The organism is Marinobacter gudaonensis, from assembly GCF_900115175.1.
Lineage (GTDB): Bacteria > Pseudomonadota > Gammaproteobacteria > Pseudomonadales > Oleiphilaceae > Marinobacter > Marinobacter gudaonensis.
Genome location: NZ_FOYV01000001.1, coordinates 1,943,812 through 2,059,154, shown reverse-complemented (window position 1 = coordinate 2,059,154; position 115,343 = coordinate 1,943,812). Strand labels below are relative to the sequence as shown.

95 protein-coding genes (2 of these 95 only partly in view) are annotated in these 115,343 nt (G+C 61.0%); 64 read left to right on the top strand and 31 right to left on the bottom strand.

Annotation, left to right across the window (positions count from 1 at the left end):
* The 7 genes from BM344_RS09380 to BM344_RS09350 form a co-directional block, all read left to right on the top strand.
* On the top strand, positions 1–374 hold the final stretch of the coding sequence (locus BM344_RS09380) for a type VI secretion system Vgr family protein (RefSeq protein WP_091988728.1). Its footprint begins 1,738 nt before the window's first position; 374 of the gene's 2,112 nt are visible here — the last part of the coding sequence; the start codon falls outside the window, past its left edge; it ends in the stop codon at positions 372–374.
* Positions 346–1,134: a DUF4123 domain-containing protein gene (locus tag BM344_RS09375; RefSeq protein WP_167363227.1), complete on the top strand. Its 789-nt coding sequence runs from the start codon at positions 346–348 to the stop codon at positions 1,132–1,134. Before BM344_RS09380 ends, BM344_RS09375 begins: the two co-directional genes overlap by 29 nt.
* Positions 1,135–1,136: 2 nt before the next feature.
* On the top strand, positions 1,137–4,535 hold the full coding sequence (locus tag BM344_RS09370) for a hypothetical protein (protein WP_091988722.1): 3,399 nt from the start codon (positions 1,137–1,139) through the stop codon (positions 4,533–4,535).
* A complete protein-coding gene (locus BM344_RS09365; protein ID WP_091988719.1) occupies positions 4,522–5,532 on the top strand; it encodes a hypothetical protein in 1,011 nt (336 codons plus the stop codon). The genes BM344_RS09370 and BM344_RS09365 overlap by 14 nt, the downstream gene beginning before the upstream one ends.
* Before the next feature lie 91 nt (positions 5,533–5,623).
* A complete protein-coding gene (locus BM344_RS09360; protein WP_228143587.1) occupies positions 5,624–6,073 on the top strand; it encodes a DUF4124 domain-containing protein in 450 nt (149 codons plus the stop codon).
* Between the two features lie 99 nt (positions 6,074–6,172).
* Positions 6,173–7,459: a glycerophosphodiester phosphodiesterase family protein gene (locus BM344_RS09355; RefSeq protein WP_208603388.1), complete on the top strand. Its 1,287-nt coding sequence runs from the start codon at positions 6,173–6,175 to the stop codon at positions 7,457–7,459.
* A gap of 182 nt (positions 7,460–7,641) precedes the next feature.
* Positions 7,642–8,220: a porin family protein gene (locus tag BM344_RS09350; RefSeq protein ID WP_091988716.1), complete on the top strand. Its 579-nt coding sequence runs from the start codon at positions 7,642–7,644 to the stop codon at positions 8,218–8,220.
* A 70-nt stretch (positions 8,221–8,290) separates the two neighbouring features.
* On the opposite strand, the gene cysK is transcribed toward BM344_RS09350, so the two are convergent.
* The 3 genes from cysK to BM344_RS09335 form a co-directional block, all read right to left on the bottom strand.
* Entirely contained in the window at positions 8,291–9,262 is a 972-nt protein-coding gene (gene cysK / locus BM344_RS09345) for a cysteine synthase A (RefSeq protein WP_091988713.1), read from the bottom strand.
* A gap of 72 nt (positions 9,263–9,334) precedes the next feature.
* Positions 9,335–12,244 carry a transporter substrate-binding domain-containing diguanylate cyclase gene (locus BM344_RS09340; protein WP_091988710.1) on the bottom strand — a complete coding sequence of 970 codons (2,910 nt, stop codon included), beginning with the start codon at positions 12,242–12,244 and terminating at the stop codon, positions 9,335–9,337.
* 73 nt (positions 12,245–12,317) lie between these two features.
* A complete protein-coding gene (locus BM344_RS09335; RefSeq protein ID WP_091988707.1) occupies positions 12,318–12,761 on the bottom strand; it encodes a methylglyoxal synthase in 444 nt (147 codons plus the stop codon).
* An 87-nt stretch (positions 12,762–12,848) separates the two neighbouring features.
* Here BM344_RS09335 and BM344_RS09330 point away from each other — a divergent pair, with 87 nt between their 5' ends.
* Positions 12,849–13,628, top strand: a complete 780-nt coding sequence (locus BM344_RS09330) for an ATP-binding protein (RefSeq protein WP_091988703.1) — start codon at positions 12,849–12,851, stop codon at positions 13,626–13,628.
* A 3-nt stretch (positions 13,629–13,631) separates the two neighbouring features.
* On the opposite strand, the gene BM344_RS09325 is transcribed toward BM344_RS09330, so the two are convergent.
* From BM344_RS09325 to pdsR, 3 genes are read right to left on the bottom strand one after another with little or no spacing between them, the layout of a single operon-like run.
* Positions 13,632–14,939 (bottom strand): DUF3422 family protein, encoded by a 1,308-nt coding sequence (locus BM344_RS09325; protein WP_091988700.1) that lies wholly within the window; start codon positions 14,937–14,939, stop codon positions 13,632–13,634.
* 15 nt (positions 14,940–14,954) lie between these two features.
* Positions 14,955–16,982 carry an ATP-binding protein gene (locus BM344_RS09320; protein ID WP_091988698.1) on the bottom strand — a complete coding sequence of 676 codons (2,028 nt, stop codon included), beginning with the start codon at positions 16,980–16,982 and terminating at the stop codon, positions 14,955–14,957.
* A 3-nt stretch (positions 16,983–16,985) separates the two neighbouring features.
* Positions 16,986–17,687, bottom strand: coding sequence for a proteobacterial dedicated sortase system response regulator (gene pdsR, locus BM344_RS09315; RefSeq protein ID WP_091988695.1), 702 nt, complete (start codon positions 17,685–17,687; stop codon positions 16,986–16,988).
* Between the two features lie 191 nt (positions 17,688–17,878).
* Here pdsR and BM344_RS09310 point away from each other — a divergent pair, with 191 nt between their 5' ends.
* The 5 genes from BM344_RS09310 (at position 17,879) to BM344_RS09290 (ending at position 22,092) form a co-directional block, all read left to right on the top strand.
* Entirely contained in the window at positions 17,879–20,020 is a 2,142-nt protein-coding gene (locus tag BM344_RS09310; RefSeq protein WP_091988692.1) for a marine proteobacterial sortase target protein, read from the top strand.
* Positions 20,017–20,604 carry a class GN sortase gene (locus BM344_RS09305; protein ID WP_091988689.1) on the top strand — a complete coding sequence of 196 codons (588 nt, stop codon included), beginning with the start codon at positions 20,017–20,019 and terminating at the stop codon, positions 20,602–20,604. Before BM344_RS09310 ends, BM344_RS09305 begins: the two co-directional genes overlap by 4 nt.
* A 47-nt stretch (positions 20,605–20,651) precedes the next feature.
* On the top strand, positions 20,652–21,350 hold the full coding sequence (locus BM344_RS09300; RefSeq protein WP_091988686.1) for a lysophospholipid acyltransferase family protein: 699 nt from the start codon (positions 20,652–20,654) through the stop codon (positions 21,348–21,350).
* Positions 21,351–21,445: 95 nt separating this feature from the next.
* Positions 21,446–21,688, top strand: coding sequence for a GlsB/YeaQ/YmgE family stress response membrane protein (locus BM344_RS09295; protein WP_091988683.1), 243 nt, complete (start codon positions 21,446–21,448; stop codon positions 21,686–21,688).
* Between the two features lie 2 nt (positions 21,689–21,690).
* Complete coding sequence (locus tag BM344_RS09290; RefSeq protein WP_091988680.1) at positions 21,691–22,092, top strand: MAPEG family protein; 402 nt, start codon at positions 21,691–21,693, stop codon at positions 22,090–22,092.
* Positions 22,093–22,181: 89 nt separating this feature from the next.
* Here the strand turns inward: BM344_RS09290 and BM344_RS09285 are convergent, their stop codons facing one another.
* The gene (locus BM344_RS09285) at positions 22,182–22,622 is read right to left on the bottom strand and encodes an OmpA family protein (RefSeq protein ID WP_091988677.1); all 441 of its coding nucleotides are present in this window, start codon (positions 22,620–22,622) and stop codon (positions 22,182–22,184) included.
* 326 nt (positions 22,623–22,948) lie between these two features.
* Between BM344_RS09285 and BM344_RS09280 the strand changes: the two genes are divergently transcribed.
* On the top strand, positions 22,949–24,397 hold the full coding sequence (locus tag BM344_RS09280) for a rhomboid family intramembrane serine protease (protein ID WP_091988674.1): 1,449 nt from the start codon (positions 22,949–22,951) through the stop codon (positions 24,395–24,397).
* A 133-nt stretch (positions 24,398–24,530) separates the two neighbouring features.
* On the opposite strand, the gene BM344_RS09275 is transcribed toward BM344_RS09280, so the two are convergent.
* Positions 24,531–25,985, bottom strand: coding sequence for a hypothetical protein (locus BM344_RS09275; protein WP_091988671.1), 1,455 nt, complete (start codon positions 25,983–25,985; stop codon positions 24,531–24,533).
* Positions 25,986–26,129: 144 nt separating this feature from the next.
* Here BM344_RS09275 and BM344_RS09270 point away from each other — a divergent pair, with 144 nt between their 5' ends.
* The 4 genes from BM344_RS09270 to BM344_RS09255 all read left to right on the top strand — a co-directional run bounded on the left by BM344_RS09270 (position 26,130) and on the right by BM344_RS09255 (position 33,253).
* The gene (locus BM344_RS09270) at positions 26,130–27,953 is read left to right on the top strand and encodes an ABC transporter ATP-binding protein (protein WP_091988668.1); all 1,824 of its coding nucleotides are present in this window, start codon (positions 26,130–26,132) and stop codon (positions 27,951–27,953) included.
* A 125-nt stretch (positions 27,954–28,078) separates the two neighbouring features.
* Complete coding sequence (locus BM344_RS09265) at positions 28,079–29,608, top strand: methyl-accepting chemotaxis protein (protein WP_091988665.1); 1,530 nt, start codon at positions 28,079–28,081, stop codon at positions 29,606–29,608.
* Between the two features lie 246 nt (positions 29,609–29,854).
* A complete protein-coding gene (gene acnA, locus BM344_RS09260; protein WP_091988662.1) occupies positions 29,855–32,617 on the top strand; it encodes an aconitate hydratase AcnA in 2,763 nt (920 codons plus the stop codon).
* A gap of 96 nt (positions 32,618–32,713) precedes the next feature.
* Positions 32,714–33,253, top strand: a complete 540-nt coding sequence (locus BM344_RS09255; RefSeq protein WP_091988659.1) for a ferritin-like domain-containing protein — start codon at positions 32,714–32,716, stop codon at positions 33,251–33,253.
* A gap of 50 nt (positions 33,254–33,303) precedes the next feature.
* Here the strand turns inward: BM344_RS09255 and BM344_RS09250 are convergent, their stop codons facing one another.
* From BM344_RS09250 to BM344_RS09240, 3 genes are read right to left on the bottom strand one after another with little or no spacing between them, the layout of a single operon-like run.
* A complete protein-coding gene (locus tag BM344_RS09250) occupies positions 33,304–35,232 on the bottom strand; it encodes a sensor histidine kinase (protein ID WP_091988656.1) in 1,929 nt (642 codons plus the stop codon).
* A 3-nt stretch (positions 35,233–35,235) separates the two neighbouring features.
* On the bottom strand, positions 35,236–38,064 hold the full coding sequence (locus BM344_RS09245; protein WP_091988653.1) for a PAS domain-containing protein: 2,829 nt from the start codon (positions 38,062–38,064) through the stop codon (positions 35,236–35,238).
* Entirely contained in the window at positions 38,061–39,848 is a 1,788-nt protein-coding gene (locus tag BM344_RS09240; protein ID WP_228143586.1) for a sensor histidine kinase, read from the bottom strand. The genes BM344_RS09245 and BM344_RS09240 overlap by 4 nt, the downstream gene beginning before the upstream one ends.
* A gap of 92 nt (positions 39,849–39,940) precedes the next feature.
* Between BM344_RS09240 and BM344_RS09235 the strand changes: the two genes are divergently transcribed.
* The 8 genes from BM344_RS09235 to BM344_RS09200 all read left to right on the top strand — a co-directional run bounded on the left by BM344_RS09235 (position 39,941) and on the right by BM344_RS09200 (position 48,287).
* Positions 39,941–41,611 carry a diguanylate cyclase gene (locus BM344_RS09235; RefSeq protein WP_091988650.1) on the top strand — a complete coding sequence of 557 codons (1,671 nt, stop codon included), beginning with the start codon at positions 39,941–39,943 and terminating at the stop codon, positions 41,609–41,611.
* On the top strand, positions 41,608–42,771 hold the full coding sequence (locus BM344_RS09230) for a response regulator (RefSeq protein WP_091988647.1): 1,164 nt from the start codon (positions 41,608–41,610) through the stop codon (positions 42,769–42,771). The genes BM344_RS09235 and BM344_RS09230 overlap by 4 nt, the downstream gene beginning before the upstream one ends.
* Positions 42,772–43,167 (top strand): response regulator, encoded by a 396-nt coding sequence (locus BM344_RS09225; RefSeq protein ID WP_091988642.1) that lies wholly within the window; start codon positions 42,772–42,774, stop codon positions 43,165–43,167. It abuts the gene before it with no gap.
* 87 nt (positions 43,168–43,254) lie between these two features.
* Complete coding sequence (locus BM344_RS09220; RefSeq protein WP_091988639.1) at positions 43,255–43,575, top strand: DUF2288 domain-containing protein; 321 nt, start codon at positions 43,255–43,257, stop codon at positions 43,573–43,575.
* A gap of 12 nt (positions 43,576–43,587) precedes the next feature.
* Positions 43,588–43,953 (top strand): PA4575 family protein, encoded by a 366-nt coding sequence (locus tag BM344_RS09215; protein ID WP_091988636.1) that lies wholly within the window; start codon positions 43,588–43,590, stop codon positions 43,951–43,953.
* A gap of 30 nt (positions 43,954–43,983) precedes the next feature.
* Complete coding sequence (locus tag BM344_RS09210; protein ID WP_091988634.1) at positions 43,984–44,892, top strand: lysine exporter LysO family protein; 909 nt, start codon at positions 43,984–43,986, stop codon at positions 44,890–44,892.
* A 102-nt stretch (positions 44,893–44,994) separates the two neighbouring features.
* Positions 44,995–45,954, top strand: a complete 960-nt coding sequence (locus BM344_RS09205; protein ID WP_091988631.1) for an ABC transporter substrate-binding protein — start codon at positions 44,995–44,997, stop codon at positions 45,952–45,954.
* Positions 45,951–48,287, top strand: a complete 2,337-nt coding sequence (locus BM344_RS09200; protein ID WP_091988629.1) for a PhnD/SsuA/transferrin family substrate-binding protein — start codon at positions 45,951–45,953, stop codon at positions 48,285–48,287. Before BM344_RS09205 ends, BM344_RS09200 begins: the two co-directional genes overlap by 4 nt.
* 2 nt (positions 48,288–48,289) lie before the next feature.
* Here the strand turns inward: BM344_RS09200 and BM344_RS09195 are convergent, their stop codons facing one another.
* Together BM344_RS09195 and BM344_RS09190 are read right to left on the bottom strand one after the other, a co-directional pair.
* Complete coding sequence (locus tag BM344_RS09195; protein ID WP_091988626.1) at positions 48,290–49,498, bottom strand: HD-GYP domain-containing protein; 1,209 nt, start codon at positions 49,496–49,498, stop codon at positions 48,290–48,292.
* Positions 49,495–50,304: a TatD family hydrolase gene (locus BM344_RS09190; protein WP_091988623.1), complete on the bottom strand. Its 810-nt coding sequence runs from the start codon at positions 50,302–50,304 to the stop codon at positions 49,495–49,497. The genes BM344_RS09195 and BM344_RS09190 overlap by 4 nt, the downstream gene beginning before the upstream one ends.
* A gap of 161 nt (positions 50,305–50,465) precedes the next feature.
* On the opposite strand from BM344_RS09190, the gene BM344_RS09185 reads away from it, so the two are divergent.
* On the top strand, positions 50,466–51,737 hold the full coding sequence (locus BM344_RS09185) for a D-amino acid dehydrogenase (protein ID WP_091988620.1): 1,272 nt from the start codon (positions 50,466–50,468) through the stop codon (positions 51,735–51,737).
* 103 nt (positions 51,738–51,840) lie between these two features.
* Here BM344_RS09185 and BM344_RS09180 read toward each other — a convergent pair whose 3' ends face one another.
* The gene (locus BM344_RS09180) at positions 51,841–52,584 is read right to left on the bottom strand and encodes a tRNA/rRNA methyltransferase (protein WP_091988618.1); all 744 of its coding nucleotides are present in this window, start codon (positions 52,582–52,584) and stop codon (positions 51,841–51,843) included.
* Here BM344_RS09180 and BM344_RS09175 point away from each other — a divergent pair.
* Positions 52,583–53,857, top strand: a complete 1,275-nt coding sequence (locus BM344_RS09175) for a methyltransferase (protein WP_091988615.1) — start codon at positions 52,583–52,585, stop codon at positions 53,855–53,857. The genes BM344_RS09180 and BM344_RS09175 overlap by 2 nt on opposite strands.
* Here the strand turns inward: BM344_RS09175 and BM344_RS09170 are convergent.
* The 3 genes from BM344_RS09170 to BM344_RS09160 all read right to left on the bottom strand — a co-directional run bounded on the left by BM344_RS09170 (position 53,814) and on the right by BM344_RS09160 (position 58,021).
* Positions 53,814–54,296 (bottom strand): DUF4124 domain-containing protein, encoded by a 483-nt coding sequence (locus tag BM344_RS09170; protein WP_091988613.1) that lies wholly within the window; start codon positions 54,294–54,296, stop codon positions 53,814–53,816. The two genes, BM344_RS09175 and BM344_RS09170, sit on opposite strands and share 44 nt — an antisense overlap.
* A 75-nt stretch (positions 54,297–54,371) precedes the next feature.
* Positions 54,372–55,580 (bottom strand): OmpA family protein, encoded by a 1,209-nt coding sequence (locus BM344_RS09165; protein ID WP_091988609.1) that lies wholly within the window; start codon positions 55,578–55,580, stop codon positions 54,372–54,374.
* A 167-nt stretch (positions 55,581–55,747) separates the two neighbouring features.
* Positions 55,748–58,021, bottom strand: coding sequence for an ATP-dependent helicase (locus tag BM344_RS09160; RefSeq protein WP_091988607.1), 2,274 nt, complete (start codon positions 58,019–58,021; stop codon positions 55,748–55,750).
* Positions 58,022–58,122: 101 nt separating this feature from the next.
* Between BM344_RS09160 and BM344_RS09155 the strand changes: the two genes are divergently transcribed.
* From BM344_RS09155 to BM344_RS09145, 3 genes are all read left to right on the top strand, one after another.
* Positions 58,123–58,500: a DUF2237 family protein gene (locus tag BM344_RS09155; RefSeq protein ID WP_091988604.1), complete on the top strand. Its 378-nt coding sequence runs from the start codon at positions 58,123–58,125 to the stop codon at positions 58,498–58,500.
* Positions 58,500–60,704 (top strand): tRNA(Met) cytidine acetyltransferase TmcA, encoded by a 2,205-nt coding sequence (locus BM344_RS09150; protein ID WP_091988601.1) that lies wholly within the window; start codon positions 58,500–58,502, stop codon positions 60,702–60,704. The genes BM344_RS09155 and BM344_RS09150 overlap by 1 nt, the downstream gene beginning before the upstream one ends.
* Positions 60,705–60,776: 72 nt before the next feature.
* Positions 60,777–61,274, top strand: coding sequence for an ankyrin repeat domain-containing protein (locus tag BM344_RS09145; RefSeq protein WP_091988599.1), 498 nt, complete (start codon positions 60,777–60,779; stop codon positions 61,272–61,274).
* Positions 61,275–61,297: 23 nt separating this feature from the next.
* Here BM344_RS09145 and BM344_RS09140 read toward each other — a convergent pair whose 3' ends face one another.
* Entirely contained in the window at positions 61,298–62,401 is a 1,104-nt protein-coding gene (locus tag BM344_RS09140) for an enoyl-CoA hydratase/isomerase family protein (protein WP_091988596.1), read from the bottom strand.
* A gap of 257 nt (positions 62,402–62,658) precedes the next feature.
* On the opposite strand from BM344_RS09140, the gene BM344_RS09135 reads away from it, so the two are divergent.
* A complete protein-coding gene (locus tag BM344_RS09135) occupies positions 62,659–62,994 on the top strand; it encodes a c-type cytochrome (RefSeq protein ID WP_091988594.1) in 336 nt (111 codons plus the stop codon).
* 24 nt (positions 62,995–63,018) lie between these two features.
* On the opposite strand, the gene ppnN is transcribed toward BM344_RS09135, so the two are convergent.
* Complete coding sequence (gene ppnN, locus BM344_RS09130) at positions 63,019–64,401, bottom strand: nucleotide 5'-monophosphate nucleosidase PpnN (protein WP_091988591.1); 1,383 nt, start codon at positions 64,399–64,401, stop codon at positions 63,019–63,021.
* A gap of 110 nt (positions 64,402–64,511) precedes the next feature.
* Here ppnN and thiI point away from each other — a divergent pair, with 110 nt between their 5' ends.
* On the top strand, positions 64,512–65,966 hold the full coding sequence (thiI, locus tag BM344_RS09125) for a tRNA uracil 4-sulfurtransferase ThiI (RefSeq protein WP_091988588.1): 1,455 nt from the start codon (positions 64,512–64,514) through the stop codon (positions 65,964–65,966).
* A gap of 28 nt (positions 65,967–65,994) precedes the next feature.
* On the opposite strand, the gene BM344_RS09120 is transcribed toward thiI, so the two are convergent.
* Complete coding sequence (locus BM344_RS09120; RefSeq protein ID WP_091988586.1) at positions 65,995–67,008, bottom strand: histone deacetylase family protein; 1,014 nt, start codon at positions 67,006–67,008, stop codon at positions 65,995–65,997.
* Positions 67,009–67,198: 190 nt separating this feature from the next.
* Between BM344_RS09120 and BM344_RS09115 the strand changes: the two genes are divergently transcribed.
* Together BM344_RS09115 and uvrD are read left to right on the top strand one after the other, a co-directional pair.
* Complete coding sequence (locus BM344_RS09115) at positions 67,199–68,650, top strand: NAD-dependent succinate-semialdehyde dehydrogenase (RefSeq protein ID WP_091988583.1); 1,452 nt, start codon at positions 67,199–67,201, stop codon at positions 68,648–68,650.
* 320 nt (positions 68,651–68,970) lie between these two features.
* Positions 68,971–71,136 (top strand): DNA helicase II, encoded by a 2,166-nt coding sequence (gene uvrD, locus BM344_RS09110; RefSeq protein ID WP_091988582.1) that lies wholly within the window; start codon positions 68,971–68,973, stop codon positions 71,134–71,136.
* Between the two features lie 30 nt (positions 71,137–71,166).
* On the opposite strand, the gene BM344_RS09105 is transcribed toward uvrD, so the two are convergent.
* Positions 71,167–71,964 (bottom strand): undecaprenyl-diphosphate phosphatase, encoded by a 798-nt coding sequence (locus tag BM344_RS09105; RefSeq protein WP_091988579.1) that lies wholly within the window; start codon positions 71,962–71,964, stop codon positions 71,167–71,169.
* 128 nt (positions 71,965–72,092) lie between these two features.
* The gene (gene arsB, locus BM344_RS09100) at positions 72,093–73,163 is read right to left on the bottom strand and encodes an ACR3 family arsenite efflux transporter (protein ID WP_091988577.1); all 1,071 of its coding nucleotides are present in this window, start codon (positions 73,161–73,163) and stop codon (positions 72,093–72,095) included.
* 89 nt (positions 73,164–73,252) lie between these two features.
* Between arsB and BM344_RS09095 the strand changes: the two genes are divergently transcribed.
* The 3 genes from BM344_RS09095 to arsJ are packed head-to-tail and all read left to right on the top strand — an operon-like array spanning position 73,253 to position 76,263.
* Positions 73,253–74,017 (top strand): metalloregulator ArsR/SmtB family transcription factor, encoded by a 765-nt coding sequence (locus tag BM344_RS09095; protein WP_091988574.1) that lies wholly within the window; start codon positions 73,253–73,255, stop codon positions 74,015–74,017.
* 46 nt (positions 74,018–74,063) lie between these two features.
* Positions 74,064–75,068 carry an ArsJ-associated glyceraldehyde-3-phosphate dehydrogenase gene (locus tag BM344_RS09090; protein ID WP_091988571.1) on the top strand — a complete coding sequence of 335 codons (1,005 nt, stop codon included), beginning with the start codon at positions 74,064–74,066 and terminating at the stop codon, positions 75,066–75,068.
* A 1-nt stretch (position 75,069) separates the two neighbouring features.
* On the top strand, positions 75,070–76,263 hold the full coding sequence (arsJ, locus tag BM344_RS09085; protein WP_091988569.1) for an organoarsenical effux MFS transporter ArsJ: 1,194 nt from the start codon (positions 75,070–75,072) through the stop codon (positions 76,261–76,263).
* A gap of 7 nt (positions 76,264–76,270) precedes the next feature.
* On the opposite strand, the gene BM344_RS09080 is transcribed toward arsJ, so the two are convergent.
* Positions 76,271–76,687: a hypothetical protein gene (locus BM344_RS09080; protein WP_228143585.1), complete on the bottom strand. Its 417-nt coding sequence runs from the start codon at positions 76,685–76,687 to the stop codon at positions 76,271–76,273.
* Positions 76,688–76,772: 85 nt separating this feature from the next.
* Here BM344_RS09080 and BM344_RS09075 point away from each other — a divergent pair, with 85 nt between their 5' ends.
* The 7 genes from BM344_RS09075 to BM344_RS09045 all read left to right on the top strand — a co-directional run bounded on the left by BM344_RS09075 (position 76,773) and on the right by BM344_RS09045 (position 86,396).
* The gene (locus tag BM344_RS09075) at positions 76,773–77,381 is read left to right on the top strand and encodes an ABC transporter ATP-binding protein (RefSeq protein ID WP_091988566.1); all 609 of its coding nucleotides are present in this window, start codon (positions 76,773–76,775) and stop codon (positions 77,379–77,381) included.
* On the top strand, positions 77,368–78,165 hold the full coding sequence (locus tag BM344_RS09070; RefSeq protein WP_091988563.1) for an ABC transporter permease: 798 nt from the start codon (positions 77,368–77,370) through the stop codon (positions 78,163–78,165). Before BM344_RS09075 ends, BM344_RS09070 begins: the two co-directional genes overlap by 14 nt.
* Before the next feature lie 135 nt (positions 78,166–78,300).
* Positions 78,301–79,488 carry an MFS transporter gene (locus BM344_RS09065; RefSeq protein ID WP_091988560.1) on the top strand — a complete coding sequence of 396 codons (1,188 nt, stop codon included), beginning with the start codon at positions 78,301–78,303 and terminating at the stop codon, positions 79,486–79,488.
* 35 nt (positions 79,489–79,523) lie between these two features.
* On the top strand, positions 79,524–80,597 hold the full coding sequence (gene corA / locus BM344_RS09060) for a magnesium/cobalt transporter CorA (RefSeq protein WP_091988558.1): 1,074 nt from the start codon (positions 79,524–79,526) through the stop codon (positions 80,595–80,597).
* A 9-nt stretch (positions 80,598–80,606) separates the two neighbouring features.
* The gene (locus BM344_RS09055; RefSeq protein WP_228143584.1) at positions 80,607–81,707 is read left to right on the top strand and encodes a tRNA-queuosine alpha-mannosyltransferase domain-containing protein; all 1,101 of its coding nucleotides are present in this window, start codon (positions 80,607–80,609) and stop codon (positions 81,705–81,707) included.
* Between the two features lie 110 nt (positions 81,708–81,817).
* On the top strand, positions 81,818–85,411 hold the full coding sequence (gene nifJ, locus BM344_RS09050) for a pyruvate:ferredoxin (flavodoxin) oxidoreductase (protein WP_091988555.1): 3,594 nt from the start codon (positions 81,818–81,820) through the stop codon (positions 85,409–85,411).
* Positions 85,404–86,396: a dihydroorotate dehydrogenase-like protein gene (locus BM344_RS09045; RefSeq protein ID WP_091988553.1), complete on the top strand. Its 993-nt coding sequence runs from the start codon at positions 85,404–85,406 to the stop codon at positions 86,394–86,396. The genes nifJ and BM344_RS09045 overlap by 8 nt, the downstream gene beginning before the upstream one ends.
* A 3-nt stretch (positions 86,397–86,399) precedes the next feature.
* Here the strand turns inward: BM344_RS09045 and BM344_RS09040 are convergent, their stop codons facing one another.
* A complete protein-coding gene (locus BM344_RS09040; RefSeq protein ID WP_091988549.1) occupies positions 86,400–86,804 on the bottom strand; it encodes an acyl-CoA thioesterase in 405 nt (134 codons plus the stop codon).
* A gap of 193 nt (positions 86,805–86,997) precedes the next feature.
* Between BM344_RS09040 and BM344_RS09035 the strand changes: the two genes are divergently transcribed.
* From BM344_RS09035 to phoU, 5 genes are all read left to right on the top strand, one after another.
* Positions 86,998–88,050 (top strand): substrate-binding domain-containing protein, encoded by a 1,053-nt coding sequence (locus tag BM344_RS09035; protein ID WP_091988547.1) that lies wholly within the window; start codon positions 86,998–87,000, stop codon positions 88,048–88,050.
* Between the two features lie 138 nt (positions 88,051–88,188).
* Entirely contained in the window at positions 88,189–89,577 is a 1,389-nt protein-coding gene (pstC, locus tag BM344_RS09030; RefSeq protein WP_091988544.1) for a phosphate ABC transporter permease subunit PstC, read from the top strand.
* Positions 89,570–90,844 (top strand): phosphate ABC transporter permease PstA, encoded by a 1,275-nt coding sequence (pstA, locus tag BM344_RS09025; protein ID WP_091988541.1) that lies wholly within the window; start codon positions 89,570–89,572, stop codon positions 90,842–90,844. The genes pstC and pstA overlap by 8 nt, the downstream gene beginning before the upstream one ends.
* A gap of 11 nt (positions 90,845–90,855) precedes the next feature.
* The gene (gene pstB, locus BM344_RS09020; protein WP_091988538.1) at positions 90,856–91,743 is read left to right on the top strand and encodes a phosphate ABC transporter ATP-binding protein PstB; all 888 of its coding nucleotides are present in this window, start codon (positions 90,856–90,858) and stop codon (positions 91,741–91,743) included.
* 33 nt (positions 91,744–91,776) lie between these two features.
* Positions 91,777–92,499, top strand: coding sequence for a phosphate signaling complex protein PhoU (gene phoU, locus BM344_RS09015; RefSeq protein ID WP_091988535.1), 723 nt, complete (start codon positions 91,777–91,779; stop codon positions 92,497–92,499).
* Between the two features lie 338 nt (positions 92,500–92,837).
* Here phoU and BM344_RS09010 read toward each other — a convergent pair whose 3' ends face one another.
* From BM344_RS09010 to mnmH, 5 genes are all read right to left on the bottom strand, one after another.
* Positions 92,838–93,203 carry a histidine triad nucleotide-binding protein gene (locus tag BM344_RS09010; RefSeq protein ID WP_091988532.1) on the bottom strand — a complete coding sequence of 122 codons (366 nt, stop codon included), beginning with the start codon at positions 93,201–93,203 and terminating at the stop codon, positions 92,838–92,840.
* 34 nt (positions 93,204–93,237) lie between these two features.
* Complete coding sequence (locus BM344_RS09005; RefSeq protein WP_091988530.1) at positions 93,238–94,533, bottom strand: FAD-dependent monooxygenase; 1,296 nt, start codon at positions 94,531–94,533, stop codon at positions 93,238–93,240.
* Between the two features lie 82 nt (positions 94,534–94,615).
* Positions 94,616–95,173 carry an aminoacyl-tRNA deacylase gene (locus BM344_RS09000; protein WP_091988527.1) on the bottom strand — a complete coding sequence of 186 codons (558 nt, stop codon included), beginning with the start codon at positions 95,171–95,173 and terminating at the stop codon, positions 94,616–94,618.
* Between the two features lie 161 nt (positions 95,174–95,334).
* Positions 95,335–96,168 (bottom strand): mechanosensitive ion channel family protein, encoded by an 834-nt coding sequence (locus BM344_RS08995; protein ID WP_091990954.1) that lies wholly within the window; start codon positions 96,166–96,168, stop codon positions 95,335–95,337.
* A gap of 141 nt (positions 96,169–96,309) precedes the next feature.
* On the bottom strand, positions 96,310–97,413 hold the full coding sequence (gene mnmH / locus BM344_RS08990) for a tRNA 2-selenouridine(34) synthase MnmH (protein WP_091988524.1): 1,104 nt from the start codon (positions 97,411–97,413) through the stop codon (positions 96,310–96,312).
* A 119-nt stretch (positions 97,414–97,532) separates the two neighbouring features.
* Between mnmH and BM344_RS08985 the strand changes: the two genes are divergently transcribed.
* On the top strand, positions 97,533–98,186 hold the full coding sequence (locus tag BM344_RS08985; RefSeq protein WP_091988521.1) for a class I SAM-dependent methyltransferase: 654 nt from the start codon (positions 97,533–97,535) through the stop codon (positions 98,184–98,186).
* Between the two features lie 426 nt (positions 98,187–98,612).
* Here BM344_RS08985 and BM344_RS08980 read toward each other — a convergent pair whose 3' ends face one another.
* Positions 98,613–99,044, bottom strand: a complete 432-nt coding sequence (locus tag BM344_RS08980) for a VanZ family protein (protein ID WP_228143583.1) — start codon at positions 99,042–99,044, stop codon at positions 98,613–98,615.
* A gap of 98 nt (positions 99,045–99,142) precedes the next feature.
* Here BM344_RS08980 and cysZ point away from each other — a divergent pair, with 98 nt between their 5' ends.
* The 6 genes from cysZ (at position 99,143) to BM344_RS08950 (ending at position 107,050) form a co-directional block, all read left to right on the top strand.
* Positions 99,143–99,892: a sulfate transporter CysZ gene (gene cysZ / locus BM344_RS08975; RefSeq protein WP_091990951.1), complete on the top strand. Its 750-nt coding sequence runs from the start codon at positions 99,143–99,145 to the stop codon at positions 99,890–99,892.
* Positions 99,893–99,914: 22 nt separating this feature from the next.
* Positions 99,915–102,776, top strand: a complete 2,862-nt coding sequence (rapA, locus tag BM344_RS08970; RefSeq protein ID WP_091988515.1) for an RNA polymerase-associated protein RapA — start codon at positions 99,915–99,917, stop codon at positions 102,774–102,776.
* Positions 102,777–102,904: 128 nt separating this feature from the next.
* Positions 102,905–105,355: an acyl-CoA dehydrogenase gene (locus BM344_RS08965; protein ID WP_091988512.1), complete on the top strand. Its 2,451-nt coding sequence runs from the start codon at positions 102,905–102,907 to the stop codon at positions 105,353–105,355.
* 5 nt (positions 105,356–105,360) lie between these two features.
* Complete coding sequence (gene crcB / locus BM344_RS08960; protein WP_091988509.1) at positions 105,361–105,741, top strand: fluoride efflux transporter CrcB; 381 nt, start codon at positions 105,361–105,363, stop codon at positions 105,739–105,741.
* A gap of 240 nt (positions 105,742–105,981) precedes the next feature.
* The gene (locus tag BM344_RS08955) at positions 105,982–106,188 is read left to right on the top strand and encodes a cold-shock protein (protein WP_008172950.1); all 207 of its coding nucleotides are present in this window, start codon (positions 105,982–105,984) and stop codon (positions 106,186–106,188) included.
* A gap of 166 nt (positions 106,189–106,354) precedes the next feature.
* Positions 106,355–107,050, top strand: coding sequence for a lysophospholipid acyltransferase family protein (locus BM344_RS08950; RefSeq protein WP_091988506.1), 696 nt, complete (start codon positions 106,355–106,357; stop codon positions 107,048–107,050).
* A gap of 11 nt (positions 107,051–107,061) precedes the next feature.
* On the opposite strand, the gene BM344_RS08945 is transcribed toward BM344_RS08950, so the two are convergent.
* A complete protein-coding gene (locus tag BM344_RS08945; protein WP_091988503.1) occupies positions 107,062–107,865 on the bottom strand; it encodes a dienelactone hydrolase family protein in 804 nt (267 codons plus the stop codon).
* Between the two features lie 168 nt (positions 107,866–108,033).
* On the opposite strand from BM344_RS08945, the gene ald reads away from it, so the two are divergent.
* The 7 genes from ald to BM344_RS08910 all read left to right on the top strand — a co-directional run.
* Positions 108,034–109,152 (top strand): alanine dehydrogenase, encoded by a 1,119-nt coding sequence (gene ald / locus BM344_RS08940; RefSeq protein WP_091988499.1) that lies wholly within the window; start codon positions 108,034–108,036, stop codon positions 109,150–109,152.
* Between the two features lie 22 nt (positions 109,153–109,174).
* On the top strand, positions 109,175–109,747 hold the full coding sequence (locus tag BM344_RS08935) for a glutathione S-transferase family protein (RefSeq protein ID WP_091988496.1): 573 nt from the start codon (positions 109,175–109,177) through the stop codon (positions 109,745–109,747).
* Between the two features lie 233 nt (positions 109,748–109,980).
* Complete coding sequence (locus BM344_RS08930; RefSeq protein ID WP_091988494.1) at positions 109,981–111,399, top strand: carbohydrate porin; 1,419 nt, start codon at positions 109,981–109,983, stop codon at positions 111,397–111,399.
* A 30-nt stretch (positions 111,400–111,429) separates the two neighbouring features.
* Positions 111,430–112,701 carry an ABC transporter substrate-binding protein gene (locus BM344_RS08925; RefSeq protein WP_091988492.1) on the top strand — a complete coding sequence of 424 codons (1,272 nt, stop codon included), beginning with the start codon at positions 111,430–111,432 and terminating at the stop codon, positions 112,699–112,701.
* Positions 112,702–112,707: 6 nt separating this feature from the next.
* On the top strand, positions 112,708–113,700 hold the full coding sequence (locus BM344_RS08920) for a carbohydrate ABC transporter permease (protein WP_091988489.1): 993 nt from the start codon (positions 112,708–112,710) through the stop codon (positions 113,698–113,700).
* On the top strand, positions 113,697–114,539 hold the full coding sequence (locus BM344_RS08915) for a carbohydrate ABC transporter permease (RefSeq protein WP_091988486.1): 843 nt from the start codon (positions 113,697–113,699) through the stop codon (positions 114,537–114,539). The genes BM344_RS08920 and BM344_RS08915 overlap by 4 nt, the downstream gene beginning before the upstream one ends.
* 13 nt (positions 114,540–114,552) lie before the next feature.
* A protein-coding gene (locus BM344_RS08910; protein WP_091988483.1) for an alpha-amylase family glycosyl hydrolase crosses the window boundary here: on the top strand, positions 114,553–115,343 show its 5' end (the start). The gene runs 826 nt beyond the window's last position; only the first 791 of its 1,617 coding nucleotides appear in the window; it begins with the start codon at positions 114,553–114,555; the stop codon falls past the right edge of the window.

Genomic DNA, 115,343 nt, shown 5'->3' with positions numbered 1-115,343 from the left:
AAGCCGGGCAAAAGGCTGTGATTGAAGCCGGTGCTGAAATTACCCTCAAGGCCGGCGGCAGCTTCTTGAAGATCGACCCCAGCGGCGTGGCCATGGGTGGTGCGAGTATCAAGATGAATGCGGGTGGTGCGCCGGGTAAGGGGAGTGGGCAGAAGGTGCAGGTGCCGGAGCGGCCGGGGTTGGTTGAGAAGAACGGAGGAGCTGTTGTGCCTGTTGAGCTCACGGAGGTTGGCCGGAGAGCAAATGCGGGTGTTTTTGAAATCAACTCCGATGCACTCTTGATGGCAGCGTCTGATCGAACAGCGGCCCAGCAATTGTGCCAGAAAAAAATGGATGGAACCTGCGATGTTATTGACTGCCCCTGCGATGGATAAATCAAAATCTTTATTGGGACTTGATCAAACTCTCAGAGATTTTCGAGTGGCATCTGGGGAGCAATGCCTGCTGATCATTGACGCTGCAAGATACGACAAAGTGGATACGACCCAGCAGATCTATACATTGGACGGCAACCCTGATTGGTTCTGGCTATTCGACGGAACGCCTTTTGAACAGCATAAAGACGCCGGCCCGATTGTGGTCAGGACGTCCGTCAACAGTGAACTTTTTCAGTGTGCCGTATCCCGATGGGGGGCCGATGAGGCACTGGCCATCCTGGTTTCGAAGTATGAGCCAAGCAAAGCATTGGCAGGTATTCGTAAAAGCCTGGTAATCCATTTCGAAACATATGGTCCATGTTTTGTGCGGCCATACGATGGGCGTTTTCTCGAAGTGGTGAACACCTGTCTGCCCGAGGCGGTGGGCAGCCTGATCCGTGAAGACGATCTACTGGTATGGTGCACTTGTCACTCTGAAGGAATGTATTGGTCGGGCGCGAGTGGAGTCGGCACGGAGGGGGAGGGGTTTTATGCTCACCAGCCACGCTCCTTAGAGAGATTATTAACGTGGGTAAGTGGTTGGCCTCGGTGCATGGCCATTACGAATAAGCATCGACACCCGACTAGTCATCGAATCCGGATTATTCGTGAATTGTGGTCTGCTGGTCATCCGTGTCCCGAATCGGATGCCGAGTTAGGCGCACTGTGGCAACACGCGGAACTGGAATTCCACGGACCACATGAAAAAGGACTGTAGCAATGTCAGCCATTAAGCCACCACCCTGTACCCCGTCGCGCACCTTTTGGCTGGAATTGGTTGGGGAAGATTCCCTGGACGGGCACCATTACTGTTTGCTGGATCACGAAGCGGAAAATCCGTCTCCAGAGCCAATGGAGCCCTGTGCCGATCACCATGGGAGAATGGGGCCCATTCTGGCCGGCCATGCAGAAGAACCCGCGAAACGGTCGTTGGTCCTGGAGCTCCATGGCGATGAAAAGGTCGTGGTGCCTGTGATAGACCAGGAACAGATCGCGCCAGCAACCCTCCGCCCGCCCCAGAGGAATTTCCAGGACAGCCTGATGGTGGCGGTACACCCCACCTTGTTCTGTGACGCTGGCGAACTAAGCTATCCACGCCCCATGACCGGTCACGAGGAAAGTGTGGCGGCGCCACTGCGAACCGGATGGGTGTACGTCTTTTTCCAAGGGCGCCTTTGGCGCGAACTGTTTGTAGTCACCGCCGAGGAATCGACCCCGTTACTGCGGGATACGGATCTGGCGCGATTCAGGCAGGCCGGCAATGAAGACAGAAATGAACGGACTCCCGTAGGCCCTGAAGTGGACACAGTGCACATCCCGGCCAGGTTACTTGGCCAGGACGTATACGATGATGTGGAACTGGCATTCAGCGATACCCAGTGGTCCTGGCACCAAATCGAAGCCTTGGAAACCGACGACTCGCTCCGTGGCAGCCGGTGCCGTAATGCCCGCGCCGTAAAGGGTTTCCTGGATCGGATACCCGGAGGCATGTTCCCTGACTGGCACCGGGTTGACGAACTTGTTCCCATGCGTGCCCGGGACAACCCGCTGGAGCGGGATATTTTCATGCCGAACCAATGGCTGCGTGATATCGATGGCAGCGACACTCAGAGAACGATGGATGAGATTGTCACCCAGCGAGATGCCATTGAATCCGATGAGGCTGTTGTTGATGCCGACATGGATATCTACCCGCAGATGCTGGTCCCCCGCTGGCGATACCTGCACCTTAAAGGAGAAGCATTACCGGAGATTACCGAAGGCGTGGATGTATTCGAGCCCCTGCGTAACCGCCACCTGTTATCCCTGACATTGCGGGACCCGCTGTTTGCGGCCAGGCACCTCGTTCAGCACATGAATGAAAGCCTGGCGCTTCTCTTGGCGTTGGTGGACAACATCAAGAAGCGGCCTCACGGCGTCACCGCAGAGTTGTTTCACACCAACTTCCGAAGGGAGGTTATGCCGGACGGCTCGAAAAACCCCCTGTGTATAGAGGGGAGCTGGTTTGACAATCGGCTGGATGACAGTGAAGAGGGGCGCCTGCTACGTACTGTCTATGAGGTGGAGCGCGCAGCCCTGCGCCGCTACTTGATCGAGGCCCAGGGTGCGGTTGTACGCCTGATGGAAGACGCACGCGCTGAAAACCTGACGGAAGCGCTGCGTGATCTATTCAATGCCGAGGCCGGTAACGATGTAGCCGGCTACGTTCAAGCCGGCCCTCTGCTCCAGGCTCTGACCATGCCGGTCGGCAGGACCGACCCCATGTTGTTGCCCCAGGATGCGGGCCGGATGAAAGCCAGCGGCGCGGAGGAGTTGAACGAATCCTTGATGGTGGGTGAACATCCATTGGCGGCGCTGCTGTTGCCGTTCAAGGATCCATCGGAAGCATTGCCCGGCGACGCCACTGGTGAAAAGCTCCGTGCCATGGTCAGAGCGCTCCAGGACCGTGAACAGCCGATGCGAGTAGCCGAGGCCAACGTACTGCGCAGCCTTGCGGAGCATTTTGACAAAACCAGTGCGCCTGATATTTCGGAAATGTTCTCGGATACCCGCTTCGGTATGCACGCGCTGTCCGCACCCCTCGCGGAACTCAGCCAATGGTGGCTCGGTGGGGTGCAAGAAACCCTCCTGAAGAAAGGCGTTGCCTTTGAAGCAAAAGTCAGCCAGGTGAAAGGGGCATTCGAAGGCTTCGCTGAAGCCGCCATACCTGGAAAAACCACTCTCCAGTTGAACAGTGCCGAGGATGGCAAGCTTTATACGCTGCTGGACGTGGTGGATGAACAGGGCCATACCCTGACTTCCGGTGCCGCGGTGGGTGCAACACTGAGACTGGCTGACAGTCAGGCTTTTGATGAAGTGATGAGGCGGCGCCCTGTTGGTCAGTTTTTCCATACGGCTTCGGTGAGCCCGATAGGGTTGCCGCCGTTGTTAGTGTTAATGGATTTGTTTAATTTGATGAATGCGGTTGCCTACTCTGATGAAGGCAGTCGACGCAATGTAGGAATAGCGAGTGCGGCGGTGGATTTGGCCGTGAGTTCAGCGCAGTGGGTTTCCGTTTTGCCCAAAAGAACTGTTTGGGTCGACACGCAAGTTGGTCTCTGGAAACAGGAAGCAAAGTGGTTTACCTCGATGGCTAGTTCATTGAGTGTTGCTGAGGAATACGCTGAAGAAGTTATTCGCAACAAACTGCAAGCGGCGGGTTGGATCGCTGGCATGTTTACCGTTTCGGTGATGGTCTGGGATGCGGCGGAAAACGCCTTTCAGGGGCGCCTGAAACTGGCCTCAGCCGACCTGACCAAGGCGGTGGGCGTAGGTGTCATGACCAATTCCGATATCATTGCCGGCCGAATCCTCACCCCCATGGGGCGCCAGTTGGTGCACCGTACCGGTGAGCGGGCCGTGGCAGCGGCGTTGTTATCCAGAGCCGCTGCGGCGTTAGGCTGGGGAGGTACGGTCAGCGCGGGCTGGGTAACCGTCATCGGCCTGGGAATTTATGGGTTGGGTGAATGGCTGTATTACGAAATCAAGGACGATGCCATCAGCAACTGGTTGCGGGGCGGCCCGTTCTCGGGAAGCCTGGAAGATCAACGCCCGGAACTGCTGGAAGAGGATGCCGCATACCTGGGGCTTCTTAAATCCATGATGCCCCTGTCGATAACGAGGGTAACCGGGGCCGGGCTGGACAGCTTCCTGCAGGAGAATGAGCTGTCGCCGTGGCAGGGCGCGGCAGAATCCGTGTTTTCCTTTTCCGCACCGGCATTGGCCATCTCGGGCGAGCCGGTAACCATCGAATGGGAACTGGAATACGAACGTACCCACTACCAGGCGCTGGGCCGGGCCGGTACGAAGACACTTGCCTCTAGGAGCGGCAATACCCGCCACGTCGAGTATCGGTTCGACGGCAGCCATACTATTCATTTCGTGGTGTCGGAGGCCCAACTCCCGGAGATGGTCCCGAACGAGCACAATCACGAATACGTGGCCACGCGCTACTCGGTGAAAAGCCTGGAACTCACCTTCCAGGTCAAGGTCTGGGACCGCCATCAGGAAACCTATACGATTCGGGAGATCAGCCAACAGCTCACCGACCTGGACATCAAACACCATGCAAGCCGGTAACGAACCAATGGCGACATATGTATCGGGCGCCTATCGCCGGGACGCCATTCCCGAGCAGGCACCCCTGAAGGATATCAGTGGGTTTGCGAAGTCCCTGGAGGCAGGGGACTTTATCGAACGGTTGCCCTGGGGCGACTATGCCCATCTTGATATCCACGTGCGGCCACAGTATGCAAAGGCCTATCAGGAGCGTCTGAAATCCGGGAAGAAAAAGCTTGAAGGCGCTGGCTGGACACATCTTCAAAAACCCAAAGACCTTATAAAATCGCGCTGGCAGCTCCTTCTGATGTTTGCCGGCTCCTTCGCCGACTATTCCATGTTGAAGTTTTTGTTGTTTTGTGTTTTTGCTTCAGGAATTCTTACTTCGATTGTCGATGGGACAATTTGGGCCTTTGTTGGTTTTTTGGAAATAGGTGGGGTTATTCTTATGCTGCACCTGTTTTTCCGCTACCCATTCACTTGGTACCTAGAGCGCCACCCCGGACTCATCGTCAAGGACTTGGGGTGCGGTTTCTTCCGGACTACCGGCATGGTGAAGTTTCGTACCTGGCGTGAAGAAACCTTCGAAGCGCCATTTATCGAGTTTGATCCCTACATCTCGTTCCATGTGAACCCCAAGGGCCCGGTGAGCTACAAGCTGCTCCTGCGTCACCGTTACACCGGCTGGCAGACCACCGTGGCCCAGGTGGCGGATATCCATAAAGTGGAGTTGTACGCCCACTGGGACGAACTCCAGCGCTACATGGACGTCAGCCAGCCCTTGCCGGATATCCCGGCCCTCGAACCCTATCGCCACCTGGATCCCACCACGGCTGAGTTTGATGCAGCCGGAAAACGCCAACGCCCCGCCGACTACTGGGCTACGCTGGACTTGGAGTGGTGGGAGAAAGAGGGCTACCCCGCCCATATGGAAAAAATTCGGAACTTCCCGTGGCACACGCTGGAAGACCAGATGCAGTACAGTGTGCCGAATCTGAACGAAGCAGCGATGGCGTAGGCCCCGATTCCGGGGTGGGTTTGAGCGGCTGCCTCTGGTTACCGTTTGCCGGAGACGTCACGGCGTAAATGACATTGAAAAGGAGTTCCCCGTGAAATCAATTCTGCTGCTGATGTCGATCTGCCTGCTTCCTTTCTCCGCATCCGCCGGCGTTTACAAATGGGTGGATGCCAATGGCCAGACCCATTTTGGCGATCGGCCGCCCGCGCAGGCGGGCTCCAGTGAAGTGGCGGTGGATGCCAGACCGGCCGAGGTGGATGCAATGGCGCGTCAACGCCACCAGAAAATGACCGAATTCGTGGAGCAGCAACAGGCGGAACGACAAGCCCGGCAGGCCGCCGATGCCAAGGCCGAAAAAGCGGCCCGGGAACAGGCGGAGCAGTGCAGGGAATTGCGCGCACGGCTGAAGTTTCTGGCCAGTGTATCGACCTTCTACCACCTCAACGATCAGGGCGAGCGAGTGTTTGTCAGCGAAGCCGAGAACCGGCGCATTCGCGACGACTTTCGTAGCAAGGTGAAGGACCAGTGCGGGAGCAACTGAGGCCCTTTGTGGCTCACTGGTCATGGAAACGTCGTCAGGTCGTAATCCTCTGTGTGAACACTGCCTGTGCAGTATCATTCATTGGACAAGGAGCTGGTTATGAAGTTACGCATGTTTATGGGGTTGTCGTTGTGCACGATTGCCCTGTCAGTGGCGCAGGCCGCGCCTGGCAAGTCTCACCATGAATCCTGGGTTCCCCCGGGGCTGGACGAATGGCACCAGTTGGATGCCAAAGCCCCGATTCAACTGGGCCCACGACCCTTTTGGCTGGTCGAGGACATGGATGAGGGACCGCTGAAAGAACGCCTGCAAGCCTGCAATACCCGGAATCTCAAACGCACGGATTTCTCCATTGGCCACCGGGGCGCGCCGCTTCAGTTCCCTGAACACACCCTGGAATCGTACGTGGCCGCGGCCCGGATGGGGGCGGGCATCGTTGAGTGCGATGTCGCCTTCACCAAGGATCGTGAGCTGGTCTGCCGACATGCCCAGAACGATCTGCACACCACCACCAACATCGTCGCCGTACCCGAGCTGAACGCCAAATGCACGCAGCCGTTCGTTCCTGCAGACCCGGCCAGCGGCACGCCCGCACAAGCCGAGTGTCGCACCAGCGACATCACGCTTGCGGAGTTCAAGAGCCTGAAAGGCAAGATGGATGCGTTCAATCCGATGGCGACTACGCCCGAAGAGTATCTGGCGGGCACTGCAGACTGGCGCACAGACCTCTACGCCAGCCGTGGCACCCTGATGACCCACAAAGAGAGCATCGAGCTGTTCAAGGCCCTCGGTGTGAAGTTTACGCCGGAACTCAAATCGCCGGTGGTGGATATGCCGTTCGGAGGCGACTACAGCCAGCAGGATTACGCTCGCCAGATGATCCAGGACTACATCGATGCCGGGGTGAAGCCGAAAGATGTCTGGCCCCAGTCCTTCAATCTGGCGGATGTCCTGTTCTGGATAAACGAGACCCCCAGGTTTGGTAAACAGGCCGTGTTTCTGGACCAGTCAGCGCCCACGCCGGAGAACACCTCGCTGGCGTATATGGAAAGCCTGAAAGCCCAGGGCGTGAACATTCTGGCCCCGGCTCTCTGGAAAATGCTGACACTGGACAGCTATGGCGAGATCGTGCCCTCCGAATACGCGGATAACGCCCGCATGGCCGGTCTTGATCTCATCGCCTGGACGGTGGAGCGTAGCGGCCCCCTGGCGAATGGTGGTGGCTGGTATTACCAGACCATCACCGATGCCATCAACAATGACGGCGATATGCTTACGGTGATCGACGTGCTGGCCAAGGAGGTCGGTGTCATTGGCATCTTCTCGGACTGGCCGGCGACCACTACTTTCTATGCCAACTGTATGGCCAGCACCGTCGCGCGCTGAGCCCTCGGGGTGTCCCGTTGGGGCGCCCCATCACCCTTTCTTCATGAACGACGAATGACGAATTCTTAGTCCGGACGTAACCCACTCCGGCCGGATTCCCCTGTACGGTGAGATCAGGTATCTGGAAGTCAGCCTTCAGGTGCCGGGTAAGGACAGGACATCTCAACCTCAGGAGGAACGTCATGCATTCCGCAACCCGCTATTTCCTTGCCGCTTTCCTGACCGCCTCTGCGCTCACAATGCCGGTCGCCATGGCGCAGAATGGCCCGGACCGGGACCAATCAGGCCCCTATGTCAGTGGTAGCTACGGTGGTTACAAAGCTCACGGAGGAGACTTTGAAGACGAAAACGATATGCTGGGTGTGGCACTCGGATATCAGTTCAACCCGCTGTTTGCCCTTGAGGCGGAGTACATCGATTTTGGCAACTTTGGTCAGGATGACGTAGAAGGCAAGCTCAAGGGTGTCAGTGTCGGCGCGGTTGGTCGTCTGCCGCTCACCGAGAGCTTCGGTGTCTATGGCAAGGCTGGCGCCTTCGCCTCGGCGCTGGATGTCGATGCCTTTAACGAGAGTGAAACCTACGATGAGGTCACTCCGTTTGTCGGGGCCGGCGTGGATTTCCGGGTGACACCGCGGTTGTCGGCCTTTGCCGAGTACAATCGCTACAACGTGGACGTGGATGAAGAGGATTTCAACGGACAGGTCACCAACAGTGGGCCGGAATTCGATACCGGTCGGGTTGGCCTGAAGTATCAGTTCTGATGTCTTTTATTCCGTCATAACAGTGAGGCGCGGTGTGTAGCCGCGCCTCACTGCATCGCTATAACCGGTTCTATTGCACGTTCTCAAGCTCGCCGAACCGGTCGGCGAAGAGGGCGGAGGAGAGATAACGCTCCGCGCTGTCCGGCAGAACCACCACGATGTTCTTGCCCTGGTGCTCCGGCTGTTTGCTTACCCTTACCGCAGCCACCACAGCCGCGCCACAGGAAATGCCGCAGAGAATCCCTTCCTCCTGCATCAGCCGATGGGCCATGTCCATGGCCTCTTCATTGGATACTGCCTCCACTTGGTCCACGAGATCCAGATCCAGGTTCTTGGGCACGAAGCCCGCACCAATGCCCTGAATCTTGTGGGGTGAGGGTTTGGGGTCCTCGCCGTTCATCACCTGGCGAATCACCGGCGAATCGCTCGGTTCCACGGCCACCGTGTGGATCTGTTTGCCCTTGGTGTGCTTGATGTAGCGGGAGACTCCGGTCAGCGTGCCTCCGGTGCCCACGCCGGACACGAATATGTCGATGTCGCCGTCGGTGTCGTTCCAGATTTCGGGCCCGGTGGTGTCCTCGTGAATCCGGGGGTTGGCCGGGTTCTGGAACTGCTGGGGCAGGAAATGGTTGTCAGGATCCGAGGCGAAGATCTCCTCGGCCTTGGCGATGGCGCCCGGCATACCCTTGGCGGGTTCGGTGAGTACCAGCTCGGCACCCAGGGCCTTCAATACCTTGCGACGCTCCAGGCTCATGGATGCCGGCATGGTCAGGACCAGTTTGTAACCCCGGGCCGCCGCCACGAAGGCCAGGGCAATACCAGTGTTGCCGCTGGTGGGTTCAACGATGGTCATTCCCGGTTTCAGGGTGCCGCGCTTTTCAGCATCCCAGATCATCGCGGCACCGATACGACATTTCACCGAATAGGCCGGATTGCGGCCCTCGATCTTGGCCCAGATGGTTGCGCCGTCGTTCACCCGGTTGAGCTTGACGAGCGGGGTGTTACCGATGGAGAGGGAGTTGTCCTCGTAGATACGTGCCATGGCGGTCTCCTGATGGTTGTCCTTGTTCCACAAGCATAGTAGCAGCAGCGGCGTTCAGGTAACGTTCTGGACTCAGATCGCACGCACCTCGGTCCGATTGCGCCCGTTCTGCTTGGCCTGGTACAGGGCGTTGTCGGCCTGGCGAAGGTACTCCGCGGCGCTTGCCTCCGGCCCCGGTCTTCCGGTAGCCAGGCCGATGCTGATGGTCATCCGGATCTCCTCATCCTGGAATCGAACACTGGAGTGGGCCACGGCCTGCCGGAGGCTCTCCAGTCGGTTACGGAATTCGTCGCGGTCCTCAAAACTGGCAAAAACCACGAACTCTTCTCCACCGAACCGGGCCAGACGGTCGGTTTCACGCCGAAAATGCGAGCGCATGATTTCCGCCATGGCCTTGAGGCACAGGTCGCCGGCCTCGTGGCCATGGGTATCGTTGATTCGCTTGAAATGATCGGCGTCCACCATGGCCACCGCAAATCCGGAGTGGTGGCGCTGGCACCACTGGAAGCTCTTGCGGAATTCCTGATCAAAATAGCTTCGATTGCCCAGCTGAGTGAGGTCGTCGGTGACGCTGAGGCGAGCGAGGGTTTCGTTGGCAACGGCCAGCTCCCGGTTGAGCCGACCGAGCTTGCGGTTCCAGTAAACCAGCAGCACGGTGATCAGGGCACCGACGATGGCGAGTTGCCATAGCAGGGAATAATCCACCGACTGTTTCAACTGGATGTTTCGCCAGTGGCTCTCCAGGCTCCGCCGCTCGTCGATGGTGAGGCTGGCCACCAGTTTCTGCATGATACCCAGCAACAGAGGTTCGTCCGAGCGGGTGGCCACCGAGAGCGACCAGTCCGCGGGGATGCGGCCAATCACTTTCAGTTCGGGAAAACCCAGGTCCTGAATGTAGTGGCTGGCCGTAGGCAAGGTGGTGATATAGCCGTCCAGCTCGCGCCGCTGAAGACGGCGAAGCCCTTCCTGTTCGTTCGGTACTTCAACCAGGTTGAGTGACGGGTATCGTTCTTTCAGTAATTCGGCAAAGGCATAATCTTCCACCACGCCCACTTTTTGTCCGCGCAGGTCGCCGACCCGCTCGATGAAGGGCGCCTCAATCCGGCCCAGCACCACATTGGGCGCCACCAGATAGGGTTCTGTGAAATTCATGAACTCGGAACGCTCCGGTGTCTTCATGGCCATGGCCAGGAGGTCACAGCGCCGCTCCCGGGCGGCGACCATGGATTGCTGCCAGGTTTCGGTGGGCAGCACCTCGAACCGGATCGGGGTCCGTTCTGCAAACAGGCGGAATACCTCTGCGGAAAGGCCGATATGCTTGCCCTCCTCGTTGAAGCCTTCCAGCGGAAGCCAGTCGGGATCGATGCACATGGACAAACGGTACCCGCGGGCTTCGAGCCACTGTTGCTCGCCAGCGCTGAGCGACACTTCGCCCGTAGCCGACCTTTGCCGGCTGTTGCTGGCGCCAAGCCATCGGTTTTCGATGGTCCGCATCTCGTCGGCGCTGATACTGGCCAGGGCCTGGTCCAGAATATCGGTCAGTGGTGCCAGGCCCGGGCGAACGCCAAAGCGCAGATCCTCACCGGGCAAGCCCTCCAACAGCAATTCACCTGCGATGCGCACACCCGTGAGGCCCAGTTCCCGGATCCAGAAATTGCCGTTGGGCAGTGCCGCCAGAACCACGTCCACCTCGCCCCGGGCGAGGGCTTCGAACATGGCATCCTGAGCAGTGAAAACCCGGGCATCGTCGCCGAGCCTCTCGCGCACCGGTTTCTCGTAGTAGATACCTGAGCCGAGCGCCACGCGCTGACCCTGCAAATCGGCCAGTGAGTTGAAATCCAGGTCGGGATCGAGGGTAAAGGCAACGTTCGGTATGGTGTGGTAGGGCTCGGTGTAGCGGGTAAAGGCAGTGCGCTGAGGGCGGAACGACATGTTGGCGAGCACGTCGATTTCACCATCACGAAACAGCGGCAGCAGCTCAACCCATTGACCGCTCACCGGGATCACCTGCAGACCGGTCAGGTCGGACAATCGGTGCAGGACGTCAACGGTCAGGCCCTCGATGCGGGTGCCGCTGTCGAAGCTGTAGGGGGCATAATCGCGCATGAGTCCGACCCGCACCGGCCCTGTTTCGGCGATGAATCGGCGCTGTTCCGGGCTGAGCACCAGGTCCTCGGAGGCGGCCAGGCGGGTGCCACCGAATTCCTGCCAGCGCTCCAGCAGTTCCAGGATGCGTTTTTCGGGAATCTGCTCGAGGCCCGCATTGATTCGCTTGAACAGAGCTTCATTGGACTTCAGGACACCGAGTCGGAAATCCTCCCTGGACAGCTCGCCCAGCGGCGCTTCGCCAGCAATGGCGAGAAAACGGAACCCGGCCTCGTTGGCGTAATACTGCAGGGTTAGTCTTGGTCCGATAATTACATCCACCCAGCCGAATGCCAGAGCACGGATCAGGCTGTACAGGGAGTCATAGCTGGTGTGCTCGATGCCGAATTCGCGCAGCCGCTCGGCATAATAGACATCGCGAACCACACCTACGCGCAAACCCTGTAAATCCTCGATGGATTGCACCTCGCCAATCGGGTGCTGTGTGTCGTGCATCAGGTAGGTCTGGCGAATGTGGTAGGGCCCGGTGAACAGAATTTCCTGAGCACGGTCCTGCCGGAAGGAGATGCCATCGATGACATCGAGGTCCCCGCGCATAAAGGCGCTGTAAATTTCCGGCCAACTGCCGGCCCGAAAGGTGAACTCAAGGCCTGATTGTCTGGCCACGTCCCTCAGAACATCCACGGAAAAACCGCCTGCCGTGCGACCTTCAACGAAGGAGTAGGGTTTGTTATCGGCCACGATGCCGACGGTGATCGGATGAGTGTTTTCCTGGCTATGGGCAGAGGCGGAAACGAGCAGCCCCGTGATGGCCAGCAGAACGAATAAAGCGACGCTCACGAACGGGTTCGGAAGGGAATGGGCAGGGCAGTTCATGGGGTGCCGACGGTCCTTAACAGCTACATATCCAGTGTAGTCTCAACCGTCGACCTTGCCTACTGCCGGTTATTCAGGCGCCGACGGATCGGCCCGTATAATCAGAGAAATCAGGTTTCCTGGGTTGGTGCTGGTCGTCGGTCATGTAGGCGGACGTCAGGATGAATTCCGCGGTGGCGCGGTTGCAGGCCACGGGAATGTTCCAGAGTGCTGCGATGCGCAGAAGCGCCTTGATGTCGGGATCGTGGGGTTGGGGCTCCAGGGGGTCCCAGAAAAACACCAGAAGGTCTATTTCGCCCTCGGCAATCTTGGCGCCAATCTGCTGGTCGCCACCGAGGGGGCCGCTGAGCAGGCAATGTACATCGTCCCGTTCCAGGCTCTCACGTAGCAGCCGACCGGTGGTACCCGTCGCATAAAGCTTCAAGGGGGAGAATCGGGTGCGGTTTTCGGCAACCCAGTCCACCAGCTCCTTCTTTTTGTTGTCGTGCGCCACCAGAGCAACGGATTTTACGGCCATTTGAGGTAAAGTCTCCTGTGCAAACCGTTTGATTGCTAACGGCCAGTGTTTCACAGGCTGGCCCTGGACGGAATAGGAAAGAGGTGTATGTCCGCGACTGAATCCATTGAATGGAAAACCACGCCGGCGGCGGTCTGGCGGCGTCATCGCTCGGGCCTTCGGCCAATTCGGCGGCTCGACCCCGTACAGTGGAGCGATCTGACCGGTATCGATCGGCAGCAACAGGCCCTGGGCCGGAACACCGAGCGGTTCCTGAGCGGAGCCCCTTCCAACAATGCGCTGCTCTGGGGCGCCCGGGGCACCGGAAAGTCGTCGTTGATCAAGGCCCTGCTCAATCGCTACCAGGACCGAGGGCTGCGCATGATTGAGGTAGACAAGGACGACCTGGTCAACCTTCCGGAGATTGTCGACGAGATTTGCGATCTGCCGTTCCGGTTTGTGATCTTCTGCGATGATCTGTCCTTTGACGTGGGCGAGACCGGGTACAAGGCCCTGAAGAGCGTCCTCGAAGGCTCCCTGGAGTTGCCGCCGGAGAATGTCCGGGTGTACGCCACCTCCAACCGCCGGCACCTGATGCCGGAGTTCATGTCCGATAACCTCAAGAGCGAGATGCGCGATGGCGAGCTGCATCCGGCGGAGGCCATCGAGGAGCAGGTATCGCTGGCGGATCGGTTTGGCCTGCAGCTGTCGTTCTACGCGTTCTCCCAGGACGTCTACCTGCAAGCGGTGGATGCCCTGTTCCCCGACGCGGCAGACCGCGACGCCCTGCATCGGGAGGCCATTCGCTTCGCCACCGCCAAGGGCGTTCGCAATGGTCGCACCGCCCAGCAGTTCTATCGCCAGGTGGCCGAAAAGCCGGGACACTAGCCGTTACTGGTGTTTGGCCATTCGGATAAACCGGTGGTGAACCACACGCACGCCCAGGTAGACCAGTGCCATCACCACGGGAATGGCAATGCCCAGGACCAGGGTCTTGTTGAATTCGAGCCCGGTGCCCTGCAACGAATCCAGGCCGAGCTTGAGCAACCCGATCAGGTAATAGGTGATGGCCACCACCGAGAAGCCTTCCACGGTGTGCTGCATCATCAGCTGGATCTTGGAGCGGCGGTCCATGGAGCTCAATACCTGCTGATTCTGGCTCTGGATGGCCAGCTCCACCCGGGTGCGCATCATGTCGGAGGCCCGATCCACCCTCCGGGACAAATCCTCCAGGCGCTCACTGACGGCCTCGCAGGTTTTTACCGCCGGCGTCAGGCGCCGGGTCATGAACTCGGTGAGCGTCAGGTGGCCGGAAAGCTCGTCTTCCCGCAGCTCCTCCAGCCGCGTCAGTACCAGTCGGTGGTAGGCGCGGGTGGCCGAAAACCGGAAGGTGGATTGGGCCCGGAACGCTTCAATCCGGGCGGCAATGTGGGTCAGCCGGGCCAGCAGGGTTTCCTCGTCCACCGCCTCGTTCTCCGCCAGCGACCGGGTAATCACCGCCAGCTGTTCGTCCATGTCGTTCAGGGAGGGTGTGATGTCCCGGGCCACCGGCAGCGCCAGTAGCGACATCAGGCGGTAGGTCTCGATTTCCATCAGCCGCTGGGTCAGGCGCCCCAGCTGGCTGTCGGACATGTGGTGATTCAATACCATGAACCGCCCGAAGCCGTCGCTGTGCAGGCGGAACGTGCCCCAGACCCGAGCGGCGCCTTCCTGGGGGCTGCTGCCGACCAGCCGCATGCCCTCGAAATGCTTGCGCACATAGTCCAGGTCGTCCCGGGTGCCTTCGGCGGCAGGTCCGACATCCAGATGGAAGGCGGCAATCACGGTGCCGGTCAGTGCTTCGAGCCAGCCCTCCGGCAGGGGTGAGATGCCGGTTTCCAGGAACGGGGCCTGGTCGCTCGCTGCCAGATTGATGAAGGTGTAGGACGCAAACTCCATGTGCATTTCACGCCGAACCCGGAGTGTGCCGAAGGTGTGCTCGAAACAGCTCACCTCCTTTTCTGGTACCGGGTGACCCAGCAGGCGGTGAAGCTCCTGGAGGTGATGGAATTGCGCCTGTCGCTGCTCGGGCGTGGTCAGCACCGCGATCTGGGAGACCCGAGCCGGGGTGGGCAGAACCTGGAACGGCCGGGAATGCAGCTCGTTATACAACTCGTTTCGCAGCGGATGGATATCGAGAGAAGCCAGGCATGAGCTCACGGGGCGGTCCTGTCATCAAGAATGGATAGTTGGGATGGTAACCCGGAAGCAAACCCCGTCAATGCCACTTTGGGCGCGGTTTCGCGCCTCCACACGGCCTCCGTGGTAGTCCGCAATCAGACTGACAATCAGAAGGCCCTGGCCCAGATGACCCTGTTGCTGACCGTCCCGGAGGGACACAAACGGGCTGAAGATATCGGTCTCCCGGGCCTCGGGGAGTCGGGACCCCTCATTGAATACCGACAGTTGCAACGAGCCGGCCTCCCGTCCGACGGCCACTTCAATCAGACCGTCCTCGGGCGTGAAGTCGCGGGCGTTATCCACCAGCTTGTCCAGCAGCTGAACCATCAGTTCCGGTGAGCCCAGCATCGGGCAGGGCTGATCCGGACCGACAAACTGTATGCGATGGTAACTGTCCAGCGCCTGGTAGGCGTCGGTGGCTTCGGCAACCACCCCGGCAAGGTCAAACGGTTCCTTGTCGGCGTGGTCGAGGCTCTGTTCAAGGCGGGCCGCCTCGCTCATGCCGTTGAGGATCTGGCTCAGTCGATCGGTGGCCGAGGCTGCCCGGTCGAGGTACTGGCGTCGCTCCTGGTCTGACTGGCAATGTTGCAGGTTCTCCAGCGAAGAGCGCACCACCGCTACCGGGGTCTTGAGCTCATGGGAGAGTCGCCGGGAAAAGCTCTCGAGGTAGCGGTTGTAGCCCTGCAGGCGGTCCACCATCAGGCTGAACTGGCGTTGCAGTTGCCCCAGTTCGTCGTTGGCCCGTGACGGCGGCACGGTGCCGGTAATGCGTCCGTCCTCATCGATGCTGGCGCCAACCGCTCGTTCCAGCCGGGTGATGCGCCAGGACAGCCAGCTTGCGTAACCCAGCAGAACCAGTGTGAGAGCGACGATAATCAGCGTGCTGCGGGCAATCACCGAGCCCAGTGTGGAGCCCGAAAGCGTCAGTAACTCATCAATGGACTGTTCGAGAATCAGCGTCCGATTGCCGAACACGGTACGGGTGGTCAGCAGCCAGACGCTGCCGTCGTCGTGCCTCACCAGGCCCTGATCGGGCAGACTCTCCGGCGCCAGCCGGTCGATGCCGGTGGGCATGGCCGCCGGTTCCGGCTGGTAGAAGCGTATCAGCGCCCGTAGCGCATTCAGACTGATCTGCTCAATCACCTCAAGTGGTGTAAGCGTGTCGAATTCTGGCCTGATTTCCCTGGTGTCCCCTTGCTGTGTCGCGATTACCCAGCCCGCCGGCTCGATCAGTCGCACCTGCTGCCCACTGCCCAGTCGGGGCGCAAGCCGCCGTTCGATCATTGGCTGCCGCCGCACCAGCACCGGCAGCGGATCGGTGGCGGTGGCCACCGCTTCGTCGGGGTTTTCACCCCATTGAGCGCGGAAGCCAAGACGACTGCGGTCTGGTGGTACAGGCAACTTGAGCTCTACCTGCCAGCCCGAGCCGGCACCCTGCCAGACGCCGGATACCCGATAGTCCGGCGCACCGGAGGTGGCAGACAGGCCGTAGAACTGGCCCGGCGCCGGTGTCTGCAGCCGCCAGGCCTGGCCTGCATCCGGACCCAGGCTTCCGGAGGCCGGTTGGAGCCAGAGCGTCAGGCGATCGTAGGGTTGGTCGGGCAAGCCCGGGTTGAAGAAAACCGGTTGGCGCTGGTTCACCCGTATCAGCAGGTACAGGTGCCGTTCATCCGTTGCGGCCTGCCACTGCAGGGTTGGTTTGTCAGCACCGGGCGTAGCCTGGCTCTGCCACTCGGCGCGGCCGCCGTCCTCCTCGTATCCGGGCCAGTCGTCACCGTAGCCGTCAAGATTCAGGGTTCCGGTCAGCGATTTCACATAAATGGCCGGCTGGCCCGGCGCGACCGGGTCCAGGCCCACGAGGGCGTCGCCTGCCACATCGGCCAGGCGCACCGCCTGTTCCTGAAGCTGCTGACGGGCCTGCTGGCGCAGGGCATCGTCCAGTTCCAGAACAAACTGCAGCCCGGCCCAGGGAATCAGCAGCATCAACAGGCTGGCAACGAACAGCTGGCGTTTCAGGTTCAAGGATCAGACCTCACGGGCATTCCAGCGGTAGCCCATGCCATAGGCGGTCTGGATGCCGTCAAAGCTGTCGTCCAGTTGCTGGAACTTGCGACGGATGCGCTTGATGTGGGAGGTCACAGTGTTGTCATCGAGCACCGTGCTGGCGGCGTCCATCAACTGCTCCCGGCTGCGGACATGACCGGGGTGCTGAACCAGGGAGTGCAGCATCCAGAACTCGGTAACCGTGAGGTCAATGGGGTTATCGTCCCAGGCCACTGTCATCCGGTCGACATTCAGGCTGAGGCGACCCCGCTGCAGGACTTCATCGGGCTTTTGCAGGGCTTCGGCCCAGGCATCGGCTCGGCGCAGCAGGGCGGTTACCCGGGCCAGCAGGTGGTCCAGGCTCATGTCCTTGGTGACATAGTCGTCGGCGCCGAGGCGCAGACCGTGGACCGAATCAATATCGCTGTCTCTGGCGGTCAGAAAAATGATGGGCAGGGTGGGAGACAAGTGTCTGAGATCCTGGCACAGGGTAAAGCCGCCTTCGGGCTCGTCGCCCAGGCCAACGTCAATAATCGCCAGGTCTGGCAGACCCTGGCGCAAGGACTGCCAGGCTGCAGCGCGATCACCATGGGCCGTCACGCGATAGCCCCGGCGCTCAAAGGCCGCCCGGTAGTTGTCGCGTATGGCCGGCTCGTCCTCAATCAGTACCAGGTGTTTTTTCATGATGCGGCGGTTTCCTTGGCCGATGGGTTCCTATTTAACCACGCCACTACTGGAGCACAAGGCCGAAGGGGCTGGTTGCCACAATTCATCATTTTTGGGTCGCCGGTTTGCCGCTTTCTGACACGGGGGTTCCTTCCGGGGTTGCTGGAATGGGTGTCATTGCCCAGTCATGCACTCACAAGGACTCTGTCATGATGCTTTCACGTTTCATCCCCACCCCGACACCGGTGCTGAGCCAACCCTGCCTGCGTTCTGCCCGGAACGAGGCGCGTCAATGCCGCCGGGTCAGGCGCACGGCAGAGGGTGTCAGCCTGTGGCTGGCGGTGTTGCTGATGCTGTTTGTTCATCCTCTTTACGCCGAGGCAAGCGAGGCAGAGAGCGCCGGCCAGTTGCATTTTGTCGATGGCCAGGGGCAATTGCAGGAGCCGGCGCTGGTGCTGGACAGTGACTTCCGGGTGCGGGTCGGTGGCCTGATTTCCGACACCCGGCTACAGCGACAGTTCAGGAATACCAGCGACCGGTGGCGTGAGGGGATCCTTGTGTTCCCCCTGCCGGCAAAGGCGTCGGTGTACGGACTGACCATGACCGTCGGTGAGCGGACGGTGGAGGGCAGGGTGTTGCCCAGGGCCGAGGCCCGCAAGACCTATGAACAGGCCAGGCAGGCCGGGCAGCATGCGGCGGCCGTGGAGCAACAGCGGCCCAATCTGTTCACCGCGCGGGTTGCGAACATTCCACCCGGCGAGACGGTAACGGTAGAGCTTCGTTACCAGCAACCGGTGCGTTATCAGGCCGGTGTGTTCGAGCTGACGCTGCCCACCACCCTGACGCCCCGGTACATGCCCGGCCAGCCCGTGAGTCAGTCACCGTCCACATGGCAGGGCGGCTGGGCCCTGCCAACCACCGAAGTCCCGGATGCGGGGGCCATCAGTCCGTTTACGGTTGCTCCAGAGGACGTGGCCAATGACAGTCACCGGGCGTCCATTGAGGTAATCCTGGAGCCCGGACTGCCACTGGCCGGGGTCACCAGTCCGACCCATGCCCTGGTCACCGGCCAGGAGGGTACTCGGTTTATGGTGTCACCCGCAGGTGGAGACACGCTGATGGACCGGGATTTCGTGCTGCGCTGGCGGCCTTCGGCCGGTAATGCGCCCTCGGCGGCGGTGTTCCACCAATCCTGGCAGGGCGAGGAATACCTCATGGCCATGGTGTTGCCGGGGCAGGCTGGTCAATCGTCACTGCCCAGGGACCTGGTGTTTGTGATCGACACCTCCGGCTCCATGGCCGGCGAATCCATCCGGCAGGCGCGGGCGGCTCTGCAGGCGGGGCTGGACACCCTCACACGCCAGGATCGGTTCAATATCATCCAGTTCAATAGCCAGACACATTCCCTGTTCATGGCTCCGATGCCGGCCTCGGGCAATAACCTGGCCCGGGCCCGCGGCTACGTGGGCCAGCTTGCTGCCGACGGTGGGACGGAAATGGCACCGGCGCTGGCACTGGCGCTGCAGAATTCCGGGGACGGGGCGGAGTCGGGCCCCCGTGTGCGCCAGGTGGTGTTCATCACCGACGGCGCCGTTGGAAATGAGGCGGCTCTGTTCCGCCAGATTCGGGAGCAGTTGGGCAATCGCCGGCTCTTTACCGTGGGTATCGGCTCGGCACCCAATCGTCATTTCATGCGTGAGGCCGCCCGGTGGGGCCGGGGCACCTACACCGCCATCCGTGGGCCATCCGACCTTGGCGGCCCGCTCCAGGCCCTGTTCACCGCCATGGAAGCGCCGGTGCTGACCGATATCCGTTTGCAGTGGCCCGATGCCGTCGCAGCGGCTGAAAGCTATCCGGCGCGGGTGGGTGACCTGTTCCAGGGAGAACCCATGATCAGTGTGGTCCGGGGCGTGCCCCCGCAGGGTCTGCTCAGGGTGTCGGGCCGGTCGCCGGACGGCACAGTCTGGGAGCAGTCCCTGGATCTGCAGCAGGCGGCCCCGGGCTCGGGATTACACCGGCATTGGGCCAGGGAAAAGCTCGACAGTCTGTTGGATGCAGGAACCGTGTCCGGTGTCGACGTTGATGAAGACGCGGTGACCCGATTGGCGGTCAAGCACGGGCTGATATCGCCTTACACGAGCTTTGTTGCGGTGGATACATCTCAAAGCCGGAATGCCGAATCGGAACTGGTCTCGGACCAGATCCCGACGCTGCTCCCCGCCGGCAGTTCCCAGGGTATGCTCCGTTACCCGCAAACCGCCACCATGGCGCCCCTGCTGTTGGCCCTGGGGCTGGTGGGACTGATGTTCTCCCTGGCCCTGCTGATGCTGAACCGGAGGGCATGCCCATGAGTCGCCTGTTGCTTCTGCTGTTCACCAGCTCTGCTACGCTGTTGGTATTCGGGCTCTGGATTCCCCTGAAAGCGGTAGTGGCGCAGGAGCTGCTGGAGCTGGCCTGGGCCGAGAGCCAGGCGCGCCAGTCGCAGACCCGACCCTGGCCGTGGGCAGATACCTGGCCGGTGGCGAGGCTGGCCATGCCGGCGCTTGATGAGTCGGTCATTGTGCTCGCAGACACCAGCGGTGAAAGCCTGGCGTTTGGTCCGGGACTGCTTGCCGGCAAGGGTGATCGGGGGCCGGTGGTTATCGCTGGTCACCGCGATACGCATTTCCGCGGGCTGGCGAACCTCGAGCCGGGCCAGGAACTGAGGCTCCAGGGTGAGCAGGGCCGCTGGCGTCGCTATCGGGTGGACGGATCCCGGGTGGTGGACAGCCGCTCGACGCTGATTGACACCGAGCAGTTGCCGGAGGGAGCGTTGCTGCTGATTACCTGCTACCCCTTCGATGGCATCGACGCAGGCGGCCCCTTGCGATACGTGGTCCGGGCCTCGGCGCTCGACCACACGCGCGAACAAATTGAAACTGTTGCTGGTATCTAGGTTTGGCGTACACTTGTGCGCCTTTGTTCGATTGCTGAGTGTTTTGCATGGGTGTTCTGAGAAAATTGCTGGCCTGGGTGAGCGTGCCGGTCATTTGCCTGATTGCGCTGGTACTGTATCTGGCACGGCCATTCAACCCCGATAACAACCGTTTGCTCGGTGCCGCCGTTGCCCGCATCGGCCGGGCACTGCTGGGTATGGAGCGTCCTCTGGAGGGGCGGGAAAACATGCCCCAGGACCGCCCCACTGTGGTGATCGCCAATCACCAGCATAACGACGACCTGTTCGTCATGGGCGACCTGCTGCCGCCGAGGACGGTCACCGTCGGGAAATCTTCCCTGGTCTGGGTGCCCTTTTTCGGTCAGGTGTTCTGGCTGGGGGGCAACGTTATCCTCAATCGGGGTCGCTCCCAGAAAGCGGTTGCGGTGATGCAGGCCACCAGCCAGGCCATTGCCCGGGAGCGCAAGAGCCTCTGGGTATTTCCGGAAGGCACGCGGAGCCGGGGCCGTGGTCTGCAGAAATTCAAGAAAGGCGCTTTCCATGCCGCCGTAGCCGCTGGCGCGCCCATCACCATGGTCTGCGCCCAGGAATACCGGGATCAGGCAGTTGGCTGGAGCGGGCGCCGGGAGTCGGTTGCGATTCGCATCCTGCCGCCCGTGGAAACTGAGGGCCTCTCCGTGGAAGACATCCCGCAGCTCATGGCTCGATGCCAAAAGCAGATGGCGCAGGCCATCGCCTCGCTCTGAGTACCTGTGGCGAAGTGCTTGATGCACCACTGGAAACAGTGCAGTCTTTGCGGGACTGATTCTTTCGTCCAACGACCCTCAGGGAGAGGCAAGCAATGAATCTGATACTGTTTCTTATCATCGGTGGTGTCGCCGGCTGGCTGGCCGGTCTGATCATGAAAGGCCGTGGCTTTGGTGTACTGGCCAACATCGGCATTGGCATTGTGGGCTCGGTGATTGGCGGCTTTGTATTTCGCCTGCTGGGCCTGGCGGCCCAGGGAGCCGTGGGTGAACTGGTCACCGCCACCGTCGGTGCGATTCTGCTGCTCGCCATTGTCAGCAAGATCAAGAAGGGCTGAGCATGATCGTACCTGTTACCGGAGTGTTCGCTGCCGTCACCGGCATTCTGCTGCTGGTGTTGTCGATCCAGGTCGTCAAGTTCCGGCTGAAGTATCGCAAGGGCATGGGCGTGACCGACGACCGGGATTTCGAGGCGGCGGTCCGGGCCCATGCCAATCTGGTGGAATACGCCCCCCTGGGCCTGATCATGCTGGCTATCGCCGAGCTCAATGGTGTGGCCAGTGGCCTGATCTACTGGACGGGCATGGCCCTGGTGGTCGGCCGTATTCTCCACGCCTGGGGCATGATTAATGGTCGTGGTGGGCCCCACAAGGCGCGGATGATCGGCATTGTGCTCACATGGCTGGCCATCCTGGCCACGGCCATCTTCCTGCTATGGAATGTCTGGAGCCTGTACGGCTGACGATCGCGGCGGCCTGGTGGCCGTGCGATAAGCGAAAGTGAAAAGGGGCCCTTCGGCCCCTTTTTTGTCGGTCTGATTTGCCGGGCGGCCTAGAGCGCCTGCGCCACATCCACCGTGAGGTACTCCAGTTCCACGCGGCGATTGGCAGCGCGATCCTCCGGTGTGGCCAACGGCCGGGAGGAGCCCCAGTGGCTCATGATAATGCGGGACTCCGGCACGCCCTCCTGCATCAGCACACGGGCGACGGCATTGGCACGCAGGCGGGAGAGGAACCGGTTGTAGTCCTCGCCACCAAAATTGTCAGAGTGGCCGTGGATGCGCACCATGGTGGTGGGGTTGTGCACAAGGTACGCCGCGTGTTGCTTGATAATCTCGAGGTCTTTGCCTTCCAGGGCGTGGCGGTTGAAGCCGTAGTGGAACCTCATGCGGTGAGGCCGCGCACTGCCGGACTCGAAAGCCGCATGTAGGAAGCCGGATGCCATCGCGGCCTTGGCGATCAGTTCAGGGTTGTCCAATACGAGTACGGTCATCTCAGAATCCTTGTTTCAGGTATCCGGTTTTTCTTGTTATTCCCGGTCACTATTGGTGGATGCGGGAATAACGGCAATTGGCGATTGGTCGATAAGGCCCCCGCGAAACACACGCTTGCCGGCCCCGATTAAATGGCATTGCCATGACGATGGCATGACAGTGAAGCCCGGCAGGTGGCAGCTATCCACTCTGTGGAGCGGTGCACATTTCCCCGATTGACCCGGTGTGACCTCTGCGCCGGATTCCATTTGAACGCGAAAAGAAGGCGTGGCTATGGTAAAAAAGCAGACAATCAAGGACCGATAATGATGAAATGTGACCGCCCATGCTGATCATCCCCGCCGAAAACGCCGTCAACTGGAAACGCCCACCCTGGGTCACCCTGGGCCTGATGCTGGCCTGCCTGCTGGTGTTCCTGTTCTACCAGGGTGCCGACAGCCGCAAGCTCGAACAGGCCGTTGAAAGCTACCTCGAAGCCGACCTGCACCTCCTGGAGGCGCCGGCCTACGAAGACTACCTTCAGCGACAGATCCGGTTTGAAGGTCAGGAAAGCCGCATCTACGAACTGCAGCAGTTCCAGGAGTTGCGGGAAAACGACGAGAACCTCTGGTTGGCCATCAACCTGCTGATGGACCGGGAGTTCTACCAATACCTGCTGCAAAACCAGGACATAATCTGGGCGGCCAGCGAGCGGGCCTACTGGCAGGAACAGCGCCTGGCCATCGAACAGGCCTACATTCAGACCCTCAGTGCCCAGCAACTGGGGCTGGTGCCCGCCGACCTGTCGCTGTACACCCTGATTACCTACCAGTTCCTGCATGGCGGCTGGGGCCACATCATTGGCAACCTGGTGTTCCTGTTCCTGCTCGGCTTTACCGTTGAGAAAGCCCTCGGGCCTGGCCGGTTCCTGCTCGCCTACCTGTTGTGCGGGGCCATGTCCGGGTTGGTGTTTACCGCGTTTTCCGCAGGCAGCTATGTGCCCCTGGTTGGCGCCTCTGGCTCCATCTCCGGTCTGATGGGCATGTACGTGGCCATTTACGGTTTACAAAAGATCCGCTTCTTCTATTTCCTGGGCGTCTACTTCAACTACTTCCGGGCCCCGGCCATCGCCCTGCTCCCGGTGTGGCTGGGCAAGGAAATCTACGATTACTGGTTTGCCGGGGCCACCGGTATCGCCTACATGGCCCACGCCGGCGGGCTGATCGCCGGTGCCGGCCTGGTCTGGCTGCTGGGTAAAAGCTGGCTGCAGGTGCGCGAGGAGTTTTTCGAGCCCGAAGAAGAGGAGCAGGACGCCCGTTTTACCACCGGCTACGCCCAGGCCATGGCCAGCCTCGGCCGCATGGATTTTGACCTGGCCCGCCGCCAGTTCGAGGCCCTGCGCGAACACTACCCGGAGCGCCACATTCTGCTGGAGCATCTGTACCAGCTCGCCAAACTCCGGCCGGACCTGCCGGAGTACCGGGAGCGCGCCCGGGAACTGATGAACGATGCCCTGAGTCGTCACCAGCCGGAACAGATGATTGCCATCTGGCAGGAATACCTCGGCAAAGGCGAGAGCCATAAGCCACTGTCGGCCCAGGACCACAACCGGGTGTTGTTCACCAGCCTGAAGCAGCACGACCTGAAAGCCGCCGAGAAAGCCTTCGAGCGGTTGAAAAGCACCGGCGATCAGTTGCTCACAACCGAGGCCTGCCGGTTGCTGGTGGAAGAGTTCGAAAAGCGCCAGATGGCGCCAAAGGCTCGCCACTACAGGCAGTTGTTGCAGGCGAGCTGACCTCGGGGAAGCAGGGTATGGGGGTGGGCTTCCCAAAACACGCTGTAAATACGTCCCTGTACGCTCGGCTCCGCCATCCATGGCTCCGCACGGTTTTGGGAAGCCCACTGCCATACCCTGCCATAGACCTCGATTAATCCTGAACTGAAAACGACGCCTTGGGCCCTTTCAACGGCTCCCTGTTCTCGGCTTGCTGCAAGTAAGTGGCAATCTGCTCATGCAGCGGGTGGCTCACGCATCGCTTCTGGATAAAGGTCAGGAAGGCCATCGCTTTCTCCCATTGGGATAATCCGTTGGCCAGGGTCTGGGCCACCAGCAGGTAGGCCGGTGCCAGCTGGTCGCTGTCCGGGAAGCGCTTGTGAAAATCCTGCAGCAAACGCAGGGCCGGTTTGAACTGGCCGCGGTGATAGAGCGCCCGGGCGCAGCGCACCGCCAGGTCCGGGTCCTCGAGCTTGAAGCCGGGTTCGGCCTCCACCAGAGTGGCCAGGAGCCTTGCGATACCCTCGCCGTCATTGCGGTCGGCCAGCCAGCCCAGGATGCGCGGGTGGTAGCGGTACAGCTCTTCGGTGTCGTTGCGGGCCGTTAGCAGCTGGTACAACTGGCCGATGCGCAGGGCGTTGTCCCGGTCCCGCTTCAGGGCCTCTTTGAGCATGCTCTGCACCCGGTCGTAGTTGCCGTCCTTCAGGTTCATGTCGAGATCGGCGTCGAACCGGGCGCTGCGATCCCGCTGGTGGGTATCCTGGCCGGCGGTTTCGTCCTGGATGTCGGAGGCGAAGCCCAGCTCCTCCTGGTACTGGAACAGCAGGTACCCGAGCATGTGGAACAGGATCAGGGTGAAGGTACTGTTCAGGAAACCGGCCAGGGGCTGGGCTACCCAGAAGGGGAAGTGGTTGACGGCAAAGTCCTGGGCCGCGCCCGAGGCCAGGGTCAGCAGGATCAGGTAGCCGTACAGCAGGAAGTACGGGGTGCCGATGCGGGAAATCAGCACCGCCAGGTTCATCGGATTCACCGCCGCACCCACCGAACGTTCCATGGCCAGCACCATGATGCTGGCCGGCAGTGCCAGCACCACGAAGGCCAGTGCCAGCAGCATCAGAATCGGGCCACCGATCATGGCGGCAGAGGCTACCAGTCCGCCCATCAGCACGAATACCAGTAACTGCAGGATGACGATGTCGAAGCCGCTGCCGGTGAAGGCCACCGACACCGCTGGCGGTTTCAGGTGACCTTCGGCGGTGTGGTTGATCACCGCGTAGGTGTATTTGAACAGGGCCAGGGCCAGCACCAGCCAGATCAGGATGCCGACCAGGTTGGCCGGAGCCACCACCGGCACCAGGGTGCAGATGGCGATCACGATCAGCGGATCGGTATGGAACGGGTAGCGGAAGAACGCCCCCAGTCGGTGCCAGAAGGGAACCACCTCGGTGGCGGCGCCCAGGTATCGCATCGCCTTGCTGCAGTGAGGGCACAGGGCCCGCCGCTGGCGGGTGTCGGCGTCGGGCATGCAGCGGCTGCAGTAATGAATCTGGCATTCGCCGCAGTGCCATTTGGCGGGGTCGCCGGGATGATAATGGCAGTCGTGTTTCACAGAGGCGTGGGTCCTGGTCCTTCAGAAAGTCGTGGGGCCATGATGACAGAACTGGCTTTTGATCGCAGCAAACCAGTTAACAGGTAGACTATTGTCAGCGCCCGCGCGTATCCAACCGGGCACATCCGTTTATTGGGAGGTTGTTTGGCAGATCCCCGGAACAGCGACGCCGGCACCGACACCCGCGAAATCCGGCAGCGGTATACCTGGCGGGACATCTTCGGGCTTGCGCTCAAGCACAAGCCACGGCTGGTGCGCGCCAATTTGCTGGCAATCATGGCGACGATCATGAGTGTGCCGGTGCCGTTGTTGCTGCCGGTGCTGGTTGATGAGGTTCTGCTGGACGAGCCCGGGCCGGTCTTGCCGGTGATGGACACCCTGCTGCCCGAAAACTGGCAGATGCCGGTGGTGTACATCGGCCTGATGGTGCTGGCGGCGTTCCTGCTGCGTCTTGGTGCGCTGTCCTTCAATGTGCTGCAGTCCCGGGAGTTTTCCAAGGTTTCCAAGGATGTGGTGTTCCGCATCCGTTCCCGGCTGCTGGGTCGCCTGCAACGGGTGGCCATGTCCGAGTATGAGACCCGGGGTTCCGGCGGCATCAGCAGCCATTTCATCACCGATCTGGATACGGTGGACCAGTTTCTCGGCACCACCATCAGCCGCTTCCTGGTGGCCAGCCTGACGGTCATGGGCACCGCTGCCGTACTGCTCTGGGTGCACTGGCAACTGGGCCTTCTGATCCTGCTGTTCAACCCGCTGGTGATTTTCGCCACCATTCTGATCGGTAAACGCGTCAAGGAACTGAAGCGCCGTGAGAACAGTGCCTACGAGGCATTCCAGGGCGATCTCACCGAAACGCTGGATGCCATCCACCAGCTGCGGGCAGCTAACCGTGAAAAACACTACCTGCGCCAGTTGATCGACCGGGCCCGCAACGTGCGCGACCACGCCATCCAGTTCGAATGGCGCAGCGACGCCGCCAGCCGGGCCAGTTTTGCGCTGTTCCAGTTCGGCGTGGATGCGTTCCGGGCGGCGGCCATGGTCACCGTACTGTTCAGCGACCTGAGCATCGGCATGATGTTCGCCATCTTCGGCTACCTCTGGTTCATGCTTACGCCGGTGCAGGAAATGCTGAACATGCAGTACGCCTGGTTTGCCGCCAATGCTGCGCTGGCGCGCATCAACCGGTTGCTGGACCTGAAAGAGGAACCCCGCTACCCGGCCCTGGAAAACCCGTTTCGCGGTCGGCACACCGTGGGTCTGTCGCTGCGCAACATCCACTTCGGTTATGGCGAAGAGGAGGTGTTGCGGGGTATCAACCTGGAGCTGGCGCCGGGCGAGAAGGTGGCACTGGTTGGCGCCAGCGGCGGCGGCAAATCGACGTTGATACAGGTGATCCTGGGCATGTATACGCCGCAACAGGGCGAGGTCCTGATCGACGGCGTACCGGTCCAGCGCATCGGCTTGCCGTGCCTGCGTGAGCATATCGCCACGGTGCTCCAGCATCCGGCGCTGTTCAACGACAGCGTGCGCCAGAACCTGACCCTGGGCCGGGACAAGCCGGATGCCGAACTCTGGGAGGCCCTTCGCATTGCCCAGCTCGATGCCACGGTGGCGGCCATGCCGGCGCAACTGGATACAATCATTGGTCGGCAGGGTGTGCGCCTCTCGGGCGGGCAGCGACAGCGTCTGGCCATTGCCCGCATGATCCTGTCGGATCCCTCGGTGGTGATTCTCGACGAAGCCACCTCCGCGCTGGATGCCGAAACCGAATACCAGCTGCACCGGGACCTTGAGGCCTTTCTCAAGCAGCGCACCACGCTCATCATTGCTCATCGGCTTAGCGCTGTAAAACAGGCAAACCGGGCCTGTGTTTTCGAGGACGGGCGTATTATTGAGGAAGGTCGCCATGATGAACTGATTGCCAGGGAAGGCCTGTACGCCCAGCTCTATGGAGAGCGCCAGCTCTGACCCACCGGTTAAAGTTTACTTTTCATTACAACAAAAACTGATCTGTCGCTTATGGCGACCGTAATAGCTGCCACGGTTTCCTGTCCGGCGGTCGTTTCGGCCGCCACTGATTCTGAGAGAGCGCCATGAGCAGTGATCGTATTTCCCATTCCTACGCACTCGAGGTTCGCGAAAGAACCGACAGACAGATGCTGTTGCTTCTGTTGGCCCACATTCCTGTGGTGGGCCTGTTGGTGCCGCTGGGTTACGACACCGCACTCTTTGCCGTGATGGCCGCGCTTGTGGTGGGCGCGATTGGTCTGATGGGCTTTTACACGCTTCGCGGGTCCCGGGCACTGTCGTGCCTGAACGCCGTTTGCCTGATGCTGTTTTCGGCCGTCATGATCCAGGCGCAGTTGGGCCGCATTGAAATGCACTTCCATATTTTTGCAGCCCTGGCGCTGGTCATTATTTACCGGGACTGGCTGCCGGTGGTCGTGGCTGCGGCCACCATTGCGGTCCACCATTTGTTGATCACCGCGCTGCAAATGAACGAAACCTCCATCGGCAGCATGCCCGTGGTGGTCTTCAATTACGGCGCCAGCTGGCCGACGGCCTTCCTGCACGCGGCCTTCGTGGTCTTCGAGGCGGCGATCCTCGTGTTTTTCGCACTCAGGATGCATTCAGAGCAGTCCCAGGCCATGGGGATTGTCGACGTCGTCCGCCAGTTTGACCATGACTATGATCTGACCGGTCGGCTGGCCGAAGACGGGGAGAGCGTCACTGCCCGGTCTTTCAATGCCATGCTCGACCAGTTTGTTGGACTGGTAGGTCGCCTCCGGGAGCTGTCGTCTCGTATGCGGGAGAACGCCGACGGCCTGACCAGCGTCAGCGATACTGCCACACGCATCGCCAGTGATCAGAAGGTGCAGACCGAGCAGGCGGCCGATGCGATGAACGAGATGTCGTCCAGCATCCAGGACGTTGCGGGCAATGCCCAGATGGCTTCGGATGCGGCCGATCACGCATCCGCCGCTGCCGCCAGGGGAGGCGAGGCCGTGGTCCACGCGTCCAGATTGACGGAGGCGACCAACGAGGCCCTCGCCAGCAGTACTGCCATGGTTGAGCAGCTTGGGAAGAAGGTCGTGTCCATAGCCTCTGTGGTTGGGTCGATCAACGACATTTCCGAACAGACCAATCTGCTGGCTCTGAACGCGGCCATTGAGGCTGCGCGGGCAGGTGAGCAGGGGCGGGGCTTTGCGGTCGTTGCCGACGAGGTCCGGACTCTCTCCCGGAGAACCCACGAGCTCACCGACGCCATCCGGGTGACGGTGGGCGAGTTGAAGGACCTGGCAGAGGCGACCACCGCCTCCATGGACATGGGGCGAAGCCGTTCGGCCGAGTCCACCCGGGCCATGAAGGATATGGAGGTGGCCATGGCTGACGTGGTGGCAGCCATCAGGGAGGTCTCGCAGATGAACACCCAGATAGCCTCGGCGTCCGAGGAGCAAGCGGCCACCTCGGCACAGATCAACGAGAACATTCAGTCCATAGCCAATCGCAATGGCGATCTGGTGGAGGAAGCGGACCGGGTGCGCGAGATGGCCCTGGGGCTGGAGCATGTGACAGAAACGCTCGATGAGCTGATCAATCGCTACCGTACCGGACCCGATTGATGAGCGGCCCTGGCCGTCATCCCGCCTTCCGACCTTGGTCTGACATTCACCGTGGTGATGGCGAACATTCATCGCTGCGCGGTTGAACTCTCATTAATTGCTGCAATAGTTAAAGGAGGTTACACACTCGGAAGTTCCTCTGGCTGTCTCGTGCCCATACTCGGCGATGCCCCGGCGCTATGATGACAGAGGACTTCGTCAACGCCTTCCGGAATGCTCGGACAACGACGAAAAAGGAGGCACCACATGTCGACCGAAAGTCTCAGTAAAGACAGTCTGAATACCCTTTCCAGCCTGGAGGCTGGTGGCAAGACCTTTCATTACTACAGCCTGCCCAAGGCGGCCGATGCCCTGGGCGATCTCAACCGGCTGCCTTTTTCCCTGAAAGTGCTGATGGAAAACCTGCTGCGCAACGAGGACGACTCCACCGTTGAGCGCAAGCACATTGATGCCATGGTGCAGTGGCTGAAAGACCGCCATTCCGAGACCGAAATCCAGTTCCGGCCGGCCCGGGTACTGATGCAGGACTTTACCGGTGTGCCCGGCGTGGTCGACCTGGCAGCCATGCGCGAGGCGGTCAAGGCGGCGGGCAAGGACCCGGCCATGATCAACCCGCTGTCACCGGTGGATCTGGTGATTGACCATTCGGTCATGGTCGACAAATTCGGTGATCCGTCGGCCTTCAAGGACAACGTCGCCATCGAGATGGAGCGTAACCAGGAGCGCTACGAGTTCCTTCGCTGGGGCCAGCAGGCGTTCGACAACTTCCGTGTGGTGCCGCCGGGCACCGGCATCTGCCACCAGGTAAATCTGGAGTACCTCGGCAAGACGGTCTGGCAGAAAGACATCGAGGGCAAGACCATCGCCTACCCGGACACCCTGGTGGGCACCGACTCCCACACCACCATGATCAACGGCCTGGGCATTCTGGGCTGGGGCGTTGGTGGTATCGAGGCCGAAGCGGCGATGCTCGGCCAGCCGGTGTCCATGCTGATTCCAGAAGTGATCGGTTTCAAGATTACCGGAAAGCTGCGTGAAGGTATCACCGCCACCGATCTGGTACTCACCGTTACGGAAATGCTGCGTAAAAAGGGTGTGGTCGGCAAGTTCGTGGAGTTCTACGGCGACGGTCTGAAGGACATGCCGGTGGCCGACCGTGCCACCATTGCCAATATGGCGCCGGAGTACGGCGCTACCTGTGGTTTCTTCCCGGTGGACGAACAGACCATCAGTTACATGCGCCTGACGGGCCGCGACGATGCCCAACTGGAACTGGTGGAAGCCTACGCCAAGGCACAGGGGCTCTGGCGTGAGCCGGGCCATGAGCCGGTCTATACCGACAACCTGGAACTGGACATGGGCGATGTCGAGGCTAGCCTCGCCGGTCCCAAGCGGCCCCAGGATCGGGTAGCCTTGAAAAACATGAAGGCCTCCTTCGAGTTGTTGATGGAAACCTCGGAAGGCCCGAGCGAGGGCCGCAAGGCCAATCTCGAGTCCGAGGGTGGCGGCACCGCCGTGGGCGCACAGGATGCCTATTTCGAGCACCCATCCAGCCAGCCGCTGCATATGAATGGCGAGCAGGCACGGCTCGACCCCGGCGCGGTTGTGATTGCCGCCATTACCTCCTGTACCAACACCTCCAACCCCAGTGTGATGATGGCCGCAGGCCTGATTGCCCAGAAGGCGGTCGCCAAAGGGCTGAAAACCAAACCCTGGGTCAAGACCTCACTGGCGCCGGGATCCAAGGTGGTCACCGACTATCTAAGGGTCGGCGGCTTCCAGGACGACCTGGATGAGCTGGGCTTCAACCTGGTGGGCTATGGCTGCACCACCTGCATCGGAAACTCCGGGCCGCTGCCCGAGGAAGTGGAGAAAGCGATTTCCGATGGCGACCTCACTGTTGCCTCGGTACTCTCGGGTAACCGCAACTTCGAGGGCCGTGTGCATCCGCTGGTGAAAACCAACTGGCTGGCGTCGCCGCCCCTGGTGGTGGCCTATGCCCTGGCGGGCAACGTCCGCCTGGACCTGGAAAAGGACCCGCTCGGTGCCGACCAGGACGGCAACCCGGTGTACCTGAAGGATCTCTGGCCCAGCCAGCAGGAGATCGCCGAGGCGGTCGAGAAGGTGAAGACCGACATGTTCCGCAAGGAGTACGCCGAGGTCTTCGACGGCGACGACACCTGGAAGTCCATCAAGGTGCCGGAGAGCAAGGTTTATGAGTGGTCTGACAAGTCCACCTACATCCAGCATCCGCCCTTCTTTGAGGGCCTCAAGGAGGAACCGGAGCCGATTGACGACATCAAGGATGCCAACATCCTGGCCCTGCTGGGAGACTCGGTAACCACCGACCACATCTCCCCGGCCGGTTCCTTCAAGCCGGACACGCCCGCAGGCAAGTACCTGCAGGAGCACGGCGTTGAACCGAAGGATTTCAACTCTTACGGCTCCCGTCGGGGCAACCACGAGGTGATGATGCGCGGCACCTTCGCCAACGTTCGCATCCGGAACGAAATGCTCGATGGCGTTGAAGGTGGTTACACCAAGTTTGTCCCCACCGGCGAGCAGATGGCCATCTACGATGCCGCCATGAAGTACCAGGAGCAGGGTACGCCGCTCGTGGTTGTCGCCGGCAAGGAATACGGCACCGGCTCCAGCCGCGACTGGGCTGCCAAGGGTACCCGCCTGCTGGGCGTGAAAGCGGTGGTGGCCGAATCCTACGAGCGTATCCATCGTTCCAACCTGATTGGTATGGGTGTGATGCCCCTGCAGTTCCCGGAAGGTACGGACCGCAAGAGTCTGAAACTGACCGGTGAGGAAACCATCACCATCGAGGGTCTGTCCGGAGAGATCAAACCGGGCCAGACCCTGACCATGACGGTGAAATACAAGGACGGTGGTACCGAAACCTGTGAGTTGAAGTCGCGAATCGACACCGCGAACGAGGCTGTGTACTTCAAGCACGGCGGCATTCTGCACTACGTGGTGCGTGAGATGCTGCGCACAGCCTGATTACCCGGGGAGAAATCCCGGTCAAGGAGCCATGGTGGTTGCTGCCATGGCTCCTGACATCTGTCACATCCATTCCCGAGAAACGAGAGAGGGCTCATGACTGATCAACCGTTTCTGACCGACGTAAAAACCCTGCGTGAAAGGGCTCGCAGGCATATTGAAGAAGGCGCCGTGACCGAAGGCTACGGGGCCAACCGAGACAACGTGGTGAAGATTCTGAACGAGGCGCTGGCCACGGAAATTGTCTGCACCCTCAGGTACAAAAGCCATTATTTCCGTGCAGATGGCATCAATGCCAACGTTGCGGCCCAGGAATTCCTGGAACACGCAGACCAGGAGCAGCAGCATGCCGACTGGCTGGCGGAGCGCATCGTGCAGTTGGGTGGGAAACCCAATTTCTCACCGGAAGGCCTGTTAACCCGCTCCCACGCCGAGTTTGTTGAGGGTGAGAGTCTGCGTGACATGGTGGTGGAAGATCTGGTGGCGGAACGGATCGCCATCGACAGCTACCGTGAGATCGCGCGCTACCTGGGTGATCAGGACCCCACGTCGCGCCGGATCATCGAGGATATCCTGGCCCAGGAAGAGGAGCATGCCGACGACATGGCGGGGCTTCTGGAGGGCCTGGACGGTTGATGCGCCCTTGAGCCAGGTTGGCCGGCGGTATGGCCCTGCCCCTGGAAAACTCAGGGAACCGCCGGTCTGTTCAGTGGCAGGCTGAGCCAGAAGCAGGCGCCGGCGCCGGGCTTCGAGTGAAATCCAACATCGCCGCCCATCGCGCGCATCAACTCCCGCGTGATCGCGAGGCCCAGCCCGGTTCCTCCCTTCAGGCGCCGGTCTGACGAATCGGCCTGTGAAAACCGCTCGAAGATCCGGTCGCGGAATTCCAGCGGCACTCCGGGTCCCTGATCCCTGACACAGATGCGCAACGTGCCCGGGGACACCTCTGTGTATATCTCGACAGAATCGTTCGGGCTGGAAAACTTGATGGCGTTGGACAGCAGATTGTTCAGCGCCTGGGACAGCCGTGCCGCGTCTGCCTTCACGACCACCGGGTCGAGGTGACCGATGGTCAGCCTGATCCGTTTTTCTTCCGAGAAGTTCTCGATCTGCTCGGCGCATTCACGAACCAGGGGCTCGACGGAACAGTCAGTGATGGCAAATTCCATTTTCCCGGCCATCAGCTTTTCGATGTCCAGCAGATCATTGATCAGAAAGGTCAGCTGCAGGGTGTTCCTGTGAGCAATTTCGGCCAGCCGCGCCGCCTGCGGCGGAAGCTCCCCGACCGCGTCATTGGCCAGGAGGCCCAGAGAACCGGCGATGGAGGTCAGGGGTGTTCGCAATTCATGACTGACGGTTGAGATGAACTCGTTCTTGACCCGCTCCGCCTTTTTCTTCTCGGAAAGGTCTTCCGCGATCAGCCAGATGACCGATTCGCCGTTGGGTGAATCGAGTGTCAGGCCATGAAGCAGTAACGGTGTCGGTCCCGCCCCGGGTAGCGGGAAGTAACCTTCCAGGCCAGTGAAACGGAGGTTTTTTCGCAGCATGTACAGGATGTCGAATCCCTCCGGTCGCTCCCTGCCCGCCCGGTCGCTGCCGGAGCGAAAGAAGGCCAGATCGTTGGCGCTCTTGCCGAACATATCGTCAAAACTGTTGTTGCTGCGCAGAAGCCCGCCGGTCTCCGTCGAATAAAGCCCGATGCCGAAAGGCGCAAGCTCGAAAAGGCCCCAGAAGCGCCGCTGCATCTGGAAATCCCTCAGCAGAAGGCTGGTCAGCCAGCAGGCGCCTGCAAACACCACGAGTACCGCAATCACCAGCAGACTGCGCACCATCCACGGCGACTGAGGATGGCTGGGCCAGCCGTCACCGGGCTCGGCCACCAGCTGCCAGTTGATGCCGGGCATGGTCAGTTCGTGGTCGACCGGGTTATGCCACTCGGCGTTCGTGTCACCGTAAAAGGCAGTGACAGGTGCAGACTCGGGATTGCTGAGCAGTGCCAGGCGCCCTGATTCTGCAAAGCGATCCAGGCCCGCCTCCCGATACAACTGTTCAAGATCGAGGATCACGGAAATGACACCCCAGAACCGGTCGGTATCCTGTTCGAAAATGGGAATTCGGGCTGCCATGCCCTTCCCACCCTGTACCAGGTCGATGGGGCCGCTGAACAGTGCCCGTTCGGACTGCACCAGGGTCTGTACCTGGGCTGGCGACAGATTGCCTCTGGTGAGGTCCAGGCCCAGGGCAGCCTCGTTGCCTTCAAGAGGATAGATGTTGCGAATGGTCAGGTCGGGTGCCAGCCCGATATTTCGAAGCTGTGGCGCCAGTTCAAAAATGACCGATGCCAGCTGGCGGAATTCCGTTTCCCGTATGTCCGGCTTGACGGAGACCGTTGCTGCGAGGCCCCACACGGTTTGCACGTTCTGGAGAATGGTGCTTTGCAGTTTTAGCCCGAGGTCATTGAGGCCACTTTGCCATTGTTGGCGAACGTCGTAGCGGTGTCGCTCGGTGAGGACATCGTCGATCAGCACGGCGACGGAAACCATGAGCACGAGTACGCCCATCCGGGCAACCCACACCAATGACAGCAGACCTCTGGTCCGGGTTCTGATGGCCATTTATCAGGGTACCCTGTCCAGATCCAGCCAGAAGGTCGAGCCCTCGCCGGCCACAGACTCGAAACCCACGTCGCCCCCCATCTGGGTCATGATCTCCCGAGTGATGGCAAGTCCAAGGCCTGTGCCCCGTTTGCCCCGGGTCGCCGAACTGTCGGCCTGCGCGAACTTTTCGAATATTCGCTCACGGAACTCCTCCGGGACTCCTGAGCCATGGTCTGCAACCATAATTCGCAAGTGGGTGCCCTCGCATTTGCCCTTGACCACCACCTGTCCGTTTTCGGGCGAAAACTTGACCGCATTCGACAACAGGTTGGTGAGTGCCTGGGCCAGGCGGCGAGCATCCGCCATGGCCACTTCATCCGGGAAGGGGCTATCGAGTACGATCCTGACCGACCTCCGGGTGGCGTACGTCTGCAGCCGATCGATCACATCATGGATAATCGGGATAACCCGGCAGGGTGTCCGATCAACACTCATCTTGCCGGAGACGAGCTTTTCCATGTCCAGGAGATCATCCACCAGTTGCTGCAGCTGTTCGCCGTTCCTGTGGGCAATGGTCACCAGATTCTGTGCCTGTTCCGGGAGCACGCCCGCCGTGCCGGATTCGAGGAGGCCAAGGGACCCGCAGATGGAGGTCAGCGGTGTGCGCAACTCGTGACTCACGGTTGAGATGAACTCGCTTTTCATCCGGTCGACCTGCTTGCGTTCCGAGATGTCCTCAACAAGGGTCCAGATCAGCGGAATGCCTGAGGTGTTGCGTATTTTCATGCCGCGAACGGACGCCGGATAGCTGCCCCCGTCTGCCCGGCAGATTTCAAGTTCATGAGGGCCAAAGCGTTGGTGGTCCTTGAGTTCCTCGAGAATCTGGTTCAGCCGTGGAGCGGATTCCGGCTTGATCAGGTCGTGAAAATTCTTGGCCTTGAGCTGCTGGCGGGTATAGCCCGAGGGGCTGAGCAGGGCATCGTTGACCTCCAGGAATTCGCCCGTGAGGTAGTTGTTCAGTGCAATTCCGATGGGCGATAGCTCGTACAGGCGTCGAAGCTGGGTCTCGCTTTCCTGCAGGGCGAGTTCCGTGCGTTTGGACTGATCGATATCTGCGATATAACCGTGCCACACGATGCTGTCGTCCGGCATGCGTTCTGGCGTTGATCGCCCCTCAAGCCAGCGCCAATCCTCTGAGCTGCTACCCACCCGGTACTGACAGGTCCAGGTTGCGAGCGTCCTTGCCGACTGCTCAATGGTTTCAGTGACTGTGGGCAGATCATCCGGGTGAATCCGGCTGAAGACCCCCGAGGCATCCTCCCTGACCTCCTCACTGGTAACACCATAGATGTCCCGGATATGAGGACTCGCGAAAGGAAAGGCCGAGCGGCCGTCCGGCCACCAGCGATACTGGTAAAGCACCCCTGGCGTCTGCTCCACCAGCTTGGTCAGCATTTCGTTGCTGAGTTTTTGTTCGAGCACACTGGCAACCCAGCGCGCAAGGAGTGTGACATACGTGATCTCTGTGCTGGAAAAGTCCTCCTCGCGATGCTCTGGAGAGGAAAAATTGAGGGTTCCGAACAGCTGGCCACGAACGGTGATTGGTGCCGCTATGTAGCTTTCCAGCCCGAAAACCTCGTAACACTTTTGATTTCGGTACCTGGACCGGGCCATGTGAGGTATCGCCAGACTCTCTCTGGAACCCAGAAGCATCGAACAGTAGGTTTCCTCGAGGGGGAATCTCATATCCCGCTGCAACCCCGCGCCTTCGGGGGCAACGAACCAGCGTATCGAATAGATGCTGCTGTTGATCTCACTGACAATACCGATGGGCAGGTTCAGGAATTCACAGCCCATGCGCAGGGCGTTCTCGATTCGGTTGTCGTCATCGCTGTCGTAGTCGAGAGCCAGCTTGTTCAGATTGCCAAGGGCCTGGTTCTGCTGCTGGATGCGCGTGAGATTTTCCATTTCAGCCGTGATGTCGGCGTGGGTGCCGTACATCATCAGCGGCTTGCCGTCACGGGTCCACTCAATGACCTGACCGCGGTCGTGCACCCACACCCAGTGACCCTTGCGGTGTTTCATCCGGCACCGAAAATCGTATTCGGGCAGCTCGCCGCGGAAATGGGCGTTCAGCCGCTTTTCCGATTCCTGCAGATCCTCGGGGTGGGCCAGGTCGAGCCAGGTTGAGATGCTTACCGGCTCCAGCTCGGAAAGGGTATAGCCGCAGATATTGGCCCAACGTTCGTTGAACACCGTTTCCCCGGTCTGGACGTTCCATTCCCAGGTACCGATCCGGGTGCCCTTGATGATCGCGTTGGCTCTGCGTTCGCTGTCCCTGAGCGCCTGCACGTAGTCGGACTCGTCTAGGAGATTGATCTCTCGTTCCACGCAGCTGGCCAAATCCGCAAGTGTCTCCTTGTCGCGCTCGGAGAACGAACGCGGTTGATCATCAATAACACAGAGCGTGCCCAGACAATGCCCCTGGGAGTCGCAGAAGGGCATCCCTGCATAAGAGCGGATGAAAGGAGCCCCCACCACAAGCGGATTGTCGGCGAAGCGCGGGTCAGCATGCGTGTCTTCAATGATCAGGGGTTCCCGCTGGCGTATCGCGTGGCCACAGAACGACACGTCGCGACCGGTTTCACTGGCGGACAGGCCGACCCGGGATTTGAACCATTGTCGATCCGTGTCCACCAGGCTCACGAGGGCTATCGGCACGCCGAGAGCGCGACTGGCAAGGCGTGTCAGTCTGTCAAAACGCTCTTCTGGCGAGCTGTCCAGGAGCCCCGTGCGATCCAGAGCACGCTTGCGCGCGCGCTCGTCTGGGGGAGTTGCGGGAGTTTTCATGCGCCCCGATCCTCGGCTGGCGCACTGTTGGGTATTTCCACCCAGAAGTGTGCGCCTCGGTCATAGTAATAGCCAACCGTTCCCTGCATCAGCGAGGCCAGTTCGCGGCAGATCGCCAGTCCGAGCCCGGTGCCCTTGATCGATTTTGCGGCGCCTACCTCGGCCTGGGAGAACCGTTGAAAAAGCGACTTTTCAAAATGGGCGGGCACGCCCTCGCCGGAATCGCTGACCGTTATCCGGGTATGGTTCGGCCCGGTTCTTTGGGTGCTGACAGTGATGGTCCCGTTGGCTGGCGAAAACTTGATTGCGTTGTTCACGAAGTTGTCCAGCACCTGTCGCAGTCGGTTGGGGTCGGTCAGAACGATCTGATCGATGTCTCCAACAATCTCCAGCTTCAACTCATGCTCTTCGGCGAGCGCTGCCTGACTGGCGATTGTGGCTTCCAGAATCGGTGAAAGTGGCTGCGATGACAGGCTGACCTTCATCTGGCCTGCAGACAGCTTGTTGAAATCGAGGAGATCGGAAATCAGCAGTTGCAGGCGCTCACCGTTCCGGGCCGCAAGCTCTGTCATTTCCCGGGCCTGGTCGGGCAAGGCACCGGCGGTTCCGGAAGTCAGCAGGCGCAGAGCTCCGTTCAGGGAGGTCAGTGGTGTTCGCAGTTCATGACTGACGTTCGAGACGAAGTTTTCCTTCATGGTGCTGATGGCATCGCGTTCCCGCATCAGGTCGTTGAAGGCGGCGGCCAGCTTCCGGGTCTCGCTGCTACCGGTCACCGGCAGTTGCTGCCCTCGGGCCGGATTCTTTGCCATGGACTCAATGGCCCTTGTGATTCGTGCCAGGGGCAGGGTCGCGCTACGACTGGCCAGGAAGCTGAACAGGGCAATCAGCAGGCCGATACCGGCGCTGATGCCAAGGAACTCCATAAAGGAGCTCTGCGCCGGAGCGGTAGCGCGCTCGTAGGGTACCGCCCGGATGAACATCCAGCCAATTCGTTCCAGATGACTGGCGGCGTAGATAAGTTCGCGCCCCCGGCTGTCCTTTACCTTGCCAAAGGTGATCCCGCTGAGTGCGGCATCGACCAGCGGGTCCTGGCCGGGCGATGGCAGCGACTGAACGCGTTTATCCGTTACCGGGCCGCCTTCGATGTAGAGAAAGTTCTCGACATCAATCACCTTGAAAATTTCGTTTTCGTCCTGCAGGCGGTTCCGCATCGCTGCGGGGATCAGGCTGGTTTTGCCAAGATTGATGGTGCCGCCCAGCAGGCCAACAAGATCGCCATCATCCGTCTCAATGGGCGCAACGAAAGAAACGAGGGGAACCCCGGTGGTGCGGCCCATGATGGGTCGGCTGATAACGGGCTGCCGCGTGCGAATGGCCCGCCTGAAATGGTCGCGGTCCCCGTAGTTGGTGCCGATCCTGCCTTCGACGTAAAAGTTCTCGGCAATGGCCGTGGCTTTATCGTCGAACACGATGATGCCATCGGGAAACAGCTCTCTTAACAGGCGCTGGCGATCCAGCTGTTCCTGGATGCCGTGGGGCGAAAGTAAGGACTGCCCGTCTGTCATGGCGGCGGCCGATTCGGCCAGCACGTCTAGCTTGAGTTGCAGGCGCTCGTCCACCTCGTTCGCAATCCGACGGGTCTCGCTGAGCTGTTGCTGGGTGAGCAGGGTTTCGAAATCGTCCACAAGCGCCTGATAGGCTATGGTCGTAATGCTTGCTACGGTGAGAATAGAGCCTAGGAGGATGATGACGGCCAGGCGGAACCCGAGCGAAAGTGAAGGCAAATTGGTTTCCCCGATGGTACCTTTAATGCGAGGTTGCAACTATTTGAACAGCAGTATGGCATAAATTGTGGGTCAGGCAGATCGAGTCGTGTATGTCCAATGACAGATTGGTTGATGTTGCAGGGAAGCTCGATCTATTAAAGGAGCGGTTCCGGGAAAGAGCGGTGACGGACGTGGCTTCCGTTGTTGCCGATCTGGGCGCGGACGCGGGGGTTGAACCGGGCCGAGAGCAGCTCGTTAATGCCTACCGGACACTGCACAGACTGGCCGGCTCCGCCGGTACTTTCGGCTTTCAGGCCCTGGGCAACGAAGCCCGGTCACTGGAAGTGCATCTGAAGCCGTTTGCCGAGGAGCAGGACGCCAGCCAGAAGTTGCGGGCCAGCGGTTTGACCAGCCTTGATCCGGAGTTTCTCGAACGGGTTCGCGGACTGGCGCAGCTACTGGTACCCGGTGAGTCGGCCCGGGAGGCGCCAGAGCCGGTGACGCACAGGGAGACGGTATTATCGGAACAGCCGGAAATCATGATCATTGACCCTGACCTCGCCAGGGCCGAATCGCTGGCGACTGCTCTCTCGCCCCATGGATTCATCGTTCATTGCCGACAGGTACCCGAGCCTACGGATCTGCCTGTCTCGGCGATCATCGTTCGTGAAGGAACCCTATCGGCCAAAAGTCAATTGGCCAAGAATGCAGTCGATGTAGCGCCTCTCGTGTTTATTGCCCCTGACGACAGTTTTGATCGCCGGTACGCCCTGGCGGCCCTGGGAGCCGACGGATTTGCGTCAGAGCCTGTGGATGTCCCGGCACTGGCGGACTCGATCGAACGGCTCATCAACGAGAGACACGAAGCCGGCGCGGGGCGCGTTCTGGTGGTCGATGATGATCCGGAGTTACTGGAGCATTACGCACTTGTTCTCGAGGACAGCGGTCTGGAGGTACGCTGCGTGGGCGATCCATCAACACTTCTGGGTGCTTTGTCTGAATTCCGGCCCGACATTGTGCTGATGGATGTCCAGATGGGTGAGTACAACGGACCGACGCTCGCCAGGATGCTCAGATTCGACCCCGAGTGGGTGGGATTGCAGATTATCTTCCTGTCTTCGGACGAGGACCGGGAGTTTCAATTCGGGGCGCTGTCGGAAGGGGGTGACGATTTCCTGACCAAGCCGGTGTCTGACCGGATCCTGGTGCAGGCGGCCAAGGTTCGCTGTTATCGCGCCCGTCAGCTGGACAAACTCGCTTCAAGAGACAGCCTGACAGGCCTGCTCAAGCACTCGGTCGCCCTCGCCGAGGCGGTCAAGGAGCATGCGCGCTGTCACAGGCTGGGGGAACCGTCGGTTCTGGCCATGCTTGATCTCGATCACTTCAAGCAGGTGAACGACCGGCATGGCCATCGGGTCGGGGACCTCGTGATCAAGGGGCTTGCCAACCTGCTGCGTCACCGTCTTAGAAAAACCGACACCATCGGGCGTTATGGGGGCGAGGAATTCATAGTCGTGCTGCCGGATTGTTCGGTGGGTAATGCCGTTCGGTCGCTGCAGGAAATCTGTCATCAGATGGCCCAGATCCGTTTCGGCGGCGCTTCCGGAGAGTTTTCGGTCACCCTCAGCGTGGGGCTGGCGGCCCTGGACCGATACGACAGTGCGGACAAAGCCATAGAAGCGGCGGACCGGGCGCTGTACCAGAGGAAGGCCGCCGGCCGGAACGGTGTTACCTGCGATGCGGGACACATGGAACCTGACCAGGACAGCCCTGTGTTATGAATGTGGTGATCGTGGAAGACGATGATCTGATGGCAGACCTGATGACAACGGTTGTTTCGGGTCTTCATCCAAGTCTTAAAGTCTTCAAGGCAGCGTCGATGCACGAGGCCACTGAACTGTGGTGCGAGAAACAACCTGGATTTCTGATCGTTGACTGGGTGTTACCCGACGGCTCGGGACTGGAACTGTTGCGCCGGATACGAACCACGGATCGTAAGCTACCCGTGGTCATGGTGACGGGGCGAGCCGACCGGGACTCTATTCTGAAGGCCAAGCATCTGGGCATTAGCGGGTATATCAGCAAACCGTTCAGCGTCGAACTGCTGCACGAACGCTTGTCCACCATGCTGGAGACCGTGTTGCCGGGTCAGCCCGAGGTTCGTTCACTGGTCGAGCGTCTGACCGAGGGCCTGGAATCTGGTGTTCAGATACCCGGCACGGTCGAAACCGCCACGATTCTGTCCCTGATGGAGCGATCCGAGGAGCTCTCTGCCGGACAGCTTTCGGAGCGCTGGCAGAACGAGGCGGCTTTGTGCGCGCGCCTGCTGGAGGTGGCAAACCGATCGTCGTTTCGACGAACCGGGGAGCCGGTTGTGACGGTTCGGGACGCCATTTCTGTCATGGGCGTACCGATGGCTCTGGGCCAGGCCCTCGCGTTATCCCTCGATGTCGGAGCGTCCTTTCAGAACTCGACGCTGCGTGAGCTGGCCGACAATTATCGTGATCGAGCGTCCGCGGTCGGGCGAGAGGCCCAGAAGATTGCCATTGCACTTGGCAAACGCTCCCTAGAATTCCAGACCGCCGGATTGCTGAGCCGCATGGGTGAACTCGCTGTACTCAATATTCTTGAGCAATACAGCCGCGAAGGCGGGGCGCTTGCACAGAATGAGATTGAACGGGCATTGTCGGAGTGGGCCCAGCAATACGGCAATCGGCTGAAAATCCAATGGCGTTTGCCCATGACCATGCGGCAAATGATTGGTTCGGTGCATTTTCTGCCGCGCGACGGCGTACGCCAGGATCTGCTCATTATGCGTCTGGCAGGCCTGCTGTCTGACGAGGTTAAGGGAGAGACCGAGGTTTTGCGGCTCCTGAGGATGCTGGGGCTGGAAGACTGGCAAAGGGCCGCGACAGCGGCTGAGGAAAAGGGAGAGGGTTAGATGGTGGATGCCGCAAATACGCTCGAGCGAATCATGCTGATCGAGGACGAAGAGGATATCCGGGCAGTGGCCGAGTTGGCACTGGAGGCCGTGGGCGGATTTACCCTGAAAGCCTGCCCTTCCGGCGCCTGTGCGCTCAGCAATCTGGATGCCTACCAGCCACAGCTGATACTGCTTGACGTCATGATGCCCGAGATGGATGGCCCGTCGACGCTCAGGGCCATTCGGGAGCGTCCGGATTTCCGTGATACTCCGGTCGTGTTCATGACAGCCAAGGTACAGCCAGACGAGGTCAGCGAATATCTGGCCCAGGGTGCGGCGGGCGTCATTCCAAAGCCCTTTGATCCCATGACTCTGTCGGACAGGATCCGTGATATCTGGGCGGATCTTTCCTGATTCCGACGCTGAAAGCGTGGCACAGCTGGTTTGACACGTGCCGATTGGTTACCCTCTTGCGCCGGCATGAATTTGTGAGGTAGCTGTATGACATCGAAGCCATCGTCGGATGAGCTGAAAGCCAAACTGAACCTTGAAACCTCCAGGATTCACTGGCATGAGTTGCAGACCTACTTTGCCAGGGGGCAGGTGGTGCGGGTGGCACCCGAACTGGATCTGCTGGCTGTGGCAGCGGAACTGGCGGCAGACAACAAGCCCCGGTTCGAGCAATGGCTGCAGGAAGGGCAGGTGGGTGAGGTAGCGTCGGCTACCGCGCAGGCCTGGTACGATTGCAACGCCGAATTGTGGGCGGTGGTGGTCGCTCCCTGGGTGCTGGTTCAGGACAGGTCCGGCCATGTTCTCCACTGATCGGCGCCGATCATGAAACTCCATTACTTTCACGGGCGGGGCCCGCTCCGGCATCTGGTGATGATCCAGGATGGACAGCGAGTGGAGCTGCACATACGGCCTGTTGCTGGCGGCCTCTGGGGGCTAGTGGCCCTGATAGGGCCGGATCAGGGGCAGCCGGAAGGGCAATGCCGTCGAGGCCCCTGGAAGACCCAGGCCCGGGCCGAATCGGCGCTGAGAAGTATCGCCGGCACGCTGATGGGCCGCGGCTTCGAGCCCTGTCCCGAAGATTATGTGGTCTGGTCTGTGGCCGCCCAGCGCCTGGTTCGTCTGATCGAGACCGGCGCGACGGCGGCGGCTTCATCCTCCGAAACCATCCAGTTTGATCCCCTGGCCTGACAGGCCTCTATCCCTGCTTTGAGGAATACCATGCTCACCGGCGCATTGCTGATTCTCGCCCCGCTGTTTCTGGGCTTTGCCCTGGCCCTGGAAAACCGAAAGGTTATGACCCTGATTCACTACAGCGTTGAAGGGCTGGTGTATTTCATCCTGGTGCTGCTGGGGCTGGGATTGGGCCAGATGGAGGGCCTGGCCGCTCAACTGGGCGGTATGATGGCCCAGGTACTGATGCTGCTGGCCAGCCTTTTTGTGGCCAACATGGTGGGGTTGTGGCTGTTTCATCGCTGGCGACCACTGTCTCTGGAACCGGCGGAGGACACCGTTAACCATGGCTATCGCAGGCTGTTCCTGGCAGGCCTGAAGCCCCTGCTGGCAGTGGTTGTTGGCCTGCTCGCCGGATACTACCTGCTGCCGGTATTTCCAATGGCCGAACAGCTGGCCACCTGGTCGCTGATGGTGCTGCTGTTCCTGATCGGGGTGCAACTTCGTAATGCCGGGCTGTCGCTGCGCAAGCTGCTGATGAATCGCCAGGGGCTGGGCATTGCCCTGGCCCTGGCCGCCAGTTCACTGGTTGCCGGGGCTGCGCTCGTGCCCTGGCTGGGTCTGCCGTGGCACGATGCCCTGGCGGTGGCATCAGGATTCGGATGGTACTCTCTCTCCGGTGTGGTGATTGGAGAAGCTCTCGGGCCCGCCTGGGGCGGGGTGGCGTTCCTGAACGACGTACTCAGGGAAATTGTTGCGCTGGCGATCATCCCGATGCTCATCGCCCGTCGGCCGGCCATGGCCATCGGCTATGGCGGCGCTACCGCCATGGACTTCACACTGCCGGTCATTCGCAGCAGCGGCGGGCTTGCCTGTGTGCCCGTGGCCATTGCCTCAGGGTTTCTGCTGTCGTTCCTCTCGCCGGTGATGATGGCCGTGTTCCTTTCTCTGGGATAAATTGACCCCGTGCAAGGCAAGAAGCGGTTTTACCGTTATGATGACAGGCGGTACACTTGCCTTTATTGACAATTGTTAATGATCTGACCAGGCCAGAACCCGATGCAGCGCCGCAGATTCCTAGGTTTAGCTCTCGCCGCCGGGTTTGCCTCCGGGGGGCTTTCTGGCTGTTGGTCCCGACCGCCCCTGGCTTTTGGTATTCACCACTGGATTGGTTACGAGCCGCTTTACCTCGCCCGCGATTTTGGCTGGCTGCCGGAGTCGGTGACTCTGCGCTCCGGTTCCTCCGCGACCAGTTCCATGGATGGCCTGCTGTCGGGATCGTTGGACGGGGCTGCATTGACGCTCGATGAGACCATTCGTCTGATATCGAGGGGAATGGATCTGGTGGTGGTCGCAGTGGCCGATGTTTCCGCGGGCGCGGACGTTCTGGTGGTCAGGCCGGGTATCGATAGTCTGGCCGATTTGCGGGCCCGCCGCGTGGCGGTGGAGATGAACGGTGTCTCGGGTATTCTTCTCTTAAAAGTTCTGGAGGTCGCCGGACTGCGCAGCAACCAGATAACCCTGGTCGATCTGCCGGTTAGCCAGCATGCCCAAGCCTGGGAACGTGGAGAGATAGACGCGTCGGTGAGCTACGAGCCGGTGGCCTCTTTACTGGTTCGGGCCGGAGGGGTTCGCCTGTTCGACAGTCGTCAGCTACCCGAAACCATTTTCGATCTGCTTGTTGTCACCCGCAAAATCGCGACCGGAAACCCCAGCGCCGTCGAGGATCTGGTAGCGGCCCATTTTGCCGGCCTGAAGCACCTGGTTCGTGGCATTCACGATGCCGTCTACCGGGTGGCAAATCGACAGGGCGTCTCGCCTGCGGAGGTTCGTCAGGCGCTCGCTACCATCACCCTTCCGGACCTCGCAGCCAATCAGCGTTACCTGGCTGAATCCGGGCGAATAGAGGTCATGGCTGCCTCTTTGTCGCGGCTGATGTTCGGTGCAGGCTTGATCGCCAGCCAACCTGCCTTGCAGGCCCTGAGCGACTCCTCATTTCTGCCCCGGAGGCTGTCTTGAGGGGGCGCCTCCGGTTCTGTCTGCTGGTTCTGTTGATCTCTGCGGACGCCAGTGCTTTTACCCCCGGAGAGAGTCTCACCCTCGGAGTCTTCGCCTATCGGCCGGATACCATTCTGCAGGAGCGCTACGCACCGCTTGCCGACTATCTCTCCGAGCAAGTCGGCGTCGAATTCCGGCTTGAAGTCCTGAACCAGGACGCCATGAATCGCGCGGTCGCCGCCAATCAGGTGGATCTGTTTCTGACCAACCCCAGCCACTTTCTGCAGATTCGCAGTGAACGCAGTCTTTCGGGCGTTCTGGCAACTCTCATACGTCGCTCGGACAACGTCTCGACCACAAGTCTGGGAGGAGTCATCATCACCCGTGCGGATCGCTCAGATATCGAATCACTCGAAGATTTGCCAGGCAAGATCATCGCTTCTCCGGGGATCCATTTCCTTGGTGGCTATCAGGCGCAGGTTCTCGAGTTAAAGGACGCAGGTATCGATATTCGGCGGCAGAACCTGGTTCGCTATCTGGATACCCATGATCGCGTTGTCCGGTCGGTGCTCTCGGGTGACTCCGATGTGGGGTTTATCCGAACCGCCATTCTGGAACAGATGGAGCACGAAATTCCCGATCTGTTTGATCAAATCAAGGTGCTTAACCGGCAGGAGCTGTCGGAGTTTCCTTTTGTCGTGTCAACGCGACTTTACCCGGAGTGGCCCCTGGTTGCCTTGCCACACGTGGACCAGCGCATCGTCCGAAGGGTGGCATCGGCACTCTTCGCGATCGAACCGGAAGACCCGCTGGCCCGTATCATGGACATTGCCGGATTCTCACCACCCGCGGATTACCAGTCGGTGGAGTACCTGGCTCGTACCTTACGGGTGCCACCCTACGATCAGATGCCCCAGGTGACCTGGGTGGATGTCCTCGACCAGTACCGGCTCTGGGTTGTCACTACCCTGATTCTGCTGATTCTACTGGTGGCCAGCTCCCTCTGGCTTGGCAAGCGCAAGCGCCAGCTGGCAATAGAACAGAAACGCCTGAACCGGCTGATCCTCAGCTGGCCACAGCCTATGCTTATGCTAAAGAGTGGCGTGCTGATGGATGCCAACCGGGCTGCCATGGATTTACTTAAACACCGCTCGGTTACATCTATGCTGGGAAGGAATCTGGCGTCTTTTTCGCCAGTCCGACAGGACGATGGCCAGGTTTCCTACAGAAAGCTTGAGCAGCTATTAGCCGGTGTAGAGGCTGACCGCGTGATGCAGAGTGAGTGGCTTCTCAGCCGGTCGGATGGCTCCGATATTTATGTCGACATGACCCTGGCACCAATTCACGAGAAAGGTGAGACCGATCCTCTCGTGCTTTGCTCCTGGTATGACATCACCGTCCGCAAGCATGCCGAGCAGCGCCAGCGCCTGGCAGCCAGTGTGTTTGACTGCGCCCGGGAGGCCATCTTTATCACCGATAATCACGGCATGGTGATCGATGTGAACGATGCCTACCGGGCCATTACCGGACGGTCCCGGTCCCGTGCCCTGGGGCGCCTGCCACCACTGCCCATGGACGAGGGTATCTCGGTATTCTCCAGTGCCCGCAGTCAGGGCTTCTGGATGGGGGAGTTTCCAAGCCGGCATCCAAATGGTGACGAGCTCATTTTATCCGCCACCATCAGCAGTGTGCGGGACGAGCAGGGCGACGTGACCCACTTTGTCGGCATTTTCAGCGACATCAGTCGTCTCAAGGAGCAGGAACGCAAGCTTCGTGTTATGGCGCACTACGATGCCCTGACCGCACTGCCGAACCGCGTTCTGTTTGCTGACCGCCTGCAGCAGGCCATGGCACTGACGCGTCGGCAAGGCAGCCGGCTGGCGGTGGCCTACATCGACCTGGACGAGTTCAAGCCGGTCAACGATGCCTATGGTCACAGGGCAGGTGATCAGTTGCTGGTTGAAGTCGCCAGTCGCATGCGGACCGAGCTTCGCGAAGAGGACACCCTGGCCCGCCTGGGTGGCGACGAGTTTGCCGCCATTATCATGGACGTGCAGGACCAGAAAACGCTGGAAACCCTGCTCGCTCGCTTGCTGGTGAAAATCTCGGCACCGGCCTGGGTTATGGATCACAGTGTCGAGATATCGGCCAGCATCGGCTACACGCTGTTTGCGCCCGTGCAAAACGAGCAGCTACTGGAGGAGTTGGACGGCGACCAGTTGCTTCGCCAGGCGGACCAGGCTATGTACCAGGCCAAACAGCAGGGTCGAAATCGCTACGTGCGCTTTGCCGGAGAGGTCGTGCAGGCGTCATCAGCCGGACAGTCGGCAGGCGGCTCCCCGCTCGCGGAGTGAGCTCAGGCCAGAAACTTGCGGACGTCGATGCGGTACTCGTCGGGATCCACTGCCCGAACAATCCGGTCGTGGGCCCCGGGCCGGGCCAGATCCAGGGTCTCGACCGGAATCGCCATCCGGAACCGGGTGTGATAAATCACCTTGACCGTGGGCAGTCGCTGATCGCTGTCGTTAGCTTCAACCACCACCCCAAGCCGGCCGCTTTCCAGCAGTACCAGTGAGCCCACCGGGTACAGCCCGATGCAGCGAATGAACTCCTTCACCAGAACCGGGTCCAGGTGATCGCCACTCCACTCCAGCAGTTTCTTCAGGCCCTGGGTGGGCGTCAGGCCCTTGTGATACACGCGGTCTGCGGTAATGGCATCGTATACGTCGGTGATGGCCACCATGCGCCCGTATTCGGAAATTTCGTTGCCCTTCAGGCCTTCCGGGTAGCCGGAACCGTCCAGGCGCTCGTGATGCTGCGCGGCGGTGATCACGGTCAGCTCGCCGATGCCCTCGGTCGCCGCCAGGATGTCCCGCGAGTGGCGGGCGTGGAGCTTCATTACCTCGAATTCTTCGGGAGTCAGGCGACCGGGTTTGTGCAGAATATCGTCGGGTGTAAGAATCTTGCCGAGGTCGTGCAGCAGGGCGCCGACAATGGTCTGGTGGAGTACATCGGCTGACAGGCCCCGATAGTTGCCAAACAGCGACATCAGTACGCTCAGGTTGACCGAGTGCTCAAGCAGGTAGTTGTCTTTTTCCCGGATGCGGCCGAGGCAGCTCAGCGCGTTGGCATTGCGAAACACCGAGTGCTGGAGTTCGTCGGCCAGTTTGTGGATCGGCGCAATATCAATGGCGCCGCCGAGCTTCACGTTGTTCATGAAATCGCCCACCAGGCCCTGGGCCTGACTATGGATCCGCTGGGCAATGACAATTTCTTCTTCGAGCGGAACCCGGGCACGCAGGCCCGGTAACTGCTCGCCAGCCCTTTGCAGGGCGGACTCATTCCTTCGATCCACTTCGGCGGCGGTTTCAGAATCCTGGGTGTCTAGGCCCCGGGAGGCGTCGATGTAAACGAACTGTACGCCCATCCGGCGAATTTTCTCGATGGTTTCCTCTTTTTTGATCACGCCGCGCTTGCGCTGGCTGTTGTGGGGAATCCAGTCGTTGTTGAGGTCGGTGATGTACATACCGACCCTGAGGGCCGAGATGGGGACGCGCTTGATCATTCGTCGGGGAAGAACGTCCGCAGGCTGTTGGTGTAGGTCTGGCTAATGACTTGATCGAGGGGCAGTTCTTTCACCTCGGCGATCTTCTCGGCCACGAACGGCAGATAGAAGGGCGCATTCTCCCGGCCCCGGTAAGGCACCGGTGTCAGAAACGGCGAATCGGTTTCCAGCAGAATCTGGTCGATCGGCGCCATGCGCACGATGTCGCGCACGTTCTCCGCCTTGTTGAAGGTGGTGATGCCGTTGAAACCCAGGCACCAGCCCTGGTCCAGGGCGTAACGGGCAAGGCCCGGCCCGGAGGTGAAACTGTGGATCACGCCCCGACGTTTCAGCGTATCTTCAAACTCCTGGAGAATCTCGATGGTATCCTCGTCCGCCTCGCGGCTGTGGATCACCACGGGCCGGTCGGTGTCGCAGGCAATCTGCAACTGGCGGCGGAACACCTCGCGCTGGACGTTCCGGTCGGCGTTGTCATAGAAATAATCGAGCCCGATTTCGCCCACGGCGACAATTTTCTCATCCCGGGCGTGCTGGCGGATCTCGGTTTCCACGTTGTCTGAATAGGTTTCGGCGTCATGGGGGTGAATACCCTGGGTGCCATACACCCAGGGTGCAATCTGGCTGAGCTCCCGCACCCGGGACAGGTTGTCCGGGGACACCGCGATCGTAATCACCTTCTCGATGTTCACGCCCCGGGTCTGCTCCAGGGTCTCTTCAAGAGGACGATCCTTGAGGTAATCGAGATGGCAGTGAGTTTCGATGATCGGCTGATCGAAAACGGGAATTTCGCGACGTTTTTTGCTCATTATCCGGAACCAGACTCCATCGCAACCAGCGGCATGGCTGCTATTCTGTGAATTTGGTCACGCAAGTCTACCAGCTTGTTCGATTGTTGGCGTGTATTACATTCATAGGCAGTCATGTGGGGCCGTTGGAGCGGCCGCGAACCTGGCAACGGGAGAAACGAATGCACATTGTGGTCGTCGGTGGTGGTGTTGTGGGTATGGCCACCGCCTATGAACTGAATCGCCGGGGGCATTCGGTGACCCTGCTTGAGCGCCACGCCGTCGCCGGCAACGAAACCAGCAGGGCCAATGCTGCCCAGCGTTCCTATGGCGTGGTTTACCCCTGGGCCGATCCAGCCATGGTGTTCAAGGCCATCCCCTGGATTCTCAAGCAGGACGGCCCCCTGAAGCTCCGGTTCCCGCCCTCGGTGGAAACCCTGAGGTTCATGGTCAGCACCCTACGCTACGCCTGGTCGCCGGGCCTGTTCGGGCTGAACCGACGGGCCATGCTGCGCCTGGGCATCCACAGCCGGGAGCGTTTCCTGGCGCTGGAACACGAGCTGGAGCTGGCCTTCGATGGCGACCACCGGGGCCTGCTGCACCTGGCCAGCACGCCGGACGCGCTGGAAGGGTACCGGGCCACGCAGGAGCTGCTGAGTGAGCTGAACATTCCTTCCCGCCTGCTCACGCCCGAACAGGTCCGGGAAGCCGAACCCGGTATGGTCGGCAACGGGCCGCTTCATGGCGCCCTGAGCTACGATACCGACGGCACCGGAGATTGTCATAAGTTCTCCCGGGAGCTGGCGAAAGCCTGCGAAGCAAAGGGTGTGGCCGTTCGCTACAACGTGGAGGCGGAAAAGCTGATAGCCGATGACCACAAGGTTAGTGCCATTTCACTCAGCAACGGCGATGGTGCCATGGAAACCCTGGAAGCGGATGCTTTTGTGATCAGCGCCGGCTGCTGGTCCAACCATCTGGTGCAGCCTCTGGGCCTGCAACTTCCCATCTATCCAGTGAAAGGATACAGCCTGACGGTGCCCATGACGGACCCCGATCGTGGCCCAACGTCGACCATTCACGACGACAACTACAAGGTCGTCTCAACCCGCCTGGGCAATCGACTTCGGGCCACGGGATTTGTAGAGCTGGCGGACTTCAACCGCGATATTCCGGAGGCCAGACTGGCGACCATTCGCAAATCGGTCGAGTCCCGGTTCCCCGGATGCGCCGATCTCGACGCCGCCGAAACCTGGACCGGATTCCGCCCCATGACCCCGGATGGGCCCGCGATCATCGGTCGCGGCCCCAGAGAGAACCTCTATCTGAACACCGGCCACGGCACCTTCGGCTGGACCCTGTCCGCCGGCAGTGCAGACCTCATCGCCCAGATCATTGATGGAGAGGAGCCCTCAATTTGCCTCGATGCCTTCCGCCCAGGAAGATTCCAAGAGTAAGTTCAACAAACCGGCGCGCGCAAAAGGCCCGGGAGCCGGACGGACAAGCCCTCCCGGGATCGTCGAAAACAGGGATGTTTTCGTCTAGCGTACATGGACGTATTCACAGCGTATCCCGGGAGGGCTTGTCCGTTCGGCTCTTCCCCGAGACAAAACGCGCTTGAGAGTCGAGGGCACGCTCAATGTTCGAGCAAAGCGTATGCACAAACCCGATATCCCGGTCTGACAGCAACGGCAGCCGCTCAAAGACCCATTGGGACAGCTTCCCCTCGGGCGGCGTGTCCAGCTCCGGCAGCAGGCCTTCCAGGCGGCCCCGCAGGGCGCCCAGGCGATTCGCGTCGGCTGACGTTTCCTCTTTATCCGTGGCGACCGACAAGCCGGACATTTCCCAGGCGTACAGCATCACGGATTGGGCGAGGTTCAGCGACGGGTAGGCGACTTTCATCGGAATGCCGGTCAGCAGGTCGCACTGGGCCAGCTCCTCATTGGAGAGGCCCCGATCCTCGCGGCCGAACACCAGTGCAGCGGTGGCTACGGACGAACCTTTGCTGGCCAGAACCTCTTGCAGGCGCGCGGGATTGTGCCAGTCCTGGCGCTGGTGCCGGGGCTTGGCGGAGGTGCCTATCAGAAGGTCTACGGAGTTTCTTACCGCCGCCAGATCGGGGAAAATGCGCGCATGGTCCAGGATGTGGTCGCTGCCGTGGGCGAGCCAGTGGGCTTCCGGGCGGGTGTGCAGGTCGGAGTTCACCAGCCAGAGCTCGCCAAAGCCCATGGTGCACAGGGCGCGGGCCGCCGCTCCGACATTCTCCGGAACCTTGGGTTCAACAAGTACAAAGGCCAGTTGCATGACGTTACCTCCGGCGGCGAGTTTACACCAGGGCGCGGAATCTTTTTACCAGCATTGGCAGCGACTCAACGACTGGCTGGTGGCCCATCGGGCGTTCTGGCAACCGGCACCGTTCATGACGCCAGAGCCCGAGTGGGTACGGCAGTATCCGTCGCTCGCCGACTGGCTGATGGCTCAAACCGATGACGCCTGCCAGCGCCTGGACGATACCCCGGAACGGCTGGCACAGCAGTCCGCCCGGTGGGTCCCCGATCTCGTCCATTACGAGGCTCTGGTGCAACTGCCGGTGCTCTCGGCATCGACGGACGGCGTGGCGGCGGCGACACTCCCGGAAATCCGCGCCACCGATATGCCTGGGCGCAAGCGCCTTCAGGCAGGGGCCTTTACCTCGGCCCTGTTGCCACTCTCGAAACCGGCCTTGGACTGGTGTTGTGGCAAGGGGCACCTGTCACGAACACTGGCACCGCACTGCACCGACCTGGTTACCGGGTTTGAATGGAACGGGGAACTGGTCCGTGATGGCAATCGCCTGGCCGGGCAGTTTGGCGACCGGGTGTCGATCCGTTGCCAGGATGTCATGGCCCCGGATCTGACGCTGCCGGCGGACCACCACGGTGTGGCCCTGCATGCCTGCGGCGACCTGCACCGGCAGTTGCTCCAACGCGGCGCTCTGGCGGGCCTGCCCAGGCTCAGTATTTCGCCGTGCTGTTACCACCTCACTGCTTCCGACCACTATCGGCCGCTCTCAAGTCAGGCTTCAGGCCATGAACCGACACTCAAACTCACCCCGAACGACCTGCGCCTGGCGGTGCAGGAAACCGTGACTGCCCCCGCCCGGGTGCGTGAGCAGACCCGCCGGATCAGCCAGTGGCGGCTGGGCTTTGACGGGCTTCAGCGAGCGTTGCGAGGGCAGGATAACTATCTGCCCGTACCGTCGCACCCGCCGCGACTGGTCAACGAGGATTTCCAGGCGTTCTGCCGCTGGGCGGCGGCAAAGAAAGGCCTGGCTCTGCCTGCAGGCACGGATTTTAGCCATTGGCAGGCATTTGGAGAGCGGCGGTTCGAACAGGTGCGGCGGTATGAGCTGGTGCGCCACCTGTTCCGGCGCCCGTTGGAACTCTGGATGGTGCTCGATTACGCGGTGTATCTGGAAGAGCAGGGCTACCGGGTGACACTCGGCACCTTCTGTGAGCGATCGCTGACGCCTCGAAACCTGCTGCTGGATGCGGTCAGGGCTTGCGATACTCCACCCGCTCCACACAGCCATCCCTGAAATACACGTAGGTGAGTTCGTACAGCGCGCCGTAGTAGCGGGTCTGGTAGATCCAGACTTCCTGGGGGCTGGTGTAGGTTTCGGGCGGATTGCCGAAGGCCCGGCGCACGTTATCCCGGGTCATGCCCTGAACAACCTGTTCGCGAACCAGGTAACGCCGCAGGTCGGTGGAGTTGATGAACCGACAGGTGCCTGGCTCTGTTTCCCGGGCTTCGCGGTCGGTGTCTTCGGCCGAGTCAGCATCGGGTGCCGGTTCGGGTAGATTCTGGTCAAAGCTGCCGCCGATGCGGTTGTCCCGGATCGGAACCGATTCGGCGTCGGTGCCGCAGGGTCGGTCTGAAAACACCGGGTTGCCGTTTGCTTCGCACCGGTAAACCTGGGCCTGCAATCCAGTAGCAATGCCCATCAGGGTGGTGATCAATACAACGGATCGCAGCATCGTTTCCCCGTGTGTTCCAGAGACAGAAAAGGCGCCCGCAGGCGCCTTCTCCAATGCTCAGGGTAAACCCGAGTATCAGCGGACAACCTGGATGCGGGCTTCCACCCGACGGTTGGCAGCACGGCCCTGCTCGGTGTCGTTGGAGGCCACCGGCTGGGTCTCGCCGTAACCGACGGCTTCCACGCGGGACGGATCAACACCCAGCGGTCCGGTCAGGCGAGCGGCCACGGATTCGGCGCGACGCTGTGACAGGAACTGGTTGTATCCGGCTTCGCCACGGCTGTCGGTGTGACCGGCAATCTCGACAATGGTTTCCGGGTTCGCTTTCAGGAACTCCGCAACACGACGGATCTCATTGTCGTAGGCATTGCCAATGATCGAGCTGTTGGAGGGGAACTTGACCTCAATGGTGAAGGTCTGGATGGTCTCGGTTACCCCCTCGCAGCCGGTATCATCAACCTTGGCGCCAGCAGCGGTACCCGGGCACTGGTCCTTGCTGTTCACAACGCCATCGTTGTCGCTGTCCAGCTCGCAACCACGGCTGTTTACTTCCGCGCCACGGGGAGTGGCAGGGCACTGGTCGCGGGTGTCTGCCACGCCGTCGCCGTCGGCATCGGGTTCGCAGCCTTTGCTGTCAACGGGCGCGCCTGCAGGCGTGCCAGGGCACTGGTCCCGGTCGTCGGAAACGCCATCGCCGTCGGCGTCGGCCGGACGTGCCGGTACCGGCTTGGCGTCGGCCACGGTGCGGGCGAACGCGAAGCTGATGCCCAGGGACACCTGGGTGTCGAAGGTACTTTCGTCAATGCCGTGGAACTCGCGGAGGTCGCCGCGCAGAGACACGGTGTCGTTGATGTTGTAGCGAATACCGGTGCCTATGTTTACCCGGGTCTCGTCATGGTTGCTGCCAGCGGTCAGGGGTCCCGTCGGGTCTTCACCGAAATCGGCATGTCCGGCACCGATGGACACATACGGGTTCCAGGCTTGGTCGGGCCCGGCAAAGTAGTAGGTGCCATCCAGCCGGATTTCATCGAAATCCGATTCGCCCGGAACGTACTTGCGATCCGCGTTTGCCCGCGAATAGACAGCTTCAACGGACCAGTTCGGCAGGAAACGATACTCCGCGCCCACACCAAAGGTGCCGGTTTCGCTGAGGTCGCGCTTGTCGTCGAACAGCTGGAACGCAGCGAACGGATTGACGTAAACGGTTTCCTGGCGGTCGGCCAGGGCGGGTGTTGCGAGAGAAGCAGCCAGCACGGCCGCAGACATCGGACGAATGACGTTCATTCGGAACCTCCTGTTCATTGTGGTTATTACGCCGCGGCCGCCAACCGGCGGGGCCTTGCAACGCAATGGACGGTAGTAGGCCAAAAAAAGCAAAGAATTGAAACAGACTGTTACATCCGCACTTGTACCGAGTGCTACGGTGCCGAAACACTTTTGTATCAGGCGTATCAGGCCAGATGGGTGAAGTACAGGTGAGCGCTTTTCTTGCTGAAGTTAAGTGTCTCGCCGTTGTCGAAGTGCACTTCGAACGAGGCCTCGTCTTCTCTCGTCACCGAGCCTGCACCGAAAATGGTATGGCTGACACGGGACGAGTGCCAAAGAGGTTCCCTGGCGCGCCGGGAAACTGCCGTCTGGCCCTCAATCTCTACGCCTTCGCGGTGGGCGTAGCGCAGGCTCACCGATGTAAGCGGAGCTTCCAGGCGGATGCTGTGGGCCTGTGTCGGGTCCCGGTCGTCGAGCCAGCTGCCGAACTCGTCGGCCAGCCCGAAGCAACATTCCTCGATAAATCGGCTGGGGCCCATGTCGCCGTCCAGGTGGGGCTGCCGGCTTTCGGGCCGGCTAATCAGATGGAGCTGCCTGCGGGTTCGCGTCATGGCCACGTAGAGCAGGCGCCGCTCGCTTTCCAGAAAGCTCCGGGCATCGTCCTGTGGCCGGGGGCTGTACGGCAGGTACTTTTCCTGCAGGCCGGGGATAATCACCGTGGGCCACTCCAGACCCTTGGTGCGGTGGATGGTGGAGAGCAACACACCGCCTTCCTGCTTCTCCCCCGCCTGCTGTTTCAGCGCCTTCAGATGGTCGAGGGCGCCATCGGCCGTGACGTCCAGGCTCTTCAGATATTGCCGGAATCCCTGCACCGTATCGATACGTTCCTCGGCGCTGTCGTGGGTCAGGGCCAGGCTGCGAATGCCTTCGTACAGATCGGTGTGCTCGGCGTAGACGCTGATTAACCCCGCCACCGGCCCTGAAAAACCCCGGAGCTGGGACAGCACCTCACCCAGTTTCCTGAGCTTGCGGGCCGCCATCGGGGCCAGGGCATCGAAATCCAGGGCCATCAGGCGCTCGTGCCAGCCGTCGGCGAATCCGGCCAGGAACCGGGCCAGCTGTTCCAGTTCCGGTTCCTTCAGACCAACGTGGGGAAACCGCAGCAGTTGCCGGGCCAGCTCCAGCCGGTCTTCGTCCGGCAGGTTGGCCAACCTGCCCGTCACCACCATCAACAGGGCGGTGATTGCCTGCACCTCTCGGCTGAACAGAGCGCCCTTGCCGGCGTCGATTCGATAGGGAATCTGCCGGGCCAGCAGCTTCAATTCGATCGGCACACTCTGGCTCCAGACCCGGAACAGGATGGCGGCGTCCGAAAGCGACGGCTCCGACAGGCCCTGCAGGATCTGCAGTACCGTTTCGGCATCGCTCTCCGCCCGGTGCAGCGTGATGCCGGTATCGGGCGTGGACGGGTGCGAGTGACACAGTACATCCTTGCGGCCGGTGTTGTGGCAGATCAGATGATTGGCCAGCAGGGCCACGCGATGGCCATAGCGGAAGGTGTAGCTGAGGGTCTGTTCGAGCGGGCTCTCGAACTCATCGCTGAAGCGCCGGAGAATGAACTCCGGCCGGGCGCCGCGAAACTCGTAAATGGTCTGGTCCGGGTCGCCCACCACCGTCACCCGGGCCCGGTCGCCGGCCACGTAGCGCAGCAGCAGGTGCTGTATCTCATTGGTGTCCTGATACTCATCCACCAGAACCAGATCCATCTTGTTGGCCACCAGCCGTTGCAGGGGCGGATTCTGGTGAATGGCCATGACCGGCTCATAGAGCATGTCCGCGTAACTGATCCGGCCCTGGCCCTTGCGCCACTGCTCGAAGCTGTGGAACAGATCAATCAGGTATTTGTGTTTGTCCGAGTAGCCGAGCTCCTCGAATACAATCTCCGCCGGTGACAGAGTGGTTTTCACCCGATCAATGAACCCCGTCGCCGTCTCCACGAAATCCTTCTTGTTGCGTCGGATCTCATCGGCCAGGTCCTCGGGCGCCAGCCTGCGGGTCAGTTGCCAGGCCTGGAAACTGATCTCCTGCTCGGTCAGGATCTTCTCCGAGAACCCCGGCAGATAGCCCTCCCGCACAAATCGCTTGTACAGCCGCAGACCCATGGCGTGGTAAGTCCGGATCTCCGGTAATGCCAACCCGCTGCCGGCACACACCTCCTGAAGCTTGCGCTCGAAATCCACCCGGGCGCTGCGATTGAACATCAGCACCAGAACCCGGTCCGGATCATGGCCCTGCTCCAGCAGATAGCGAATTCGCCAGGCCAGCGTCGAGGTCTTGCCACTGCCCGCCACCGCGGTAATCACCGCATGCTCGTAGCCCGCGGTAATGATCGCCCGCTGCTCGTCGGTGAGGTAATCCGGCAGGTTGCTGGTGTCGGGAATTTGAGGTTCGGTCGGCATGGCCGGTATTGTAACGGCCCGCTGGTAGAGCGGATACCGCTACCGCATAATTGAACCCTCCTCCAAACTTGCTGCCCCCGAAACTGAAAGGTCTCGATAAAATGGAAATGTCTGAATCAATCAACGTACTAGGCGAAAAACTGGAAACCTGCGGCAAGGACCCGGTCACCGGCTTCTACCGCGACGGCTGTTGCAACGTCGGCCCCGATGACTTCGGCCTGCACGCCGTTTGTGCCGTCGTCACCGACGACTTCCTGGAATTCTCCAAAGCCCACGGCAACGACCTCAGCACCCCAAGGCCCGAGTTCGGCTTCGAGGGCCTGAAAGCCGGCGACAGCTGGTGCCTGTGCGCCGCTCGCTGGCAGGAAGCTTTCGAAGCCGGCTGTGCACCCAGGGTGCGGTTGCGCGCGACCCACCGCGCGGCCCTGGAAAAATGCGCACTCGAAGACCTCAAGGCCCACGGCGCCGACCTCAGCTGATGAATCACCCGGGACCGGACGCCGAGGCCGAGGTTGCCCACTGGCGTGACCTCCAGACCAGCCTCACCGCCAATGGCCAGCGCCGACTGGTTTTGATCGAGGGCGATCGGGAAGACGCGCTGCAGTGGCTCCGCCAGCGGCTGCCCGGCCTCGACTTCCACCAGGGCCTGTGGACCGGTCCGAAAGGTGACAGCCCTGACGGCCGCCTGGTGCCAATGGCCCCGACCCGGGCCCGGTCCTGGCTGGGGCGGGAGCTTCCCCTCGTCGTGTGGGACGGCTGGCAAGGCAATCCTCCTGATGATCTGGCCGCACTGACCGGCGCGCTGACGGCCGGCGGCCTGCTGTTCTGGCTGATGCCGCCGCTCTCAGACTGGCGGCGGTTTGCCGACCCGGATTACGCGAGAACCGGGCTGGAGCATGGCGGTGAGCATCCTTTTGCTGGCCGCATGTCGGCCCTCCTTGCCGATCATGAGGCGGTGATCCGGGTCAGCCCGGGCAGGGCTTCCTTGCCACCGATTCCGCCATTGCCCGACGTCCCGTTTGTTGTCGGCACCACCAGCGACCAGCAGCAACTGATACAGCGTCTGGTCCGGTTCGGGCTTGGCCGGCGGCGTCGACCGCTGGTGATTACCGCCGACCGGGGCCGAGGCAAGTCCGCGGCAATGGGTATGGCGGCGGCAGAGCTGTTGCTGAAGGGACGGCAGGACATCGTTGTCACCGCGCCTTCGGCGCAAAGCACTGACACCCTGTTCCGTCATGCCAGCGTCGTCCTCGCCGACGTCCTGACCGAGAGCAGTGACGAGGGGTGGAGCAACGCCAGAGGTGACGAGCAGCTCGGTACCCCCGGGGATGGAAAGTGCCTGGTCACCCGCTCAGGCGCGCGCCTGAGGTTTATGCCGATCCGTTCGCTGCTGGCTTCCAAGCCGGGGGCAGAGGTCATTCTGGTTGACGAGGCCGCCGCGTTGCCCGCGCCGCTTCTCAAAGCCGTGCTGCTGGGCTGGCCCAGGGTGGCGTTCGCCACCACCGTCCATGGTTACGAGGGCGCCGGGCGGGGCTTTGCTATCCGTTTCCGGCAGGTGTTGGATGAAAAAACACCCCAGTGGCAGGCCGTGACGCTGACGGCGCCGGTGCGCTGGGCGCAGAGCGATCCCCTGGAAGCGCTGGTCTCGGAACTGTTTCTGCTGGGCGCGGACGGCGACGTTGGACTCACTCGATCAGAGACAGCTGAAGCGCCTGTCATCGAGCCCTTCCAGCCTGCCCACGCTTCCGACCGGGTGCTTGCGGAGGCGTTCGGGTTGCTGGTGGACGCCCACTACCGCACCAGTCCCGCCGATTTACGGCAATGGCTGGATGATCCCCGTGCGCGCAGCTGGCGCGCAACGCTGAACGGTCGCACCGTCGGCGTGCTCTGGAGTACCGAGGAAGGCGGGTTGTCGCCGGAACTGGCCGGGGAGGTCAGCCTGGGTACCCGGCGGGTAAGGGGCCATCTCCTGGCGCAGTCATTGGCCAGTCACAGCGGCTATCCGGAGGCGGCTGCCCTGAAGGGCCTGCGGGTGGTGCGGGTGGCCGTGGCGGATGAATTCCGGCGCCTGGGCATCGGGCGCCGCCTGGTGGATGCCGCCAGGGTTGCTGCGACCGAGAGCGGTATCGATTACCTGGGTACCAGTTTCGGCGGCAGTGTCGATCTGGTGGCCTTCTGGCAGGGCTGCGGCCTCGGCGTGGCGCGCATGGGCTTGCAACAGGAGGCCTCCAGCGGGGAGTACCCGATCCAGATGATGCGCGGGCTCTCGTCGGCGGGGCTGGAACTGGCGGAGCGCATCCGCAAGCGCCTGGCCAGTCACTGGCTGGCGTTGCTGCCGGACAACTGGCCGGAGCTGGCACCTGAACTGCTGGCGCAAGTGACCGCAGACCTGCCGGGCGGCCCGGCTCCCGATGCCGAGGATCTGCGGGATCTCCGCCAGTTTGCCCACGGGCATCGGGGTTTTGCACTTACGGTTCCGGTGCTGAGAAAACTGGGCCAGGCTCCCGGCGTGATGGTCCGGCTGGCGCAACATCCGTCGCTCGGCCTCTGGTGCCTCGGCGTGATGCAGGGTCGACCCTGGTCCTGGCTGAAGGCCGAGGCTCTGTGTCTGGGCCAGAGAGACGGAGAGGATCGCCTGCGGCAACTGGTTCGCGATCTGCTCGAAAATGGGCCGGAGTTGTGAACGACTCGATTTAATTCCTGCCGGCGCCTGACCAGAATAGGGGTCTTTGCACTCCCACAGAGAACACCTGTTATGGCCAAGGAAATCGGCGCCCCTCGTTTGTTGCTGCTTCTGATTCTGGTTTTCCCATTGCTGTCCGGCTGCGCGTCGAAGGATCCCACGGTCACCCTCAGCCCGGAGGCACTGGCCGAGGCTGATGCCCTGCTGGTTTCAGCGGCGGCCAAGGGCGAGAAACGGCGTGTTGAGTTGCTGCTGTCTGCCGGCGCCAACGTGAACGCCACCGACGCCGAGGGCTATACACCGGTAATGCGGGCCGCGGAGAACGGACACCTGTCGGTGGTGCGAACCCTGCTGGCCGCCGGCGCCAACGTCAATGTCAGCCAGGCGGGAGAATCCGTGCTGATGAAAGTGGTGGCCAGTGGCAATCTGCTGACTGCGGAAATGCTGTTGTCTGCCGGCGCCGATGTCAATTACCAGACCGGGAGCGGCCGCACGGCGCTGGATGTGGCCCGGGCCATCAACCATCGTGACCTGGAAATGCTGCTGGTGCAGGCGGGCGCGAGGCTCTAGTTGAGCGGCTGATGGGAGGCTGGTCAGTCCAGCCCCATCGGATCCGTGGCGTCATTCCACTCCGGGCGGAAGTGGGCGGCCACCACCTCGTCCGGCACCTCGGCCACACCCGCATAGCTCCAGTGGGGGTGAAAATCCTTTTCGATCGCCAGTGCCCGGACGCCTTCCCTGAAATCGGGCCGGCGAAGGCACTCGGTGACCATGGCCAGTTCCATCCGAAGCACGTCCTTGAACGACATCTGCTGGGCCTTTTTCAACTGGGTCCACACCAGCCAGGCCGACACCGGGCATCCGTTTCTGAGGGTGTTCATGCAGCTATGCCACCAGGTGCAATCCACCTCGGCCGCCAGTAACTGATCAACAATCTCCGGCAGTTCGTCACCGGCACTCAGTCGGGCAATCCGCTGTTCGTGCCGTTCGAGATGGCTGGCGGGCAAGGCCCGGTAGTCCGGGGTCTGCATCTGGCCAAGCAGACGGAACAGCCGGTTGTCGTCAGCGGCTCGCTGTCCGGTCCAGCGCTCTGACGCCAGTCTATCCAGCAGGCGGTGGCGATCCTCCGGTTCGATCGCCATGTCGGCAAGGCCGACCCGCAAGGCGTCGGTCACGTTCAGCCGTGCGCCGGTCAGGCCCATGAACAGACCGAGCCGCCCGGGCAGCCGGTTCAGGAACCAGCTCGCCCCCACATCGGGGAACAGGCCGATGGTGATTTCCGGCATGGCCAGGGTTACGTCCGGTGTTACCAGCCGGTAGCGACAGCCGGCAAGCAGTCCCATTCCCCCGCCCATAACCACACCGTGAGCCAGACCAAGAACCGGTTTGGGGAACCGGTGCAGCAGGTAGTCGAGGCGGTATTCCTTGCGGAAAAAGCGCTGTGCCTGGTCCTCGTCCTCCGGCGTGACCATGGCCTGGTAAAGCGCCCGGATGTCGCCCCCGGCACAGAAGGCTCTGTCGCTGGCGCCCTGGATCACCACAAGGCAGATACGGTCGTCCTCGGCCCACCGATCGAGAACGTCCAGCATCTGGTCAACCATCGGCTCTGAAAGCGCATTGAGCCGGGCGGGTGCATTGAGTGTCAGAACGCCAATATGGCCTTCACGACAGGCGAGTTCCTGGGCCTCTGCGGTCATTGAGGGCATCTCCGAAAAATGAAAATAAACCTTGTTGTCAAACTGGTCGTATTCTCTGGTGCGCCGTTACTCTGCATCGGCAATCGTGCCCGCAAAAGAGGACGAACGTCGCACGAGGGTCCTTGACCTATCACATTTGAGGATCTCAGGCTGTGTGCTATAAGTGCAGGCCAGTGTTGGTAAGTGCAAGCCAATCGATTGTTCGGCCTGCGAGGCCGGTTGCACATCCTGATGATAATGATGAGAGGGTAAAGAGAATGAGCTTGAAACACTACGTTGTTGCCGGAATTTTCGCACTTGGTGCGGTCAGCCCGGCCGTCGTTTCCGCAGCGGGCGATGCGGCCGCCGGCAAGTCCAAGGCTGCGGTTTGCGCTGCCTGCCATGGTCAGAACGGCATTGCCCAGATCCCGACCTATCCCAACCTGGCCGGCCAGAACGAGCAATACCTCGTGATGGCGCTCAAGGCCTACAAGAACAAGCAGCGGACCGGTGGTCAGGCCGCCATCATGCAGGGCCAGGCCGCGAACCTGAGCGACCAGGACATTGCTGATCTTGCCGCGTATTACGCGAGCCTGCCCGCAGGCGGCAAGTAAGGCCTTAGTGGGTCAGCGAGCGGCTCAGGCCGCTCCGCTGACAATCCGGTAGCTCGGCCGATAAGCCGAGGAGCCGGGCAGCTTCATCCGGTTCTGGGCCACAAACTGCTCCAGCATTGCTTCCAGTGGCTTGATCAGGCTCGGGTCGCCGGCAATCTCGAACGGCCCTTTCTCCTGAACCTGTCGAATACCCCCTTCCTTGACGTTACCCGCCACGATACCGCTGAACGCCTTGCGCAGGTTGGCGGCAATCAGGTGCACGGGTTGGTCCCGATGCAGCTCAAGGGCGCGCATGTTGTCGTGATTGGGTTCGAAGGGCAGCTGGAAAACCGGGTCGATTTTCAGCATCCAGTTGAAGTAATAGGCGTCCTGCATCGCCCGCCGGAAGGTCTCCACTTCCTTCATACCCTTTTTCATGGTTTGCGCTACCTGCACCGGATCATCAATGATGATTTCGTACTTGCTGGCGGCCTCGTCGCCCAGGGCGTTGCGGATGAACTTGTCGATCATCTCGAAGTATTCCGCGTTTTCCTTCCGGCCGGTGAACACCACCGGGAAGGGCAGGTCGGCGTTATCCGGGTGCAGGAGAATGCCCAGCAGATAGAGGATTTCCTCGGCGGTTCCCACGCCCCCTGGGAACACGATCACGCCATGACCACAGCGCACGAATGCTTCCAGGCGCTTCTCGATATCCGGCATGATCACCAGCTCGTTGACGATGGGATTGGGCGCTTCGGCCCCGATGATCCCTGGCTCGGTGATGCCAATGTAGCGGCCGTTCTTTACCCGCTGCTTGGCGTGGCCGATGGTGGCGCCTTTCATGGGGCCTTTCATGGCGCCCGGACCACAGCCGGTGCAGATGCTCAGGGCCCGGAGCCCGAGCTGGTGCCCCACTTCCTTGCTGTACTGGTATTCGTCGTTGCCGATGGAATGGCCGCCCCAGCACACCACCAGGTCTGGCTGGCGCCCGGCCTGCATCACCCGGGCGTTGCGCAGGATGTGAAATACAAAGTTGGTGATTTCCTCTGGGTCGTCCCGCCGGAAGCCCGCCGCCGATTGCGGAATCGAGTGGGAATAGATGATGTCCCGCAGTACCGAGAACAGATGTTCCCGCAGCGCTCGCAGCATTTCCCCGTCCACAAACGCGTGGGCCGGTGCGTTGATCAGTTCCAGCTTCAGGCCGCGGGGCTGGGGTACCAGGCGTACATCGAAATCGGAGTGGGCCTCCATCAGGGCCTTGCAGTCGTCGGTCTCGATGCCGGTGTTGAGAACGGCCAGGGCGCACTGCCGGAACAGTCTATACAGGCCGCCCTCGCTGCGGTCCTTGAGCCGGTTCACTTCATGGTTGGAGAGAATTTCAAGGCTGCCCTCGGGAGAAACCAGGGCATTGATGGTGATTTCCTGCATTAACGGCGGAGCTCCTGAATGTTTCGGCAATGCCCGATTTTGAGGCATAGAGTCAAAACGGTACACTAAGCGCCTTCCATTTCATACGCCACCCGACGAAATTCCGATCTATGAAACTGCTTATCCGTCCCGCCCCGGAAGTTGCGATCAAGAGCAAGCCCGTCCGCCGCCAGCAGATGCGTCACCTGCGGCAGAATATCCGCAAGCTGCTGGCCCGGCTGGATGCCGAGATCCATGTAGAGGGCAGCTGGGACCGGGTGGATGTGGAGGTGCCGGATGGCCGCGGCCTGTCCGGGCCAGTGATTGAGGCCCTGTTGCGCATCCCCGGCATTTCCACCATCCAGGAAATCGCGGCCTTTCCGCTGGAGAGTCTGGATGATGTGGCCGACAAGGCGGTCGCCGCCTTCGCCGACCGGCTGAACGGCAAGACGTTTGCCGTCAGGGCCCGTCGCCACGGCGAGCATGATTTTCGTTCGATCGATCTGGAGCGGGCGGTCGGTGCTGCTTTAATGCAGGCCTCGAATGCCGCGGGGGTCGACCTCAAGGCGCCTCAGGTGGAAGTGCGGGTGGAGGTTCACGGTGACCAGTTCCACATCGCCCACCGCAAGCATCGCGGGCTGGGCGGCTACCCGCTGGGCAGCGTAGAGAATGTACTGACCCTGGTCTCCGGTGGTTATGACTCCTCGGTGGCGGCCTATCTGATGATGCGTCGCGGCCTGCGTAATCATTTCCTGTTCTTCAACCTAGGCGGCACCGCCCATGAGGTCGGCGTGCGCCAGGTGGTGCACTACCTGTGGGACCGATACGGGGCGTCCCACAGCGCCAAGTTTATTTCGGTGCCTTTCGAGGGCGTGGTGGCCGAAATCATGCGCTCGGTCAGTCACCGGCACTGGGGCGTGGTGCTGAAGCGCCAGATGCTCAAGGCAGCGGCGGAAATCGCCCGCAACAATAATGCGGTTGGCCTGGTGACCGGTGACGCCGTGGCCCAGGTGTCCAGCCAGACCCTGAGCAACCTCAACGTGGTGGACCGAGCCAGCGACGAAGTGGTTCTGCGGCCCCTGGTGTCCATGGACAAGGAATCGATTATTCGCATCGCCCGGGAGATTGGCACCGAGTCCTTCGCCCGAACCATGCCCGAATACTGTGGGGTGATTTCCCAGAAGCCGGCCACCCGCGCGAAACTGCATCGTGTGGAGGAGGACGAGGCTCAAATGGATGCATCGGTGCTGGCGGCCGCCATTGAGGCCAGGGACGAGACGCCGGTGAACCGACTGCTGGATACCACGGTGACCCCGGAGGAGGTGGAGCTGGTCCAGACTCCGGCGGTGGACGATGTGATCATTGATGTACGCCACCCCTCGGAGGGGGAGCAGTCACCGCTGACTCTCACCAACAACGAGATTCTGCACATCCCGTTTTATGAGCTGAACCAGCAGTTGCCGGAGTTGCCGGCGAACCGGCAGTACCTGCTGTACTGTGATCGCGGCACCATGAGCCGCATGCATGCGGGCCATCTGAAAGCCGAGGGGCACGAGAACATCAAGGTCTACGTGCCCGCAGCCTGAACCGTGGGCCGGCCGCGCCATTGACTGCTCAGCCGGCCATGCCCTTGAAGAACTGCTGGACGTTTTCGCTCAGGGCATCCAGGTCATACCCGCCTTCCTGCACCACCAGAGTCGGCAGCCCGAGCTGGCGGATATGGCTGCTGAGCCGGCAGAAGCCCTCGGACGAGACCGATACCTTGGCCTGGGGGTCGTTCTTGTAGATGTCGAAACCGAGGGTCAGGATCAGGGCATCCGGCTGATACAGCCTGATGGCGGCCAGGGCCTCGTCCAGTCTGGCAAAGAAATCCTCTTCCGATGAGCCGTGGGGCATGGGCAGGTTGATGTTGTAGCCAAAGCCCTCGCCTTCACCCCGCTCGTTTTCGAACCCGGTCACCACTGGGTAGAAGTTGGTGGGGTCGCCGTGGATCGAGATATACAGCACATCGCTGCGGTCGTAGAAAATCTCCTGAATGCCCTGACCATGGTGCATGTCGGTGTCCAGAATCACTATCCGTGGGAACCGATGCTTCATGTGTTCGGCGGCGATGGCGGCGTTGTTGAGATAGCAGAAGCCACCAGCGGCATCCCGGCGGGCATGGTGACCCGGTGGGCGACATACGGCGTAAGAGGTCCTGTCGCCGGCGATCAGGGCATCCGCGGCGCCGAGCGCACTCTGGGCCGACCAGTAGGCGGCGTGCCAGGTGCTCTCACCAATGGGACAGCTGCCGTCGGCCTGGTAGCGGGCGGCCTCGGCGAGGATGCCGGTGAGATGGTTGGGGGATCGAACGAAGATATTGGAGATGACCTCGTCGCCCCAGTCGCCCATGGCTACCCAACGCCGATGGGCGGATTCCAGGAAACGCAGGTAACCGAGGTCGTGAACTTTCGAGATCGGTCCGGCGCCCTGGTCGGCAGGCTGGAGCACGGAAATGCCCATCTGTTTCAGGCCGCTCAGCATCTCACCCGTCCGGTCAGGCACCTCCTGGGGTTGTCGCATCTGCCCACGGGTAAAGTAAGTCTTGGGAATATGCTGGTCCTGAGCGGGATGGAAAAATGCCTTCATTGTCCGGCCTCCTCAATGTTTGATCTTCCGAGTATAGGCACAGTCCGGGGATGATCAAAAGCCTGCCCTTGACTTTACAGCCTGAGATACAACATCCACTATGAAAGACATAATTTGACGACGCAACCTGACACCCTGATCGGCGCCCGTGTGGCGGGCGTGGGTCAAGACGAGCATAAGAGGAGCCGAGATGATCGAGTCACCCCTGCTGCACAAGCTGACCGGCTATATCGGCGGTCGCTGGACGGACAACGCGCACGGCAACACGTTTGACGTATACAACCCGGCAACGGGCAAGGTGATTGCCCAGGTGGCCTCCATGTCAGAGGAGGAAGTAAAGGACGCCGTTGCCGCCGGCAAATCGGCCCTGCGACTGACCAGTCCCTACAGCATCGAGACCCGCCGCAAGTGGCTGGAAGACATCCGTGATGCCCTCAAGGCCAACAAGGAAGAAGTCGGTCGCATTCTGTGCCTTGAGCACGGCAAGCCCCTGCACGAAGCCCAGGGTGAGGTGGATTATGCCGCGGGCTTCTTTGATTACTGCTCCAAGCACATCCAGGCCCTGGATGCGCACACCATTCCTGAGAAGCCCAAGGACTGCACATGGACGGTTCACTACCGGCCCATCGGTGTGGCCGGACTGATCACGCCCTGGAACTTCCCGATTGGTATGATCGCGAAGAAGCTGTCTGCGGCGCTGGCGGCCGGCTGTCCGTCGGTGATCAAGCCGGCCAGTGAGACCCCGCTGACCATGATTGCGCTGTTCACCCTGATGGACAAACACACCGACATGCCCGACGGCATGGTCAACCTGGTGATGGGCAAGGCCAGTGTGATCGGCAAGGTGCTGTGCGAGAGTCCGGACGTACCCATGCTCAGCTTCACCGGCTCCACCGAGGTAGGTCGCAAGCTGATTCTCGACACCGCCGAGCAGGTCAAGAAACTGGCTCTGGAACTGGGCGGCAACGCCCCGTTCATCGTGTTCGAAGACGCCGACCTGGACGCGGCGGCCGACAACCTGATCGCCAACAAATTCCGTGGGGGCGGTCAGACCTGCGTGTGTGCCAACCGGATTTTTGTGCACGAGAAAGTGGCGGATGCCTTCGGCGAGAAGCTGGCCGAGCGGGTTAACAAGATGACCGTGGGCGACGGCATCAACGGTGACGTGGACATCGGCCCGTTGATCAACAAGGCCGGCTTCGACAAGGTGAAGCGTCACCTTGAAGATGCCCTGGAGAAAGGCGCCCGGCTGGTTGCAGGCAAGCAGCCCGGTGAGCTGGGTGACGGCCTGTTCTTCCCACCGACGGTGGTACACGGTGTAAACCGCGATATGTGCTGCTACCAGGAGGAAACGTTCGGTCCGCTGGTGCCCATGGCGCTGTTCCGCACCGAAGAGGAAGTCATCGACGCCGGTAACGACACCGAGTTCGGCCTGGCCTCCTACGTGTTCACCAACGACCCGGAGCGTGCCCAACGCGTGGCCGCCGGCCTGCGTTTCGGCCACTGCGGCTGGAACACCGGCACCGGCCCGACGCCGGAAGCGCCGTTCGGTGGTATGAAGGCCTCGGGTATCGGCCGTGAAGGTGGCCTGGAAGGTCTGTTCGAGTTTGTGGAAGCGCAGACAGTGCCGAGAGGTTTTTAACGAGAGAAACCATCCCCGAAGCGAGACAAGCGCGGGGGCGGGGCTCTGTTCAGGACTGTCTGTGGCCAGGGATGGCCACAGCCAAGCGCACATGGGTGAGCCTAGCGATTTAGAAGCGAAGCTTCGCGCGCAGGCGAACGACAGCAATCTATGATTGCTGGCTGGACCCGCTTGCGGGTGCTCGTAGCGTGTCCTGAACAGAGCCCCGCCCTCGTGCGCTCCCCCCAGGAAGAGGGCTAACCCAGGCCCAAAAGCAATCCCGCATTTCTCCTGTTATACTCGTGAACCTGTTTATTTAGCCAGTAGCGAACCGATTCCCTATGGACGTCTCCCACATCATCGATCCGTTGAACGATGCCCAGCGCGAAGCTGTCACCGCCCAGAACGATCACCTGCTGGTGCTGGCCGGCGCCGGCAGTGGCAAAACCCGTGTGCTGGTGCACCGGATCGCCTGGTTGATGACTGTGGATCGGGTGCCGCCCACCGGCATACTGGCGGTGACTTTTACCAACAAGGCCGCCAAGGAGATGCGTTACCGCATCGAGCAGATGATGCAGATCCCGGCGCGGGGGCTGTGGTTTGGTACCTTCCACGGTATCGCTCACCGCCTGCTGCGTTCGCACTGGAAAGACGCGGGCCTGCCCGAGAACTTCCAGGTGCTGGACAGCGACGACCAGCTGCGGCTGATCAAGCGGGTGATGCGGGAGAACCAGATCGACGAGAGCAAGTGGCCGCCGAAGCAGGCCCAGTGGTTTATCAACAGCCAGAAGGACGAGGGGCTGCGGGCGGACCACATTCAGGAAAATCCGGGCGATCAGTTCCTGTCGATCATGCTGAAGATCTATCGGCAGTACGAGAAGCTGTGCCAGCAGGGTGGGCTGGTGGATTTTGGCGAGCTGCTGTTGCGCTCCCACGAGCTGTGGCTGCATCGCCCGGAGCTGCTGGCCCATTACCAGGGGCGGTTCCAGCACATTCTGGTGGACGAGTTCCAGGATACCAACACGATTCAGTACGCCTGGCTGCAGGTTCTGGCCGGGAACCGGGTGCCGCTGACGGTGGTGGGGGACGACGACCAGTCCATTTACGGCTGGCGAGGTGCGAAGATCGAGAACATCCAGCAGTACCAGCGGGATTTCCCCAACTCGCGGCTGGTGCGCCTGGAGCAGAATTACCGCTCCACCCAGACCATCCTGAAGGCCGCCAACGCGGTGATTGCCAACAACCAGGGCCGGCTGGGCAAGGAGCTCTGGACCGATGGCCCGGAGGGCGAACCGATCAGCCTGTATGCGGCCTTCAACGAGCAGGACGAGGCCAACTACATCGCCGACAGCATTTCCGCCTCGGTCCAGGACGGCAACCTGCGTAGCGAGTGCGCCATACTGTACCGATCCAACGCCCAGTCCCGGGTGCTGGAGGAGTCGCTGATGCGCCAGGGCATTCCGTACCGGGTGTACGGGGGCCTGCGCTTCTACGACCGGCAGGAAATCCGAAACGCCCTGGCGTATCTGCGCCTGGTGCAATACCGGCGCGATGACGCGGCCTTCGAACGCGTGGTGAATGTGCCGCCCCGGGGCATCGGTGCCAAGAGCCTGGCGGAGCTCCGTGAATATGCCACCGAGCAGAGCATTTCCCTGTGGGAATCCGCCGAACGGCTGCTGGACGCGGGGCAGGTGAAAGGTCGTGCCAAGACCGGCTTGCAGGCGTTTATCGCCATCATCGAAAAGCTGTCCGGCATGGTGGGGGATGCAACCCTGCATGGGTTGATGAAGCAGACCATCGAGGACAGTGGCCTCAAGGATTACCACGCCAGCGAAAAGGGTGAGAAGGGGCAGGCCCGGGTGGAGAACCTTGAGGAACTGGTCAACGCCCTGTCTGACTATGAAGTGGAGGACGGTGTCGATCCGCTGGCGGAGTTTATTGCCCAGGCGGCCCTGGATGCCGGTGAAGCCCAGGCGGAGGCCCACGAGGACAGCGTGCAGCTGATGACCTTACATTCCGCCAAGGGCCTGGAGTTTCCGATGGTGTTCCTGGCCGGTGTCGAGGAGGGCCTCTTCCCCCACGGCATGTCCCTCGAGGAACCCGGCCGCATGGAGGAAGAGCGCCGCCTGGCCTATGTGGGCATTACGCGGGCCATGAAAAAGCTGGTGCTTACTTACGCGGAATCCCGGCGTCTGTACGGTCAGGAGAAGTTCAATGCGTTGTCACGCTTCGTTCGGGAAATCCCGGGTGACTGTCTGCAGGAGGTGCGGCTGCGCAATACTGTGACCCGGCCGGCGATGGTGGAGCGTCCCAACGAGAGTCTGTTTGCCCAGGATTCGGCCCAGCAATCAGGCTTCAGCCTCGGGCAGCGGGTGCGCCACCCCAAGTTTGGCGAGGGGATCGTGATGAACTCTGAGGGCACCGGGCACCATACCCGGGTGCAGGTGAACTTTGATGAAGGGGCCAAGTGGCTGGTTTTGGCTTATGCGCCTTTGGAGGCCTGCTAGATTCCGCGCGTTGAGTTGGTGGCACCGGTCTTACATCAAAACCGCGTAAATCACTCCTGCGAGCACAATTCTGTAAATCACATACGGCCACATCCCCACCTTGTTCAGCCATTTCAGGAAGAAGTGAATCGCTGTGATGGCCATCAGGAATGAGGTTACTCCGCCGATCAGAAAACCACTCCAGTCGACGATCACATCCGAAGTCGCTACTTCGAGCAGTTTTACCGCCGATGCCAGCACGATGATGGGAATTGCCAGCAAAAACGAAAACCGGGAGGCGGTTTCGCGGGTCATGCCGAGGAACAGGCCGGCGGTGATGGTAACGCCGGATCGGGAGGTGCCGGGGACCAGTGCCATGGCCTGGGCGATGCCGACCAGGACGGCGTCTTTCCAGTTGAGTGCGTCCAGGGTGCGTTGGCGTTTGGGCAACCAGTCTGCAACGCCCAGCAATAGGCCGAAGAACAGAGTGGTGAAGAAGATGACTTCCACGGCCCGCAGTTCGTTGTCGATCATATCCAGCAGCGCCAGGCCGGCGAGGCCCGCCGGGATAGTGCCCAACACCAGGTACCAGGCCAGGGCACCCTGGCCTACGATTTTGCGACGGGAGACCGAAATCAGGCCGTCCCGGGCAATGCCGAAGACGTCCTGGCGAAAATACAGCACCACGGCCAGCAGCGTGCCCACGTGTACGGACAGATCAAAGCCCACGCCCTGATCGGTCCAGCCGAACAGCGCCGGCGAGAGGATCAGGTGGGCGGAGCTGGAGATGGGCAGGAATTCGGTCAGTCCCTGGAGAAGGCCAAGGAAGAGGGCCTGGAAAACGTCCATTGTGTGGATTCCGTCAGGTTCGGTGCGTCAGAAATGTCGGCGCGATATTAGCAGGGTGGGCGTGAGCTGAACAGGTAGTGGGGTGAGGTCAGCACCGTGACTGAAAACACGGTGCTGACCACCGGGGTTTAGGCGGGAAACCGGTCCCGGGTGCGATTGGCTATTTTCACCAGCATCAGCATGAGCGGTACTTCCACGAGCACTCCAACCACAGTAGCCAGCGCTGCCCCCGATTGCAGGCCGAACAGTGCAATGGCTGCTGCCACCGCCAGTTCAAAGAAATTACTGGCACCAATCATGGCGCCCGGTGCTGCGATGCAATGGCGCACTTTCCAGAGCCTCGCCCAGCCGTAGGCCAGGAAGAAAATCAGGAAAGTCTGAACGATGAGTGGTGCGGCGATCAGTACGATGTGAAGGGGATTGTTCAGGATCACTTCGCCCTGGAAGGCGAACAGCAGTACCAGGGTGACGATCAGCGCCGCCGGGGTGACCGGGCTGAGCCGTTTCATGAAGACATCGTCGTACCATTGCTGACCGTGGCGCGAGATCAGGGCGCGACGGGTCAGGTAGCCGGCCGTCAGCGGAATCACGATGTACAGCACTACGGACAGAAGCACAGTATCCCAAGGCACCTGTATGTCCGAAATGCCTAGAAGGAAAACAACAATCGGCGCGAAGGCGAACAGCATGATGATGTCGTTCAGCGATACCTGCACAAGAGTGTAGGCAGCATCGCCTTTGGTCAGGTAACTCCAGACGAACACCATGGCGGTGCAGGGCGCCGCACCCAGCAGAATGGCGCCGGCCAGGTACTCGCTGGCCAGCCCCGGCGCGATCCAGGGCTCGAACACCACCATCAGGAAGAACCAGGCAATGGCAAACATGGTGAACGGCTTGATCAGCCAGTTGACGATGGTCGTGATCGCCAGGCCTTTGGGTTCTTTCCGCACACCGACCACCGCACTGAAATCAATCTGCGCCATCATCGGGAAAATCATCGCCCAGATCAGAATGGCGATGGGAATGGAGACCTGCGCGTACTCGAAACGGGACAGGGTTTCCGGCACCACGGGTGCAAACTGGCCAAGGGCCACGCCGGCGATGATGGCCAGAGCCACCCACACCGACAGGTACCTGCCGAACAGGTCCATGCCTTCGCCGGAGCCTTCCGTCTCGACTATGTCTGAGTTGGTAGTCATGTTGCCAGGATTCCTTTACTCGTGAAGATGCGGTGACTATTATGCACAAATATAGATATGCGTGAAAACGAATATATGGAAGTTCAGATATGAAGCGCCGTGTTTTATTCGTCTGTACCGCCAACAGTGCCCGTTCCCTGATGGCAGAAGCCTTGCTCCGGGACATGGCTGGAGACCGGTTTGAAGTGGCCAGCGCCGGCACAGAGCCAACGAGGCCCCACCCTATGGCACTGCAGGTGCTTGAGGAAGCCGGCCTGTCTACAGAAGGCTTACACAGCAAGCAACTGGCCGATGTGCAGGGACAATACTGGGATTATGTGATCACCCTGTGCGAAAAAGCAGCGAACGAGTGCGGTACGGTCTGCCGGCCTGCCCAGCAGATTGCCTGGGATTTTGCCGATCCGGTGCCGGCAAACCGCCATGCCACCTTTGCCCTTACTCTCAAGGAAATCAGGGAGCGCATTGCGCTGTTCGCGCTGGTCCACCAGAAAGAAACGGGACCGAAACCCGCAAGCTATGAGCCGGTCACGGTGTTCAAGGCTCTGGCCGACGATTTTCGCCTTGCGGCGCTGCTACTGATCCGCAGCCAGAGACAACTCTGCGTTTGTGAGCTTACCGAAGCCTTTGAGGCGCCCCAGCCAAAGGTCAGCCGGCATCTGGCCACCTTGCGGGATGCGGGACTGCTGGCAACAGAGCGCCGTGGTCAGTGGATCTATTATTCCCTGAATCCAGGCATTCCCCAGTGGCTGGCCCGGGTGCTGGAGGAAACCGCCAGCCATAACGGCGGATTGATAGAGAACCCACTTGCGCGATTACAGGCCATGGCAGACCGCCCGTCTGTCCAATGCCTGTAGGGCCGGCGCGGTTTTATCTACGGAACAGGTTTATCTGGAGCAGACTATGAGCAAGATCAAAATAGGCATTAACGGATTCGGCCGTATCGGCCGTCTGGCGTTGCGGGCCGCCTGGAACTGGCCGGACCTGGAGTTTGTGGCGATCAACGACCCGGGTGCCGATGCCGCCACTCTGGCTCATCTGCTGAACTTCGACAGTGTGCATGGCCGCTGGGCGCACGAAGCGGAATCCGACGGCACTGCCGTCGTGATCGGCGGCCAGCGAATCCGCGTGACCCACAACAAAACCATCGGCGAAACCGACTGGTCTGGTTGCGATCTGGTAATCGAGGCCAGCGGCGTCAACCGGAAGGTTAGCGCGCTTCAGGCCTATCTGGATCAGGGCGTGAAGCGGGTGGTGGTGACCGCGCCGGTGAAAGAGCCGGGCGCCAAAAACATTGTCGTGGGTGTGAATGATGAGGTTTTCGACCCGGCCACTGACCGTATTGTGACCGCCGCCTCCTGCACCACCAACTGCCTGGCGCCGGTGGTGAAGGTGATTCACGAGAAGCTGGGCATCAAGCACGGCTCCATCACCACCATCCACAGCCTGACCAACACCCAGACCATCATTGATGCGCCTCACAAAGATCTGCGCCGGGCGCGGGCCTGTGGCAGTTCACTGATTCCTACCAGCACCGGTTCGGCAACTGCAATTATCGAGATCTTCCCGGAACTGAAAGGGCGCCTGGACGGCCACGCCGTTCGGGTGCCACTGACCAACGCGTCGCTGACCGACTGCGTATTCGAAGTGTTAACGCCTACCGATCGCGCGGCGGTGAACCGGTTATTGAAGGAAGCCGCCGAAGGCGAGCTCAAAGGCATTCTTGGGTATGAAGAACGCCCCCTGGTGTCCATTGATTACCGGACCGACCCGCGCTCGTCCATCATCGACGCCTTGTCGACCATGGTGGTCAACGGCACCCAGGTAAAACTCTACGCCTGGTACGACAATGAGTGGGGGTACGCCAATCGCACCGCCGAGCTGGCGCGCAGAGTGGGCTCTGCCTGACATGACAGCCGCCATCCGCCAGTACCTGGTGATCACCGGCAACTACTGGGCCTTCACACTCACTGATGGCGCCCTGCGGATGCTGGTGGTGCTGCATTTCCACCAGTTGGGTTACTCGCCCCTGCAAATCGCCCTGCTGTTCATCTTCTACGAATTCTTCGGGGTGGTGACCAACCTGGTGGGCGGTTACCTGGGTGCCCGCATGGGGTTGAACCGCACCATGAACATCGGGTTGTTCCTGCAGATTGTGGCGTTGGGCATGCTGGCAGTCCCGGCGGCGATGCTCACCGTGCCCTGGGTGATGGCGGCCCAGGCGCTGTCAGGGATTGCCAAGGACCTGAACAAGATGTCCGCCAAGAGCGGCATCAAACTGCTGGTGCCGGATGAGCAGCAGGGCACGCTGTACAAGTGGGTGGCGATTCTCACCGGTTCGAAGAATACGTTGAAAGGCGTCGGCTTCTTCCTGGGTGGTGTGCTGCTGATGGCCGCCGGCTTCAAGGGTGCTGTGATCATTATGGCCGTGGCGCTGGGTATGGTCTGGCTGGCCAGCCTGTTCCTGCTGGGGCAGGATCTGGGCAAGAGCAAGGCGAAGCCGAAATTTAGCGAGATTCTCTCAAAAAGCCGGGCCATCAATGTGCTCTCGGCGGCGAGGATGTTTCTGTTCGGTGCCCGGGATGTCTGGTTTGTGGTGGCCTTGCCGGTATACCTGCACACGGTCTTTGGCTGGGATTTCTGGCAGGTGGGCGGTTTTATGGCCACTTGGATTATCGGCTATGGCTTTGTCCAGACGGTTGCGCCGCGGATTACCGGCAACATGGAAGGCAGCCAGCCTGCTGTGCTTTGGGCAGCAGCGCTGGCATTGGTTCCCGCCGCCATTGCTGTTGGCCTGATTGCGGGTTGGCCACCCCAGATCGTGATTGTTGGTGGCCTGCTGTTGTTTGGCGTGCTGTTTGCCGTCAACTCGTCCCTGCACAGCTATCTCATCGTTAGCTACGCCCGTGGCGATGGCGTGTCGCTGGATGTGGGCTTCTATTACATGTCGAACGCTGCCGGGCGTTTGCTGGGCACCATTCTGTCCGGGTGGGTCTACCAGGCCTGGGGATTGGAGGCCTGTCTGTGGATATCGTCCGGGCTGGTGGCCACGGCTGCGCTGCTGTCCCTGATGTTGCCGGAACGGCGGCCAGTGGCAGCCTGAGCACACCTCAGAACCGAACGGCCAGCCCGGCGGCGGCTTCCACCTGCAGGTAGCCGCTGCTGTCGAACCTGACTTCGCAGCCGCCGGAGCAGAACGCGGAACCTCCCGGGTTCAGTGCTGTGTAAACACCGCGCAGGTTCAGCCTCAGGCGCAGCTGCTCGGTCAGGAAGAACTGGTAGCCACCGCCCTGAGACAGCGCGGCCCGGTGGTGGGTTTGGTACCCGGAATCGTCCGGCTCGAGTCGGGTAACGCCCGGTACACCCGAGACAAACTCGCCGTGATTCTGGCCACCGGGGAAATACAGTACGCCGAACTGCTCATGCGGAAACCTGCAAACGGTGCCAGGCTGACCTCGGCGGCTACCGGCGGGGCGATGACTGCAGATGCCAGGGCTAACGCGGTAATGGATCGACGCTTCATACATCCTTGGCCTGTGTGGCTGGTTGTTGGCAGGACACTATGCAATGGTATAGCCGTTACGAACGTTGGCGAACCCCGGTGATGCTATTTTGACAGATTTGGTGCTGGATAATCTCGGCGTTGGCACTCTGAGCCCTGTGTCTTTGACGGTGCCCGGCGGGCAAGTTGTCTGCCTGTCGGGCCCCTCCGGCAGTGGCAAGAGTCGCCTGCTCCGGGGCGTGGCCGACCTTGAACCGCACGACGGCAGGGTTTTCCTGGGTGACACCGCCCAGCTGGATGTTCCCGCACACCAGTGGCGAAGCCGGGTGGTGATGGTGCCGGCGGACAGTCAATGGTGGTTTGATGAGGTGGGTGGGCACTTCCCGGATGCTGCGAAGGCAGGTTTGCCTTCAGCGCTGGGCTTTTCGGCCGAGGTGATGAGCTGGTCGGTAAGTCGGCTGTCGTCGGGTGAACGACAGCGGCTCGCGCTCTGGCGTGCCCTGAGCCTTCAGCCCGAGGCTCTGCTTCTGGACGAACCCACCGCCAATCTGGACAACGACAGCACGAGAACCGTTGAAGCCTGGCTGCTCGACGAGATCCGGAAGCGGAAGATCGCGGTGCTCTGGGTTGCCCATGACCCCGGGCAGATCCATCGGGCGGCAGATGCCCACTACCGGATTCACGGCACCAGCCTGGAGCGCGTTCATGGAAGTGATTGATCTGGCGTGGTGGAAACTGGGCCTGGCGGCACTATTGATTCTGGCGCTGGCGGCAACCGGGTACCTGGCCCGGCTCGGCATCACCCGGGGCCTGTTGGTGGCCGCGACTCGCACGATTATTCAGCTGGCGCTGATCGGATTGGTGCTGGAAGCCTTGTTCGAATCTTCCGCGTTTTACTGGATTGCCCTGCTGGCGTTGGTCATGCTGTTGGTGGCCGGTCGGGAGGTGGTTGCACGCCAGGGGAGAAGACTGCAGGGCTGGTGGGCGTTCAGTATCGGCACGGGTGCGATGTTCGTGTCGTCCTTTGCCGTGACGATACTGGCCCTCACCGTGGTGATCGGCCCCGAACCCTGGTACGCCCCGCAATACGCCATCCCGCTATTGGGCATGATGTTGGGTAACACCATGACCGGTGTCAGCCTGGCGCTGGATCGGTTGAATGAATCAGTCTGGCGGCAACGGGCGGTTATCGAGAACCGGTTAATGCTGGGCCAGACCTGGCAGCAGGCTCTGGAGGATATCCGGCGGGACGCCATGCGCAGCGGTATGATGCCGTCGATCAATGCGATGGCGGCCGCCGGCATTGTCAGTCTGCCGGGCATGATGACCGGTCAGATCCTGGCGGGCAGTCCACCGGCAGTGGCGGTGAAATATCAGATTCTGGTAATGCTCATTATTACCGTTGGCACCGGCTTCGGGGCCATCATGGCTGTTTCCTGGGGTGGTCGGAGACTGTTTGATGATCGGGAGCGTTTGCGGCTCGATCGGTTGGTGAAGTCCTGACCCGGTCTCCGGTTTGCCAACCCGACATCCGTCCAAATCCCCCGGGATATGTCTCGCCAGAAACCAAAGTAGCATGGGCGAAACAGCCCCCGTGAAGCTAGGCTTGGTCCATCGCTCGCCTGAAAGACAATAAAAATGATCGACCTGCTAAAACGCTATCCGCTTCCTGTAATAGTGCTGGCCCAGCTTTTTGGTACCTCCCTGTGGTTCAGCATCAATGGCGTCTGGCTGTCCTTGTCTGCGGAGCTGGGCCTGACGGAGACCGACCTTGGCCGGCTGACTCTGGCGGTCCAGGCCGGGTTCATCGCGGGCACCCTCACGATCGCCGTGACCGGTCTGGCGGACCGCTTCGGCGCCAGCCGGATCTTTGCCCTGTCGAGTCTGCTGGGAGCGCTGGTGAATGGCGGGTTTATCTTCGCCGCCGGCTCGCCCCCCCTGGATTTCCTCCTTCGGTTTGCTACCGGTCTTTGCCTGGCCGGTATCTACCCCCTGGGCATGAAGATGGTCATTGCCTGGACCCCGAAATACGCCGGTGCCGCCCTGGCCTGGCTGGTGGGCATGCTCACCCTGGGTACGGCGCTGCCTCATCTGATGCGAGGCGCTACCCTTGGCATGCCCTGGGAGTGGCCACTAATGGCGGCCTCCTGCCTGGCCCTGATGGGCGGCGTACTGGTGTTTTTGCTGGGCGACGGCCCGCATCTGCCGAAAAGCAGTGGCCGATTGCCGCTGAGTCAGGGATTGGCGGCGCTGCGAATCCCGGGGTTCCGGGCCGTGGCCGGGGGTTACTTCGGTCACATGTGGGAGCTCTATGCGTTCTGGACGCTGGTGCCTCTGCTGATCAGCCGGGAGCTTGAGCGTCTCGGGCAGGGGGATGCGCTGGTTCCCTGGCTATCGTTTGCCGTCATTGGCATTGGTGCTGCGGGGTGTGTGGGTGGCGGCAGCCTCAGCCGGACGCGGGGCAGTGCCTGGGTCGCCCGGCGGGCGCTGATGGTGTCTGGCGTTTTCTGCCTGGTGTACCCCTGGTTGGGCAGTTTGGCTCCGGTATTGCTCATTGCATTGCTGATTGTCTGGGGCATTGCCGTCGTGGCCGACTCGCCCCAGTTTTCAGCCCTGGCGTCGGCAACCGCGCCCCGGGAGTCGGTGGGCTCCTCCCTGGCGGTCATGAACGCCGTCGGTTTCGGGTTGACCTTGCCGGCGATCTGGCTGACCAGTGGTCTTTGGAACGGATTCGGAGTGTGGGTGGTCCTGCTGTTGTTCCCAGGCCCGGTCTTCGGTCTCTGGTCGCTGTCCCGTTATACTCAACACAAAGAATCGGGCCCGTGATACGGCTGTCCGGGACTCTCGGGTAAGGACTCGACATGGCATACTTCAGCAAGCATTACCATAATCCCGGCACCGCGCCGGGTACCCTCGTTGGCAAGGCTGACGGCGGTCGACCGGTCAACATCCGCGTGCTTGATTACACGGGGGAAGAGGTTGAGGAAGTCAGCCTGGCCAATGCCGCTGACTGCCGGGCGTATCTCGCCCGGGATTCGAACACCTGGGTGCAGGTTAACGGGCAGGCCGACCCGGATACTCTGAGAAACCTGGGGGATCTGTTCGACCTCCACGATCTCGCCCTCGAAGACGTGCTCAATACCGGGCAGCGGCCGAAGATCGAGCTCTACGATGATCAGCTGTTCATTATCGCGGCCATGCCGCTGTATGACGGTGAGAATCTGGAGATCGTCCAGATCAGCCTGTTCGTAGGCCGGAATTACCTGATCTGCCTGTGTCCCCTGGATGAGGATCCGTTTGAACCGGTTCGTAAACGCATGCGGATGCCCAACAATCGCCGGTTTACCACGCGGGATGTGGACTATCTGCTCTATGCGTTGCTGGATCTGATCATCGATTCGGCCTTTCCGGTCCTGGAACAGTTTGGCTACCAGCTGGAAGAGATGGAAACCGACCTGCTGGAGCGGCCAAACCAGCAAACCCTGAGCCGTATCCACGGATTGAAACGGGAGCTGCTTCTGCTGCGGCGTGTGCTCTGGCCCCAGCGTGAACTGCTCACCACGTTGATGCGCACCGAGGACGAGCTGATCAACGCCGGCACCCAGGTGTATTTCCGGGACTGTCACGACCACAGCGTGCAGATCATCGAACTGCTGGAAAGCTTCCGGGAGATGGCCACCAGTATGCTGGATATCTACCTCTCCAGCATCAGCCAGCGCACGAACGAGACCATGCGGTTGCTCACCATCATCGCCACGATTTTTATCCCACTGACGTTTGTGGTGGGCATCTACGGCATGAACTTCGAGCATCCGGACAGCCCCTGGGCGATGCCGGAACTGGGCTGGTACTACGGCTATCCCATGGTGTGGTTTGTGATGATGGGGATCACTGCCTGTCTTTTGTGGTTCTTCAGGCGCCGCGGCTGGATCTAGGGCTGGCCGGTGTCGAACCTTCTGTTGCTCTCGGCTTACGATGCCGCCAGCCACCAGCGCTGGCGAGAGCAGCTTGCGAGCCTGTGTCCGGAGTATGTCTGGAGTCACCTGGCGCTGCCGCCCAGGTATTTTCGTTGGCGAATTCGGGGCAACCCCCTGAGTTGGCTGAACGAGCCGCTGCTTTCGGAGCCCCGGGATCTTGTTGTGGCCACGTCCATGGTGGATCTGGCCACCCTGCGGGGCCTGCATCGCCAACTGGCAGACACGCCCTGCCTGCTGTACATGCACGAAAACCAGTTTGCCTTCCCGGTGTCCAGCGGCCAGAACGCCAGCGCCGACCCTCAGATGGTGAACCTCTACAGCGCGATCTCGGCGGAACAGGTGGTGTTCAACAGTGCCTGGAACCGGGACAGCTTCCTGTCCGGCGTGGCGACTTTTCTGGACCGGCTGCCGGACCAGGTGCCCTCGGGACTGGTGGACCAGCTGCGGCTCAAATCCCGGGTTTTGCCGGTGCCCATTGAAGATCGGCTGTTCTGCGACCGTCCGGCACTGGCCAACCCCGACTGCCCGCACCTGCTCTGGAACCATCGGTGGGAGTACGACAAGGGCCCGGAACGGCTGCATCGGTTCCTGCAGGTGCTCCGGCGGCGATCGATCCCGTTCCGGCTCAGTGTGGTGGGGGAGCGTTTCCGCCAATACCCGACGGTGTTCGACCGGATACGGGAGGAGTTCGACGGGCGGATTGAACACTGGGGCTACCTGGACAATCGCGCCCGTTACGAGCAGCTGTTGTGCCAGGCGGATGTGGTGGTCTCGACGGCCCTGCACGACTTCCAGGGCCTGGCGATGCTTGAGGCCATGGCCTCCGGCTGCGTACCGCTGGCGCCAGACCGGCTGGCCTACCGCGAGTACGTGCCCGAGTCATGCCGCTACGCCAGTCACGAGCAGGACCCCGAACAGGAAGCCGAGGCCGCCACCGATCAACTGGTGTCCCTGCTGGCAAATCGCCCGCCGACCTCGGCGCCGGACGCCTGGCGGGCAACCCGGCTGGCGGAAGACTACCGGTTGCTGTTTGAGCAAATGATTGCCACCGGTGTTGCTGTCGGTTGACGCGATTTCGCAACCAAACCTGTCCCAGATCAAACCCGCCCCCTTGCGGTTGTCCGGCCCCAAACTAGACTCAAATTTGTCTGTCGGCCTTAGCACAGGGAGTCGTGGCCATGGAATTCCATACCCTCGACGGCAATGAAGCGGTGGCCTCGGTGGCCTATCGCCTCAGTGAAACCATCGCCATCTATCCGATCACCCCGGCGTCAGCCATGGGCGAGCACGCCGACGACTGGGCCGCCCTGGGTCGACCCAACCTGTGGGGCCAGGTGCCTGCTATGGTGGAAATGCAGTCGGAGGCGGGCGCAGCCGGCGCTATGCACGGCGCCTTGCAGGCCGGTTCACTGGTAACCACCTTTACTGCTTCCCAGGGGCTGCTGCTGATGCTGCCCAACCTGTACAAGATTGCCGGCGAGCTGTCGCCGTTGTGCATGCACATTGCCGCCCGCAGCATTGCTACCCATGCGCTGTCTATCTTCTGCGACCATTCCGATGTGATGAGTGCCCGGGGTACCGGGTTTGCCCTGCTGGCGTCGGGGTCGGTTCAGGAAGCCCAGGATCTGGCGGCCATCGGCCATGCGGTCACCCTCGAAACCCGGGTGCCGGTCATGCATTTCTTCGACGGCTTTCGGACCTCCCATGAAATTTCCAAAATCGCAGCCCTGAGCGATGACGATTTGAAGGCGCTGGTATCTCATGAAGGGGTGGAAACCCATCGCAGCCGCCGGATGACGCCGGACAGGCCATTAGTTCGAGGCACCTCCCAGAACCCGGATGCCTTCTTTCAGGCCAGGGAGGCCATCAATCCCTTCTATGAAGCGTTTCCGGACAAGTTGGAAGCCGTGATGGACCGGTTTGCCAGCATTAGCGGCCGTCAGTACCGGTTGTTTGACTATGTTGGTCACCCCGAGGCCGACAGGGTGGTCATTCTGATGGGCTCTGGGGCCGAATGCGCCCATGAGACGGTCGAGTGGCTGCTGGCGCAGGGCAAAAAGGTCGGGGTCCTCAAGGTGCGTCTGTTCCGGCCCTTTGCCACCGATCGCTTTCTGAACGCGTTGCCGGATACGGTTGAGCACCTGGCGGTATTGGACCGCACTAAGGAACCCGGAGCCCAGGGCGAGCCACTGCTGCTGGAAGTCAGTGGCGCTCTGATGGACGCCTGGAGCCAGGGTGAGCGCAAGGTGCTGCCCCGGGTGATCGGCGGTCGATACGGCCTGTCTTCCCGGGAGTTTACCCCGGCCATGGTGTGCGCCATTTTCGAGGAGCTGAAGGCCGAAGCCCCCAAGACCCGTTTTACGGTCGGTGTGCGCGACGATGTCACCCATCTCTCGCTGGACGTGGACAGCGAACTGGATATTGAATCCCCGAAAACCCGTCGGGCCCTGTTCTTCGGTCTCGGCGCCGATGGCACTGTTAGCAGTAACAAAGCCAGCATCAAGATTCTGGGCGAGGGCACGAACCTCTTTGCCCAGGGCCATTTCGTCTACGACTCCAAGAAATCCGGCGCGACCACGGTATCCCACCTGCGGTTCGGCCCGTTGCCCATCCGCTCCAGCTACCAGATCAACAAGGCCCAGTTTGTGGCCATTCATGCACCCCAGTTCCTGGAACGGTTTGATGTGCTGGAACACGCCGCCGAGGGCGCAACGGTGCTGCTCAATGTGCCCTGGGGAGTAGATGAGGTCTGGGACCGGTTATCGGTGGAGATCCAGCGGGCGCTGGTTGAGCGCAGGGCACGCCTGTTTGTTATCGATGCCGCCGAGGTGGCGGAAAAAGCGGGGCTGGAACGGCGGATCAACACGGTGATGCAGGTCTGTTTCTTCGCCCTGGCGGATATCCTGCCCCGGGATGAGGCCATTGCCCAGATCAAGGAGTCCATCCGCAAGACCTGGGGCCGGCGCGGTCCCGAGGTGGTGCGCCGAAATGTGGAGGCGGTGGACTCGGCGCTGGACAACCTGCATGAAGTAACGGTGCCGGATAAGGTAACGGCCACCCGCACCCGATCACCGAGAGTGCCAGAAGATGCGCCAGACTTTGTGCAAAAAGTTACTCGTCTGCTACTGGAAGGACAAGGGGACAAGCTGCCGGTCAGTGCGTTCCCACCAGATGGCACCTGGCCAACGGGCACCAGCCAGTACGAGAAGCGAACCATTGCCCTGGACATTCCGATCTGGGAGTCCGACCTCTGCGTTCAGTGCAACTTCTGCGCAATGATCTGCCCCCACACCGCGATCGCCAGCAAGGTGTTCGAGCCCGAGGCGGCCAAGGGGGCTCCCGAGAGCTTCGAAGCCGTGCCGGAAACCCAGACCTCTGAACTGGAAGGTCTGGATTACCGGATTCAGGTGGCCCCTGATGACTGCACCGGCTGCGGTTTGTGTGTCGAGGTTTGCCCGGCAAAGGACCGGACCCAGCCAAAGCGCAAAGCCATCAACATGCAGCCCATCGAGCAGCATCGTGAGGTGGAAGCGGAGAACCTGGCGTTCTTCCGGCGTATTCCGGATGTGCCCAGAGACCGCATCCCCCGCGACTTCAAAGCCCTGCCGCTGCTGATTCCGCTGTTCGAATATTCGGGCGCCTGTTCCGGTTGCGGTGAAACACCCTATATCCGTCTGCTGACTCAACTGGTGGGCGATCGGCTGCTGATTGCGAACGCCACCGGTTGTTCCTCGATCTACGGTGGCAATCTGCCAACCACGCCCTACACGGTGAATGCCGACGGCCGGGGGCCCACCTGGAACAATTCATTGTTCGAAGACGCCGCAGAACTGGGCCTGGGTATGCGTCTGGGGCTGGACAAGCTTGTCGACCGGGCCCGGCAGTTGCTGGACGCAGTGCAGGGTCAGTTGCCCGGGGGGCTTTATACGGACCTGACCACTCCCTGCACGACAATCGATGAAACCGCCATGGCGTCGCGGCGCGCCGCCATCGAGCAGCTCCGTAGCTGGCTGACGGACCAGGAGGGGCCGGAGGCCCGGGAACTTGAAAGTCTGGCCGACGAGCTCTGCCCGAAGAGCGTCTGGGTGATTGGCGGTGACGGCTGGGCCTATGACATTGGCTACGGCGGCCTGGACCACGCCCTGGCCTCGGGCCAGAATCTGAAACTGCTGGTGTTGGACACCGAGGTGTATTCCAACACCGGCGGCCAGCAATCAAAAGCCACGCCCATGGGTGCCATCGCCAAGTTTGCCGCCGCCGGCAAGGCCACCCGCAAGAAGGACCTGGGTCTGCTGGCCATGAGCTACGGTCACGTTTATGTGGCCCAGATCGCCCTACAATCCCACAGCAACCAGACTGCCCGGGCGCTGCAGGAGGCCGAGAGTTTTGAGGGCCCGGCCCTGATCATTGCCCACAGTCCCTGTATTGCCCACGGCTATGACCTGGTGCATTCGCCGGCCCAGCAGAAACGGGCGGTGGACAGCTGGGCCTGGCCACTGTACCGGTTTGATCCCCGACGCATTCATGAGGGCCTTCCGCCCCTGCAACTGGATTCGCCGCGCCAGAAAATCACCATGAAAGCCTACATGCAGGAAGAGGCCCGCTTCCGGATGCTGGAGCTGAGAGAACCCCAGCGCTACGAACAGCTGGTGGCCGCAGCGTCGGAGGCGGCAACGGAACAGCGGGAGCTCTACAAGCAACTGGCGGGGATCCATTTCGAGCCTCACGAATCGTCCGATGCTGACAACGATAAGGGTGAACGTCATGACTGATCTGGCAACCCGCTGGCTGGGCCTCGAGCTCCGCTCGCCCCTGGTGGTCGGCGCCAGTCCGCTGACCGACGACCTGGATGCACTGAAGGCCTGCGTCAGGGCCGGTGCGGGCGCCGTTGTCATGCATTCGCTGTTCGAGGAGCAGCTGGTAGAGGAGCAGATGGCCGCTCACCGGTTTATCGATTCCCGAACCCATACCGATGCGGAGGCGCGCTCCTTCTTCCCGGAATCCGAGTTGTTTGAGATGGGATCAGATAGCTACCTGCAGCGCCTGGAGCTGCTGCGACAATCGCTGGATGTGCCGGTGATTGCCTCGCTCAACGGCATCTCGACCGGAGGCTGGACGGGGCACGCCGTGGAAATGGAAGCGGCGGGTGCCCATGCCATCGAGCTGAATCTTTATGACCCGGCGTCAGACCCCGCGGAAACGGCACAAACCCTGGAGCAGCGGCAACTGGCGGTCATAAATGCGGTGGCTGAGCAGGTCAGCATCCCGGTCAGCGTGAAGCTATCCCCTTTCTACTCGGCGTTGCCTGCGTTCGTGGCCGGAACCGAAAAGGCCGGGGCGCGCGGGCTGGTGCTGTTTAACCGGTTTTACCAGCCGGAGATGGATCTGGATGCGCTGGAGCTGAGCCGGAAGGTGGTGCTGTCCTCCAGTGCCGAGCTGCCGTTGCGGCTGCACGGGATTGCCATGCTCTTTGGCCGGACAGGGCTGGAGATGGCCGCCTCCGGTGGGGTGCATACCGGTGATGATGCGGCCAAGGCCCTGCTTTCCGGAGCAACGGTGGTTCAGGTGGTTTCTGCTTTGCTGGCAGAAGGTCCCAGGGCCATGGCGCGAATACACGGCGAATTGGGCCGGCGGCTGTCGGATATGGGGTACCGTGACCTGGCGGAGGCACGGGGAGCACTGTCCATGGCAAACGCGCCCAACAGTCGAACCTGGGAGCGCCTCAACTATGCCCGTCTGCTGCATGGCTGGACATAATCATTACAGGCTCTGGTCAGGCACTTCCCGGATTCGCCCGTGCTCATCGATGGCAACATAAACAAAAAGGCCTTCGGTCACCTTGCGGGGAGTCCGGGCGGTGCGGTCCAGAGTCCAGACCTCCACGTTGATCTTCATGGAGCTGCGACCGATGTCCACCAGCTCGCAATAACAGCCAACCTGGGAGCCGACCCGCAGTGGCGAGAGGAACTCCATCCTGTCCATGGCCACGGTGGCGTTGCGGCCCTGGGATATCCGTCCGGCCACAGTGTTGGCGGCAAGATCCATCTGTTTGACCAGCCAGCCTGCGAACACATCGCCGTTGGCGTTGGTGTCTGCGGGAAGGGGAATAACCTGGAGCGTGAGTTCGCCCCTTGGCGTGGGTTTGTCATCGTCGAATGCTGTCATCGTACTGCCTCAGCGCATGCCTGGAATTGTTGTTCCCCGCATGGTAACTGCCTTGCGCGCCGCTGCAAGCAAATTTCAGTATTCCCAACTATATTTCAGGAGCTGTAACAAAGTTGTCACAGAGTGCCATTAGTCTGCACCCATCGGTAAAAGACATCCGACACAACGTCCAAACCAATAATGGAGACTCGACGTGATGAAACTGAACAAAGCACTCGCGACCGTTGCGCTGGCCGGCTCGGTGGCCGCCCTGTCCGCACCTGCCATGGCTCGTGACACCATCAGCATCGTGGGCTCTTCCACGGTTTATCCGTTTGCTACTGTTGTGGCTGAGCGTTTTGGTGCCAACTCCGATTTCCCGACTCCCAAGCTCGAGTCCACCGGCTCCGGCGGCGGTCTGAAACTGTTCTGCCAGGGCGTGGGCACCCAGCACCCGGACATCACCAACGCTTCCCGCCGCATGAAGCCGTCCGAGTTTGATCTGTGCCAGAGCAATGGCGTTAAGGACATCACTGAGTTCCGTATCGGTTCCGACGGCATCGTGATTGCCAGCTCCAAAGAGGCCGAGAACCTCGAGATCACCCTGGAGCAGTTGTTCCTGGCCCTGGGCAAGGAAGTGCCCAATCCCAAGAACGAAAACGAGTTGGTTGCCAACCCTTACAAGAAGTGGAGCGACATTGACTCCAGTCTGCCGAACAAGCCGATTCGTGTGATGGGACCGCCCCCGACATCCGGTACCCGTGACTCCTTCAACGAGCTGGCCCTGCAGGGTGGCTGTGAGGACCTGCCAGCGGTTGCCAACATGAGCGAAGACGACATGGAATCGGTGTGTCAGAGCATTCGTGAGGACGGCGCCTTCATTGAAGCTGGCGAGAACGACAACCTGATCGTGCAAAAGCTGATCGGCGATACCGATATGTACGGTGTGTTCGGCTACAGCTTCCTGGAAGAGAACGCCGACCGTCTGCAGGCCGCTACCCTGAACGGCATGGTGCCGACTGCCGAGGCAATTGCTGCCGACGAGTACCCGGTGGCCCGTTCCCTGTTCTTCTACGTGAAAAAGGCGCACGTTGGCGTTGTTCCTGGCATTGCCGAGTATGTGGCTGAATTCACCAGCCCTGGCGCCATGGGCCCTAACGGCTACCTGAAGAGCGTGGGTCTGATTGTACCGCCGCGCGATGCCCTGATGCAGCTTCAGGACAAAGCTGAAAACATGCCGAACCTGGCGAAAGACGAGCTGATGTAAGCCCGGCTTTCACGCCAGACGAGCAAAAGGGTGCGGCTCTTCGGGGCCGCACCCTTTCGTGCGTCAGGGTCCAGGGTGCGAATCCTTGTCTGACCCTTTACACTTGTGACCTGCTAAACATGCCAAACAGGAAACTTCATGCAACCGGCTAACCTCATGCTATTGGTCATCGTCTGTATCGCGGTGGCCTATGGTCTTGGATACGCCCGCTCCCGCTCCCTGGCCATGCCCATGGGCGGTATCCGGCATCTTAAATCCCTGCCGTTCTACTACGGTGCCCGCGCTGCGCTCTGGTGCGGCATTCCCGCGCTGATTGTCCTGGCGCTGTGGGCCGCATTTCAGGGCAAGGTTATTCAACTGCTGGTGATTGGTTCATTGCCGCCAGAGCTGGTACCCGAGGGCGAGGGCCGTGCCAGCCTGCTGCTCAGCCAGATCAGTAACGTGGCCAGCGGCGCCCTGCCGCCGGGGTTTGTCGAGGCGCCGGTGGCCGAGGCGGCAGAACGACTGAAATCACTGCGCGCCCAGAGCCGGCTTTACATGACGGTGCTGGTGGTTGCGGTGGCGGTACTGGCGGGTTTCCTGGGCTGGTTGCGTATTCGTCCGACGCTGAACGCCCGCAGTCAGGTGGAAACGACGTTGAAGTGGATCTTCTTCGCCTGTGCGGCGCTGGCCATTCTCACAACCGTAGGCATTGTCTTCTCGGTGGCCTTTGAAACCATCCGGTTTTTCCAGAAGATTTCTTTCTTCGAGTTTTTCTTCGGCACCCAATGGAGCCCCCAGACGGCACTCCGGGCCGACCAGGTGGCGGCCGAGGGCGCCTTCGGCATGGTGCCCCTGTTCACCGGCACCCTGCTGATTTCCGCCATTGCCATGGTGGTAGCGGTTCCGGTGGGCCTGCTTTCGGCCATTTACCTTTCGGAATACGCGAACAAGCGGGTCCGAGGTATTTTCAAGCCGCTGCTGGAAATGCTTGCGGGCATTCCGACCGTGGTCTACGGCTTTTTCGCCGCGCTCACCGTGGCGCCCTTCATCAGTGATTTTGCCGCTTCTTTCGGTATCGATGCATCGTCCCAGAGCGCCCTGGCTGCCGGTGGCGTCATGGGCATCATGATCATTCCTTTTGTCTCATCGCTGTCGGACGATGTGATCAACGCCGTGCCTCAGAACCTTCGGGACGGCTCACTCGCGCTGGGCGCCACCCAGTCTGAAACCATGAAAAAGGTGATCTTCCCGGCGGCATTGCCCGGCATCATGGGGGGTGTTCTGCTGGCGGTTTCCCGCGCCATTGGCGAAACCATGATCGTGGTCATGGCTGCGGGCCTTGCCGCCAACCTGACGGCCAACCCGCTGGAGTCGGTCACCACAGTGACCGTGCAGATCGTGACCCTTCTGACCGGTGATCAGGAATTCGACAGCGCCAAGACCCTGGCGGCCTTCGCCCTGGGCGCCATGCTGTTCGTGGCGACGCTGCTGCTTAACGTTCTTGCTCTGAAAATTGTCCGCAAATATCGGGAACAGTATGACTGATCAACGTACCCAGGCGGAGATCGTCCGCCAGTCGCTCAAGCGTCGCTACCGCAAGGAGCGCCGTTTCCGCGCCTACGGCATGGCAGCCATCGCCATTGCCCTGGGCGCCCTGGTGATCCTGTTTGCCGACATTATCGGCAAGGGTCACACAGCCTTTGTGAAGACCACCATTACCCTTGATGTGAACATCGACGGTGAGGCCATGTATCTGGACGATGCCTCGGATGCGCGTCAGATGAAAATGGCGGATTTCGTGGAGCCCCTGGTGCGGGCCCTGATGCAGGAAATTCCCGACGCCGGCCCGTCTGATCGGGACGATGTGCGCGACCTCATCAACCCCTACGCGGGCAATCAGCTGCGGGAAGCTCTCAAGAACAATCCGGATCTGCTCAACACCACGCAGACCATGACCTTCCTCGCCCATACCGACGTGGATGTCTACGTGAAACACGCCGGCGATGAGGCCTACTCCATCAAACTCAATGAACAGCAGCAGGCCTGGGTGGATCAGCTGTATGAGAGGGGCGTGATTGATACTTCGTTCAATGACGTGTTCTTCAGCGGCGGGGACTCAAGGGATCCATCCCGCGCCGGGATTCTGGGTGCCGTGGTGGGCTCATTGCTGACCATGGTCGTGACCCTGGCGCTATCGTTTCCGATTGGCGTCGCGGCTGCAATCTACCTGGAGGAATTCGCGCCCCAGAACAAGCTGACCGACTTTATCGAGGTCAATATCAACAACCTGGCGGCGGTGCCGTCGATCATCTTCGGTCTTCTGGGTCTTGCGGTGTTTATCAACCTGTTCGGCATGCCGCGCTCGGTTCCCGTCGTCGGCGGCCTGGTACTGACCCTGATGACGCTGCCCACCATCATCATCTCAAGCCGCGCCGCCATCAAGAGCGTGCCGCCCTCCATCCGGGAAGCGGCCGAGGGCATTGGCGCCTCCAAGATGCAGGTGGTGCTGCACCACGTACTGCCGCTGGCCATGCCGGGCATGCTGACCGGCTCCATCATCGGCATGGCTCAGGCCCTGGGCGAGACCGCGCCGCTGCTGCTGATCGGCATGGTGGCCTTCATTGTGGACGTGCCGGACGGATTCTTTGATTCGGCAACGGTACTTCCGGTTCAGGTCTTCCTGTGGGCGGGCAGTCCGGAACTGGCTTTTATTGAACGCGCGTCAGCGGCCATTATGGTGCTCCTGACCTTCCTGATTGGTATGAATGCATTGGCCATCTGGCTGCGCAAGCGACTCGAGCGCCGGTGGTAAGGAGGATGTCTATGAATACGCTCAACACAACGGTGACCAGCGAGGCAGAGCAGCCGGAGGAAAGCACCATTCCCGTTCAGGAAGAACGGCCTGCAGAGACCAAGATTGATGAAGGCAAAACCGTCGGTCAGCCGTTCTCTGAGGATCCGAAGTTCAAGCTCCGGAATGTCGAGGTGTTCTATGGCCAGGATCGCGCCATCAAGAACATCAGCCTGGACATCGGTCGCAACGAAGTGATTGCCTTTATCGGGCCTTCCGGCTGTGGCAAGTCCACCTTCCTGCGTTGTCTGAACCGCATGAACGACAGTATCGATATCTGCCGGGTTAAGGGTTCCCTGCAACTGGACGACCACGACATCTACGACCCCAAGCGGGATGTAGTGGAGCTCCGCGCCCGGGTGGGCATGGTGTTCCAGAAACCGAACCCGTTCCCGAAATCGATCTATGACAACGTGGCCTACGGCCCCCGTATTCACGGCCTGGCGAACCGCAAGTCTGATCTGGACGAAATCGTGGAGAACAGCCTGCGCAAGGCCGGGTTATGGGATGAGGTCAAGGACCGCCTGGATGCAACCGCCACCGGCATGTCCGGTGGCCAGCAGCAGCGCCTGTGCATTGCCCGCGCCATCGCGGTGAGCCCTGAGGTGGTGCTGATGGACGAGCCTTGCTCGGCCCTGGACCCGATCGCCACGGCGAAGATTGAAGAGCTGATTGCCGAGCTGTCCGAGAGCTACACCATCGTGATTGTGACTCACTCCATGCAGCAGGCGGCCCGGGTTTCCCACCGCACGGCCTATTTCCACCTTGGCCACCTGGTGGAAGTGAACGAGACTAACAAGGTGTTCACCTCGCCGAAACATCAACTGACCGAGTCTTATATTACTGGCCGTTTCGGCTGATTCCGGACCCGAGGAATTTTGGAGAAGAACAGTATGCCAACGAAGAAGGACGACGTTTACGGAGATCACATCTCCCACAAGTTCAATGATGAACTCATGGCGCTCAAGACCGAGTTCCTGAAAATGGGCGGCATGGTTGAAGCCCAGGTTGAGAACGCGATTCAGGCCCTGGTTGATGGCGACGGCCACATGGCCGACGAAATCCGCGCCAACGACAAGAAAGTCGACAAGATGGAAGTCGAGATCGACGAGGAAGCCACACTGATCATCGCCCGCCGCCAACCGACAGCGCGGGATCTGCGTCTGGTTATCTCGGTCATCAAGATGGTGGCCGACCTGGAGCGGGTCGGTGACGAGGCCAAAAAAATCGCCAAGCTGGCCATCAAGCTGCAGGAAGAGGGCCAGGCGCCCCGAGGCTATGTGGAGGTTCGCCACATTGGCACCCACGTTCTGAGTATGCTGCATGACGCCCTGGACGCCTTTGCCCGGCTGGACTCCGAGCAAGCGTTGCGGATCATGAAGGAAGACAAGCGCGTTGACGAGGAGTATCAGGCGGCGGCCCGTACCCTGCTGACGTTCATGATGGAAGACACCCGAAACATCTCCCGATGCATGTCGGTGATGTGGGTGCTCCGTGCCCTGGAGCGGGTGGGCGACCACGCCTGCAACATTGCCGAGAACGTGATCTTCATGGTCAAAGGCGAGGACGTTCGGCATACGCCGGTGGAGGAAGCCGAGAAAGTCGTCGGCCGTTGAGCGTTTTACTTGGGTGTCTGGAGGGGCTGGTTCGGCCTTTCCAGACACGCCCGCAAGTACGTCCCTGTAGGGCTTGGCTGTGGCCATCCCTGGCCACAGACAGTCTGGAAAGGCCGAACCAGCCCCTCCGATCATACCCGCGAATCCTTCTCAGGGAGTTTCAGTCAGCTTTGGTTTTACTGAGTTTGCCTGACTGAATAGTTCGCCTGGCCGACGTGTGGTGGGGCTTTCCGGGACTGTCTTTCGCCATGGATGGCGAAAGTCAAGCGACCAGGGACGGCTCGAGCGGGTCCCGGAAAGCCCCACCACATGTCGGCCCTCCTCCCAAGCTAAAACAGTCAGGCCTGCTTCATCTTATCGGTATAAGGCGGCCATCCCAGGGGCTTGCCGGCCAGTACATGCAGGTGGATGTGGAAGACCGTCTGGCCCGAATTTTCGCCGCAATTCATGACCACTCGATAGCCGTCGTCGGCAAATCCCTGCTCTTTGGCAATCTTCGCCGCCACCACATACAGGTGCCCCACCAGTTCACGGTCATCTTCGGTGATGTCGTTGATGGTGGCGATAGGTTTCTTCGGGATGACCAGGAAATGCACCGGCGCCTGGGGGTTGATGTCGCTGAACGCCAGGCTGAGGTCGTCCTCGTAGAGGATGTCAGCGGGGATTTCCCGGTTGATGATCTTGGTGAAAATCGTCTCTGACATACGGGCTCCTTGGTGTTTGTTCGGATTCTCGGGTTTAGAGTTGGCCCAGGCCGGGTAACCGGCTGGCGAGTTGCCGAATCACGGCCGGCAGCTCGTCGTCGATGCCCATGGCGTACCGGGCCACCCGGTTGCGGGCGAAGGGCAGGGCGCGGGCGGCGCCGAGGCCCAGGTTGCGCAGCAGGTGCACCGGCGGAATGCGGTTGCTGAACAGATGGTAAAACAGGTCCATGGTCATCATCATCCGGTGGTTGGCCGGGCGGCGCTGCTGTTCGTAGGGGGCCAGCCAGCGTTCGGAGGAAAGGTCCTCCCCGGCCCGTTTGGCTTCACGCATTAGCATCTGCAGGCACTGGGCGTCCTGGAAGCCCAGGTTGACCCCCTGGCCGGCCAGGGGATTGATGGTGTGCGCGGCATCGCCGGCCAGAACCACGCGGCCTGCGAAATAGTGTTTGGCATGCTGGCGGGCAATGGGGAAGGACGCCTTCCTGTCGATGTGCGTGAGCGGTGGCAAGTCGGCCGGGAAACCGGACTGGATCTCCGCCATCAGCTCGGCGTTGTCCAGTGATTTCAGGCGGGCCAGTTCATCCGGTGCGTCGTACCAGACCAGCGAAGCCCAGCTTTCACCCGGGTGGTTGTCGCCGGCGGTGTGCAGGGGCAGGAAGGCTCTGGGCCCGCTGGGAAGGAAGCCCTGCCAGGTGATGTCTTCCACTGATCCCTGATAGCGCACCGAAATTACCATGGCCTGCTGGCTGTACTGGTTGCGGGTGGTGCCGATACCTGCCAGTTCCCGGACCCTTGAGCGGGCGCCATCGGCGCCGATAATCAGGGCTGCGGTCAGCGTCTGGCCGTCGTCCAGGGTGACCGTTGCCGAGTGCTGGTCCTGCTGCAGCGAAGCCACGCCCTGGCCATGGACAAGCGTTACCGAGGGTTCCGCTTCTGCACTCTGCCACAGCGCCTGCTGGGTAATGGAATTTTCGACAATGTGTCCCAGATGCGGCGCGCCAAGTTCGCAGGCATCGAACGCCACTTCGGCCAGGCGACCGGGAATCAGGGTCTGCAGGGGATGACGGGTTTCGTCCCAGACCGCCAGCCGTCGATAGGGGGTGGCGCGCATCTGCCGTATGGCTTGCCAGGCGCCGAGGGTATCCAGGTAACGCTCACTGCCGGCACTGAGGGCTGAGACCCGAATGTCCGGGCGTTCGTCTGGATTGAACGAGGGGGGCGGTGCACGGTCCACCACGGCCACACTGAATCCGGCCTGGCCAAGACCGGTGGCCAGGGCAGCGCCGACCATGCCGGCGCCGACCACCACGATATCAAAGGCTTGAGTCATATCGGTTTCCTGTCAGATGCGCCCAGTTTACGCGATGACGGCGGCCAGACAAGAGACCGGCTTCAAGCCGGTTCAACGGGACTCAGTAACCGGCTGCGCCGGACACCGGCTCCTTGGCCACCTGTTCCGGCTGCCGGCGCCCCTTGGCCAGCCATGCGGGCTTCTGGGCACCGGGTTTGGTGAAACCCTGGTTGAGTACCATGGGCTGCACCAGCGACAGGAAGTCACTGGTCTTCATGTGCACAGATTCGGTGTGACTGCCGGCAGCGAAGGCCAGCTCTGGCTGTTCCGTCAGGACTTCGGCACAGTAGACCGTCATGCCGAAGAGGTTGCCGAACGGGGGCATGGCCCCGACTTCGCAGTCCGGGAAGCGATCCTGGAATTCCTGCTCATCGGCCAGATCAACGAAATCGGTGTCGAGTATACGAGAGAGTCTGTCCCAGCGGATGCGCCAGGTGGCGGGCATCACCAGCATGGCCATCTTGCCATCGAGCTCTATGATCACGGTTTTCACTACGCGGTCGCCGGCGATTTTCACATGGTGTGCCAGTTCCTGGGCAGTGAACGCGGGGGGATGGGACAGGCACATGTACTCCACGCCTGCTTCGTCGAGGAATTCCTTCAACTGCTGTACCGGCATAGTGACAACCTCCTACCAGCAATGACAGCGTTCCGGAGCCTGTGATGCTTCAGGTGCCTGGCCCCGATGGGCTGGTGGGACTCGGGCGTCCCACCATTACTGCTCAGCTTAGTTGACGTTACGCAGTTTGCGAGTAACCGGATGTATCAATGAGAAACCGATCACTCGTGCTTGTAGAGATGCACGTCTCGCTGCGGGAACGGAATGGTGATGTCTTCCTTGTCGAAGGCTTTCTTGACGCGCTCGTGCATGTCCCAGTAGACCGGCCAGAGATCGTCGGTCTTGGTCCACGGGCGCACGATGATGTTCACGGAATTGTCACCCAGTGAGCCCACCGAGATCCTCGGCGCCGGCTCTGGCAAGACCCGCTCGTCTTCATCCAGCAGCTGCTTGATCACGGCGCGGGCCTTGTCGATGTCGTCGCTGTAGGAAATGCCAAAGGTCATGTCGCAACGACGGGTGTCGTAGAAGCTGACATTCACCAGCGTGGCATTGGACAGGCTGCCGTTGGGGATAACGATGCGGCGGTTATCGAAGGTGTCGACAATGGTATAGAGAATGGTGATTTCGCGAACGGCGCCCAGGTATCCCTGGGCTTCAATGGTGTCGCCCACCTTGAACGGCTTGAAGATGAGGATCAGCACACCGCCGGCGAAGTTGGCCAGGCTGCCCTGAAGCGCCAGGCCAACAGCCAGGCCGGCGGCACCGATGATGGCCACGAACGAAGTGGTGGCAATGCCAACCATGGAGGCCACGGAAATCAGCAGCAGGATCTTGAGAATGGCGCCGATCAGGCCGCACAGGAACTTGTTAAGCGTCGGATCCTTCTTGCCGAGCTTGTTGTCCAGTACGCCCACGAAGCGGTTGATCAGCCACAGACCAACGATCAGCGTGACAATCGCCAACACCACCTTCGGGGCGTAGGTCATCACCAGGGCCATGGCCTGGTTCATGAGTTCCGAGGCGCTGCCGTCAGCGCCGAAAAGGTTTTCCATGGAGGACTCCTTGTTCATTGGTGTTTTTCATTCGTGTTCGAGAAACCGACAAGATTCTGTAGCTAGCTGATTTGCCATCCACTTTTTATAGCAGACAAATGTGAACCCTGTCTGACTCAGGACCTTTCTAGGCACGTAAGTCTACGTGTCCGAAACGGAGTTGGCCCAGTCCGTAAGGGCCCGGGGGCCTCCGCGGACAAGAATGCGACCCTCTTTCTGGCTCAGCTGGTAGTCGTACATGGGATCGTAATAATCCCGCAAAAGGGCTTCAATCCAGGCGTCGTGGCCCTGCACCCGGCCTTCCAGCTGCTGTTGCTCGAGGGCCTGCTCCATCAGTGCCCGCAGCTGCCGGTGGCGTTCGCCACCCAGGCGTTTGCGAATCCGGTCCAGGGCGCTGAGCAGGTAGTCCCGGAAATTGAGCCAGCCGGCTTCCGGGCCGTCGCGCTGGGTGTAATCCGCGAGCATGCCTTCCACATAGTCTTCTCGGATGATGGCCACGCGCTCTTTCATTGGCTGTTCCAGGATCATAAGGGGTGAGGCGGCCATACGCGCCCTCAGAGATTCGGGCAGGGCGCAGCGACCGACCAGACGGCTTTCGTCTTCCAGGTAGATGGGGCCGCCCACGAGGTGGTGCGCCTTGAGCATCGCGACTGCCAACCGGTTCTCGAAGTCGATCTGCGAGGGCTGTGGCGTCACCTGCCGTCCGAAACTGGATCCGCGGTGATTGGCCAGGCCTTCCAGGTCCACCGGGTTGGGGAGTTGTCTGAGAACACGTGTCTTGCCGGTGCCGGTGCGGCCGCTGACGATCCGGAAATTGCCGGATTCGATCCGGGCCTCAAGGCTGTCAATCAGGAAGCGGCGCAGGGCCTTGTAGCCGCCCTTGACCAGCGGGTAATTGATGCCGGCATCCCGGATCCACTGCTGGGTCAGCCGCGACCTCAAGCCGCCCCGGAAACAGAACAGGTAACCGTCGGGGTGCTGAGCGACAAACCGTTTCCAGGCTTCGATGCGCTGGGCCTTGATGTCACCGGAAACCAGCTGGTGCCCCAGCTCGATGGCTTTGTCCTGGCCCTTTTCCTTGTAGCAGATGCCGACCCGATGGCGCTCTTCGTCGTTCATCAGTGGCGCGTTGGTGGCGCTGGGAAAGCTGCCGCGGGAATACTCCACCGGTGCCCGAACGTCCAGCAGGGGGGTGTCGTTCAGGAACAGGGCGAGGTAGTCGTCGGTGTCGGGTCTGCTTGCCATGTCAGGGTCTGGGTGGTTATCAAATGAAGGCGGGCAGTATAGCGAAAACCGGCCAATTCTGCTCACACCCGGCGGGGTGAGCTACAATACCGGGCTTTCCGGAATCGGGAGTTTCAACCATGTGGACACAGCGCCTGAATCACCATCTGCGTCAGACCCTCGCGCGTGGTCGTGTGGCTGTCTCCCACCCGGCCGGCTGCCCACGGATTGCCCTGTACCTGTTTGACCCCGGAGTGCTCGAGGGGCCGCTGTCCCATGAAGAAGCCCAGGCGGTGGTGGCGGAGCCCGCGTACTGGTCGTTTTGCTGGGCCAGTGGCCAGGTATTGGCGCAGTGGATCCTGGATAATCCGCACTGGGTGGCGGGCAAGCGGGTACTGGATTTCGGCTCGGGGTCTGGCGTTGTGGCTGTTGCCTCGGCCCTGGCCGGGGCCAGGCAGGCGATTGCCTGCGACACCGACCCGGCTGCCCTGGACGCCGCCCGGGCGAACGCGGAACTCAATGGTGTTGAGATCGGCCTGTGTGACGATTGGGATAACCGACCCGCCGGGCTGGATGTCGTGACCGCTGCCGATGTGTTGTACGACCCGGAGAACCGGCCCCTGCTGGGGGTGTTTCGTGAATCGGCGGGACGGGTTCTTCTGGCGGACTCCAGAATGAAGGTGCTTGGTGACGACGGCTACCGCAAGCAGACAACCATCGAGGCGAGGACCTGGCCGGACTTGCATGAATTCGAGGAGTTCAATCGGGTGCGGATCTACCTGGCTGGCGAGTGATCCCGGGAGTATTGAAAAAAATAAAGGGCAACGCGAGGTTGCCCTTTCGGAACAGGTCGGCGCCTCCTTGCGCATTGGGCAACAGCCGTGTTGCCAGATCCCTATGCCACTCCCTGGTGCCAGCCTCCGAGCCGGCCATCCGAATAGTTATCCCTTAAGCGAGGCGTCCCTGTGTCCTTGCCTCTCCCTGCACTCCGTGCCGGGGAGCATCCGATGCGGCGTCCTTTTCCCTGTCATCCCTGACGTAAACACTATAACAATCGGCTTTTGACAATCGTGTGAACTGTGCACGGTTCTTGGCCCGTTGCTTAGTCCCGAAATCCAATAAAATATGGTTATCAGGTAGTTAGGTTCTCTTTGGGGAGGATCGGTTCTGCGCGCGTACGCGATGTCACTGTGGGATCGCACACACTTGTAGGAAATGTCTCACAAGGATTCGGGCGAACGTCTCAAATCCGAGGCTCGGGCCTTGCGAACGCCGGGCCAGGGCAGGAGGCCGATGGCGATGCCCGCGGCGTCTGCAGCCAGATCGGCCAGGGAGAAATCCCGATACGGCAAGGTCGCCTGAACCAGCTCGATCGACAGGCCAAAGAGCAGAAGGCCTGGCACGAACCAGCGGGCACCCAGCTCGGGCCATGCCAGACGCGTCAGGATGGTGAGCTCCGCAAACGCAATCAGGTGATTGATCTTGTCGCTAGGTGCCGAGGGCACGGGGTAGGGGTTGGCGGTGGTGGCGAGGAACGCGATGGCCAGTAGCGAGAGCACCAGAGCGCCGCGCCAGAGGGGCCGGCAGTTCAGTACCCGGTTCAGCGCGGATCGAAGCCGGTGTCGGTCTGGTTGCGGACGGTTTACTGGCATGTCTGGGAAGTCCTGAGTGCGCGCGGGCTGTGGGAAAGGTATCAACATGATATGCTTTGCGGCCCGTCAATGTCATGGAAGCGGAGGTCCTGCCGACGATGCTCAAGGGTAACTTTTTTCGTGGACTGGGCTATCTGGGTGAAGGTTTCCGACTGATCCGGCAGCCAGGTCTTCGGCTGTTTGTGATCATACCGCTGGTCATCAACATTCTGCTCTTCGGTCTTCTGTTCGTTTTTCTGGGTGAGCTCTTTGCCGGCCTGATTGCCGCTGCCATGGCCTGGCTTCCGGACTGGGCCTGGTTGCAGGCGCTGGATTGGCTGTTCTGGATTCTTTACGGGGCGGTGATTGTGCTGATGCTGGCCTACGGCTTCGTTATTGTCGCCAATCTGATTGGCTCACCCTTTTATGGTTATCTTGCCGAACTGACCGAGAAGCACCTGACCGGCCAGGAAATCAGCACAGATGAAAGCTGGGCAGCTATTATCAAGGACATCCCCCGGGCCCTCTGGCGGGAAGTACAGAAGATTCTCTATTACCTGCCCCGCGCCATCGGCTTGCTGCTCATCGGCCTGATTCCGGTGGTCAACCTGGTGGCCGCGGTACTGTGGTTTCTGTTCAACAGCTGGATGATGGCGTTGCAGTACGTGGACTACCCCGCTGACAACCACAAGGTCAGTTTCCCGGCCCTGCGCCGTCTGCTGGGCGATACCCGGTTGTCGGCGTTCGGCTTCGGGCTGCCAGTGGCGCTCGCCGCCATGGTGCCGGTGCTGAACCTGTTTGTGGTGCCGGCCGCTGTGTGCGGAGCCACGGCTTACTGGGTGCGTGAGAACGGCGCTACACGAACTTGATTGCTGTCTTTCTGGAGGTTTCTTGGATACATCGGAATTTGTGATCGGCCAGCGCTGGGTCAGTCACAGCGATACCGCACTTGGCCTGGGCATTGTGACCGACATCTCCGGTCGTCGCGTGACCCTCGGCTTTCCTGCCGCCGATGAAGAGCGCACCTACGCCATCGATAATGCGCCGCTGTCCCGGATCATCTACCAGATAGGTGAGCAGATCGAGACCTTCGACGGCACCCTGTATATCGTGCGAGCGGTGGAAGATCGCGGCGGTGTTCTGATCTATCACGGCGACAACGGCGGCGACCTGCAGGAGATCTCCGAGGTTAAGCTGGCCGGGTCGGTCAACTTCTCGGCGCCGCACCAGCGCCTGTTTGCAGGTCAGTTCGACCGCAATGGCGCCTTTCGCCTTCGCTACGCCACCCTTCAGCACATGGACCGCCTGCGGGCGTCGCCTGCCCAGGGACTTATTGGCGCGCGAACCCAGCATCTGGCTCACCAGATCTACATCGCCCACGAAGTGGCCCGACGGCACGCGCCCCGTGTGCTGCTTGCCGACGAGGTGGGCCTGGGCAAGACCATTGAGGCCGGCCTGATCCTGCACTACCAGTTGCAGACCGGACTGGCCAAGCGGGCCCTGATCGTGGTGCCGGACTCGCTGACGCATCAGTGGCTGGTGGAAATGCTCCGGCGTTTCAACCTGCGTTTTTCCATTGTCGATCAGAGTCGCTACGACGCCCTCAAGGACGACGAAGACGATGTCGATGCCCTGGTGAACCATGTGTTCGGCGATTCGCTCTCGGTCAATCCGTTCGAAAGCGAGCAACTGGTGTTGTGCAGCCTGGACTTTCTGGTGAACAGTGAGCAGGCCCGTGACGATGTTTTGCAGGCGGACTGGGATCTGAGCATTGTTGACGAGGCCCACCATCTGGTCTGGAGCCCGGAACAGCCGAGCCCGGAATATCAGGTGGTCGAGCAGTTGTCTGCGAGGAGTCGCGGTTTGCTTTTGTTGACGGCGACGCCTGAACAGGTGGGTGTGGCCAGCCATTTTGCCCGGCTGCGTCTTCTGGATCCCGCACGGTTCCACGATCTGGAGGCTTTCCGGGAGCAGGAACAGCACTACGAATTGATCAATCAGGTGGTCCGCCGTATCCAGGTTCCGGGCAGTGAAATCGGCGAGGACGACCATGAACGCTTGCACCAGTGGCTGGGTGATGAGCTGGACCAGTTGCTGGCAGGCAGCAATCCGCGCCAGTCGGTGATCGATGCGTTGCTGGATCGCCACGGTACCAGCCGTGTGCTGTTCCGCAATACCCGGGCGGCGGTCCAGGGCTTCCCCGAGCGTGTCCCCGAGCCCGTCGCCCTGCCATGCCCGGCCATGTACGAAACCCGGGCCTGGGGCGTGTCCGGGCTCGCGCCTGAGCAACAGGTGCCGGAGGAACAGTGGCTGGCGGAGGATCCCCGGGTTGCCTGGCTGGAAAAGACTCTGGTAGGGCTGCGGCCCTCGAAAGTGGTGGTCATCTGCGCCCGGGCCGAGACCGCCATGGCGCTGGAGCACTATTTACAGTTGCGGGCCGGCATTCGCAGTGCGGCGTTCCACGAACACCTGAGCCTGCTGGAGCGGGACCGGGCCGCCGCCTACTTTGCCGACTGTGAACAGGGCGCCCAGGCGCTGATCTGCTCCGAGATTGGCAGCGAGGGCCGCAACTTCCAGTTCGCCCATCACTTGGTGCTGTTTGATCTGCCCGCCAACCCGGACCTGCTGGAGCAGAGGATCGGTCGACTGGACCGCATAGGCCAGACCGAACGCATTCGCATTCACATCCCTTATCTGGCGGGAACCAGCCAGGAAATCCAGTTCCGCTGGTTCCACGAGGGGCTCAATGCGCTCGCCGAAAGCTGCGCGGTGGGCGTGACCGTTCAGGGAACGGTGCAGGACCTGTGGCAGCAGGCGATTGACGGCGACCAGGAAGCCGTTGCCGGACTGGTGGAGGCATCGGCCTCGGAAACCGCCCGGCTCAAGACCCTGTTACAAAACGGCCGCGACGCCCTGATCGAGCTCAATTCCTGTCGGCCCGAGGTAGCGGAAGCCCTGATTGAAGCCATTGAGGCTGAAGAGGCCGAAGCCCCGGTACGGGATTACATGATGCAGGCTTTTGACATACTCGGGGTGGACGTGGAAGACCATGCTGAACACTCCGACATTCTGCGCCCGGGTGAGCAGTACCAGGCCGGCCATGTGGCGGAGCTGCCCGAGGATGGTATCACCGTCACCTGGAGCCGCCAGAACGCCCTCGAGCGCGAGGACCTGGCGTTCATGAGCTGGGAGCACCCGATGGTGACCGGGGTCATGGACTCGGTCACCAGCTCGGGCCTGGGCAAGGCGGCGCTCGCCAGCCTGTCGGTGAAGGCGCTGCCGCCGGGCACCCTGCTGATGGAAGCGCTGTTCACCGTGCACTGCCCGGCGCCCGAGGCGCTCCAGCTGACCCGTTACCTGCCGGTATCGCCCCTCCGGCTACTGGTGGATGTGAACGGCAAGGAGCTGTCGGCAGCGTTGCCTCATGAGCGGCTTAACGAACTCTGTGCCAATATCCGTCGGCGTACGGCCCAGGCCATCGTGCCGCAGATCCGGCCCCAGGTGGAGACCATGGTGGATCATGTGGAGCAGCTGTCAGGGCCCCATCTGGAGCCTCTGAAAGCGCAGGCACTGGAGCAGCTTTCGACACGTTTCGAGCCGGAGATCCGTCGCCTCGAGGCGCTCAGGAAGATCAATCCGGCCGTGCGTGAGGAAGAGATCCAGTATTTTCGGGATCAGTTCGAAGCGGCCCGTGAGGCTATTGGTCACGCCACCCTGGCCCTGGAAGGAATTCGGGTAATTGTGACCCAGTAGTCACGGCACAACAGCCGTAACCTGCTGACTCCCGGGCGGTTGCTGGCCAGTCATCATCTGATGCGGTACTGTGGGCGTACCTACTTTAGTCTAAGAGCTTCACTAACCATGGATGACAGAGAGAACCTATGATGACTTTCATTCTGTTTGTCGCGGCACTGGCCGGCCTGTTGATCGTGATGCGGCGCGAGGCCGGTGCCAAATCGGCCATTGGCGTTCTGCTGGTGACCGGCCTTCTGTCGCTGTTCTTCGCCTCCGGATGGCTGGCGCTGATACTGCTCGCCGGTGCCGCCATAACCGCCGCCGCCGGCCTGCCTGGCTTTCGACAGAGTTGGCTCACTCCGCGTGTTTTCGCCACCTTCAAGAAGGTGGCGCCCCGGGTGTCCGATACCGAAAAGGTAGCGCTGGAAGCCGGCACCGTGGGCTGGGACGGTGAACTGTTCACCGGCCGCCCGGACTGGCACAACCTGCTGATCAACCGTCACACCGGCCTGACCGAGGAAGAGCAGGCGTTTGTGGACAATCAGTGCGCCCAGGCCATTGCCATGTGCAACGCCTGGGACGTGGCGGTGGAACGTGCCGACCTGCCCAAGGAACTCTGGGATTTCCTGAAGAAGGAAAAGTTTTTCGGCATGATCATCCCGAAGGAATACGGAGGCCTGGAGTTCTCCGCCAAGGCCCAGACCGCAGTGCTGCAGAAGCTGGCGGCCAACGAATCGCTGATGGTGTCGGTGGGCGTGCCCAACTCCCTCGGCCCAGGCGAGCTGCTGGTCAAGTACGGTACCGAAGAACAGAAGAACCACTACCTGCCACGCTTGGCCGACGGCCGCGAAATTCCGTGTTTCGGGCTGACGGGCCCGAGGGCAGGGTCAGACGCCACATCGCTGCCGGATACCGGGATCGTGTGCAAACAGAAAGTCGGTGGCAAGGAAGTCGTCGGTATCCGTCTGAACTTTGAGAAGCGCTGGATTACCCTGGCGCCCATCGCCACGGTGGTGGGGCTGGCTTTCCGGATGTTCGATCCGGACGGTCTGCTCGGCGATACCAAGGATTACGGCATCACCTGCGCCCTGATTCCCCGTGACACCAAAGGCATGGAAATTGGTCGCCGCCACTGCCCCATTGGCAGTCCGTTCCTGAACGGGCCGATCAAGGGCAAGGACGTGTTCATTCCGCTGGATTACATTATCGGTGGCGTGGATATGGCCGGGCAGGGCTGGCGCATGCTGGTTGAATGCCTGTCGGTGGGTCGTTGCATCACCCTGCCATCCGGGGCCGCTGGCGCCGCGGCCTATGCCGTTGGCACGGCCGGTGGCTTTACCCGTATTCGCCGCCAGTTCAACACCCCGGTGGCGGATATGGAAGGGGTGCAGGAGCCCCTGGCCCGGATCGCTGCCAAGACCTACATTGCCCAGTCGGCGGTGAACCACACCGCCAACATGATCGACAAGGGCGAGAAGCCGTCCGTGCCCTCGGCAATCCTCAAGTATCACCTGACCGAGTTCCAGCGCGGTGTCCTTACTGACGCCATGGATGTGCACGGTGGCAAAACCGTGACTCTGGGGCCGCGCAACTACCTGGGTATTGGTTACAGTGGCGCTGCGGTCTCGATCACCGTGGAAGGCGCGAACATCATGACCCGTAGCCTGATGATCTTCGGCCAGGGCGCTATTCGCTGTCATCCTTATGTGCTGAAGGAGCTGGCGGCGAAGGACAACGACGATATTGATGCCTTCGACGACGCCTTCTTCGGTCACGCCGGCCTGATCTTTGGTAACGCAGCCCGTGCCTTTACCCAGGCTCTGGGTCTGGGCCGCGCCGACGTGCCCTTCGACAGTGCCAGCCGGAAGTACGCCCAGGCGGTGTCGCGTTTCAGCGCGGCCTTCGGGCTGTGTTCAGACGCGGCCATGACAACGCTGGGCAGCGAACTGAAAATGCGCGAGCTGATCTCCGCACGCCTTGGCGACATGCTGTCCAACCTGTACCTGGCCTCCATGGTGCTCAAGAACTGGCATGAAACCCAGCCGGTGGAGGGGGAGAAAGAGGCGATGGAATACAGCCTCGAGCTGCTGCTGTATCGCACCGAGAATGCTCTCGACGAGTTCCTGCAGAATCTGCCCAACCGCGCCGTCGCTCTGGTGCTGAGGGCGGTAACCATGCCGCTGGGACGTCGCTGGGACAGCCCGCATGATGATCTGGCGCGCAAACTGGCCCGGGCCATCTCCACGGATACGCCGATTCGTGGCAAGCTGCTCGCCAGCGTCTGGACCACCAATGGCGAAGGCCCCGAGGACAACCCGGTGGCCACCTACAACAGCCTGCTCAAGGATTACGACAAGGCCGAGCAGCTGTACCGCAAGGCAACCAAGGCCTATGCCAAGGGCGAACTGCCGATGACCGCCCTGCATCCGGAAGAGCGCTTTGAAGCAGCGCTCGAGGCCGGCATCTTTACCAAGGAGGAGGCGGACTTCATGCGCCGGTATGAGGTTCAGGTGCTGGAGATGCTTACCGTCGACGACTTCGAGTTCAATGCCTTCGCGCAGAACAAGAAGTCGGTGATCGACCACAATCCGGCCTGATCGGGATGTGGTGGTCGGTACTTGCGGTCAGTGTTGGCGCCGTTATTGGCGCCAACCTCCGCTGGGCCCTGGGATTGTGGTTGAACACCACCTATCATGCGGTGCCTTATGGCACCCTCGTGGCCAACCTCAGCGGCGGCTGGCTGATCGGTCTGCTGATCGGTTATTTCAGTCATGGCACCACGCTGGCCCCGGAATGGCGGCTGTTTGCCATTACCGGGCTGTGTGGGGCCCTGACCACCTTCTCGACGTTTTCCCTGGAAATGTTTGCGGCCATCCAGGAAGGCAAGTGGGCCATGGCCCTGGTCGGTATTCTGGCCCACGTGATCGGTTCCATCCTGATGACGGCACTCGGCCTGTACACCTTTACGCTGCTGAAGGGATGATGGGTACCTCTACCTACATGAATTATTGAAAAATACCCTTGGCAAGCTTCGGATTCAGGAGTAGAGTGCAAGGCGTAGGAAAGATTCAGTAAAGCATTTCATGAATAAGACGTACCTCCGTAGTTAGTAGTGACCGTCCTGTTTTTGATTCCGCGATTTCTGTTTTTCCGCAAAACGCCGACCCGGCACCATGGAGGTGCATGGCGGCAGATAATATGATTGATTTCAGGAAGTTTAAGTATGTCTACTACTACCGGTACTGTTAAGTTCTTCAACGAAGCGAAAGGCTTTGGCTTTATCACTCGTGAAGGCGGCCCGGACGTTTTCGTTCACTACAGCGCTATTCAGGGCAGCGGTTTCAAGACTCTGGCTGAAGGCCAGCAGGTCGAGTTCACCGTTACCCAGGGCCAGAAAGGTCCTCAGGCGGAGAACGTTGTTGCCCTTTAATCCCTGAGGGATTCGGCAACATCCGCAAAAAGGCAGCTTCGGCTGCCTTTTTTTATGGCCGGTAATCGCCGTCGCCATTGGCAGACTTTGTGATTCTGCCTCCGCCGTGTAAGCTTTTCTCCCTGTCGCTCGTTTAATCAGAAGTCGAGATCTGCAGGAAACGTTCATGCTCCGAGTGCTCAAAGCCGCCTGGATTCTGTCCTGGGCAAGTCTGCTTACCCTGATTCTGTTCCTGCCGATCGTGGTTGCCGCTCTGATGGGCCGGCGGGGCGATGCCGCGTTCCGGGGTACCCAGATCTTCGCCTGGGTAATCCTGAAAGTTTGCGGAATCCGTCTGCGGGTTCGGGGCAGGGAAAACATCGAACCGGGCCAACGTTACGTCATCCTGAGCAACCACGCCTCCTATTTCGACCCTCCGGCCCTGGTGCTGGCGCTGGGGCTGCAGTACCGATGGGTGATCAAGAAGGAGCTGCGCAAGGTGCCGCTGTTTGGCCTGGCACTGGAAACCTCCCGCAACCTGTTCATCGACCGGTCCAAAGGCGGGGATGCCCTGGAGAGCATCAAGCGTGGCGTGGCACAGTTACCCGACGGCACCAGCATACTGATTTTCCCCGAGGGAACCCGATCGTGGGACGGAAAACTGCTGCCGTTCAAGAAGGGTGGCTTTGTGATTGCCGCCGATGGCCAGTTGCCCATTCTGCCAGTGACCATCCGCGGCTCGCACCAGCGTCTGCCCAAGGGGCACGCGGCATTTTCCCCGGGCGAGATTGAAGTGGTTATTCATCCGCCGATGGCCACCGGCACCCTGGCCATCGACGATCTCATGACCGACGTACGCAACAGTATTGCCTCGTCGCTCTGAGCCCCCTGGACTTATTGCGCGAAGATATCCTCATAGAAACGCATGGTGCCCTCCCATGAGCGGGTCGCGGCCTCTTCGTTGTATCCCACGGGCATGCCGAACTCCTCGGCAAACTTGTCCGCCCCAGGGTTCGTGAACGAATGGAGTACGCCGGGGAAGGTCACCAGGGTCAGGTCTACCCCGGCATCCTGCATTTCCTTGACCAGACCGGCCACCTGGTCGGACGGTACCATTTTGTCGGCGCCGCCGGTGTACACCTGCACTCGCGCCGTGACGGTTCCCGGCTCGGCGGTCAACGGACTACCCAGGGCGCCATGGAAACTCACCACGCCGTCCAGGTCTACGCCAAGCCTTGCCATGTTCAGCACCACGGCGCCGCCGAAGCAGTAACCCTGGGCGGCGATCCGTGACCCATCGACGGTTTCGTGATTCTGCAGAATTTCTTTGGCCTTGAGGAAGCGGGCCTTGACCTGCTCGATGTCTTTGGTGGCTTCCTGCATGAACTTCTGGGCCGTGTCAGGATGATCTGCCAGCTTGCCCGACCCATACATGTCGAGGGCAAACGCCGTGTAACCGGCGGCAGCCAGTCGCTCTGCCTGCTCCCTCGCGAACTCGTTGTGTCCCCACCACTCGTGAACGACCAGCACGCCGGGGCGCTTGTTCTCGCTATCGTCATCCCAGGCCATGTAGCCGGTGAAGGTGGTGTCGCCAATGGTGTACTCAATCGTTTTGGTCTGCATATCCGCCAGTGCCTGTGTACCTGCCAGAGAGAGTGAAAGGGTAGTAGCGGCAACCGCCAGTGTCAGTTTTGTCATGGTCAATCCTGCTCCTTTTGGTAGAGGTTTTCAGTCCGGTTATCTACGCCCGGAACCGGTAAACCGATGCAATCAGTTGCCCGCTCAGTATAGGCCTGTTTGTCTACACTGAAGCAGTAGGATTCAGTTTCATCCGTCAAACTCACTTTTGGACAGTGGAGGCTGCGCATGAAAATTGGCGTACCCAGGGAAATCAAGAACCGTGAATATCGGGTCGGGATGACGCCGGCGGCGGTCCAGGAACTGACCGGCCATGGCCACGACATCTTGGTGCAAAGTGGTGCCGGTAACGCCATCGGTTTCTCCGACGAGGATTACCGGCAGGCCGGCGCCAGTGTGGTGGACGATGCGGCTGAGGTGTTCCGGGCGTCAGAGCTGATCGTCAAGGTGAAGGAGCCCCAGGCCGGGGAGCGGGCACTGCTGACGCCCGAGCATACCTTGTTCACCTACCTTCACCTGGCTCCGGACAAGGCCCAGACCGATGATTTGGTTAACTCCGGCGCCACCTGCATTGCCTACGAGACGGTTACCGACCGGGCCGGTCGACTGCCCCTGCTGGCGCCCATGTCGGAAGTGGCCGGGCGCATGTCAATCCAGGCGGGCGCCCACTGTCTGGAAAAGGCTCTCGGTGGTCGCGGCGTACTGCTCGGCGGTGTACCCGGGGTCAGTCCCGCCCGGGTGGCGGTAGTTGGCGGCGGTGTGGTTGGGCAGAACGCCATCGCCATGGCCGTTGGCCTCGGTGCTCAGGTAACCGTACTGGATCGCAATCTCGACGTATTGCGCGCCCTCGACCAACACTACGGCAACCGTATAACCACGCTGTTCTCCACCGCCCAGACCCTCGACGAAACCGTCACCGCAGCCGATCTCGTGATTGGCAGCGTGCTGATTCCAGGTGCCTCTGCCCCCAAGCTGATTACCCGGGACATGGTGCGCCGGATGCCGGAGGGAAGTGTGATTGTGGACGTGGCCATCGACCAGGGGGGATGTGCGGAAACCTCCCGGGCAACCACCCACGATGATCCCGTGTATCTTGTCGACGGTGTGGTACATTACTGCGTGGCCAACATGCCCGGCGCGGTGGCGCGGACTTCGACACTGGCTTTGAACAATGCCACCTTGCCGTTCGTAATAGCATTGGCCAACAAAGGGCCGGATCGGGCAATGAAGGAGGACCCCCATCTGCGGGCGGGGTTGAACGTAACCGCAGGCAAGGTCACCTACAGGGAAGTGGCAGAAGCCACCGGGCATCCTTATACAAACCCTGAATCCCTGCTGGGATCCTGAGCGACAAGCACTCGGAGACACCATGAAACTGATTGGATCCACCACTTCCCCCTACGTTCGGCGCATTCGCATCCTGCTGGACGAGGAGCCCTACGAGTTCGTTAACCTCAACATCTACGGCGAGGGCCGGGATGAGCTGAGGCGGAACAATCCGACCCTCAAGATTCCCGTCCTCGAGGACGGCGGTCAGGAGCTCTTCGACTCCCGGATCATTGCCCGTTACATCAGTGCCAAGCAGGGCCGGGATCCGCTGACCTGGGACCAGGAAAACCAGTTGACCATGATCGATGGCGCCAACGATTCCGCGGTCACGCTGCTCCTGTCAGAAAAGTCCGGTATCGATACCAGTCAGGATCTGATGTTCTACAACCTGCAACGGGAGCGGATCATGACCACCCTGCGCACGCTGGCGGCGATGGTGGAGGATGGTCAGTTCGAGCAGTGGAACTACCCGGCGATCTGTCTGTATGCCCTGGTGGACTGGCTCGACTTCCGGGATCTGGTGGACTTCAGCGACGTGGCCAGCCTGCTGGCGTTTCGCGACAGCCATCGTGAGTACCCCTGGGTGGCCGAAACAGATCCCCGCAAGGCCTGAACATCAAGGCATGCCGGCCGGCTGTGTCTGGCCGGCCGAAAATTAAGTCGAAATTAAGCCGCCTGAAAGGTTGCAGAAGCTACTCGGTGCTTTTATCGTTGATCAGGACTTAATCATTTAAGTGGCTCGCCCGGACGTCAGTCCGATTTTTTTGAGCTAAAGACTTAATGCATTAAGTTGCGACCGAATTACATCAAATACGACCTTACAAAAACAACACGAGGTTCCGACAGATGATGCTTGGCACGACACCAATCCGTATCCCCCTGGCCACAGCCCTTACCCTCGGGCTGATGACATCAATGCCGCTGGCCGCCCAGGCACAGGACGGGCAAAGCGTGGAAGAGCGCCTCGCCGCCCTGGAGCAGAAGCTGGCCGAGGTTGAACCCCAGGCCACCGGTGAACAGGGCTTTTCCTTCAACACCTACGCCCGCTCCGGACTGCTCCTGAACGGCGATCTGCAGAGTGCACCCGGCGGTCCCTATCTGACGCCTGCCGGCTCAGTCGGCGGTGCGGTGGGTCGACTTGGCAATGAGCCGGACACTTACCTGGAAGCCATCCTCAACTACAAGCAGGTGGCTGAGAACGGCACCAAATCCCACTACCGTCTGATGATTGCGGATTCCACCACATCGAGTAACGACTGGACCGCGGGCGACGGCGCCCTGAATGTGCGTCAGGCCTATGTAGAGTTCAGTGATCTGGCAGGATTTTCCGGTATCTTCCGGGATGCCTCGATCTGGGCGGGCAAGCGGTTTGACCGGGACAACTTCGACATTCACTGGCTTGACAGCGATTTCATCTTCCTCGCCGGGCTGGGTGCGGGCGTGTACGACGTGACCTTCGCTGACTCGGTGAAATCCAACTTCTCGCTGTACGGCCGAAGCTTCATAGACTTTCCCTCAGACCCCCAGACCGCGACCGAAACCTCAAGTACCGACAGCCTGATTCTCACCGCCAACAACTACTTTGGAAACGTGCAGCTGATGCTTAACGGCATTCATGCTCAGGACAATGAGACCCGGGTGGTTGGTGGCGTTCAGGAAGCTGCAGATACCGGCTTCCACACCATGCTGGCCTACCACGGCGATGACTTCTTCGGCCTGTCTGAAGGGAACTTTAAAGTGGCGGTCATGCACGGGCAGGGCCTGGGTGCCGAGGCCAAGAACATTGGTGCCGATGGCGACCTGCATGAAGATGCGATCAGCACCCGGCTGGGACTGTATGGCACCACCTACCTGAGCGAGAACTGGCGATTTGCCCCGGCCATCCTGGCGGAAACCAGCGAAGACCGCTACATCAAAGGGGACGAGTATCAGTGGCTGACCTTCAACACCCGCCTGGCCCATGAAATCGGCAGCAACTTCGAGATGCAGTACGAGGCTTCATGGCAGACCATGGACATTGACCCGCTTGGCTACGCGGGCCGCAGCGCTGTGGACGGCGACTACTCGCGCTTCACAGTGGCACCGACCTTCAAGCCCCAGGTGGGCGGCTTCTGGAACCGGCCGGAGATCCGGGTATTTGCCAGCTACTCCACCTGGGATGACGAGCTGGATGCCTATGCCGCCGGGGATGCCCTGGGCGATGCCGAGACTGATTTCACCAGTGGTCAGTGGACCTTTGGTACGCAAATGGAAATCTGGTTCTGAGCCGGACAATAACAAAACGAGGTAATCAACATGTCCAGATTCAATCGTAACCTGTGGATGGCCGGCGGCCTGGCCGCGTTTGCCCTGGCGGGCGGTGTTCAGGCCAAAACCATCACCATTTCCTGTGGCGCCGTGGGTGCCGAGAAGCAGTTGTGCGAGGAGGGCACGCAGGCCTGGGCCGAGGAGACCGGCCATGAAGTCCAGGTGGTGTCCACGCCCAATTCCGCCACCGAGCGACTGTCACTGTACCAGCAGTTGCTGGCGGCCCAGTCCGAAGATGTCGATGTCTTCCAGATCGACGTGGTCTGGCCGGGTATGCTGGCCCAGCACCTGGTGGATCTGTCGCAGTACACCAACGGGGCCGAGGACAGTCATTTCGAGTCCCTGGTGGCCAACAACACCGTGGATGGCCGTCTCGTGGCCATGCCCTGGTTCACCGATGCCGGGGTGCTGTACTACCGTAAGGACCTGCTGGAAAAGTACGGTCAGGCCGTACCGGAAACCTGGCAGCAGCTTACCGACTCTGCCCGCGTAGTCATGGCCGGCGAGCGTGAGGCGGGTAACGACCGTTTCTGGGGTTATGTATGGCAGGGCCGGGCCTATGAGGGCCTGACCTGCAATGCCCTGGAATGGATCGCCTCCCACAACGGTGGCACCGTGGTGAACACCGAAGGCGAGGTCACCATCAATAATCCCCAGGCCCGAGAGGCCCTGGCACTGGCCAGCACCTGGATCGATGATATCTCCCCACGCAGCGTGCTGAACTACACCGAAGAAGAGGCCCGGGGTGTGTTCCAGTCCGGCAACGCCCTGTACATGCGGAACTGGCCTTACGCCTGGAGCCTCGCCCAGAGCGACGACAGCCCGGTGAAGGGCAAGGTGGGTGTGGTGGCGCTGCCCCGCGGTGGCGATGAAGGTGCTCACGCCGGTACCCTGGGCGGCTGGCAGCTGGCGGTTTCCCGCTACTCGGCCAACACCGAGGAAGCGGCGGATCTGGTGCGTTTCCTCACCAGTTATGAGGAGCAGAAACGCCGGGCGATTCAGGGCAGCTACAACCCCACTATCCCCGATCTGTACCAGGATCAGGAGGTGCTGGCGGCTGTGCCCTTCTTTGGCGAGCTGTTCGAAACCTTCAAGAACGGCGTGCCCAGACCGTCTTCGGTGACCGGTGAGAGCTATGGCCGGGTCAGCAACGCCTTCTTCAACGCTACCCACCAGGTGCTTTCCGGCGAGGCGGAGCCGGAGCAGGCGTTGACTGGACTGGAGCGCCAGCTCCAGCGCCTGGGCCGCCGGGGCTGGTAACCGGCCATGGATCATACCACACCGGCACCAGCCGAAACGGGCGCGGGCGGCAAGTCGCCGGCCCGGCCCCTGCCCGGCAAACGCCAAGCCAGTCGGGTGCGCCGCCAGCGCCTGAGAGCGGCATGGCTGTTCCTGATCCCCATGCTGGTCGTTCTGGCTGCCGTCGCAGGCTGGCCCTTGATGCGAACCATCTGGTTCAGCTTCACCGATGCCAGTTTCTCCAACATCAGCGATTACGGCCTGGTGGGTTTCGAGAATTACCTGGTGTACGACAGCGGCGCCTGGTATGGCGTGCTGGCGGATCCGGCCTGGTGGAACGCCGTGTGGAATACGTTGTTCTTCACCGTGGTATCGGTGGGTCTGGAAACCGTGTTCGGCCTGATCATTGCCCTGACCCTGAACGCGCAGTTCCGCGGGCGGGGTTGGGTGCGGGCCGCCACCCTGATCCCCTGGGCAGTACCCACCATCGTGTCGGCCAAGATGTGGGGCTGGATGCTGCACGACCAGTTCGGAATCGTCAACGAGATGCTGATGGGCCTCGGCCTGATTGCCGAGCCGCTGAACTGGACCGCCAACGCCGACCTGTCCATGTGGGCGGTGATCATGGTGGACGTGTGGAAGACCACGCCCTTCATGGCTTTGCTGACCCTGGCAGCGCTGCAGATGCTGCCGTCGGATTGTTACGAGGCGGCCAAGGTGGACGGTATCCACCCGGTTCGGGTGTTCTTCCGGGTGACGCTGCCGCTGATCCTGCCAGCGCTGATGGTTGCCATCATCTTCCGGGTACTGGATGCGCTGCGGGTGTTCGATGTGATCTACGTGCTCACCTCCAACAGCGAGGACACCATGTCCATGTCGGTCTATGCCCGCCAGCAGCTGGTGGAGTTCCAGGACGTGGGCTATGGCTCGGCGGCGTCCACGGTGCTGTTCCTGATCATTGCCCTGCTGACCATCAGCTACCTCTACCTGGGCCGCAAACAGATCGGGGGTGATGCATGAACCGCAAGTTGCTCAAGAAAATCGCGGCCAAGATCGGTTTCGGCCTGTTGCTCGCCGCCATCCTGCTGTTCACCGTGTTCCCGTTTTATTACGCGATCGTGACGTCGTTCAAGAGCGGTTCGGAGTTGTTCGAGGTGACCTGGTGGATCAACAGCTTCGATTTTTCCAACTACACGTCGGTGATCAGTGACGGTTCTTTCGTCGGCAGCATCTGGAATTCGGTGCTGGTGTCCTTCGCCACGGTCATTATCGCCATGGCCTTTGGCCTGACCGCGGCGTACGCCCTGGGGCGGGTGCAGTTCCGTGGCCGAAGCGCTGTCCTGATGATTGTGCTCGGGGTGTCGATGTTCCCGCAGGTGGCGGTACTGTCGGGACTGTTCGAGGTGATCCGGGTGCTGGACCTGTACAACAACCCGCTGGCGCTGATCTTTTCCTACACCATCTTCACGTTGCCGTTCACCGTGTGGATCCTGACCACCTTCATGCGACAGTTGCCCAAGGAACTCGAGGAAGCGGCCATCGTTGATGGTGCTTCGCCGGTGACCACGCTGTTCAAGGTGTTCATCCCGCTGATGTGGCCGGCCATGGCGACCACCGGGCTGCTGGCCTTCATCGCCGCGTGGAACGAGTTCCTGTTTGCACTCACCTTCACCCTCACCGACGACCAGCGCACGGTGCCGGTGGCCATCGCCCTCCTCACCGGTGGCTCCCAGTACGAGTTGCCCTGGGGCAACCTGATGGCCGCTTCGGTGATTGTCACAGTGCCGTTGGTGGTGCTGGTGCTGATTTTCCAACGTCGTATCGTATCCGGCCTGACGGCGGGTGCGGTGAAAGGTTAACCAAGGAGTTTGTATGACCCAGTCTCAGCCCTGGTGGAAGGGTGGCATTATTTACCAGATCTATCCCCGCAGTTTTCTCGACAGTAATGGGGATGGGATTGGCGACCTGCCGGGCGTTACCCGGAAACTTCCGTATGTGGCCTCCCTGGGCGTCGACGCCATCTGGCTGTCGCCGTTTTTCACCTCGCCGATGAAGGACTTCGGCTATGACGTCTCGGATTATCGGGGTGTGGACCCGATCTTCGGCACCATGGACGACTACCGGGCACTGGTAGCGGAGGCCCACCGTCTGGGCCTGAAGGTGATTATCGACCAGGTGCTAAGCCATACGGCCGACACCCACCCCTGGTTCGAGGAAAGCCGGGCCAGCCGCGATAATCCGAAGGCCGACTGGTTTGTCTGGGCCGACCCCAGGCCCGATGGCACTCCGCCCAACAACTGGCTGTCGATTTTTGGCGGCAGCGCCTGGGCCTGGGACAGCCGTCGTGGGCAGTATTACCTGCATAACTTCCTGGCTAGCCAGCCCGACCTGAATTTCCACAATCCGGCGGTGCGCCAGGCCCAGCTGGAAAACATGCGCTACTGGCTGGAGCTGGGTGCCGACGGCTTCCGCCTGGACACCGTCAATTTCTACTACCACAGCCAGGGGCTGGAGAATAACCCGGCAGTGCCGGCGGGCGAGAACAAGACCTTCGTGGCCAAGGGAGTGAACCCCTACACCTACCAGCGCCACGTATACGACCTGAGCCAGCCCGAGAACCTGGCGTTCCTCGAGGATTTGCGGGCTCTGATGGAGGAGTACCC

What these genes read in the sequence shown, in the direction of transcription:
- BM344_RS08955 (WP_008172950.1), top strand. Translation starts at nt 105,982, where the DNA reads ATGTCTACTACTACCGGTACTGTTAAGTTCTTCAACGAAGCGAAAGGC.
- pstB (WP_091988538.1), top strand. Translation starts at nt 90,856, where the DNA reads ATGAATACGCTCAACACAACGGTGACCAGCGAGGCAGAGCAGCCGGAG.
- mnmH (WP_091988524.1), bottom strand. Translation starts at nt 97,413, where the DNA reads ATGGCAAGCAGACCCGACACCGACGACTACCTCGCCCTGTTCCTGAAC.
- BM344_RS09190 (WP_091988623.1), bottom strand. Translation starts at nt 50,304, where the DNA reads ATGAGCAAAAAACGTCGCGAAATTCCCGTTTTCGATCAGCCGATCATC.
- BM344_RS09080 (WP_228143585.1), bottom strand. Translation starts at nt 76,687, where the DNA reads ATGTATGAAGCGTCGATCCATTACCGCGTTAGCCCTGGCATCTGCAGT.
- pstC (WP_091988544.1), top strand. Translation starts at nt 88,189, where the DNA reads ATGCAACCGGCTAACCTCATGCTATTGGTCATCGTCTGTATCGCGGTG.
- BM344_RS09310 (WP_091988692.1), top strand. Translation starts at nt 17,879, where the DNA reads ATGATGCTTTCACGTTTCATCCCCACCCCGACACCGGTGCTGAGCCAA.
- arsJ (WP_091988569.1), top strand. Translation starts at nt 75,070, where the DNA reads ATGACAGCCGCCATCCGCCAGTACCTGGTGATCACCGGCAACTACTGG.
- BM344_RS09235 (WP_091988650.1), top strand. Translation starts at nt 39,941, where the DNA reads ATGTCCAATGACAGATTGGTTGATGTTGCAGGGAAGCTCGATCTATTA.
- BM344_RS08915 (WP_091988486.1), top strand. Translation starts at nt 113,697, where the DNA reads ATGAACCGCAAGTTGCTCAAGAAAATCGCGGCCAAGATCGGTTTCGGC.
- BM344_RS09010 (WP_091988532.1), bottom strand. Translation starts at nt 93,203, where the DNA reads ATGTCAGAGACGATTTTCACCAAGATCATCAACCGGGAAATCCCCGCT.
- BM344_RS09375 (WP_167363227.1), top strand. Translation starts at nt 346, where the DNA reads ATGTTATTGACTGCCCCTGCGATGGATAAATCAAAATCTTTATTGGGA.
- BM344_RS09115 (WP_091988583.1), top strand. Translation starts at nt 67,199, where the DNA reads ATGATCGAGTCACCCCTGCTGCACAAGCTGACCGGCTATATCGGCGGT.
- arsB (WP_091988577.1), bottom strand. Translation starts at nt 73,163, where the DNA reads ATGACTACCAACTCAGACATAGTCGAGACGGAAGGCTCCGGCGAAGGC.
- BM344_RS09265 (WP_091988665.1), top strand. Translation starts at nt 28,079, where the DNA reads ATGAGCAGTGATCGTATTTCCCATTCCTACGCACTCGAGGTTCGCGAA.
- BM344_RS09185 (WP_091988620.1), top strand. Translation starts at nt 50,466, where the DNA reads ATGCACATTGTGGTCGTCGGTGGTGGTGTTGTGGGTATGGCCACCGCC.
- BM344_RS09180 (WP_091988618.1), bottom strand. Translation starts at nt 52,584, where the DNA reads ATGCAACTGGCCTTTGTACTTGTTGAACCCAAGGTTCCGGAGAATGTC.
- crcB (WP_091988509.1), top strand. Translation starts at nt 105,361, where the DNA reads ATGTGGTGGTCGGTACTTGCGGTCAGTGTTGGCGCCGTTATTGGCGCC.
- BM344_RS09005 (WP_091988530.1), bottom strand. Translation starts at nt 94,533, where the DNA reads ATGACTCAAGCCTTTGATATCGTGGTGGTCGGCGCCGGCATGGTCGGC.
- BM344_RS09070 (WP_091988563.1), top strand. Translation starts at nt 77,368, where the DNA reads ATGGAAGTGATTGATCTGGCGTGGTGGAAACTGGGCCTGGCGGCACTA.
- BM344_RS09350 (WP_091988716.1), top strand. Translation starts at nt 7,642, where the DNA reads ATGCATTCCGCAACCCGCTATTTCCTTGCCGCTTTCCTGACCGCCTCT.
- acnA (WP_091988662.1), top strand. Translation starts at nt 29,855, where the DNA reads ATGTCGACCGAAAGTCTCAGTAAAGACAGTCTGAATACCCTTTCCAGC.
- BM344_RS08930 (WP_091988494.1), top strand. Translation starts at nt 109,981, where the DNA reads ATGATGCTTGGCACGACACCAATCCGTATCCCCCTGGCCACAGCCCTT.
- cysK (WP_091988713.1), bottom strand. Translation starts at nt 9,262, where the DNA reads ATGGCACGTATCTACGAGGACAACTCCCTCTCCATCGGTAACACCCCG.
- BM344_RS09135 (WP_091988594.1), top strand. Translation starts at nt 62,659, where the DNA reads ATGAGCTTGAAACACTACGTTGTTGCCGGAATTTTCGCACTTGGTGCG.
- BM344_RS08920 (WP_091988489.1), top strand. Translation starts at nt 112,708, where the DNA reads ATGGATCATACCACACCGGCACCAGCCGAAACGGGCGCGGGCGGCAAG.
- BM344_RS08925 (WP_091988492.1), top strand. Translation starts at nt 111,430, where the DNA reads ATGTCCAGATTCAATCGTAACCTGTGGATGGCCGGCGGCCTGGCCGCG.
- BM344_RS09095 (WP_091988574.1), top strand. Translation starts at nt 73,253, where the DNA reads ATGAAGCGCCGTGTTTTATTCGTCTGTACCGCCAACAGTGCCCGTTCC.
- pstA (WP_091988541.1), top strand. Translation starts at nt 89,570, where the DNA reads ATGACTGATCAACGTACCCAGGCGGAGATCGTCCGCCAGTCGCTCAAG.
- uvrD (WP_091988582.1), top strand. Translation starts at nt 68,971, where the DNA reads ATGGACGTCTCCCACATCATCGATCCGTTGAACGATGCCCAGCGCGAA.
- BM344_RS09105 (WP_091988579.1), bottom strand. Translation starts at nt 71,964, where the DNA reads ATGGACGTTTTCCAGGCCCTCTTCCTTGGCCTTCTCCAGGGACTGACC.
- BM344_RS09205 (WP_091988631.1), top strand. Translation starts at nt 44,995, where the DNA reads ATGCAGCGCCGCAGATTCCTAGGTTTAGCTCTCGCCGCCGGGTTTGCC.
- BM344_RS09170 (WP_091988613.1), bottom strand. Translation starts at nt 54,296, where the DNA reads ATGCTGCGATCCGTTGTATTGATCACCACCCTGATGGGCATTGCTACT.
- BM344_RS09295 (WP_091988683.1), top strand. Translation starts at nt 21,446, where the DNA reads ATGAATCTGATACTGTTTCTTATCATCGGTGGTGTCGCCGGCTGGCTG.
- BM344_RS09150 (WP_091988601.1), top strand. Translation starts at nt 58,500, where the DNA reads ATGAATCACCCGGGACCGGACGCCGAGGCCGAGGTTGCCCACTGGCGT.
- BM344_RS09225 (WP_091988642.1), top strand. Translation starts at nt 42,772, where the DNA reads ATGGTGGATGCCGCAAATACGCTCGAGCGAATCATGCTGATCGAGGAC.
- BM344_RS08980 (WP_228143583.1), bottom strand. Translation starts at nt 99,044, where the DNA reads ATGCCAGTAAACCGTCCGCAACCAGACCGACACCGGCTTCGATCCGCG.
- BM344_RS08995 (WP_091990954.1), bottom strand. Translation starts at nt 96,168, where the DNA reads ATGGAAAACCTTTTCGGCGCTGACGGCAGCGCCTCGGAACTCATGAAC.
- BM344_RS09090 (WP_091988571.1), top strand. Translation starts at nt 74,064, where the DNA reads ATGAGCAAGATCAAAATAGGCATTAACGGATTCGGCCGTATCGGCCGT.
- BM344_RS09245 (WP_091988653.1), bottom strand. Translation starts at nt 38,064, where the DNA reads ATGAAAACTCCCGCAACTCCCCCAGACGAGCGCGCGCGCAAGCGTGCT.
- BM344_RS09120 (WP_091988586.1), bottom strand. Translation starts at nt 67,008, where the DNA reads ATGAAGGCATTTTTCCATCCCGCTCAGGACCAGCATATTCCCAAGACT.
- BM344_RS09065 (WP_091988560.1), top strand. Translation starts at nt 78,301, where the DNA reads ATGATCGACCTGCTAAAACGCTATCCGCTTCCTGTAATAGTGCTGGCC.
- BM344_RS08950 (WP_091988506.1), top strand. Translation starts at nt 106,355, where the DNA reads ATGCTCCGAGTGCTCAAAGCCGCCTGGATTCTGTCCTGGGCAAGTCTG.
- thiI (WP_091988588.1), top strand. Translation starts at nt 64,512, where the DNA reads ATGAAACTGCTTATCCGTCCCGCCCCGGAAGTTGCGATCAAGAGCAAG.
- ald (WP_091988499.1), top strand. Translation starts at nt 108,034, where the DNA reads ATGAAAATTGGCGTACCCAGGGAAATCAAGAACCGTGAATATCGGGTC.
- pdsR (WP_091988695.1), bottom strand. Translation starts at nt 17,687, where the DNA reads ATGAAAAAACACCTGGTACTGATTGAGGACGAGCCGGCCATACGCGAC.
- BM344_RS09280 (WP_091988674.1), top strand. Translation starts at nt 22,949, where the DNA reads ATGCTGATCATCCCCGCCGAAAACGCCGTCAACTGGAAACGCCCACCC.
- BM344_RS09335 (WP_091988707.1), bottom strand. Translation starts at nt 12,761, where the DNA reads ATGGCCGTAAAATCCGTTGCTCTGGTGGCGCACGACAACAAAAAGAAG.
- BM344_RS09215 (WP_091988636.1), top strand. Translation starts at nt 43,588, where the DNA reads ATGAAACTCCATTACTTTCACGGGCGGGGCCCGCTCCGGCATCTGGTG.
- BM344_RS08945 (WP_091988503.1), bottom strand. Translation starts at nt 107,865, where the DNA reads ATGACAAAACTGACACTGGCGGTTGCCGCTACTACCCTTTCACTCTCT.
- BM344_RS09255 (WP_091988659.1), top strand. Translation starts at nt 32,714, where the DNA reads ATGACTGATCAACCGTTTCTGACCGACGTAAAAACCCTGCGTGAAAGG.
- BM344_RS09355 (WP_208603388.1), top strand. Translation starts at nt 6,173, where the DNA reads ATGAAGTTACGCATGTTTATGGGGTTGTCGTTGTGCACGATTGCCCTG.
- BM344_RS09370 (WP_091988722.1), top strand. Translation starts at nt 1,137, where the DNA reads ATGTCAGCCATTAAGCCACCACCCTGTACCCCGTCGCGCACCTTTTGG.
- BM344_RS09305 (WP_091988689.1), top strand. Translation starts at nt 20,017, where the DNA reads ATGAGTCGCCTGTTGCTTCTGCTGTTCACCAGCTCTGCTACGCTGTTG.
- BM344_RS09000 (WP_091988527.1), bottom strand. Translation starts at nt 95,173, where the DNA reads ATGCCGGTACAGCAGTTGAAGGAATTCCTCGACGAAGCAGGCGTGGAG.
- BM344_RS09220 (WP_091988639.1), top strand. Translation starts at nt 43,255, where the DNA reads ATGACATCGAAGCCATCGTCGGATGAGCTGAAAGCCAAACTGAACCTT.
- BM344_RS09160 (WP_091988607.1), bottom strand. Translation starts at nt 58,021, where the DNA reads ATGCCGACCGAACCTCAAATTCCCGACACCAGCAACCTGCCGGATTAC.
- BM344_RS08985 (WP_091988521.1), top strand. Translation starts at nt 97,533, where the DNA reads ATGTGGACACAGCGCCTGAATCACCATCTGCGTCAGACCCTCGCGCGT.
- BM344_RS09165 (WP_091988609.1), bottom strand. Translation starts at nt 55,580, where the DNA reads ATGAACGTCATTCGTCCGATGTCTGCGGCCGTGCTGGCTGCTTCTCTC.
- BM344_RS09155 (WP_091988604.1), top strand. Translation starts at nt 58,123, where the DNA reads ATGGAAATGTCTGAATCAATCAACGTACTAGGCGAAAAACTGGAAACC.
- BM344_RS09330 (WP_091988703.1), top strand. Translation starts at nt 12,849, where the DNA reads ATGTCCGCGACTGAATCCATTGAATGGAAAACCACGCCGGCGGCGGTC.
- BM344_RS08935 (WP_091988496.1), top strand. Translation starts at nt 109,175, where the DNA reads ATGAAACTGATTGGATCCACCACTTCCCCCTACGTTCGGCGCATTCGC.
- BM344_RS09300 (WP_091988686.1), top strand. Translation starts at nt 20,652, where the DNA reads ATGGGTGTTCTGAGAAAATTGCTGGCCTGGGTGAGCGTGCCGGTCATT.
- BM344_RS09290 (WP_091988680.1), top strand. Translation starts at nt 21,691, where the DNA reads ATGATCGTACCTGTTACCGGAGTGTTCGCTGCCGTCACCGGCATTCTG.
- BM344_RS09175 (WP_091988615.1), top strand. Translation starts at nt 52,583, where the DNA reads ATGACGTTACCTCCGGCGGCGAGTTTACACCAGGGCGCGGAATCTTTT.
- BM344_RS09140 (WP_091988596.1), bottom strand. Translation starts at nt 62,401, where the DNA reads ATGACCGCAGAGGCCCAGGAACTCGCCTGTCGTGAAGGCCATATTGGC.
- BM344_RS09195 (WP_091988626.1), bottom strand. Translation starts at nt 49,498, where the DNA reads ATGATCAAGCGCGTCCCCATCTCGGCCCTCAGGGTCGGTATGTACATC.
- BM344_RS09145 (WP_091988599.1), top strand. Translation starts at nt 60,777, where the DNA reads ATGGCCAAGGAAATCGGCGCCCCTCGTTTGTTGCTGCTTCTGATTCTG.
- BM344_RS09365 (WP_091988719.1), top strand. Translation starts at nt 4,522, where the DNA reads ATGCAAGCCGGTAACGAACCAATGGCGACATATGTATCGGGCGCCTAT.
- BM344_RS09340 (WP_091988710.1), bottom strand. Translation starts at nt 12,244, where the DNA reads ATGAACTGCCCTGCCCATTCCCTTCCGAACCCGTTCGTGAGCGTCGCT.
- BM344_RS09045 (WP_091988553.1), top strand. Translation starts at nt 85,404, where the DNA reads ATGACTGATCTGGCAACCCGCTGGCTGGGCCTCGAGCTCCGCTCGCCC.
- BM344_RS09040 (WP_091988549.1), bottom strand. Translation starts at nt 86,804, where the DNA reads ATGACAGCATTCGACGATGACAAACCCACGCCAAGGGGCGAACTCACG.
- corA (WP_091988558.1), top strand. Translation starts at nt 79,524, where the DNA reads ATGGCATACTTCAGCAAGCATTACCATAATCCCGGCACCGCGCCGGGT.
- phoU (WP_091988535.1), top strand. Translation starts at nt 91,777, where the DNA reads ATGCCAACGAAGAAGGACGACGTTTACGGAGATCACATCTCCCACAAG.
- ppnN (WP_091988591.1), bottom strand. Translation starts at nt 64,401, where the DNA reads ATGCAGGAAATCACCATCAATGCCCTGGTTTCTCCCGAGGGCAGCCTT.
- BM344_RS09285 (WP_091988677.1), bottom strand. Translation starts at nt 22,622, where the DNA reads ATGACCGTACTCGTATTGGACAACCCTGAACTGATCGCCAAGGCCGCG.
- cysZ (WP_091990951.1), top strand. Translation starts at nt 99,143, where the DNA reads ATGCTCAAGGGTAACTTTTTTCGTGGACTGGGCTATCTGGGTGAAGGT.
- nifJ (WP_091988555.1), top strand. Translation starts at nt 81,818, where the DNA reads ATGGAATTCCATACCCTCGACGGCAATGAAGCGGTGGCCTCGGTGGCC.
- BM344_RS09210 (WP_091988634.1), top strand. Translation starts at nt 43,984, where the DNA reads ATGCTCACCGGCGCATTGCTGATTCTCGCCCCGCTGTTTCTGGGCTTT.
- BM344_RS09250 (WP_091988656.1), bottom strand. Translation starts at nt 35,232, where the DNA reads ATGGCCATCAGAACCCGGACCAGAGGTCTGCTGTCATTGGTGTGGGTT.
- BM344_RS09230 (WP_091988647.1), top strand. Translation starts at nt 41,608, where the DNA reads ATGAATGTGGTGATCGTGGAAGACGATGATCTGATGGCAGACCTGATG.
- BM344_RS08965 (WP_091988512.1), top strand. Translation starts at nt 102,905, where the DNA reads ATGATGACTTTCATTCTGTTTGTCGCGGCACTGGCCGGCCTGTTGATC.